We start from the raw sequence: 111,961 nt of genomic DNA, 5'->3' as shown, positions 1-111,961 counted from the left end.
AGGTGCCTGATCGAGTCGCGTGGCGCATGCGGCCAGAAGACAGAGCGCGGCGACCGCGGCGCCGCGCTGGGCTGCGATCAGCGTGGCTTCGGGCAGGTCGACATTCAGGCGGTTTCTTTTGATCGCGCGCAACATACTCATCGGATTCAGATCACTCCAGATTTTAAGGGGACAAAGAAAACGCGATCCAGGCGTGACTCCCGCCACTGCGCCGGCCCGGTACGCTCCACGAGCGTGAGGACCTGCGTCGCTTCGCCGGCGGCACTCTGCGTGCCTGACACCGCTACCGGCGCCACGAGCCGCCCGCCGATGGCGAGTTGCTCGAGCAGCGCCTGCGGCACGTCGAAACCGGCAGCGGCGATCACGATCGCGTCGAACGGCGCCGCCGACGGCAAACCGAGCCGTCCGTCGCCGTAGTGCAAGCGGATGTTCGGGATACGCAGCGGGCGAAGATTCGTCTTCGCGCGCTCGTATAACGGCTTGATGCGTTCAATGGAATACACGTCGCGCGCAATCTGGCTCAACACGGCCGCCTGATAGCCGCAGCCGGTGCCGATTTCCAGCACGCGCTCCAGCACACGGCCCGCGCCCGCGAGCTCGAGCATGCGCGCGACCACGGAAGGCTTCGAGATGGTCTGGTGATGACCGATCGGCAACGCCGCATCTTCGTAGGCCTGGGTCGCAAGACCCGGGTCGATGAACATGTGGCGCGGCACGGCCGCGAGCGCCTGGAGCACGCGCGCATCGGCAATGCCGTTTGCACGCAGGCGTTCGACCATGCGTTCGCGTACGCGTTCCGAAGTCAGCGCGTGCGCGCCGTTGAGCGCAACCGCGGGCGCGCCCGTGACGGCCACGGCGGCGCGCGCCACACTCACGCCGCCCGGCATGGTGGCGCGCGGCGCGGCTGCGTTGCCGGCAGGATGCGCTGGCTTGATCGAACTCGCCGGCTTTGCGCTCACCGGCTTCACATTGACCGGCTTCGCAGGCGGCGCCTTGAAAGGCGTGTTTGCGGTGGACTTCGCAACGGCTGAATTGCCGACAGTCGTGGCTACCTTCGCACCCACTTTCGCGCCGGGCTTCGCGAGCGCGCCGACGCCCGGTTTCGACGGACTGCTGCTGCCCGCGCCCGCGAGCGACGTGCGTGCATCGCCCGGGCGCGCGTCGCGCCGGCGCGGCTCGCGTACGAGATCCGCGAGCCCGAGCGGAAAACGCTTCGTGCGCTCGCCCGTCATGAAGCACTGCCGCCCTTGCGCGCCCAGTCGTGCGTCGCGGACAGCATTTGCGTATGCGTGAGATCGAGTTGCAGCGGCGTGATCGACACATGGCCGTTCGCTACCGCGTGGAAGTCCGTGCCCTCGCTCGCATCGCGTGCGCTGCCCGACGGCCCGATCCAGTAGATCGGCTCGCCGCGCGGGTTAGTCTGGCGGATCACGGGCTGCGAAGGATGGCGCTTGCCGAGGCGCGTCACGCGCCAGTCGCCAAGCTCGTCGTACGGCAGGTTCGGAATGTTGACGTTCAGCAGCGGATGACCCGGCAACGGGTTCTCGAGGTAATGCGCAACGATCTCGGCCGCGACGCGCGCGGCGGAATCGAGATGCACCCAGTCTTTATCGACGAGCGAGAACGCGATGGCAGGCAAGCCGAACATGATGCCTTCGGTCGCCGCGGCCACCGTGCCCGAGTACAGCGTGTCCTCGCCCATGTTCTGGCCGTTGTTGATGCCGGAGACCACGAGATCGGGCTGCTGGTCGAGCATGCCCGTGAGCGCGATGTGCACCGAGTCGGTGGGCGTGCCGTTCACGTAATAGAAGCCGGTGCTCGCCGATCGCAACACCGACAGCGGGCGCCACAGCGTAAGCGAGTTCGATGCGGCGCTGCAGTTCTGCTCGGGCGCCATGACCGTGACTTCGCCGAGCGGCTTGAGCGCTTCATAGAGCGCCGCAAGGCCGGGGGCGAGATAACCGTCGTCGTTGCTGAGTAGTATTCGCATCGAGCGATTGTAACCGAGGAAAGAAGGCACGCGAACGACAGGCCGGCCCTTGCCGCGGCGCGTGTTTGGCGTTGCGCCGAACGTCGATATCGCGCGCCGGTCGAGGCGCATTCGCATCCGCGGCGCCTCTCGAAAGGCACCTGTCATCGACGCGAAATAAATCGCACGATCGTTCGCATTGCAGCGGATTGCCGTACACTGTTCCGCGGTAGCGCATGCACGACCGACGCAACTGAAAGCAACCGAACCGGAAAAGACAGGAGACACGATGCGCGCAATCCGCTGCAACCAGTACGGGCCACCCGACTCGCTCACGCTCGAAGACTCGCCCGACCTCGTGCCGGGCCCGGGCCAGGTGGTGATCGACGTGAAGGCCGCGGCCGTCAACTTTCCCGACGTGCTCATCATCGAGAACAAGTATCAGATGAAGCCGCCGCTGCCCTTCACGCCCGGCGCCGAACTCGCGGGCGTCGTGCGCGCCGCGGGCGAAGGCGTGAAGCTCGCGCCCGGTACGCGCGTTGTGGCGTATGTCGGCACTGGCGCGTTTGCCGAGCAGGCGCTTGCGGACGCATCAGCGTGCGTGGCCCTGCCCGAGGGCGCCGATTTCGCAACGGCCGCCGCCTTCACGCTCGCGTATGGCACGTCGCATCACGCCGTGGTCGATCGCGCCGCACTGCGCGCAGGCGAAACGATGCTCGTGCTCGGCGCGGCGGGCGGCGTGGGCCTCGCGGCTGTCGAGATCGGCAAGGTGCTGGGCGCGCGCGTGATCGCCGCCGCCTCGAGCGAAGAGAAGCTCGAAGTCTGCCGCCGGTTCGGTGCGGACGCCACCATCAACTACAGCACCGAGGACTTGCGCGAGCGCATCAAGGCGCTCACCGACGGCAAAGGTCCCGACGTGATCTACGACCCGGTGGGCGGCGAGTATGCGGAACCGGCGTTCCGCAGCATCGGCTGGCGCGGGCGCTATCTCGTGGTCGGCTTCGCGAATGGCGAGATTCCCAAGCTGCCGCTCAATCTCGCGCTGCTCAAGGGCGCAAGCCTCGTCGGCGTGTTCTGGGGCGATTTCGCGCGTCGCGAACCGCAGCACAATGCGGCAGCGTTCACGCAGATGATGGGCTGGATCGGTGAAGGCAAGCTCAAGCCGTACGTCTCGAAGCGCTACAAGCTCGCCGACACCGCGCAGGCGCTCAAGGACATGGCCTCGCGCAAGGTGACGGGCAAGATCGTGATCGAGCCCTGAACGTTTCTGTCACGCACGACGCAAAACGAAAACGGCTCGCCGGTGCACACCCGGCGAGCCGTTTTGCATGATGCGCGCGGCCTTAGACGATTTGTTGCTCGCGCAACCGTGCAATGTGGTCCGCGTCATAACCCAGCGTCTGCAGGACTTCATCGGTATGTTCGCCCAGCGCGGGTCCAAGCCAGCGCGTGTCGCCGGGCGTAGCCGAGAGCTTGGGCGTGACCGAGGGCAGCGCAATGTCCACGCCCTCGTCCGCCTTCGCACCTGGCGCCTGCCAGCGGAACTGCTGGATCATCTGGCGCGCCGCGAACTGCGGATCGGCGAACATGTCGGCCACGCTGTAGATGCGGCCCACGGGCACATCGGCGGCGTTGAGCACGTCGAGCGCTTCGTTGATGGTGCGCGTGGAGAGCCACGCCGCGATGGCGCCGTCGATCTCCGCCGTGCGCGGCACCCGGCCGTCGTTGTGGGCGAGTTGCGGATCGTTCGCGAGGTCCTCGCGGTCGATGGCCATCATCAGGCGCTTGAAGATCGGATCACTGTTGCCGCCGATCACGATGCTGCCGTCCCGGCACGGATACGTATTCGACGGCACGATGCCCGGCAGCGACGCGCCGGTGCGCTCGCGCACCATGCCGTACACACCGTACTCGGGCACCACGCTCTCCATCATGTTGAACACGGCTTCATAGAGCGCGACATCGACGATCTGGCCGCTGCCGCCGTTCATGTTGCGATGATGGAGCGCCATCATCGCGCCGATCACGCCGTGCAGCGCGGCAATCGAGTCGCCGATCGAAATGCCGATGCGCGGCGGCGGCAGATCGGGATAGCCGGTAATGTGGCGCAGGCCGCCCATCGATTCGGCAATCGCGCCGAAGCCCGGACGGTCGCGATACGGGCCGGTCTGGCCGTAGCCCGAGAGCCGCACCATCACGAGGCCGGGATTCTCCTTCGAGAGCACGTCGTAGCCGAGCCCGAGCTTTTCGAGCAGGCCAGGCCGGAAATTCTCGATGACGATATCGGCTTCCTTCGCGAGCCGCCGCACGATCTCCTTGCCCTCTTCGGCTTTTAGGTTCACCGTGACGGACTTCTTGTTGCGCGCCTGCACGGCCCACCAGAGCGAAGTGCCGCCCGCTTCCGGGTAGAGCTTGCGCCATTTGCGCAGCGGATCGCCACCCTTGGGGTCTTCGATCTTGATGACTTCGGCGCCGAACTCGCCGAGGAAGCGAGCCGCGAACGGACCGGCGATCAGCGTGCCGAGTTCGAGGACTTTGACGCCCGCGAGCGGGCCCGTGCCTTTCGCTGCGGATGCGTTCGACCGGGAATGGGGGGAATCGTGTGAAGGGGCGGCTGCGCTCATGGTGTCTCCTTTCGTTCTGTTCGGCGTGCGGCGCCATGATGCGTACGCCGCGATCGAAGCCTGGCGGGACGCTACATCGAGCGCCGGTCGAGCATGGCCCGCGCGATGGTACCCGCGTCGACATATTCGAGTTCGCCGCCCACCGGCACGCCGCGTGCGAGGCGCGTGACGGCGAGTCCGCGCGCCTTGAGTGTCTGGCCGAGATAATGGGCCGTCGCCTCGCCCTCATTCGTGAAATTGGTGGCGAGCACCACTTCCTTGACGACGCCGTCCGACGCGCGCTTCACGAGCCGGTCGAAATGGATCTCTTTCGGACCGATGCCGTCGAGCGGACTCAGATGCCCCATCAGCACGAAATACAGACCGCGATACGTCATGGTCTGTTCGAGCATGATCTGGTCGGCCGGCGTTTCGACGACGCACAGCAGCGTAGGATCACGCTCCTCGTCGAGGCACGTTTCGCAGACCTGAGCTTCGGTGAAGGTATTGCACTTTTCGCAATGCTTCAGGTTCTCAGTCGCAAACAGGAGCGCGTTGCCGAGCTTTTCGGCGCCGTCGCGGTCGTGCTGCATCAGGTGATAAGCCATGCGTTGCGCCGACTTCGGCCCGACACCGGGCAACACGCGCAACGCCTCGACGAGAGCGGCGAGAGCGGAAGGTTGTTTCATGCGGATTCAGCGCGAGTTGCGCGACGGAGTGTGAAGCGGAATCGACTTCGGGTGCTTCCTGCTGCTTGCTGCTGCATGCTGCTTTTGACGCCATGACGCCTGCGCAGCCCCGCCGGGTCGCGGCAAGGCACGCGGGACGCGCGGGCGCCGGCCTGCCTCACGCAGACGCGGCGCTCGCCACGTTCCTTAGAACGGCATCTTGAAGCCCGGCGGCAGCGGCAGACCGGCGGTCATGCCGCCCATCTTTTCCTGCGACGTGGCTTCGGCCTTGCGCACCGCGTCGTTGAACGCCGCGGCCACGAGGTCTTCGAGCATGTCCTTGTCGTCCGTGAGCAGGCTCGGATCGATCGACACGCGGCGCACGTCGTTGCGGCAGGTCATCGTGACCTTGACGAGACCGGCGCCAGCCTGACCTTCGACTTCGATCTGGGCAAGCTGCTCCTGCATCTTCTTCATGTTTTCCTGCATCTGCTGGGCTTGCTTCATGAGCCCTGCGAGTTGGCCTTTCAACATAGTCACTGCTCCTTCTGGATCGTAGTCGTTCGAATCGATGCGCTCAAAAGCGCGCGACGCTTCCCGCGCCGCGCGGCGCAATTCAGTGGGCGGCCTGAGTGCCGCCCGATGCGGCATCCGGCGCAACCGGCCGGATCGAGCCCGGCACGATGCTCGCGCCGAAGTCGCGAATCAGTTGCTGCACGAAGGGATCGGCGCCGATCTCGCGCTCGGCTTCGCGTTGACGCTGGGCGCGATCCGCGGCGTCGAGCGCGGCCGCCGTACGTCGCGCGGGGCCGACTTCCACATTCACTTCAACAGTCTTGCCAAGACGCTCGGCAAGCGCCGTCTTGAGCTTCGCGACCTGCGAGGCTTCCGCGTACTGCGGCACCGGCACGCTCAATTTGAGCAGCGTGCCTTCGAGCGCCGTCAGTTCGCTGTTGAACGCGAGCTGGTACGAGATGCCCTTGAGCGAGAGCGTGGCGGCGAGCGCGGGCCAGTCGCCCGTGAAACCGATCGGGTCGAGCGGAATGCCCGGCGGCAGCTTGCTCACGTCGACCACGGCCGGCGACGGCGTCGGCACCGAAGCGGCGGAGCGCGGCGCAGAGGGCTCGCTGTCGTAGGCAGGCACGAAACCGTCGTCGGGCGGCGCAAAGTAGGCATCATCGGCGCCGAGCGGCACGTAGTCGTCGGGCGGCATATCGTCCCACGGCGGCGCGCCCGAGGCGTCTTGCTGCGCGTTTGCGTTGCGCGGCGCCTGGCGTGCCTGCGCGTCTTGCGCGGCGGCGGCTCGGCGAGCCGGATCGGGCGTCGGCACCTTCACTTCCATGCGCGGTGCGGCCTTCGGCGCGGGCGCAGGGGCAGCCGCGCCGGCAGCGGCTGCGGGACGGCCCGTGGCAACGCGCATGCCCTTGCTGCGCAGCACGTCGAGCGCGGCGCTAGCACCACCTCGCGCGGATCCCGCAGCACCGGCAGGCTCTTCGCGAGATTCGAATTGCGGCGCGGGCGCGGCGACAGCGCTTTGAACCGGTTGAGTCTCTTCTGCCGCTGCGGGCGCTGCCGCAGTCGGCCCAACCGCGGCGGCGGGCGCAGCTTGCGGCTCTGTGCTCAGGTTCGGCGCGGACTCGCCCTCGTCTTCCCAAGGCGGTACGACGCGCGCTTCGGCTGCGGGCCTGGCGAGCGGCGCAGGCGCGCTCGCTTGCGGCTCGGCAACGGGCGTCTTCTCCGGTGCGGCTTCAACCGGCTGCGGCGCAGGGGCTGCAGGCTTCGGTGCGACCGGCTGCGCAACGGCAGGCGCCGCACTGCTGCGCGCCGACGCCGCTACCGGAGCCGGCGCACGCGTGCCCGTGCCGGCCGCAGCGGGCTTCGACGCCGGCGCACTGCCCACGCCGCCCGAGTTCACGGACGGCTCGAATGCGAGCATGCGCAGGAGCGTCATCGTGAAGCCGGCGTATTCGTCGGGCGCGAGGCCGAGCTCGCTGCGGCCGAGGGTCGCGATTTGATAGAAAAGCTGGACCTGCTCCGGGCTCAATGCATCTGCAAAACGGCGAATGTCGTCGGCTTCGGGCCATTCGTCGAGCACCGAAGAAGGCGCAAACTGCGCCCAGCCAATGCGATGGAACAGACTCGCGAGGTCCTGCAGCGCCGTGGAGAACGACAGGCTGCGCAGCGCCATTTCGTCGGCGATGGCGAGCACGCTCGCCCCGTCGCCGGCCACGAGCGCGTCGATCAGGCGGATCAGATAGCTTTGATCGAGCGCGCCAAGCATGCCGCGCACCGCTTCTTCGGTCACCTGGTTGGCCGAATAAGCGATGGCCTGGTCGGTGAGCGAAAGCGCGTCGCGCATCGAGCCGTCGGCGGCGCGCGCGAGCAGACGCAGCGCCTGCACCTCGAACTCGACCTTCTCCTCACCGAGAATGTGCGTGAGATGCTCGACGATGTTGCCCGCCGGCATCTGCTTCAAATTGAATTGCAGGCAGCGCGAGAGCACCGTGACCGGAATCTTCTGCGGGTCCGTCGTCGCGAGGATGAACTTCACATGCGGCGGCGGCTCTTCCAGCGTCTTCAGCATCGCGTTGAAGGCGTGGTTCGTGAGCATGTGCACTTCGTCGATCATGTAGACCTTGAAGCGCGCATCGACCGGCGCGTAGACCGCACGCTCGAGCAGCGCGGCCATTTCGTCCACACCTCGATTGCTCGCCGCATCCATCTCGACGTAATCCACGAAACGCCCTTCGTCGATTTCCCGGCACGCGCGGCACACGCCGCAGGGCTTCGACGTCACGCCGGTCTCACAGTTGAGCGCTTTGGCGAAGATACGCGACAGCGTCGTCTTGCCCACGCCGCGCGTGCCCGTGAAGAGGTACGCGTGATGCAGGCGGCCGCCGTCGAGTGCATGCGTGAGCGCGCGCACCACGTGCTCCTGTCCGACGAGCGAAGCGAAATCCTTCGGTCGCCACTTGCGTGCGAGAACTTGATAGGTCATCCGGAAATTGTATCAGCAACGCCCGCGCGTCCAGATGAATCGAAAGGCGGCCGATGCCCGGTCCACGGCCGCCGCGCAACGGCGCCAGCATGCAATGACGGACGACGAAAACAGCAGCGATGCAGGCGTGACGAATGCGACGAACGAAGAACCGCGTCGCGCAGTCAATTGCGCGGCGTCAACGTTGTATTCGGGGAGAAATGCGGAAGAAAAAAGAGGAAGGTGACGAGCCTGACCCTCGGCACTGGCGGAAAACGGCTGTGGCTGCTTCGTTCCCGACCTGACCAGGTTGACCGCCCCTCCATGCGAGGAGGCCCGTCACGGCGCATTCTAACATCGGTCGCGCGGCAATGCGACTGCTGCAGTGCGAAAAAACGCGCCGAGCCGCTCCGGGCATCGTTGCGCGCCCAGGATAGCCCCCCTCTTGCAACGGCCCGCGCCGCCTCCAGATAGCGTGCAGGAGCACAAGGTATCGCACGAAAAGGCCCCGCCAAAATGCTCGCGCCACGCCCCGAATGTCCCGCCGAATGTGGTCTGCAGGACGGAAACCCTGCTTGCGGTATGAGTACTATCACCGTCGGCAACGCATAGGGATTTAGGCTACACTGGCGTCGGCAATGGGCTGGGCCATCTGGTTTGCGTGCGAATGATGTGTGATTTGGACGTGTGACTCGGGTTCGGTCTGGCCGCTCAGGCGGCCCCGGAAGAATTTTCAGTTTTGGTGTATCGTGGCGAGCAATTTACTCAGCCTCGAATCGAAAGAGGTATTCATACAATGAGCGAACAAATCAAGCATATCAGCGACGCATCGTTCGAACAGGACGTCGTGAAATCTGACAAGCCCGTGCTGCTGGACTTCTGGGCGGAATGGTGTGGTCCGTGCAAGATGATCGCGCCGATTCTCGATGAAGTCGCGAAGGATTATGGCGATCGCCTTCAGGTCGCGAAGATCAACGTCGACGAGCACCAGTCGACGCCGGTGAAGTTCGGCGTGCGCGGCATCCCGACGCTGATCCTCTTCAAGAACGGCGCCGTTGCGGCGCAGAAGGTCGGCGCGCTCTCGAAGTCGCAGCTCACCGCGTTCCTGGACAGCCACCTGTAACTTCCTCGCGGGCCGTCCCTCCCCGCCTGGGCGCATTGCCCGGCCAGCAAGGGGTGAGCTACGCAACGGTGCGTGTTGTCACGCGACAACACGCACCATAAAAACACGTCGAAACTTGCTGTCGGTCTTCACTGACGGTTTCTGGCGTGTGCTATGCTAGAATTCATAAAGCGTCTACCGGCGCCCTGATAAAAGTATCAAGCAAGCTTCAAGCAAAGTTTCAACCAAAAGTCCTTGAGCGGTTCCGCTCGCTTCTTTTCCCCCATTCTTTTCGTCGCACTCCTCCCCGACGGGTTCTCCGTATGCATCTTTCCGAGCTCAAGTCTCTGCACGTGTCCGAATTGATCGAGATGGCCAATGGCCTCGAGATCGAAAATGCGAACCGCCTGCGCAAGCAGGAACTCATGTTCGCGATTCTCAAAAAGCGCGCCAAGACGGGCGAAACGATCTTCGGTGACGGCACGCTCGAAGTGCTTCCCGACGGCTTCGGCTTCCTGCGCTCGCCGGAAACCTCATATCTCGCCAGCACGGACGATATCTATATCAGCCCGTCGCAGATCCGCCGCTTCAACCTGCACACCGGCGACACGATCGAAGGTGAAGTGCGCACGCCGAAGGACGGCGAACGCTACTTCGCGCTCGTGAAGGTGGACAAGGTCAATGGCCAGCCGCCCGAGGCCTCGAAGCACAAGATCATGTTCGAGAATCTCACGCCGCTGCACCCGAACAAGGTGCTGCTGCTCGAGCGCGAAATGCGCGGTGAGGAGAACGTGACGGGCCGCATCATCGACATGATTGCGCCCATCGGCAAGGGTCAGCGCGGCCTGCTGGTCGCTTCGCCCAAGTCCGGCAAGACCGTGATGCTCCAGCACATCGCGCACGCCATCAAGCAGAACCACCCCGACGTGGTCCTGTTCGTGCTGCTGATCGACGAGCGTCCTGAAGAAGTGACCGAAATGCAGCGCTCGGTGGCGGGCGAAGTGATCGCCTCGACCTTCGACGAACCGGCTGCGCGTCACGTGCAGGTCGCCGAAATGGTGATCGAGAAGGCCAAGCGACTCGTCGAAATGAAGCACGACGTCGTGATTCTGCTCGACTCGATCACGCGTCTCGCGCGCGCCTACAACACCGTTGTGCCCGCATCGGGCAAGGTGCTGACGGGCGGTGTGGACGCCAACGCGCTCCAGCGTCCGAAGCGCTTCTTCGGCGCCGCGCGCAATATCGAAGAAGGCGGCTCGCTCACCATCATCGGTACGGCGCTGATCGAAACCGGCAGCCGCATGGACGACGTGATCTACGAAGAGTTCAAGGGCACCGGCAACATGGAAGTGCACCTCGAGCGCCGTCTCGCGGAAAAGCGCGTCTACCCGTCGATCAACCTGAACAAGTCGGGCACGCGCCGCGAAGAACTGCTGATCAAGCCGGACATCCTCCAGAAGATCTGGGTGCTGCGCAAGTTCATCCACGACATGGACGAAGTCGAGGCCATGGAATTCCTGCTCGACAAGATTCGCCAGACGAAGAACAACTCCGAGTTCTTCGACATGATGCGCCGCGGCGGCTAAGGCCCTCGCCCGCACGAGTCTCCGCAAAACGCCCGCAAATTCGCGGGCGTTTTTCTTTTCCGGCACCGGATCGTTGTGCGCCACAACCTGTACGTGAACGTTTACGTTGAACTATAATGCGCAGCATATCCTGATCGCCCCACGGCGAAAAAAGAGTGCCTCATGCCCAAGGACTCCCCTGCGCTGCTCACGGTGCGCGACGCCGCCGAGCGCCTGAATGTCACGCCACGCACGCTCAAGTATTACGAAGAGCGCGGGCTCGTGAGCCCCTCGCGCAGCGAAGGCCGCTACCGGCTCTACGACGAGCACGACCTCGAGCAGTTTTCGCGCATCCTGCGGCTGCGCGCGCTCGGCTTTTCGCTGCACGGCATCACCGAAATGCTCAAGCGGCCGCTCGAACAGGTTGGCGAGGGCCGCCGGCGCTATTCGCAGGAGTCGCTCCAGCAGATCGCCGACGCGCTCGCGCAGCAGATCGAAACGCTGGACACGCGCATCGCGGCCGTGCGCCGCGAGTTGAAGGAAGCGCAGACGGTGCGCACGGAGCTGGCCGACGACCTCGACTACCTGCAGCGGCGCCTCGCGGGAGAGCCGTCCGATCAGCTGATCGAGCAGCGCCTCGCCGCCACGCGGCGCCGCAAGGCGACCGCGACCGCGACGGGCAGCAAACCAGCAGAGCCTGCGGGCAACGCACGCGAGAACGACGAATCGGCATGAGCACGGCCCAGCCCCGCGAGCCGATCTTCAGCGCGGCGCGCCTGCGCGGCGACTTTTTCCCGTGGGTGCTCGCCCTCGCGACCGGTCTCGACTACTACGACAACGCGATCTTCTCGTTCTTCACGAGCCATATCGCGGGCGGCATCAACGCGTCGCCGGACGAGCTCGTCTGGTCGTCGAGCGCCTACGCCGTGTGCGCCGTTCTGGGCATCCTGCAGCAGCAATGGTGGGTGGAGCGCATGGGCTATCGGCGCTACGTGGGGAGCTGCCTGCTGCTCTATTCCGTGGGCGCGATCGCGGCGGCACTGTGCGAATCGTCGATCGAGCTTGCTTTCGCACGCGGATTTCAGGGCTACTTCATCGGCCCGATGATGGGCACCTGCCGCATCCTCATCCAGATCAGCTTCACGCCGCAGCAGCGTCCGGTGGCAACGCGTGCGTTCCTCATTCTCATCGTGCTCTCCAGCGCGCTCGCGCCGCTCGTGGGCGGCCAGCTCGTCTCTCATTTCGACTGGCGCGCCCTGTTCGCGTTTTCCGCGCCCGCCGGCGTGCTCTATGCCGTGCTAGCCCTGCTCGCGCTGCCCGATACGGGCCACTTGTTGCCCGAGGAACGCGGTGAAGCGCACTTCTGGCCGTACATCATCTTTGCGTTTGCGCAGGGCGCGCTGCAAATCGCCATGCAGCAGGTGCGCTTCGAACTGTTCAGCGCGTCGCCGGAAATCATCCTGCTCACGCTCGTCGGGATCACGGCGCTCGCCTGGTTCGGCTGGCACCAGTGGCATCATCCGAAGCCGCTCATGCGTCTGCACGCACTGCGCGAGAAGCCGTTCCAGGTGGGCCTGCTGCTCTACATGGTCTATTACTACCTGAGCACGGCGCTCAGCTACCTGGTCTCGCGGCTGCTCGAAGGCGGTTTCAACTACCCCGTCGAAAACGCCGGCCGCCTCACCGGCATCACGTCGCTCATCTCGGCGGGCGCGCTCTTTTTCTACTTCCGCTACGCGAAGTTCATGACGCACAAGAAGTGGATCATCGTGCCCGGCTTCGTGCTCTCGGCGTTCATCTCGTTCTGGATGACACGGCTCACGCCGCAGGCAAGCGAAGCCTGGCTCATCCCGCCGCTGCTGCTGCGTGGCCTGCTGCTGCTCTTCATCGTGCTGCCCGTCGCCAATCTCACGTTCCGAATCTTCGCGATCGAAGAATTCACGCACGGTTATCGCTTGAAAAACATCGTCCGGCAGTTGACGATATCGTTCGCCACCGCCACGGTTATCATCGTCGAACAGCACCGGCTCGCGCTGCACCAGACGCGCCTCGCCGAGTTCGTGAATCCGTTCAACCCGGCGTTCCAGAGCACCTACGCCGCGCTGACGCATTCGTTCGAGCTGATGGGCCGGTCCGCGAGCGAAGCGCGCGGACTTGCGCTCGCGGAAGTGAGCCGCATGGTCGCGCAGCAGGCGAGCTTTCTGAGTTCGCTCGACGGGTTTTACTTCCTGATCGGCGTGGCGGTGTGCGGCGGGATCTTCGCCGCGTGGCAAAAGCAGATCGACTGAACGACATCCTGACGCACGGGAAAACACACCCAGCGATGCTTTCGAAACTCTCTCACTGGTTCGACGCGCGCCGCCGCGAAAAGGCGCTGCGCACCTACGCGATCGACGACGCGCTTTGGCAGGCGACGCTCGCGGGCCTGCCTTTTCTCAAGCATCTCGACGCCGCCGACCTCGTGCGTCTGCGCGAGCTGACGAGCCTTTTCCTCGCGCAAAAGGAGTTCTCCACGGCGCACGATCTCGAATTGACCGATTCGATGACCGTGGCGATCGCCGCGCAGGCGTCGCTGCCTGTGCTCAATCTTTCCCTCGACCTCTACAAGGGCTGGGTGGGCGTAGTCGTCTACCCGGGCGAATTCGTGATCCGCAAGACCGTGGAGGACGAGGACGGCGTGGTCCACGAGGTCGAGCACGATGCGAGCGGCGAGGCGTGGGAAGGCGGCCCCGTGATCCTCTCGTGGGAAGACGCGCAGATGACCGATGACAGCGACGCCTACAACGTCGTGATCCACGAGTTTGCACACAAGATCGACATGTTGGGCGGCGAGGCCGACGGCCATCCGCCCCTTTTTCGACGCTGGCATGCCCCGCTCGACGCGCAGGCGTGGGCCGACGTATTCGACAACGCTTACGACCAGTTCTGCGACAAGGTCGACGCCGTACCGGAGCGCCGCTGGGCGCGCTTCGAGCGCGATTCGCTGATCGATCCCTATGCCGCCGACCACCCCTCGGAGTTCTTCGCGGTGTGCAGCGAGGCCCTTTTCGTCAAGCCGAAAGCGTTCGAGGCGGAATATCCCGAGCTTTACCGGCTGCTCGCGCGCTATTACCGCCAGGACCCGGCGCGCGTGGGCGCACTTTCTGGCCAGCCGGCCTGAAAGCCTGTCGTGCGGGAGCCTCAAAAATTCGCCAACCGGCTGATTATCTGGCATAATCGCCGTTTTTCGACCCTTGGGTAAGTGGCTCGCGCGAGCAAAGTCGGCAACAGGGTGTTGCAGGCTGGTGTTGAACCGCGGGGGTTGGCTACCGCCAGATTTAAGGAATAACCATGAAAGAAGGCATTCACCCGAATTACCGCGAAGTTCTGTTCATCGACGTTTCGAACGACTTCAAGTTCGTGACCCGCTCGACGATCCAGACGCGCGAAACGGCCGAATTCAACGGCAAGACCTACCCGCTCGCCAAGATCGAAGTGTCGTCGGAATCGCATCCGTTCTACACGGGCACGCAAAAGATCATGGACACGGCAGGCCGTGTCGAGAAGTTCAACAAGAAGTTCGGCGCACGCGCCTCGGGCAAGGCCGGCAAGTAAGCACCTCGCCGCACCGGCTTCGGGCCGGTCCCGCATTGAACGTGCACAAAAAGGGCAGCATACGCTGCCCTTTTTTGTTGCCTGCGCCACTGTTGCGCCGTCCAGCAGCTAGGCGGGTGCGACTTACCGCCCCTTTTTAGATGTTTCTGTGGATTATCCCGCGGCTAACGCCGTGACGCGCGGTCGCCGGCCCGGCTAGAATGCCGGATTGCTCCACGGCACACGGCCGGGTGTACCGTTTGCCGCGCATGCCTGCTTGACCCCCGCGTGCGAGCCACCCGCTCGAGCACGCCTGGTTTATCCGTCTCCCTTCGTACTGCATGAAGCCAGCCATTCGACTGACCGCCTCCGCCACCAGCGCCCTGCCGCGCTGGCTGCTGCTGACCATCTGTATCGTCTTCGCCGCGTTCGGCCTCTTTGGCCGCGACCCGTGGAAGAACGAGGATGCGGCGGGCTTCGGCGTGATGTGGACGATGGCGGGGGGCACCTCGCACGACTGGCTGCTGCCCAATCTCGTCGGCAAGTACGTGACCGAGAACGGTCCGCTCGGCTACTGGCTGGGTGCCGCCTGCATCCGGCTCTTCGCGCCGTGGGTGGACGCGAGCAACGCCTCGCGCATCGCCACGGGTGTGTTGTTCTGTCTCGCGTGCGCGTTCGTCTGGTACAGCGCCTATCTGCTGGGCCGCCGCCCCGAAGTGCAGCCGTTCAAGTACGCGTTCGGCGGCGAGCCCGAGCCCCGCGACTACGGCCGCACCCTCGGCGACGGCGCCCTGCTCGTCCTGCTGGCCTGCTTCGGTCTCGCCGAGCGCGGTCACGAGACCACGCCGCAGCTCATGCAGTTCGTGGGCATCGCCATGCTGCTGTACGGCGTCGTGCGCGCCATCGACAAACCGGTCCAGGGCGCCCTCTGGTGGGGCCTCGCGCTCGGCATCGTGATGCTCTCGAGCGGCCCGGTGCTCGTGGGCGCGCTCCTCATCGGCACGCTCGCCATGCTCGCCGTCGCCCCCGAAACACGCTCGCGCTGGCTGCTCGTGGCGGGCCTGCCCGTGGCGCTCGTGGTCTCGGCCTCATGGCCGCTGCTGGCGCTGCACCTGTATCCCGACGACGCCGTCTGGTTCCTCAACCAGTGGGCGCACACCAACGTCAACGCCTTCGCAGGCCCCCCTGGCTACGTGCTGCGCTACGCCGCGAAGAACCTGCCGCTCTTCACGTGGCCCGCATGGCCACTCGCGATCTGGGCCTTCGTGAGCTGGGCCGGACTGCGCCGCAAACCGCACATCGCGATTCCGCTCTCGGTGATCGTGCCGCTGCTCATCCTCGTGATCGTGCAGAGCCACGAATCCAACCGGCTCTTCATGCTCGTGCTGCCCGCGCTTGCGGTGCTTGCGACGTTCGCGCTGCCCACGCTCAAGCGTGGCGCGATCAACGCGATCGACTGGTTCGCGGTGCTGAGTTTCACGATCCTCAGCACCTTCGTGTGGCTCGTGTGGCTCGCGGGCATGACCGGCTTCCCGGCGCCGCTCGCGCGCAACCTCGCCCGCCTCGCGCCTGGCTTCGTGCCGCAGTTCAAGATTCTCTCGTTCGTGTGCGCGGTGGCCGTCACGGTGTGCTGGATGGTGCTCGTGCGCTGGCGCGTGGCGCGCCATCCGAAGGTGCTGTGGCGCAGCGTCGTGCTCTCGAGCGGCGGCACCACGCTCATGTGGGTGCTGCTCATGACGCTGTGGCTGCCGGTCGTCAACTACAGCCGGACCTACAAGGACGTCGCCGAGCAGATCGCCGCGCACCTGCCCGCCGACTATCAGTGCATCTCGCCCGTACGCCTCGGCGACGCGCAGATCGCCACCTTCGCGTACTTCGGCAACATGCACTTCGCGTTCAACGAGGACTGCGACGTCATCCTGCGCCAGGACACGCAGGATTATGGCGAGCCGAGTTCGATGCCGGACTATGTGTGGAAGCTCGTGTGGGAAGGCCGCCGCGCCGCCGACCGCGACGAGCGCTTCCGCCTGTACGTGCGCATCGACCGTCCGACGCCGCCGCTCAAGAAACATGTCTGGCGCAAGCGTCCGGACTGAGGCCGCGGTGACGACGACGTTCGCGGGCGACGTCCGGCGCATCGCCGCGCTCGCGTGGCCGGTGCTGATCGGGCAGCTCGCGATCATCGCGTTCGGCGTGATCGACACCGCGATGGTCGGCCGTTACTCAGCGCTCGATCTCGCCGCGCTCGGCCTGGGTTCCTCGATCTACATATCGGTGTATATCGCCCTCACGGGCATTCTCAGCGCGCTGCAGCCGGTTGCGGCGCAGCTCTACGGCGCGCGCAAAGACACGGAAATCGGCCTCGAAGTGCGCCAGGCGTTCTGGCTCGCGCTCGTGCTGATGGTGGTCGGTTTCACGATCCTCTACTTTCCCGGCCCGCTGCTCGACCTCGCGCACGCGCCGGAGGCTCTGCGCGAGCGCACCGTCGGCTATCTGCGGCTGCTCTCGTTCGGGCTGCCCGCGGCACTCGCCTTTCGCATCTACAGCTCGCTCGCCAATGCCGTGGGGCGGCCGCGCCTCGTGATGTTCCTGCAGGTCGGCGCGCTCCTGCTCAAGGTGCCGCTCAACACGTGGCTCATCTTCGGCGGCCTCGGCGTGCCTGCGCTCGGCGGTCCGGGCTGCGCGCTCGCGAGCACGTCGATCAACTGGGCGCTCGCCTTGTGCGCGGCCGTCGCGCTCACGCGTGTGGACGTGTTCGCGCCGTTCGAAATCTTCAGGCACTTCTGCTGGCCCGAGTGGAAACGCCAGGCCGAACTGCTCAAGCTCGGCATTCCGATGGGGCTTTCGTACCTCATCGAAGTGACGTCGTACACGTTCATGGCGATCTTCATCGCGCGCATGGGCACGACCACGCTCGCCGGACATCAGATCGCCGGCAACATCGGTGCTGTGCTCTATATGACGCCGCTTTCGATCGGGGTGGCGACCTCGACGCTCGTCGCCCAGGCGCTGGGCGGCAATCGCCCGGCCGAAGCGCGCACGCTCGCGCGGCACGGCGTGGCGACGGCTGTGGCGATTGCCTGCTGCTACGGCGCGATCGTGTTCGTGCTGCGGCCGCTCATCATCGGCGCGTACACGCCGGACCCCACCGTGGCGGTCGCGGCCCTGCCGCTCGTCGCCATCGTCACCTGCTATCACGTGTTCGACGCCCTGCAGATCACCACGGCCTTTGCGTTGCGCGCCTACAAGGTCGCGGTCGTGCCGACCATCATCTATGCGCTCGCGCTCTGGGGCGTGGGGCTCGGCGGCGGCTACGCGCTGGGCTTCGACGTGACCGGCACGGTGCCCGCCTGGGCGACCGGCGCGCGCGGGTTCTGGCTCGCCAACATGACGAGCCTGCTGATTGCCGGTGCTGGACTCCTCTTTTATCTCTCGCGAGTGAGTACGCGGTTTGCGCGAGAGCGCGCCTAGCCCGTCGGCATCGGAGCCGCTAGGCGGTTAGTTGCAAATACAGGTCAACCCGCCTCAGCCTGCCGCGCCGCCTCCACGGTCTGCGCCGCGTGATACGACGAACGGACGAGCGGCCCGGCGACCACCTCGCTAAATCCCATTGCCAGCCCCGCCGCGCGCAACGCGGCGAATCCGTCTGGATGCACGTAGCGCTTCACCGGCAGATGAAACCGCGACGGCGCGAGATATTGCCCGATCGTCAGCACTTCTACGCGATGCTCGCGCAGGTCGCGCATCGTCGCGAGCAACTCCGCATCGGTTTCGCCCAGCCCCACCATCAGCCCCGACTTCGTGACGAGCGCACCGTTCGCCGCTTTCGCGCGCGCAAGCAAATCGAGCGAGCCGCGATAGTCCGCGCCCGGCCGCGCCGCGCGATACAGCGAGGGTACGGTCTCGATGTTGTGGTTGAACACGTCGGGCCACGCGTGCGAAAGCGCCTCGAGCGCGCGCGCGATACGGCCGCGGAAATCGGGCGTCAGCACCTCGACGCCGATCCCCGGCACGCGCTCGCGCACCTGCGCAATGCAACGAGCGAAGTGCGACGCGCCGCCGTCGCGCAAATCGTCGCGATCGACCGACGTGATGACGACATGACGCAAGCCCAGCGCCGCGACCGCCGCCGCAAGGTGCGCGGGCTCGTCCTCGTCGAGCGGCGCGGGCCGCCCGTGAGCGACATCGCAGAACGGACAGCGCCGCGTGCACAGCCCGCCCATGATCATGAAAGTCGCGGTGCGCTGCGCAAAGCATTCGCCGATGTTCGGGCACATCGCTTCTTCGCACACCGAATGAAGCCGATGCTCGCGCAATACGGCCGCCACGCCCGCTACGGTCTCGCTCATGAGCGGGCGCGCGCGCAGCCAGGGAGGCTTCGGCAAGACCGCGTCGGCGCTGTCAGGCGGCACGATCTTCACCGGAATACGCGCGAGCTTCTCGCGGCTGCGCAGGCCCTCCTGACCCAGCGCCGTACTCGACGAATGGGGCGTTCGAGACGTGGCGGCCTCCATGCTCAGGCTCCTTCGTCGAAAAAAGCTTTGAGCAGGCGATTGACCTCCTGCGCCGCCTCCATCTGCACCATATGCCCCTTGCCCGCGATCACCTCCACGCGCACCGGCGACGGCAGCCCCTGCGCGTGGCTCGCCGGAATGATCTGGTCGGCCTCGCCCCAGATCACGAGCGCGCGCGGCGCAAGCGATGTCACACGCTCACGAAACACGCGCCGCTGCGCGCCGCCTTCGAACGCCTGCCCGGCAATCTTGCCGAGCGCGGCCTGCACGCCTTCGAGCCGCTTGTACTTCACGAGATCCTCGACGAGCTGACGCGTGACCAGCGCGGGATCGGCGAACAGCTTCGTCACGTGCGGCTTGAGCGCATTGCGATTGGCCGCCGCGACGAAGCCCTCGATGTACACACCATCGATCTCGCTGCCAAGGCCCGCACTCGAAATCAGCGCAAGAGATGCCACGCGCCCAGGCGCCTGCTCGGCCACCGCCATGGCCACCGCACCGCCCAGCGAGTGCCCGACGAGATGCGCACGGTCGATCTTCTGCGCGTCGAGGAACGCGATCACGCTTTGCGCAAGCTCGTCGAGGCTCCCGCTCTCGAGCGCCTTGCCCGATTCGCCATGACCCGGCAGATCGAGCGCCCAGACGGTGCGCTCTGCCGCGAGATCGGTGTGGTTGAAGAGCCAGTTGTTGAGATCGCCGCCGAAGCCGTGGATCAGCACGACAGGCACGCCCTCGCCTTCGCCTTGCTTCAGGTAGCGCACGGTCCTGCCGCCGATTTGCGACTTTTCCGGCTGCGGCCCCGCGTCGGCGTCGCCCGCCTGCGCAGGCACGAAGTCGCGCTGAAACTCGGCCACCGCGGCATCGATATCCGCGTCGGCCGCTTCGGCATCGGCGACCACGCCCAGCAGCGCACCGACGGGCAGCGTGTCGCCCTCCTGCGCGATCTGCCGCCGCAACACACCCTCGAATGCGCACTCGACGCCCGACGCGATCTTGTCGGACTCCACGTCGAGCAATTCATCGCCCTTGCTGACCTTGTCGCCGAGCGATTTGAGCCAGCCGTTCACCTGGCCCTGCTCCATCGACAGGCCCCATTTGGGCATCGTGATCATGTGAATCGGCATGACTTCAGCTCCTTGCTGCGCGCGCGGCTTCGACGATCTTCTCCGCCGAAGGGATGTAGAGGTCTTCGAGCGATGCCGCGAACGGCACCGGCGTATGCGGCGCAGTGACCATCCCGACCGGTACCTTCAGTTCCTTGAACGCCTTCTGGCCAACGAGTGCGGCAATGTCGGTCGCGATCGAGCAGCGCGGATTGGCTTCGTCCACGACCACGACCCGGCCCGTGCGGCGCGCGCTTTCGAGGATCGTCTCCTCGTCGAGCGGCGAAGTCGTGCGCAGGTCGATCACATCCGCTTCGATACCGTCTTTCGCGAGCTTCTGCGCGGCATCGAGCGCGTAATGGACCATGCGCCCATACGTGACGATCGTGACGTCGTCGCCATCGCGCACGATGTTGGCCTCGCCGAACGGAATCGAATAGGATTCCTCCGGAACGTCGCCTTCCATCGTGTAGAGCAGCTTGTGCTCGCAGAAGATCACGGGGTCGTTGTCGCGAATCGCCTCGATCATGAGGCCCTTGGCGTCATAGGGGGTGGCCGGGCACACGACTTTCAGCCCCGGAATATGCGTGAAGAGTGAGGTCAGCATCTGCGAGTGCTGCGCAGCCGCGCGCAACCCGGCGCCATACATGGTGCGAATCACGACCGGCGTGACCGCCTTGCCGCCGAACATGTAGCGGAACTTCGCCGCCTGGTTGAAGATCTGGTCGAAACACACGCCCATGAAATCGATGAACATCAGCTCCGCTACCGGCCGCATGCCGCACGCCGCCGCGCCCACTGCCGTGCCGATAAAGCCGCCTTCCGAGAGAGGTGTATCGAGCACGCGCCCGGGGAACTTGCCGTAAAGGCCCTTCGTCACGCCGAGCACACCGCCCCACGCGTCCTGCTCGCCTGGTGCGCCCGCACCGCCCGCGTTGTCCTCGCCCATCACGATCACGCTCTCGTCGCGGCCCATCTCCTGGGCGAGCGCTTCGTTGATGGCCTGCGAATAGGTGATTTTCCGTGCCATTTCCGTCTCCTTGATCTGGAATCCTGATGACCTGAGTGCGCAGCGCTTAAGGGTACGACACGTACACGTCCGTGAGCAGCGCCTCGGCCGGCGGCAGCGGCGCGGCCTTGGCCTGCGTCACGGCATCGTCGATCAGCTGCTTCACTTCGGCGTCCACCTTGCGCAGATCGTCACTGCTCGCGAGTTCGGCGCGCACCACGCGCTCCTCGAAGCGCTTGAGACAGTCTTTTTCCTCGCGTAGCTTCTGCACCTCGCCTGGGGCGCGGTAGGTTTGCGCGTCGCCTTCGAAGTGGCCGAAATAGCGCGAGAGTTTCATCTCCACGAGTGTCGGGCCGCCGCCGCTGCGTGCGCGCGCAATGGCTTCGCCCAGTGCCTCATGCACGGCGAAAAAGTCGAAACCGTCGACGATCACGCCCGGCATACCGAAGCCGTTCGCACGGTCGGCGATGTTGTCGGCAGCGACCGACCATGTGGACGACGTCGCCTCGGCATAACCGTTGTTTTCCGCGACAAAGATCACCGGCAAGCGCCACACAGAGGCGAGATTCATCGACTCGAAGATCACGCCCTGGTTCGACGCGCCATCACCGAAGAAGCACACGCCCACGCCGCCCGTCTTCTTCTGCTTGGCGGCGAGCGCGGCGCCGCACGTGAGCGGACCGCCTGCCCCGACGATGCCGTTAGCGCCCAGCATGCCCTTCGACAGATCGGCGATATGCATCGAACCGCCCTTGCCCCGGCACGACCCCGTGGCCCGGCCATAGATCTCGGCCATCATCTCGCGCACGTCCACGCCCTTGGCGATGCAGTGGCCGTGGCCGCGGTGCGTGGTGGCGACGTAGTCGGTATCGTTCAGATGGCTCATCGTGCCGACCGCGGAGGCCTCCTCGCCCGCATACAGGTGCACGAATCCTGGAATTTCGCCGGTTGCGAACTCGACGTGCAACCGCTCCTCGAACTCGCGGATTGTGCGCATCGAGCGATACGCGGTGAGCAACTGCTCCTTGTTCAACTGAACTGACATGGTTGTCTCCTGGATGTACGACGCTGGACCGCTCTGGTTCAAGCCTGCTGCGGGAAATGCCACTGCTCCTAGTGAAAAGTGAAACCGCCGTCGACGTTCACCGACTGGCCCGTGACGTTGTCCATCGTCGCGAAGAACAAGGCGAGCCGCCCCATGTCCTCAGGCGTCTGCGCGCGGCCCTGCGGGATCAGCGTGAGCTGATGGCGCTGCCAGGACTCTTCGACGCTCTCGCCTTCCGTCTTCCATTCGTCGGAGAGCCGGTCCCACATATAAGTGCGCACGATGCCGGGGCAAATCGCATTCACGGTGATGCCCTCGCGCGCGACCTCCTTCGCGAGCGCGTTGGTAAAGCCGACCACCGCGAACTTCGAGGCGCTGTAGTGCGCGAGATTCGGGAACCCTTCCTTGCCCGCGATCGAAGCGACGTTGATAATCCGCCCGCGCTTTTGCGTACGGAAATGTGGCAGTGCAGCCTTGCAGCCGAGGAACACGCCTTTCGCGTTGACGCCCATGACGAAGTCCCAGTCCCGCTCCGTTAATTCGGATACCGGACTAATGGAAATCACGCCGGCGCAGTTCACGAGAATATCGAAGCCACCGAATTCTGAAAGCGCCTGCGAGACCATCCCTTCGAGCTGGACGGCCTGGGTGACGTCGACTTTGGCGAAGGCAGCGCGTCTGCCAAGCGCCCGTATGTCATCCGCAGTCGCTGCAAGGGGTTCTTCGAGCAGATCCGCGAGCAGCACGTCCGCGCCGGCCTGCGCGAGCGTGAGCGCAATGCCGCGGCCGATGCCACGCGCGCCGCCGGTCACGATCGCGACCTGGCCTTTCAAGGGTGTGTCCATGCGATGTCTCCTACTTTCGGTGATGCGTGGAGGAAGCAAGCCAAATCGCTATGCGCGCGCGGCGGCTTCGCGCAACAGCTGATGCGACGCCGCGTAGCGCAGCGTGCGCGCGACATCGACGGTCAGCGGACCGTGCCAGTCGAGCGTCACTTCATAGCGGTCGCCTCGCGCCGGTTCGATCTCACGCTCGCCGTCGAACGCGAGCGTGCCGTGGCCCGCTTCGAGCGGCAGCGCCACGCCGACTTCGAGGCGCTGGCAGGTAAGCATCGTCAGGCGCTCGACACGGCCCGGCGCAATCGGCGCGAGCAACGGCACGCCTGCGCCGCTGCCCTCGGGCGCATCCGGCTGGGCGAACGTCATATGCAGGCCGTGCGCCGCATCGCGCCCGACCGGCGCCCAAGCCCCGCCAATCGACGAGAGACCGATGCCGTCGGGTGGAGCGAAGGTCAGAAAAAGTGATTCGATATCCGAACTTTCAGAAATCGCACGCGCACCGATGAACGGCTGACGCGCCACGCAAATGTCGACGAGCGCGATTTCTTCGCGCCCGCGCGACGGTCCTTCCACGCAGCGCGCGACGAGCCGCTTGTTGCGCGAGAGCGCCGACTCTGCGGGCACCGCGCCGGTCGCGACGAGCGCGCCCGCGAGGCCCGCCACGGTGGCCTCGCGCAGTTCGGGAAAGGCGTTGTTGGTGCCGGTCGAGAGCGCGAGCAGCGGCGTCGCGCCACAATGAGCCGCGACCGCGCGATGGGTGCCGTCGCCACCCAGCACCGCGATCAGCGCGACCTCCTCACGCACCATGTGATCGACGCCGACGTGCGTATCGGCGACGCTTTCGCTCACGGGCAGATCGACGAACACGACCTCGGGCCAGGGCTCGTGCGCGGCAATGGCCGCGTGCGTTTCGATCGCGCGCAGAAGCAGTGCGGCGACGCCCGTGTTGTCGCGCAACGTGAGCACGCGTGACACGCCGAGCGCGCCCAGGCCCGCGAGCAGGCGCACGACCATGTTCGCCTTCTCGGCCGTGGGAAAGACGGATGCATGCGAAGTGAGACGGCGGATGTCGCGACCCGATGCGGGGTTCGCGATCACGCCTACGGTCACGGGCGTCGTCACGGGTCTTGTCTCCTGATGGCGTCGCACCGAGCATTGCCGTGCGCCGCTTTTGCCAGCAGACTCTGCAAGCGTCATGCCAATGACGTCGAGAAAGCGAGGTGATAGCGCAGAAGGCCGCGTGACAGGGTTCTGCGGCAAATGCACGGCGTGGCACCGGCACGATCAGCGTCGCGCGCGGCGTCTCAGCCACCGTCTCGCGCGAGCGACGCGCCGCTCGCACGACCAACCGCCCGTGCGCGGGGAAACGCGCACAGCCCCGCGTGGCCTGCCTGAGCGGCGACTGAACGCCCGTCTCCCCCGCATTGAAAAGCGCGACACGAGGCGCTGAGACGATCGTCTCAGCTGTCTCGCATGCTGCGCTGCGGTGTGATCGCGCGCAAAGGATGTGCTACAAAAGACTCCCGCCGAACGCTTTACGGTCCGACGTAATCCGACGTTACCCCGACGCTCACCGCGAGCCGTCGTCTGGAACCGCTCATGCCCTACGCCCTTGCGTCTACCCGGCACGCCGAGCGCGTGCGTGGCGCCGTAGAAGGCCGGCTGCCCGCGCCGTCCGATTCGCCGCGCCTCGTCTCGTCGTGGCAGCGCTCGTTCGAGCGCTATCAGCTGGACCCCGGCTCCGTGATTGGCCCGCGCGTGCTGAGCGCCGCCGAGCTGCGCGAGATCCGCGATCGCGAGGAGTCCTTTCTGCGCGCCTCGGGCCAATGCCTCACGCGACTGCACGACATGGTGCGCGAAGCCGATTACTGCGTGATGCTGACCGACGCGCACGGCGTGACCATCGACTACCGTCTCGACCGCGAGCGCCGCAACGACTTCAAGCACGCGGGGCTCTATATCGGCTCGTGCTGGTCCGAGAGCGAGGAAGGCACCTGCGGCATCGCGAACGTGCTCACCGATCTCGCGCCCATCACGGTGCACAAGACCGACCATTTCCGCGCCGCGTTCACCACGCTCACGTGCAGCGCCGCGCCGATCTTCGCGCCGGGCGGCGAGCTGATCGGCGTACTCGATGCCTCGGCCGTGCAGTCGCCCGACAATCGCGAGAGCCAGCGCATCGTCAACCAGCTCGTGCGCCAGAGCGCCACGCTCATCGAAGACGGCTATTTCCTGCATCGCCTCGCGTCGTGTTGGATACTCTTCGGTCACCAGAATCGCAATTACGTGGAAGCGCAGCCCGAACTGCTGATCGCCTTCGACGAAAACGGCAACGTCGTCGCCGCAAACCGGCGCGCGCGCGAATGCATGCCGTGCCTGGACGGCCCGCGTCATATCGACGAGATCTTCGATTCGTCGCACGTGCAGTTGCGCGACATCGGGCGCATCGAAACCATCGCGGCGCTGCGGCTGCGCGCGAACGGCTCGATGCTGTATGCGCGCATCCGCGCGCCGCTCGGGACGAGCGGTTACGGCGGACACAGCGCACGGAGCAGCCAGAGCGCTGGCGCGGCGCATGGCGCCATGCCGCTGCGCGGCGACGCCGCCTCCCACGAATACGATCGCAGCGCGCTCGGCCCCTTCCTGCGCAGCGCCGACCCGCGCGTGGCCGAGAACGCACGCATTGCGCAGCGCGTGGCGGGCAAGCGACTGCCGATCCTGCTGCTCGGCGAAACCGGCGCCGGCAAGGAAGTGTTCGCGCGCGCCATCCACGACGCCAGCGCGCGCCGCAATCGCCCATTCATCGCGGTGAATTGCGGGGCGCTGCCCGAGTCGCTGATCGAAAGCGAACTATTCGGCTATGCGCCGGGCGCGTTCACGGGCGCGCGCCGCCACGGCGCGCGCGGCAAGATCGCGATGGCCGATGGCGGCACGCTCTTTCTCGACGAAATCGGCGACATGCCGCTCGCGCTGCAGACCCGCCTTTTGCGCGTGCTGGCCGAGGGCGAAGTCCTGCCGCTCGGGAGCGAAACGCCGGTGCGCGTCGATATCGACGTGGTCTGCGCAACGCACCGGGACCTCGCGCAAATGGCCGGCGCGGGCGCATTCCGCGACGATCTCTACTATCGGTTGAGCGGCGCGGTGCTCACGCTGCCGCCGCTGCGCGAGCGGCGCGACATCGCGATGCTCATCGACATGGTGTTCGCGGAAGAAGCGCAGGCCGCAGGCCGACCGCTTGCGCTCGACGCTACGCTCGCGACGCGGCTCGCGGCATTCGCGTGGCCCGGCAACCTGCGGCAGCTGCGCAATGCGATGCGCTACGCATGCGCCGTATGCGACACCGTGCTGGTCGAAGCGCGGCACCTGAGCGCCGACCTCGCAGCGAGCCTGCCGGAACTCGCTCCGCGCGCCGCGTCCTGGTCCCCTGCCGGCATCGCGGCCACATCGCCGCTCTCCGATGAAGACGAGCGCGCACGCATCGTCGCGGCGCTCACGGCGCACCGCTGGCGTCCGAACGCCGCCGCACTGGCGCTGGGCATTTCGCGCGCGACGCTCTACCGGCGCATGGCGAAGCTCGCCATCGTCGGGCCTCATCGCGTTTGAGCCGGATTGCGCTGACTTGCGCGCGTTTCGCGTCGCCAGATTGCACAGAAGTATTAAATATTGTGCGGCGCGATTTACTTGCCACACATCGACCGGTATAAATCGAGCGCTCGCGATCCACGGATACGCCATCTGGCCTATTCTTGTACCGCAGCCCCTCCGCTGGATGCGTCGTCCGTTCCCGGCTAACTGAAATGCCCTCAATGGAGTGATTGCCATGCTCAAGAAGCTGCTGATGCTGTTCCTCGCGATCGGCCTGTCGCTGTCCGCCGTGCTCGCCGCAGCCGTGGAAGTGAACACCGCCGACGAAACCGCGCTCGAATCGGTCAAGGGCATCGGCCCCGTTCACGCCAAGGCGATCATCGACGAACGCACGAAGAACGGCCCGTTCAAGGACGCCGACGACCTCGTGAACCGCGTCAAGGGCATTGGCCCGAAGTCGGTGCAGAACCTCGAGGCGGCGGGTCTCACGATCAACGGCTCCTCGGCGCCGCCGGCGGGCAAGACGGCTAGCACGAAGAGCGGCAAGAACGCCGCGGCAACGAGCGCCGCACCCGCCGCTACGACCGCCAATCCGATGACGGCGCAGACGCCGGCGGCCGCGACCACCGCGCAAGCCGCCTCGGAGACGGCCGCGGGCAAGTCGAAGCACAAGAGCAAGAAGGACAAGGCAGCCGCGGCTGCAAGCGCGCCCGAAGCGGGCTCCGCTGCGGCTGCGACGGCCGCGGCATCCGATACGAAGGCGAAAAAGCCCAAGAAGTCGAAGAAGGACAAGGCCGCTTCCGCTGCGGCCGCTTCCGGCGCCTGATTGCCGCCATCGTCCGGCGCACGCAAGCCGTGCACCGGACCGCGAAAACGCGGCGCCGCCTATGCGTGCGCCGTCCGACTTACCGGCCGCGCGCCCTGTCGCGGCCATCACCCAGAGAGATCGTCATGAGTCTGCTAGATACCCTCGGTTCCCTGCTCGGTTCGCAGTCGCAACAGCAAGGCGGCGGCCAGGCCCAGCTCCTCGCCGCGGCGATGGAGTTCGTCAACAACCAGCCCGGCGGCCTGAATGGCCTCATCGAGAAGTTCCAGCAAGGCGGCCTCGGCGACATCGTGCAGTCGTGGGTCGGCAACGGCGAAAACCAGCCTGTTTCGGCGGATCAACTGCACAACGTGCTCGGCTCGGACGTCGTCTCCGGTCTCGCGCAGAAGGTCGGCATGCAGCCCGACCAGGTGAGCGGGCTGCTCGCCCAGGTGCTGCCGCACGTGGTCAACACGGGCACGCCGAACGGCGAGGTGCCGCAAGGCGGCCAGATCAACACCGAGAGCGTGCTCGGCACGCTTGGCGGGCTGGCGTCGCTGTTCGGCGGCGGCAACAAGCAGGCATAAGCGCTTCTCGGCAGAAATGAAAAAAGGGCAGCGGATCACTCCGCTGCCCTTTTCGTTTCGGCTCAGTGCGCGCCTTGCGGCACGAGTCTCAACCGAGGTTTGCTACCCGCCTTAGTGCACCACGCGCTCGAACACGAACTTGCCGTCGTGCACGCCGACCGGAATCACATCCTTCGGCCCGAACTTGCCCGCGAGGATCAGCTTGGCGACCGGGTTCTCGATCTCCTGCTGAATCGCGCGCTTGAGCGGCCGTGCGCCGAACACCGGGTCGTAACCGACCTTGGCGATCTGGCCCAGCGCCTCGTCCGAGACCATGAGTTCCATATCGAGCTTCTCCAGACGCTCGCGCAGACGCTGCAGCTGGATCTTCGCAATCGACTCGATATTCGAGCGATCGAGCGCATGGAACACCACCACCTCGTCGATCCGGTTCAGGAACTCGGGGCGGAACTGCTGCTTCACTTCGTTCCACACGGCGTCCTTCACGGCTTCCTGCGGCTCGCCCGCCATCGCTTGAATGAGGTGCGAACCGAGGTTCGACGTCATCACGATCACGGTGTTCTTGAAGTCGACGGTGCGACCCTGGCCATCGGTCATACGGCCGTCGTCGAGCACCTGCAGCAGCACGTTGAACACATCCGGGTGCGCCTTTTCGACTTCGTCGAGCAGGATCACGCTATACGGCTTGCGACGCACGGCCTCGGTCAGATAGCCGCCCTCTTCATAGCCCACGTATCCCGGCGGCGCGCCGATCAAACGCGCCACGCTGTGCTTCTCCATGAACTCGCTCATGTCGATGCGGATGAGGTGATCTTCCGAATCGAACAGGAAGCCCGCCAGCGCCTTGCACAACTCGGTCTTGCCCACACCCGTCGGCCCGAGGAACAGGAACGAGCCGTACGGCCGGTTCGGGTCCGAGAGACCGGCGCGCGAGCGGCGAATCGCGTCGGCAACGGCGGTAATGGCTTCGTCCTGGCCCACCACGCGCTCGTGCAGCTTCTCTTCGATCTGCAGCAGCTTTTCGCGCTCGCCCTGCATCATGCGCGAAACGGGGATGCCGGTCGAACGCGACACGACTTCCGCGATTTCCTCGGCGCCCACGAGCGTGCGCAGCAAGCGCAGACGCGTGGGGTTGTTCTGCTCGTTCGCCTCGGCGAGCGTCACCTGCTTGAGCTGCGCTTCGAGTTCCGGCAGCTTGCCGTACTGCAGTTCCGCGACCTTCTCGAGCTTGCCTTCGCGCTGGAAGCGATTGATCTCCGCGCGCACGCGGTCGATCTCTTCCTTGATCTGCGCGCCGCCCTGCACCGCGGCCTTCTCGGTGGTCCAGATCTCTTCGAGGTCCTTATATTCGAGGCTCAGCCGGTCGATCTCTTCCTCGATCAACTGCAGACGCTTCTGCGACGCTTCGTCCTTCTCCTTCTTGACGGCCTCGCGCTCGATCTTCAGCTGGATCAGGCGACGATCGAGCTTGTCCATTGCTTCGGGCTTCGAATCGATTTCCATCTTGATCTTCGAAGCCGCTTCGTCGATCAGGTCGATGGCCTTGTCCGGCAGGAAACGGTCGGTGATGTAGCGATGCGACAGTTCCGCCGCCGCGACGATCGCCGGGTCGGTGATTTCCACGCCGTGGTGCAGCTCGTACTTCTCCTTCAGGCCACGCAGGATCGCGATGGTCGCCTCGACCGACGGTTCATCGACGAGCACTTTCTGGAAGCGGCGCTCCAGCGCGGCGTCCTTTTCGATGTACTTGCGATACTCGTCGAGCGTGGTCGCGCCGATGCAGTGCAGCTCGCCGCGCGACAGCGCCGGCTTGAGCATGTTGCCCGCGTCCAACGCGCCTTCGGCCTTGCCCGCGCCGACCATCGTGTGAATTTCGTCGATGAAGACGATGGTCTGGCCTTCGTCCTTGGCGATGTCGTTGAGCACGGCCTTCAGGCGCTCCTCGAACTCCCCGCGATACTTCGCGCCCGCGAGCAGTGCGGCCATATCGAGCGAAAGCACGCGCTTGCCCTTGAGCGTTTCGGGCACTTCGCCGTTGACGATGCGCTGCGCGAGGCCTTCGACGATGGCCGTTTTGCCCACGCCCGGCTCGCCGATCAGCACCGGATTGTTCTTGGTGCGGCGTTGCAGGATCTGGATCGAGCGGCGGATTTCGTCGTCGCGGCCGATCACGGGGTCGAGCTTGCCCGAACGCGCGCGCTCGGTCAGATCGACGGTGTACTTCTTGAGCGCTTCACGCTGGCTTTCGGCGTCCTGGCTGTGCACCTGCGCGCCGCCGCGCACCGCGACGATCGCGGCTTCAAGCGCCTTGCGCGTCAGGCCGTGCTGGCGCGCGAGACGACCCGCTTCGCCCTTGTCTTCGGAAACGGCGAGCAGGAACATCTCGCTCGCGATATACGTGTCGTTGAGCTTCTGCGCTTCCTTGTCGGCCTGATTGAGCAGACCCGTGAGTTCGCGGCCGATCTGCACGTTGCCGTCGGTGCCCTGCACCTGCGGCAAGCGGTTGATGGCGTCGTTCAGCGTGTTCTGCAGCGCCTGGACCTGCACGCCCGCACGCGACATCAGCGAGCGCGCGGAGCCGTCCTGCTGCGCGACGAGCGCAGCCAGCAGGTGAACGGGTTCGATGTACTGGTTATCGTGGCCCACCGCGAGGCTTTGCGCGTCGGCGATGGCTTCCTGGAACTTGGTGGTGAGTTTGTCGATTCTCATTTAACGCGAGACCTCCAGATTTCTAGACTGTCACCAAATTTGAGGGGGGACGCGCCGGTTTCAAGCGCTCTGGCGTCATTTTTTCCGATTTTTGAGATTCAAGCGCAGGCGACGGCCATCGGCAACCCCTGCCGCGGCGTGAGAAAACGGGGGAAGAATGCGAGGCGGCCGCAGCCGCGCGAGACAGAGCGCGACGGCTACGCGTCGCTGCTCGGGAGAGAAGAAAGAGCGAACGGGTGACGCTGGCGCGCCCCCTTTCAATGCTCCCGCGAAGACGTGGGTCGAGCCGCCTGCGCGCGCGGCATGAACTGGATCGGCGCGAGGCCAAGCAGCCCCGTCAGTTCGCCTGCCGGCTGGGCCAGTTCGCCGATGGTATGGCGGTCGAGTTCCGCGAGGAACGCATCGCGCGCCGCCGCCAATGCGTGCTTGAGCCGGCACTGCGGCTCGATGACGCAGCTACGCCGATCGCCATGTTCGTCCGGAAAGCAGCCGACGAGCGAGAAGTCGCTCTCGGTCTCACGGACGACCGCGCCAACGCTCAGATCGAGCGACGCCGGTGCGAGCCGCAAGCCCCCATTGCGGCCGCGAACGGTATCGACCCAGCCAAGCTCGCCAAGGCGCTGCACGACTTTCATCAGATGATTCTTCGAAACGCCGTAGGCGTCCGAGATCTCCTGGATCGTGGCCAGGCTGTCGCGACGCAGCGCGAGATACAGCATCACGCGCAACGAATAGTCGGTGTAGTCGGTCAGTCTCATGGCGGTCGCAATGACAGAGGGGGTGCAGGTGACAGAACCCATACAATAACATGCAGTTAGCATGCAGGTTTTGCCTGGACTGGGTATGATTGTTACTTCGATGGACACTTCGCAGTGCCTGGCAGCTTGCATGCGGCTCATGGCCGCATCGTGGCGGCGCCCCGCCGCCGACTACACTCCAGGCACTCCAGGTATCGCCCAGGCCCCAAATGACTCGCCCCGACACCCTCCCCGCTGCCGCGCTGCACGCCCAGCCAACTGAAGAGAACATCCGCGAACTCGTCTACGCGTTCTATGACCGCGTGCGCGACGACGCCATGCTCGGGCCGGTGTTCGACGGCGTACTCGCCGGGCGTTGGGACGAACATCTGCCGAAAATGTGCCGCTTCTGGTCGAGCCTCGTGCTCGGCACCAAAAGCTACCGCGGCAATGTGCAGCAGGCGCACGATCCGGTGCCCGGCGTCGAGCCGCAGCATTTCAGCCGCTGGCTCTACCTTTTCCTCGATACCGTGCAGGCTCGCTACGAGCCCGCAGCGGCCGTGCAGTTCATGGAACCCGCGCTGCGCATTGCGCAAAGCCTGCAACTCAGCCGCTTTGGCTGGGATTACACGATTCCGCCCGAGCAACAGGCGCTTCTCGACCGCGTAGCGCCTCGCAGGCGCCCCGCCGGGCACGGCCATGACCTGCCCACGCGCCCGACCGGCGAGCCGTTTCCGGCCCGTTTCGTTGGCCGCCAGATGGATGTCGACGAGAGCACGCCGGCAGAGTGAGCACATCTGCTTCCAGCGCGGCGCTGGACTAGGCGGTTAGTTGCGTTAGATAGGGACGGGCGAGCTAAATCTGCCCTCTCATCCCGGCGGTCAGCGCTAGCCGGATTCCCGCGAAGTGTTCCCCGACGCCACACCCCAGCGCGCCAGCGCCTTGTCGTCACTCTCGCGGGCATCGACCCAGCGTGCGCCCTGCTCCGTCTCTTCCTTCTTCCAGAACGGCGCCTCGGTCTTGAGGTAGTCCATGACGAATTCGCAGGACGCGAAGGCGTCGCCGCGATGCTTCGAGGTCGTCGCGACCAGCACGATCTGGTCGAGCGGCGCGAGCTTGCCCACCCTGTGCACGATCAGCACCTCGATGCCCGCCCAGCGCCGCTGCGCCTCGTCGACGATCGCCTCCAGCGCCTTCTCGGTCATGCCCGGATAGTGCTCGAGTTCGAGCGAGGCGATCGTGCTGCCGTCGTTCAGATCGCGCACCGTGCCGACGAAGCACGCCACCGCGCCGATCGCCGGATTGCGCGCGCGCAACTGTGCGACCTCGGTGGTGAGGTCGAAATCTTCCGTTTGTACGCGCACGGGCATCGCGAGTCTCCTGTGGCGCTCAGCCGCCCGTCACCGGCGGGAAAAACGCGACTTCGCAGCCCTCGGTAATACGCGTGCGCGGGTCCGTCATCACGTGATTGCAGGCCATGCGCAGCGCGCGGCCTTCCGCCAGCGTCTCCGCCCAGACACCGCCGCGCGCACGCAGCCAGCCGCGCACGTCGCCGACCGTCACGATGGCGTCAGGCAGCGTGACCGTTTCGTCCGCGACGCCTAGCGCCTCGCGCACACTCGCAAAAAATTTCAACTGGATCTTCATCGCTTGAGGCTTTTCAGTACAGCAATTCGGTGAACGGAATGAAGCGCACGGTCTCGCCTGCGCTGATCGCATGGTTGGGCGGATTGTCGATGAGACCGTCGCCCCAGACCGTGGAGGTGAGGACCGCCGAACTCTGGTTCGGGAACAGGTCGAGACCGCCAGCCGGATTCACGCGCGCGCGCAGGAATTCATTGCGGCGATCGCTCTTCGTCTGGGTGAAGTCGGCGCGCAGCGAGAGCGCGCGCGGGCTTACTTGCGTCGCGCCCGCGAGCCGCAGCAGGAACGGGCGCACGAACAGCAGAAAGGTGACAAAACTCGACACCGGGTTGCCCGGCAGCCCGATGAAGAACGCCTCGCCGGACTCCACCTCCGTAGCCCCTTGCGCTCGACGCACCGCGCCGAACGCAAGCGGCTTGCCCGGCTTCATGGCGATCTGCCACAGGTTGATGCGGCCTTCGGCCTCGACGGCAGGCCGCACGTGGTCCTCCTCGCCGACCGAGACGCCGCCCGAGGTGAGGATGAGGTCGTGGGCGGCGGCCGCCTCGCGCAGCGTCGCGCGTGTGACGTCGAGCTGGTCCGGCACGATGCCGTAGTCGGTGACTGCGCAGCCGAGGTTGCGCAAGAGGCCCGTGAGCGTGAAGCGGTTCGAGTTGTAGATCGCGCCGGGCTTGAGCGGCTCGCCGGGCATGGTCAGTTCGTCGCCGGTGAAGAACACCGCGACCTTCACGCGGCGCACGACGGTGAGCGCGGCGCACCCAACCGACGCCGCGAGCCCGAGCGCCGCCGGCGTGAGGCGCGTGCCCGCCGGCAGGATCACCGTGTTCTTGCGGATGTCCGCACCCTGTGCCGTGATCCATTCGCCCGCCTTGGGCGCGTGCAGAAACGTGACGGCTCCTTCCGCGGCCTCGGTCTGCTCCTGCATCACCACAGCGTCTGCGCCCGGCGGCACCGTCGCGCCCGTGAAGATGCGTGCGGCCGTGCCCGCCGCGAGCGGCTGTGGCGCGTGGCCCGCGGGAATGCGCTGCGAAACCGGCAGACGGCGGCTGCCCTGCGCGAGATCGGCCACGCGCACCGCGTAGCCGTCCATTGCGCTCGTATTCATCGGCGGCACGTCGAGCGGCGAGACGACGTCTGCGGCGAGCACGCGGTTCAACGCGTCGAACGTCGAAATCGTTTCGGTGCCGGCGAGCGGCTTCGCCGCGGCAAGCAGCGTGGCAAGGGCGTCGGCAGTGGAAAGCATCGGCGCGCGCGGCGCGGGTGCAGGCGCAGGCGCAGGCGCAGCGGAAGACGGGGACGTAGGCGTGGACATCGAGGTCGTCTCGGACTTGGCGGTGGGGCCGCCAGCAGCGGTTGGTCTGCCGTTATTGTAGCGGCGCGACCGGCGCGCTGTGCCTTATGCCGTGGATATCCCTGGCACGCCATGCGTGCGGGTGAGCAGGATCGGCTGGAGTGTCGCAGCGGGCGGGTTCGGGCAACCCGCCGTCTCGTGAAACCTGATGCGATATCGACGCGCCAGGGCCGCAAACAGATCCGGCCCCGGCTGCGCAGATCAGTGCGCCGTGTGAGCGGCGATATAGTCCTTCACGCGCTGGGCGTCGGCAGGCACGACTTCGAAGCGCTGCGGCAGCGCCTCGAGGCCTTCGAACGCCGCCGGACGCTCCGGCTCACGGTCCAGCGCTTCGCGGATCGTCTCGCCGAACTTCACCGGCTGCGCGGTTTCGAGCACGATCATCGGCACACCCGGCTGCAGGTGTTCGCGGGCGACCTTCACGCCGTCGGCCGTATGAGTGTCGATCATCGTCTTGTAGCGCGAGTAGATGTCGCGAATCGTGGCGATGCGGTCGTCGTGGCTGCTGCGGCCCGAAACGAAGCCGAACTGCTTGACGCGCACGAAGTCGCCGCTCGCCACGAGATCGAAGCCGCCCTTCTCCTCGACGTCGCGGAACAACTGCGTCACGCGCGCCGGATCGCGGCCCAGCAAGTCGTAGACGAAGCGCTCGAAGTTCGATGCCTTCGAGATGTCCATGCTCGGGCTCGTCGTGTGATACGTCTCGGCCGAGCCGCGCACGCGGTAAATGCCGGTGCGGAAGAACTCGTCGAGCACGTCGTTCTCGTTGGTCGCGACCACGAGCTTTTCGATCGGCAGACCCATCATGCGCGCGATATGGCCCGCGCACACGTTGCCGAAGTTGCCCGAGGGCACCGTGAACGAGACGCGCTCGTCGTTCGACTTCGTCGCCGCGAAGTAGCCGGCGAAGTAGTACACGACCTGGGCCACGACGCGCGCCCAGTTGATCGAGTTGACCGTGCCGATCTTCTGCTGCGCCTTGAATGCGTGGTCGTTCGAAACGGCCTTGACGATGTCCTGGCAGTCGTCGAATACGCCTTCCACGGCCAGATTGAAGATGTTCGGGTCCTGCAGGCTGAACATCTGCGCCGTCTGGAACGCGCTCATCTTCTTGTGCGGCGAAAGCATGAACACGCGCACGCCCTTCTTGCCGCGCATGGCGTATTCAGCCGCGCTGCCGGTGTCGCCCGAGGTCGCGCCGAGAATGTTCAGCTCCTGGCCGGCCTTCGCGAGCGCGTACTCGAACAGGTTGCCAAGCAGCTGCATCGCCATGTCCTTGAACGCGAGCGTCGGACCGTTCGAGAGCTCGAGCAGCGAGAGCGTGGTGCCGTTTTCCACGCCGAGCGTGGTGAGCGGCGTGATCTTGCTTGCGTCTTCGCCGTGGCGCACGTTGCGGTACGTCTCGCCCGTGTAGGTGCGACGCGTGATGTCGCGCAGGTCCTCGGCCGGAATGTCGCCGGCGAATTTCGAGAGGATCTCGAACGCGAGATCCGCATACGAAAGGCCGCGCCAGCGCGCCAGTTCTTCCGTGCTGATCTGCGGATACTCGGCCGGCAGATACAGGCCGCCGTCGCGCGCGAGGCCGCCCAGCAGGATGTCGGAAAACGAATGATGCTCGTCGGCGCCCGCGCCGCGCGTAGATACGTAATTCATAGCCCTTGCCTTAGTTCAGTCCTTCCATACGCAGCTTCGTGACCTGCGACTTCACCGTCGCGAGCTTTTCGATCTGCGCGATCGCCGCGTTGACGTTCTTCTCGATCGTCTCGTGCGTGATCAGGATGATGTCGGTTTCCGCCTTGCCCTGCGCGTCGACCTGCTCCGCTTCCTTTTGCAGCAGCGCGTCGATCGAGATGCCGCTGTCCGCCAGGATGCGCGTGATGGCCGCCATCACGCCGGTCTGGTCCGCCACGCGCAGGCGCAGGTAATAGCCGCTCGTGACTTCGTCGATCGGCAGGATCGGCGTGTTCGAGAGGCTGTCCGGCTGGAACGCCAGATGCGGCACGCGGTGCTCGGGGTCGGCCGTATGCAGGCGCGTCACATCCACGAGATCGGCCACCACGGCGGATGCCGTCGGCTCCGCGCCCGCGCCCTTGCCGTAGTACAGCGTCGTGCCCACGGCGTCGCCATGCACGACCACAGCGTTCATCGCGCCTTCCACGTTCGCGAGCAGGCGCTTGGCCGGAATCAGCGTGGGATGCGTGCGCAGTTCGATGCCGCGATCGGTGCGGCGCGCGATGCCGAGCAGCTTGATGCGATAGCCCAGTTCTTCCGCGTACTTGATGTCGATGGCGTCGAGCTTGCTGATCCCTTCCACGTAGGCTTTGTCGAACTGCACGGGCACACCGAACGCGATCGCGCTCATGATCGTCGCCTTGTGCGCGGCGTCCACGCCTTCGATGTCGAAGGTCGGATCGGCTTCCGCGTAGCCCAGTTCCTGCGCGGCCTTCAATGCGGTCGCGAAGTCGAGCCCGCGCTCACGCATTTCCGAGAGGATGTAGTTCGTCGTGCCGTTGATGATGCCGGCGATGTACTGGATGCGGTTGGCCGTGAGACCTTCGCGCAGCGCCTTGATGATGGGGATGCCGCCCGCCACCGCCGCCTCGAACGCGACCATCACGCCCTTGGCGCGCGCCGCTTCGAAGATCTCCGTGCCGTGTACTGCCAGCAGCGCCTTGTTCGCCGTAACGACATGCTTGCCGTTGGCAATGGCGCGCAGCACGAGATCCTTGGCGAGCGTCGTGCCGCCAATCATTTCGGCGACGATCGAAATCGAGGGATCGTCGACCACGGCGTTGAAGTCGGTCGTCAGGTCGACGCTGCCGGCTTCGGTGCCGAGCGCCGTCGTGGCCTTGGCCGGGTTGCGCACGGCAATGCGCGCCACCTCGATGCCGCGGCCCGCGCGGCGTTTGATTTCTTCCTGGTTGCGGCGCAGTACCGTGAAGGTGCCGCTGCCCACCGTGCCGAAGCCCAAGAGACCTACTTTGATCGGATCCATGCAGCGTGTGTTCGTCTAAGTGTTTGAAAAGGGGATGCGTGTGACTGGCTCAGGTACCGTGCCGCTGACGATAACCGTCGAGGAAGCGCGCGATGCGGTTGATCGAATCGGTCAGGTCGTCGACGTTCGGCAGGAACACCACGCGGAAGTGGTCCGGCTGCTTCCAGTTGAAGCCCGTGCCCTGCACGAGCAGCACGCGCTCCTGCAAGAGCAGATCGAGGATGAACTGCTGGTCGTTCTCGATCGGATAGAGCTTCGGGTCGAGGCGCGGGAACATGTAGAGCGCCGCCTCCGGCTTCACGCAGGTCACGCCCGGAATGGCCGTCAGCATGTTGTACGCCAGTTCGCGCTGGCGATAGAGGCGCCCGCCCGGCTGGATCAGCTCGTTGATGCTCTGGTAGCCGCCCAGCGCCGTCTGGATCGCGTACTGGCCCGGCACGTTCGCGCACAGGCGCATCGAGGCGAGAATACCGAGACCTTCCGTGTAGTCCTTCGAGCGGCGGCGGTTTTCCCCCGTCATGCCCGAGAGGAACATCCAGCCCGCGCGATAGCCGCACGCGCGATAACTCTTCGACAGGCTGTTGAGCGTGACGGTGATCACGTCTTCCGAGAGCGAGCCGAGCGCCGTGTGCGTCTTGCCGTCGTAGATGATCTTGTCGTAGACCTCGTCGGCGAACAGGATCAGGCCGTGCTCGCGCGCGATCGCCACGAGGCCGCGCAGCAGGTCGTCCGAATAGAGCGCGCCAGTCGGGTTGTTCGGGTTGATGACGACGATCGCGCGCGTGTTCGGCGTGATCTTCGAGCGGATGTCGTCGAGGTCGGGCATCCACGCGTTCGACTCGTCGCAGATGTAGTGCACGGGCGTGCCGCCCGAGAGGCTCACCGCCGCCGTCCACAGCGGATAGTCGGGCGCGGGCAGCAGCACTTCGTCGCCGTCGTTCAGAAGCGCCTGCATGGCCATGACGATCAGCTCGGACGCGCCGTTGCCGATGTAGATGTCGTCGAGCTCGACGCCCTTGATGCCCTTTTGCTGCGCGTAATGCATGATCGCCTTGCGCGCGGCGAACACGCCCTTCGAATCCGAATACCCCGAGGAGCCCGGCAGGTTCAGGATCATGTCCTGAATGACCTCGTCGGGCGCGTCGAAACCGAACGGCGCGAGATTGCCGATGTTCAGCTTGATGATGCGATGGCCTTCTTCTTCGAGGCGCTTCGCGTGCTCGAGCACCGGCCCGCGGATGTCGTAGCAAACGTTCTGCAGCTTGTTGGATTTGAGAATCGGTTTCACGGCGGGCTATCGGTATCGGTCAGAGAAGCGGTCAGAGCGTCAGAAGCGAGTAAGACGCGGTAAAAGGGCTGGAACAGGCTGAAATGCCGTCGACCGGCCGGCGGATGGCGCCTTGGCGGACAGGACATGCAAGGGAGCCGGAGGGGCGCCCCCGGCGGGACAAATGCCGTGCACGATTCGGGGGGAGCGCGAACCACCCCGGCAGCTTGTGGCTGCCCTCGCCCGATGCGCGGTTGGCGCGCGTAGCGGCTTGCCGGCGCGCTCTACCCGCGGGCGCCGCCGCTGCGGCGGCTAAAAAGCTATAATTTAGCGGATTTTGACCAACTTCCGCAATGCGCAATCGGCCAGAAGGCGGGTCGCGAAGCGGGTGACACGGCGGGCTGCAAGGCGGTTCGCTCCGGGGCCGGCGTCGGCACAGGATATGCGCCCCTCGCTTGCGCACCCGACCTGCCCCTACCCCGGAACCCCGTTTTGAAACTACACCAGGACTCCAGCGCCGCACTGAACACCGTGACCGGTTACGGCGCCGACTACGTCGAAGTGAACCTCGAACGCCATACGGGCAGCATCATCGTGATGCCCGAATCTCCGGTCACCGCCTGGCCGGTGCAGTCGTTCGACGCCCTCACGCCCGAACTCTTCGAATTGCTTCTGCCGCTGAATCCCGAAGTGGTGGTGTTCGGCAGCGGCGAGCGGCTGCGCTTTCCGCATCCGCGCCTGACCGCGGCGCTGGCCGCCAAACGCATCGGCGTCGAGGCGATGGACTTCAAGGCCGCCTGCCGCACCTACAACATCCTCATGGCCGAAGGCCGCCGCGTGGCAGCCGCGCTTCTGATCGAAAGCTGAGGCGCCTTAAGCTTGCCATCAGGTCGCTGCGCAGCGGCGTAGTACACTTGCGCGCCGCGTGCGAAGCGCGCGCTTCGCACCTCGACCGCAACGACTGCAACAAGAACAGGCTGAAACCCATGAACGATACGCCATCGAGGCTACCGCTCAACCGCAGCACGATCCTGCTCCTGATCCTCGCCCTCGCCGTGATCTGGTTCCTGCCGCTCGGCTGGCGCCACCTGCTGCCGAGCGACGAAGGCCGCTACGCCGAAATGGCGCGGGAAATGTTCGCGAGCGGCGACTGGATCACGCCGCGCTACAACGACTACAAGTACTTCGAAAAGCCGCCGCTGCAAACCTGGATGAACGCGCTCACGTTCGCGTGGTTCGGCATCGGCGAGTGGCAGGCGCGCCTCTACACGGCGCTCACCGGCTTCGCGGGCGTACTGCTGATCGGCTTCACCGGCGCGCGTGTGTTCAACGCCGCCACGGGCTTCTTCGCCGCGGTCGTGCTCGCCTGCGCGCCGTACTGGAACCTGATGGGCCACTTCAACACGCTCGACATGGGCCTGTCGTTCTGGATGCAGCTCACGCTGTGCGCGCTGCTGCTCGCGCAGCGCCCGAACCTGCCCAAGGCGAACGCGCGCCTGTGGATGTGGGTGTGCTGGGCCGCCATGGCGATGGCGGTGCTCTCCAAGGGCCTCGTCGGCCTGATCCTGCCAGGCGCCGTGCTCGTGCTCTATACGGCGGTTTCGCGCGATTGGGCGCTCTGGAAGCGCCTCTATCTCGTGAGCGGCCTGATCGTGTTCTTCGCGATCGTTTCGCCGTGGTTCATCCTCGTGCAGCAGCGCAATCCCGAGTTCTTCAACTTCTTCTTCATCGTCCAGCAGTTCCAGCGCTACCTGACGCCCGCGCAGAACCGCCCCGGCCCGTTCTACTACTTCGTGCCGGTCATGCTGGTGGGCTTCCTGCCGTGGCTTTCGGTGAGCGTGCAGAGCGTGCGCCATGCGCTGCGCGCGCCGCGCCAGCCCAACGGTTTCTCGCCCGTCATGCTGATGCTCGTGTGGACGGTGTTCATCTTCCTGTTCTTCAGCGCCTCGCACTCGAAGCTCGTCTCCTACGTCCTGCCGATCGCGCCGCCCGTTGCGCTCATCATCGGCATGTATCTGCCGGTCATGACGCGCGCCCAGTGGAAGAAGCACCTCGCGGGCTACGCACTGTTGGCCGTCGTGCTGATGGCGGGCTCGTTCGTGCTCACGCGGCTTGGCGACGCGCGCAATCCGAACGCGCTCTACCGGGAGTTCCAGGTCTGGGTGTTCGCCGCAGCCGCGGTGGCCTTCGTCGTCACCATGGTCGGCCTGCGCCTGAACCGCGCGAAACGCACGCCCGAAACCGGCGCGCGCGCGCCAGCGGTTGCGCTCGGCACAGCGTGGCTGCTGCTCGCGACCATTGCGGGCACGGGCCACGATGTGTTCGGCACCCTGAGTTCCGGCGCGCCGCTCGCGCCCGCGGTGCGCGCCGCCATTGCGAAGCTGCCGCCCGACACGCCGTTCTACTCGGTGGGCGTACTCGACCACACCATGCCCTTCTACGTGCGCCATACGATGACCATGGTCGAGGTCACCGACGAGCTTGCCTTCGGCATCTCCGAGGAGCCGCAAAAATGGGTGCCGACCATTGCCGACTGGGAGGCGCGCTGGAAGTCCGACCGCTACGCGCTCGCGCTGATTCCGGCGCAGCGCTACGAAGAACTGGCCGCACAGGGCCTGCCGATGCAGGTGATCGCCCGCGACGCGCGGCGCGTGATCGTCGAAAAGCCGCAATCCTGAACGCTTCCTGGCCCCGATTGACGCATGGGCGATAATTGGGCGGGCCGCGCAGACGCGGCCTGCGTGGCCCGGCCCGCGCGGCGGCGCCGGCCCAGCCCCCGCCACAATCCGATAACCCGTTGAACCACCCTTTCCGATGAATCCGATTTCCCTGATCTGCATCCTCGCCGGCGTCGGCCTCAACGCCTGTGCGCAACTGTTGCTGAAAGCGGGTGTCAATGCCGTTGGACACTTCGAATTCAGCCGTGCGAACATCTTGCCCATTGGCCTGAAGCTCGCGACGCAAGTGCCGATTCTCGGCGGGCTCACCTGCTACGTGTTCAGCGTGGTCGTGTGGATCGTCGGGCTCTCGCGCGTGGACGTCTCGATCGCCTACCCGATGCTCTCGCTCGGCTACGTGGTCAATGCGTTCGCGGCGTGGTATTTGTTCGGCGAAGTGCTGAGCGTGCAGCGGCTCGTGGGTATCGGCATCATCCTGATCGGCGTGTTCGTGCTGGCGCGCAGCTAACGCTGCCGCGGCGCGCGCTCCTGGCGCGCATGGCGGGACCGCTTGCAGCGCAGCATATTGCGCCCATATAAGCATTTCGTAAGATGCGCCGCGGCAGACTTGCTGCCCGGCCCCACTTTCTGACGAGCAAAGAGCAAGGCACTCATGACCCAGTCATCCCCGCAGTCGACCCTTCCGTTCCTGCCGTTCGTGCGCCCCGAAATCGACGAGGAAACCATCCAGGGCGTCGTCGACGTGCTGCGCTCGGGCTGGATCACGACCGGCCCGCAGAACCAGGCGTTCGAAGCGGCGCTCTCCGAATACTGCGGCGGCCGTCCCGTGCGCACCTTCAACTCGGGCACGGCGACACTCGAAATCGGTTTGCGCCTTGCCGGCGTGGGTCCCGGCGACGAAGTCATCACCACACCCGCCTCGTGGGTCGCGACCAGCAATGTGGTCTACGAAGTCGGTGCGACCCCGGTGTTCGCCGACATCGACCCTGTGACGCGCAACATCGACCTCGACAAGCTCGAAGCCGCCATCACGCCGAAGACCAAAGCCATCATCCCGGTCTTTCTCTCGGGCCTGCCCGTCGACATGGACCGGCTCTACGCGATCGCCCGCCAGCACAAGTTGCGCGTAATCGAGGACGCCGCACAGGCGTTCGGCTCGACCTGGAACGGCAAGCGCATCGGCGCGATCGGCGATATCGTCTCGTTCAGCTTCCACGCCAACAAGAACCTCACGTCGATCGAAGGCGGCGCGCTCGTCCTCAACGACGAAGCCGAAGCCGTGCTCGCGCAGAAGTACCGCCTCCAGGGCATTACGCGCACGGGCTTCGACGGTATGGACTGCGACGTGCTCGGCGGCAAGTACAATCTCACGGATGTGGCGGCGCGCGTCGGGCTCGGCCAGCTCAAGCACATCGAGCGCTTCATCCGGCAGCGCCGCGAGCTTGCGCGGGCTTACTTCGCGGGCTTCGAAGGCGGCGCGGCGGTTAAGCTCGGCGTCGGCCTGCCGCTCGCCGATTTCGCCAACAGCAACTGGCACATGTTCCAGATCACGCTGCCGCTCGACAAGCTCGCCATCGACCGCGCCGGTTTCATGGGCGAACTCAAGGAGCGCGGCATCGGCTCGGGCGTGCATTACCCGGCCATCCACCTCTTCACGCTCTACCGCGAGCGTGGTTTCAAGGCGGGCATGTTCCCGCACGCGGAGCGCTTCGGCGCAAGCACGGTCACGCTGCCGCTCTTCACGCAGATGACCGAAGCCGACGTGGCGCGCGTGTGCAGCGCGGTGAACGAGATTTGCGCGAAGTTTGCGAAGTAGTTTGCAGAACTGGCGGTAACGGAAGTCGGGGCCTGGCTAAAGCCGCCCTGACGGGCATGGGACCGGAGTCGGCGCTAAAGCTAAGGCGCCAACTCTGGTCGACACAGGGGAAACGCAGGCGGACGGCGCAGCGCACGCGCCGCCGATTTGCGCACGCAGCAAACCGAAGCATCAAATAACGGAATCGACGCACAAATGAGTCAAACGGAACAAGGCACCTTGACCCCGGACACGCCGGAAGTCTCGGTCATCATTCCGGTCTACAACGAGGAAGCCGGCCTTCCCGCGCTGTTCGCGCGCCTGTATCCGGCGCTCGACAAGCTCGGCACCTCGTACGAAGTGATCTTCATCAACGACGGCAGCCGCGACCGCTCGGCCGCGATGCTCGCGGAGCAGTTCCGCGCGCGGCCCGACACCACGCGCGCGATCCTGCTCAACGGCAACTACGGCCAGCACATGGCGATTCTCGCGGGCTTCGAGCAGGCCCGCGGCGAGATCGTCATCACGCTCGACGCCGACCTGCAGAATCCGCCCGAGGAAATCGGCAAGCTCGTCGAGAAGATGCGCGAGGGCTACGACTACGTCGGCACCATCCGCAAGCAGCGCCAGGACAGTCTCTGGCGGCGCAAGGCCTCGCAGGCGATGAACCGTCTGCGCGAGCGCATCACGCGCATCAAGATGACCGACCAGGGCTGCATGCTGCGCGCGTACAACCGCCGCATCATCGACACGATCAACCGCTGCGGCGAAATCAACACCTTCATTCCGGCGCTCGCCTACACGTTCTCGCAGAACCCGGTCGAGGTGGAAGTGGCGCACGAGGAGCGCTTCGCGGGCGAATCGAAGTACTCGCTCTACAGCCTCATTCGCCTGAATTTCGACCTCGTGACGGGCTTCTCCGTCGTGCCGCTGCAGTGGCTCTCGTTCATCGGCGTGATCCTCTCGCTCGGCTCGGCAGGCCTCTTCCTGCTGCTGCTGATTCGCCGCTTCATTCTCGGCGCGGAAGTGCAAGGCGTGTTCACGCTCTTCGCCATCACGTTCTTCCTGCTCGGCGTGATCATCTTCGCGCTCGGTTTGCTTGGCGAGTACATCGGCCGCATCTACCAGCAGGTGCGCGCGCGTCCGCGTTACCTGATCCAGACGATCCTCGAGGAGCGCAATGGCCGCGCCGTCGTCGATACGCCGCGTCAGGATTTCATGCAGGCCGCCGCATTTGCCCAACCGGCTGAACTCGCGCGCCAGGCAAGCGCTGCCGCAAGCCCGGCCACCGCGAATCCGGCCAACGAAGGAGCCGGCCAATGAAACCGCGTGCCGTCGTCTTCGCGTATCACAATGTGGGCGTGCGCTGTCTGCAGGTGCTGCTCGCGGGCGGCGTCGACGTTGCGCTCGTCGTCACGCATGAAGACAGCCCGACCGAAAACATCTGGTTCGGCAGCGTGAAGTCGGTGGCCGAGGAGCATGGCATCGAGGTCGTCACGCCCGCCGACCCGAAGAGCGCCGAGCTGCGCGCGGCCGTTTCCGCGGCGCGCCCGGACTTCATCTTCTCGTTCTACTACCGGCACATGCTGCCCGTGGACCTGCTCGCCCTCGCCGGGCGCGGCGCGTACAACGTGCACGGCTCGCTGCTGCCGAAATACCGCGGCCGCGTGCCCACGAACTGGGCCGTGCTCAACGGCGAAACCGAAACGGGCGCCACGCTGCACGAAATGGCCGCGAAGCCCGACGCGGGCGCGATCCTCGCGCAAACTCCCGTGCCGATCCTCCCCGACGACACCGCCGCGCAGGTATTCGACAAGGTGACGGTCGCGGCCGAGCAGACGCTCTGGCGCGTGCTGCCCGCGCTGATCGCGGGCGAGGCGCCGCATCTGCCGAACGATCTCACGAAGGGCAGCTATTACGGCGGGCGCAAGCCGGAAGACGGCCGCATCGACTTCGGCGAGAGCGCACAGCACGTGTACAACCTGATCCGCGCCGTCGCGCCGCCCTATCCGGGCGCGTTCACCGACATCGGCAACGAACGTTTTGTGATTGCCCGCGCGCGCCTCGTGCGCCCCGGCTCGCAAGACGCCGAAAGGGTCCGCACCCTCGCCGGATTGCCCGTGGGCATCCACGTAAGCGATAATGCGCTTTTCGCCGTCTGCGGCGACGCACGCGCCATCGCGATCCACGAACTGCGGCATCAGCATAACGGTCAGGAGACCGTCATCAGCCCCGCCGCGTTCTCCGAACTCATTTCATCTGTCCCCCGTCCATGACCAAAAAAGTTCTGATCCTGGGTGTGAATGGCTTTATCGGCCACCACCTCTCCAAGCGCATCCTCGAATCCACGAACTGGGAAGTGTTCGGCATGGACATGCAGACGGACCGCCTCGGCGACCTCGTCAAGCATGAGCGGATGCACTTCTTCGAAGGCGACATCACGATCAACAAGGAGTGGGTCGAGTACCACGTCAAGAAGTGCGACGTGATCCTGCCGCTCGTCGCCATCGCGACGCCCGCTACCTACGTGCAGCAGCCGCTGCGCGTGTTCGAGCTCGACTTCGAGGCGAACCTGCCGATTGTGCGTTCGGCCGTGAAGTACCGCAAGCACCTCGTCTTCCCGTCGACGTCGGAAGTCTATGGCATGTGCTCGGACGAGCAGTTCGACCCGGACGCTTCGGCGCTGACCTACGGCCCGATCAACAAGCCGCGCTGGATCTACGCGTGCTCGAAGCAGCTCATGGACCGCGTGATCTGGGGCTACGGCATGGAAGGCCTGAATTTCACGCTGTTCCGTCCGTTCAACTGGATCGGCCCGGGCCTCGACTCGATCTACACGCCGAAGGAAGGTTCGTCGCGCGTCGTGACGCAGTTCCTCGGCCACATCGTGCGCGGCGAGAACATCAGCCTCGTGGATGGCGGTGCGCAAAAACGCGCGTTCACCGACATCGACGACGGCATCGAAGCGCTGATGAAGATCATCGAGAACAAGGACGGCGTCGCCACGGGCAAGATCTACAACATCGGCAACCCGACCAATAACTTCTCGGTGCGCGAACTCGCGCACAAGATGCTCGCGCTCGCCGCCGAATTCCCGGAATACGCGGAAACGGCCAAGAAGGTGCAGCTCGTCGAAACGTCGTCGGGCGCGTACTACGGCGCGGGCTATCAGGACGTGCAGAACCGCGTGCCGAAGATCGACAACACGAAGCAGGAACTCGGCTGGGCGCCGAAGTCGACGTTCGACGAAGCGCTGCGCAAGATCTTCGAAGCGTACCGTGGCCACGTGGCCGAAGCGCGTGCGCTCGTCGAGCAACATTAAGCGTTAGAGAAAGGTCCTCGCCTCTTGGCCCGCATCGTCCTGAAAATCGACGTCGACACGCTGCGCGGCACGCGCGAAGGCGTGCCGAACCTCGCGCGTATCTTCGACCGCTACAAGGCGCGCGCCACGTTCCTGTTCAGCCTCGGCCCCGATCACACGGGCTGGGCGCTGCGCCGCGTGTTGCGGCCTGGCTTTCTCAAGAAGGTCTCGCGCACGTCGGTGGTCGAGCACTACGGCGTGAAGCAGCTGATGTACGGCGTGCTGCTGCCGGGCCCCGACATCGGCGTGGAAGCCGCGGCTGAAATGCGCGCGATTCACGAAGCCGGCTTCGAGTGCGGCATCCATACGTGGGATCACGTGTACTGGCAGGACAACGTGCGCAAGCGTGACGCGCAGTGGACCGCGCGCCAGATGCAGAAGAGCCACGACCGCTTCACGCGGATCTTCGGCACGCCGCCCGTTACGCACGGTGCGGCAGGCTGGCAGATGAACGAGGCCGCCTTTGAGCAGATCGACACGTGGGGCATGCGCTACGCCTCCGACGGGCGCGGTCATTCGCCCTACCGTCCGGTGGTGGCGGGCCGCACGCTGAACCACGTGCAGATGCCCACCACGCTGCCCACGCTCGACGAGGTGCTCGGTGTCGATGGCGTCGATACCGATACGGTCGCCGCATGGATGCTCAAGCGTACCGAAAACAACCCGCACGACCAGGTCTTCACGCTGCACGCCGAACTCGAAGGCCAGAAGCTCGCACCGGTGTTCGAGCAGCTGCTCGCCGGCTGGCGCGCGCAAGGCCATACGTTTGCCACGATGGGCGACTACCATGCGACGCTGGACCCGGAATCGCTGCCATCGTACCCTGTCACCTGGGGCGAGATCGCCGGCCGCTCCGGCCAGCTGATCGTTCAGCCCGACTGAATCCGCCGCCCGCGCGCCGCTCAGTGTCTGCCAGGACCCGCGCCCGCGCAAAGCCCCCCGCCGCGGGCGGCACGCCGTCCCGGCGAAACGGCGCCGTGAGTTGCGGCAACGCCAGCCAATAACAAAGGGAGAGCCACGTGCCTGACGTGACCATCGCAGTCGACCACCCTGTTCCGGACTTCACCGCCCCCGCTACCGGCGGCGACTTCACGCTGTCGAGCCTGAAGGGCAGCAAGGTGGTGCTGTACTTCTATCCGAAAGACAACACGCCGGGCTGCACGACCGAAGGCCTGCAGTTCCGCGACCTCTATCCGAAGTTCAAAAAGGCCGGCGCGCAGATCGTGGGCGTGTCGCGCGACAGCGTGCGTTCGCACGATAACTTCAAGGCCAAGCTCGAACTGCCGTTTACCTTGGTATCGGATGCCGACGAAGCGCTGTGCACGCTCTTCGACGTCATCAAATTGAAGAAAATGTATGGCAAACAGGTACGAGGTATCGAACGCTCGACCTTCCTGATCGACGCGACCGGCGTGCTGCGCCAGGAGTGGCGCGGCATCAAGGTCCCGGGCCATGTCGAGGAAGTTCTGGAGGCTGTACAAGCGCTTTGAGGAGCGTTATATTGGGCTGTAATGAGTGCCTGTCCAACCCTTTTTACGTCGCGTTGCGGCGGTTTCGCAGCCGGTCATGGAATGACCGGAAGTGCGTATCCGAGGCAACGGGACAACACCGAAGTGAAGCCGCTTGCCTCGTCATCCGGGGCGGCGGCTTTTTTGTTTGTTCCGTGCTGTTCTCTCCCGTTTTTCTCCCCGTTCGTGCCGGCTTTGCGACCCGGCGCGCGCAAACGTCAAGGAGCTGATCGAAAACCAGGCGAACCGGCATTTTCTGACCTGAGCGCGCACCTTGCGCAGTAACGGCGGGCGCCTACCCGGCACCCGCACGCACCGCCCGAAAGCGCGCCTTACTGGGTAACCCCGCGACCACTCGACCCGATTTTTTCGAGGGACACCATGCCTTTGCCTACTCCCCCCAGCAAGCTCGGCAACCTGCTGCCGCCCGAAGAATATAAGGCGCGTGCCCGCTCGACGCGCAGCACACGCAAGGCCGCGAGCGAGAACGACGCGGCCGACGTTGCCGAATACGGCCCCGCGAGCGTCGCCGAGCCGATGACGCAGGCCGCCAACGCCGCGACCACGTTGCGCACGGTGCCGCTTTCGAGCGCCAGCGCCGAACTGGCTGCGCTCGAACCGGTCGCACCGGCGCCCGCGCGCAATAAGCGCAACAACAGCAAGCAAGTCGCGGCCGCGCTGCTGCAGCCTCTCGAGGCACGCACGGAAGCCGACGACACGCCCGTTGCGCGTGGCGGCAAACCCGCCTCGGCCAAAGCCTCTGGCGGCGCCGCAGCCCCTGCCACGCGCGCCGGCGCGAAAAAACGCCTGCATCCCGAAGAGAGCACCGAAGTCCAGAAGCTCTTCGTGCTCGACACGAACGTGCTGATGCACGATCCGACCTGCCTGTTCCGTTTCGAGGAACACGACGTCTATCTGCCGATGATGACGTTGGAAGAACTCGACAACCACAAGAAGGGCATGTCGGAAGTCGCGCGCAACGCGCGCCAGGTGAGCCGCACGCTCGACCAGCTGGTCGCCAACGCAGGCCCGATCTCGGAAGGCATTTCGCTGGGCCGCCTCGGCAGCCGCGAAGCGCTTGGGCGCCTGTACTTCCAGACCACGCTCACGCATATCGATCCGGTCGACGGCCTGCCCCAGGGCAAAGCCGATAACCAGATCCTCGGTGTGGTGCGCGCGCTGCAGCGCGACCGGCCGGACCGCCTCGTCGTGCTGGTGTCGAAAGACATCAACATGCGCATCAAGGCCCATGCGCTCGGCCTGCCTGCGGAAGACTACTTCAACGACCAGGTTCTCGAAGACAAGGACCTGCTCTACTCGGGCGTGCGCGCGCTCCAGCAGGACTTCTGGTCGAAGCACGCAAAGGGCATGGAGTCCTGGCAGGACACCAAGACCGGCACCACGTATTACCGCGTGACGGGTCCCGAATGCCTCTCGATGCTCGTGAACGAGTTCGTCTATCTCGAACCGCAGAACGGCGAACCGGCGTTCCACGCGATCGTGCGCGAGCTCAACGGCAAGACGGCGCTCCTGCAAACGCTGCGCGACTACGGCCACCACAAGAACAACGTGTGGGGCATCACGGCGCGCAACCGCGAGCAGAACTTCGCGCTGAACCTGCTGATGAACCCGGAGATCGACTTCGTCACGCTGCTCGGCCAGGCCGGCACGGGCAAGACGCTCGTCGCACTCGCGGCGGGCCTTGCGCAAGTGCTCGACGAGAAGCGCTACAACGAGATCATCGTCACGCGCGCGACCGTGCCGGTCGGCGAGGACATCGGCTTCCTCCCGGGTACCGAAGAGGAAAAGATGCAGCCGTGGATGGGCGCCTTCGACGACAACCTCGAAGTGCTCCAGAAGACCGATGACGCCGCCGGCGAATGGGGGCGCGCAGCGACCCAGGAACTGATCCGCTCGCGCCTGAAGGTCAAGAGCATGAACTTCATGCGCGGCCGTACGTTCGTGGACAAGTATCTGATCATCGACGAGGCGCAGAACCTGACGCCGAAGCAGATGAAGACGCTCGTCACGCGCGCGGGTCCGGGCACGAAGATCGTGTGTCTCGGCAACATCGCGCAGATCGACACGCCGTATCTGACCGAAGGCAGCTCCGGCCTCACCTACGTGGTGGATCGCTTCAAGGGCTGGGCGCACAGCGGTCACGTAACGCTCGCACGCGGCGAACGCTCGCGGCTTGCCGATTACGCGTCCGATATCCTGTAATCCGTTCGCTGGGCGCCGCCTTTCGAGAGCGCCCGTGCAGATGGCGAGGACCGTATCCGGGGAACCGGATGCGGTCCTTTTTTATTGCCCGAGCGTCCCCCAGGCACAACAGTTGGCGTACGAACTTCAAGTAAGTTGTGAAGAATTCTTGCGAAAGCCCTGACGGGCGGGCTACCATCCGCCCATGATCCGTTTTCCCGATGGCGCAAGCGTCGCGCGCGCCACCTCTGCTTCATGCGTCGACTCTGGCTTCCGCTTCTGATCGCAGTCCTGCTTGCCGCGTGCTCCAGCACGCCGCAAAGGGTATCGCGCAGCGGTTCGTCTTCCAGCGAAAACGCGTGGCGCACCAAGCCGCCGGGCTTTCCCGATTTCGTCGATCACAGCGTGGGCCGCGAGGAAATCTCGATCCAGGCGATGGGGCTCGTCGGCATTCCGTATCGCTGGGGCGGCAATACGCCCGATAGCGGCTTCGATTGCAGCGGTCTCGTCAAATACGTGCTTGCGCGCTCGGCCTCGGTGGAATTGCCCCGCACCACGGCCGAAATGAGCATGCGCGGCGAAACGATCGAGCCCGACGAGATTGCCGCCGGCGACCTCGTCTTCTTCAATACGACGGGGCGGCCGCATTCCCACGTCGGGATATACGTCGGCAACCTGCGCTTCGTCAACGCGCCTTCGACCGGCGGCACGGTGCGTCTCGACTATCTGACCAACCCCTACTGGGCCAAGCGTTTCGACGGGATCCGCCGCATGGCGCCGCCCAAGCGCACGCCTTTCGAGACGCCGACCTGGGAAGCGTCTGCGCCGCCTGAACGCGGACCGGCCGTGAGCGCCGCACAACCGGCTGCCGCAATGGCGAGTGTTGCGCCGGCTGCGGCGGCGCAGCCCGCGCCGCGAGCCGTGGCCGCGAGCCAGAACCGCATCGTTGCCGGACCGCAGCCGGCCTATGCGGCAACACCAGCGGCAACGCCAGCCACCACGCCGACGGCTTCCACGGCCGCCCCGGCCGACGCGTTCGAGCCGCCGCCCGCCTCGCTCGGCGCGGCGCAGACTCAGGCACGCGACGCGGGCGCGCGCGCACCCGCGGTTGCGCCCGGCAACAACTCGCCTGCATACGCTGCCAACCCAGCTGCAACCCCCGCTGCCAACCCTGCCGCCAGCGCCCCGCGAGACGCCATCGACGCCGCGGCCGACGCCTTCGAGCCCCCGCCGCCCACGGCAAGCGCAGCGGCGCGCCAGGCCGGCCAGGTGGGCTCGACGCCGATCCAGGCGGCATCGCCAGCCGCAGGCGGCGCGCAGATCATGCGCGCCTCGACAGCCGGTTCAGCCTCGCCCGCCCCGACCCAGTCCAGCGACGACCCCATCGCGCGCTTCGCCAACGGCGGCGACTGAAGCGGCCCCGCCACGGCGCTGAGCGGCGCGTTGCCCATGGCTGGACGGCGTGTCTTGCTTCCAACGGTTTTCGGCGCCCCGCGCCTCTGCTATCGTTTTGGGACCGTTTTTCATACTTTCGCGCAGCGAGGCGACGATGGATCTTGGACTCAGCAAGAAGGTGGTACTCGTGACGGGCGGCAGCAAGGGCATTGGCCTTGCCTGCGCGCGCGCCTTTGCGCAGGAAGGCGCCCGCGTGGCAATAGTTTCGCGCGACCCCGCCAATCTCGCGCGTGCACGTGAGCAACTAGCGAGCGAAGGCCTGCACGTGCACCTCACGCGCGCGGACCTGCACGAAGCGCATAGCGCCGCCGACGTGGTCGAAGAAGTCTCCACCGCGGTCGGCCCCATCGACATCCTCATCAACAGCGCGGGCGCGGCACGCCGCTACGACCCGGAGACGCTCGATGCGGACGCGTTCAGGGCCACGATGGAGGCGAAATATTTCCCCTACATCTACCCGCAGCAGGAAGTCCTGCGCCGCATGGTGCAGCGGATCAAGTCGGGCGAGAGCATGGAGCCCGGGGCCATCGTCAATATCATCGGCATGGGCGGCAAGTTCGCGAGCGACATCCATATCGCGGGAGGCGCGGCCAACGCGGCGTTGATGCTCGCCACCGTGGGCCTCGCGCACTACCACGCGCGCTACGGCATCCGCATCAACGCGATCAACCCCGGCGCCACGCTCACAGAGCGGCTGCAGGAAGCCGTTCAGTTGGAGGCGCAACGCGCAGGCGTCGGCGCGCAAGAGGCGTTGGCGAGCGGCGAGTCGAAGGTGCCGCTCGGGCGCTATGCGAAGCCGGAGGAAATTGCCGATGTCGCGCTCTTCCTCGCGAGCCGCCGCGCGAGCTACGTCACCGGCGCGCTCATTCCGATGGACGGGGCCAGCACGCCGCTGATCTGAAACGCGCATCAGCGCGCTCACAAGGTCTGAAAAGCACTGCGGCGCCCGAAGGCGCCGCAGGTTTTACATGAAGCGGTGACCGAGCCACCAGGCGGCCGCAGCCAGCGTGGCCGAGGCCGGTATGGTCAGCACCCAGGCCCAGACGATGTTGCCCGCCACGCCCCAGCGCACCGCGCTGAGTTTCTGCGTCGCGCCGACGCCGACAATCGCGCCAGTGATCGTGTGCGTGGTCGAAACGGGAATACCCAGCGACGAAGCCGTGAAGAGCGTGAGCGCCCCGCCCGCCTCCGCGCAGAAACCGCCCACCGGCTTGAGCTTCGTGATCTTCTGGCCCATCGTGCGCACGATGCGCCAGCCGCCGAACAGCGTGCCGAGACCCATCGACAGATAGCAGCCGCCGATCACCCAGATGGGCGGTGCGTCCGAGCCGATCGCCGAGTAGCCCGTTGCGATCAGCAGCATCCAGATGATGCCGATGGTCTTCTGCGCGTCGTTGCCGCCGTGGCCGAGGCTATAGAGACTGGCGGAGAGCAGCTGCAGGCGCCTGAAGCGCCGGTCGACCTTGCTTGGCGGTGTGCGGAAGTACAGCCACGACACCGTGAGCATGAAGAACGAACCCAGCACGAAACCGAGCAGCGGCGAGATGAAGATGAACGCCACGGTCTTCATGAGGCCGTCGAAGTTGAGCGAGGCCCAGCCCGACTTCGCGAGCGCCGCGCCCACGAGGCCGCCGATCAGCGCGTGCGACGAACTCGACGGAATGCCGTAGTACCAGGTGAGCACGTTCCAGCCGATCGCGCCCATCAGCGCGCCGAACACCACGTAGTGGTCGACGATATCGGGGTCGATGGTGCCCTTGCCTACCGTCTGCGCCACCTTCAAGTGGAACACGAAATAGGCGATCACGTTGAACATGGCGGCAAATGCCACCGCCTGCTGCGGCTTCAGAACACCGGTGGACACGACCGTGGCGATGGAATTCGCCGCGTCGTGAAAACCGTTCATGAAGTCGAAGATGAGAGCGATGGCGACCAGCGTCGCGACCGCCCAGAGAGCGAGTTGTATCGATTGCATCGCAGGGCGCTCAGGCGTTCTCTAGCACGATGCCTTCGATGATGTTCGCGACATCCTCGCACTTGTCCGTGATCGCTTCGAGCAGTTCGTAGATCGCCTTCAGCTTGATCAGGTTCTTGACGTCGTCTTCCTCGCGGAAGAGCTTCGAGATGGCCCCGCGCAGCAAGCGGTCGGCGTCGGATTCGAGGCGGTCGATGTCTTCGCAGGCCTGCAGGATCTCGCGCGCCTGCTTCATGTCGGAAAGGAGCCCCACCGCCAGCTGCACGCGCTCGGCCGTGGCCGTCACCACGTGCGCCAGCTGGCTCGCCTCGGCGGTCACGGCTTGCACGTCATAGAGCGAAATGGCCGTCGCGACGTCTTCCATGAGGTCGAGGCAGTCGTCCATCGTCGTGATCAGCTTGTGGATCTCGTCGCGGTCGAGCGGCGTGATGAAGGTCTTGTGCAGGAGGTCGATCGCCTCGTGCGTGAGCTTGTCCGCGGCCTTTTCGGAGGCCTGCACATTCTGCTTGTGAACCTCGGCGTCAGCGAGGTTATCGATCAGGAGTTCGAGTTCGCGGCTCGCGGAAACGATGCATTTCGCATGCGCATTGAAAATCTCGAAGAACTTGCCCTCGGTGGGCATGAATCGACCGAACATTGGTATCCCGGAAATTGGTCTCGGATTGCCGTCACGAAGCGGTGACTTCGCGGTCACTTCACGGCAACAAGGCGGCAAAATAAGCGACAGAGCTGACTGTCATAAAACGGCAATATTGTATCGTCAGGCGAGAGCTGCCGCATGGATCGGCAGTCGCCAAAGCGGCATTTGCGCCACTTTGGCGCAAGCCGCGCAACGATTTGCGTTATTCGCCGTAGAAGGTTTGCGCCCCGGCAAAATTGTCGAACTTCGTGTATTGGCCGTGGAACGTGAGGCGAACGGGTCCGATCGGACCATTACGCTGCTTGCCGATGATGATTTCGGCCGTACCCTTGTCGGGACTGTCGGGGTTGTAGACTTCGTCGCGATAGATGAACAGGATGACGTCCGCGTCCTGTTCGATTGCGCCCGATTCGCGCAGGTCCGACATCACCGGCCGCTTGTTCGGACGCTGCTCCAGGCCGCGGTTCAGCTGCGAGAGCGCGATCACCGGGACATCCAGTTCCTTCGCCAGGCTCTTGAGCGAGCGCGAAATTTCCGAAATTTCGGTCGCGCGGTTCTCGCCCGTGCCCGAGCCGCTCATGAGCTGCAGGTAGTCGATGATGATGAGCCCGAGCTTGCCGCACTGGCGCGACAGACGTCGCGCGCGCGAGCGCAATTCCATCGGGTTCAGGCCACCCGTTTCGTCGATGAAGATCTGCGCCTCGCTCATTTTCTGCACGGCGTGCGTGAGCTTCGGCCAATCTTCGTCGGTGAGGCGCCCCGTACGCATGCGGTGCTGATCCAGGCGGCCAACCGACCCGAGCATACGCATGATGAGCTGCGTGCCCGGCATTTCCATGGAGAACACCGCCACCGGCAGACCATACTCCACGGCCACGTACTCGCCGATATTCATCGAGAACGCGGTCTTACCCATCGATGGGCGCCCTGCCACGATGATCAGCTCGCCGCCGTGCATGCCCGACGTCATGCGGTCGAGGTCCATGAAGCCCGTGGGCGTGCCCGTCACGTCGCTCGGATTGGCCGTGTGATAGAGCGTGTCGATGCGCTCCACGACCTGTGTGAGCAGCGGCCCGATTTCGAGGAAGCCCTGGGTACCGCGCGCGCCGTCTTCGGCGATCGAGAACACCTTCGACTCGGCCTCGTCGAGCAGCTGGCGCACTTCCTTGCCCTGCGGGTTGAAGGCGTCGGCGGAAATTTCGTCGGCGACGGAAACGAGGCGGCGCAGCACCGCGCGGTCACGCACGATTTCCGCGTAGCGGCGGATGTTCGCGGCGCTCGGCGTGTTCTGCGCGAGCGCGTTCAGGTACGCGAGGCCGCCCACGTCATCCGCTTTGCCCGAGGTGCCGAGCGCCTCGTACACCGTCACCACGTCGGCCGGGCGCGTGGCGGCGATCAGCCGGCCAATGTGCTCGAAGATGATGCGGTGATCGTAGCGATAGAAGTCGCTTTGCGAGAGGAAGTCGGCAATCCGGTCCCATGCGCCGTTATCCAGCAGCAGGCCGCCGAGCACCGATTGCTCGGCTTCGATCGAATGCGGCGGGACTTTCAGCGAGTCGAGTTGGGGATCTTTCGGAGCGTTCATGGAGGGCAATTATCGGACAAGGGGGTGCCTCGAACAAGCTTGAAAACTTGCAACGAGCGTAGCGTCCAGGCAGCGCACAACAAAAAAGGCAGAAGCCCTGCGGCTCCTGCCCTTCCTGAGTCTTGCGTCAAACCATGCGGCCCGCGAGGGCCGCACGTGGGTACTTAGGCGTGCTCGCCCAGCACCGACACCGTGACGTCGACGAGGACGTCGGTGTGCAGCGCAACCTGCACCGGGTGGTCGCCCACCATCTTCAGCGGGCCTTCCGGCAGACGCACTTGCGCCTTTTCCACTGCGAAGCCTTGCTTCGTGAGCGCAACGGCGATGTCCGCGTTCGTGACCGAACCGAACAGGCGGCCGTCCACGCCGGCCTTCTGGCCGATCTGGACGGTCAGGCCGTTCAGCTTTTCGCCTTCGGCTTGCGCTGCTGCCAGCTTTTCAGCGGCGACCTTCTCGAGTTCTGCGCGGCGGACTTCGAATTCAGCGATTGCGTCCTTCGTAGCACGGCGTGCCTTCTTGTTCGGGATCAGGAAGTTACGTGCGTAACCGTCCTTCACCTTGACGATGTCGCCGAGGTTACCCAGGTTGACGACTTTTTCCAGAAGAATGATCTGCATTCTATTGCTCCTTATCGCGTCGTCTTATTAGGCCTTGTGCTGGTCGGTGTACGGCATCAGCGCGAGGAAACGCGCGCGCTTGATAGCCGTGTCCAGCTGACGCTGATAGTGGGCCTTCGTACCCGTCAGACGAGCCGGCGTGATCTTGCCGTTTTCGCCGATGAAGTCCTTCAGCGTATCGAGGTCCTTGTAGTCGATCTGCTCGACGCCTGCAGCCGTGAAGCGGCAGAACTTCTTACGCTTGAAGAGCGGGTTTTGTTGCTGACGACGCTTGTCGAATTTCTTACCAGTCGGGCGGGGCATGATTAGTCCTTTCCTGTGCCTTGCATTTCGGTGATGTGAAACACCAGGGTTCGCGCATTGCGGTGCTTTTTCGCCAGAAAACCGGTGAAGAGCGCTTCCACGCCCATCTCACAGCTTTCTACGAGACCGCAGGCCTTGCCGGCCGCCACCGCGGGCATCGTGAGTTCGACGAAGCGGGGAATGCCGGCTTCGACGACCTCCGTGCGGTGCTGCAACGTGACGCTTGCGATCGGAACGCCGGCGGGGGTATACCGCACCGGTTCGCGTTCGACGACGCTAGCGGTAAGTTGAAGCCTGTTCACGCGGGGTTGGCTATGACTTTGCTTGAATCCTGATGGCTTACGTACTTAAGCCTGCGCTTCGGTCGGCTGGGCAGCCGCCTTCTTGGCTTCTTCGCGCTGCACTTCCTTCATCATCGGCGACGGGCCGGTTTCGGCCTTCTTCATCTTGACGATGAGGTGACGCAGAACAGCGTCGTTGAACTTGAACGCGTGTTCCAGTTCGTCGAGCGTGGTCTGGTCGCATTCGATGTTCATGCAGACGTAGTGAGCCTTCGCGAGTTTCTCGATCATGTAGGCCAGTTGACGACGGCCCCAGTCTTCGATGCGGTGGATCTGGCCACCGTGCGAGGTGATCGTGCTCTTGTAGCGCTCGATCATGGCGGGCACTTGCTCGCTCTGATCGGGATGCACGATGAAGACGATTTCGTAATGACGCATGTATCACTCCTTGTGGATTAAAGCCACCCGGGCGTCGGAACCGGTGCGGCAAGTGAGAAGCCGAAGATTGTAGCGCGGATGGGCTACACACGCAAGCCAGATCGTGCGTTCGGGCAATGAATCGGGCGTGTTTTCAATGACTTGCGCGGCGAGGAGCGCCGTGAAGGCGCCCCTGTGCGCCCGTGTGAGGCGACAGCCTAGCTGCCGGCCGCCTCGCTCGCGCCGCTCGCCAGACGGGCGTCGAGCGCCGCGCGCAGGCCGTCGAGCGCGTCCGCACCGGCATCCGACACGGCCCACAAGGTCATGCCCGCCGCCTGCCAGCGCAGGAGTGCGTAGCCTTCGCTCGAACTCTGCGGCGCGGCGCCCGAGACGGCAGGCCCGTTCGCGCCTGGCGGGAACACATAGACATCGATCACGTGCTTGCCATGGTGATAGACGAGCACGGCGACACGTTCGCGCCCCACATAATCGAGACGCCCGCCCGCAAGCGCAAAGCCCTGCTGCGCCAGATCGAAGACAGGCGGCGCGTAGTCGATCCGGCCGTTGAACCACGGCTTCACGGTATGGCGGTCCGTCGAGATCACGTCGATATCGCGGCCCGAAATCTGGGCCCGCACGTGGCTCGACACGAGATCGTCGACGAAGGCGGTCTCAGCGGCCGGGCGGCGCAGATGCAACGTGGCGATCACCGCCAGCGCGCAAAGGATCAGCACCGCGCAGCCGAACCACGCGAGCGTGGCCGCGCGCGGACCCGCGTTGACGGACGCCGCGCCCCAGCCATGGCCGCCCAGGTCGTCCCGCACCCCGCCGCCCGGCCACCAGTTGCGCACCCAGGCACGCCAGCCTCGCGAGTCGCGCGCAGGGACCGGCGAAGGCGCTGCTTTCGCAGGCGCCGCGTCTGTCGCCGGCAGTGCCGCGACGATACGCGCAGCAAGCCCAGCCGGCGCACGGTGGTATGGCGCGGAACGGATCATTTGAGAGATGGCCTGCGCATCGTCGGCGACACGGCGGCACTGCTCGCAGCCCGCGAGGTGCTCGCGTACTCGCCATTCGTCGGCGGCGGAGAGTTCGCGGTCGACGCTCGCGTCGACCAGCGGGCGCGCTTCGTTACAGTTCATCGGGCGCCTCCGTCGTTCGGGCCTTCGGTTTGAGAGCGAGGGCGCAACGGCGCTCCGCCGTCGGCGGCCGGTTCCTCGCGGAACCGACCGCCGTTCCCCCGGCCGGATGGTCTCCTGGCTTGATTGCTTCCCCCGACTCCTGCCCTGTCGTCCGCGCAGCCGTGGGCGCGGACAACCGAATCGCTCGCAGTCTCATCGACTGCACTACCCGCCGTGGGCGTATCGCGCTCGCCGCCGCGGTATGCCGCCAGCAGCGTCGCCAAACGCCTGCGGCCTCGTGCGAGCCGCGACATCACGGTGCCGAGCGGCAGATCGGCGATCGCCGCGATCTCGCGGTAGCCCAACTCCTCCAGCTCGCGCAGCACCAGCACTTCCCGATACTCCACCGGCAGGCGCCTGAGCGCGTCGTGCACGTGACGGGTGTCCTCGGCGCGGATCGCGAGCGTCTCGGGATCGACGCCGCCCGTTTCCCAGCCTTCGAGCGGCGCGTCGTCGCGCAACTCGTCGAACGGCGCCACCTCTTCCGCACCCGCGCGCCGCCGCCATTCGTCGTACCAGACGCGCCGCACGATCGCGAGCACCCAGGGGCGGGCCTCGTCGCCGCGAAACGCGTCGAAGAAGCGAAACGCCCGCAGAAACGCCTCCTGGACGATATCTTCCGCGTCGCCCGGGTTGCGCGAGAGCCAGCGCGCGAGGTTGTAGGCCGCATCGAGATGCGGCAGCGCCAGCGCCTGAAAGCGGCGGCTGCGTGCGGCCTCATCCTGCTCGTACGCGGTTTCTCCCACGTGGTCCCCTCGCATCTTCGTTTGGCTTGCGCGACCGTGGCCGCATACAGGCACTACCGAAGCTCGGGCCAGTTTATTCCCGCTCCGTGTGCACGAAAACGAAAAATAAATTCGAAGCGCGCGACTACACGCCGGCCCAGTACCCCGGCCGCGCGTAGACCTCCTTGAGATAGTCGATGAAGTAGCGCACGCGCGCCGGCACGTAGCGCTGCTGCGGATACACCGCGAGGATGTCGTAATCGGGCAGCGCGTACTCGTCGAGCACCGTTTCGAGTTCGCCGCGCGCGAGCTGGGCGTCGATCTCCCAGGTCGACCGCCAGCCAAGACCGAGGCTCTCGGTCACCCAGCGGTGCAGCAGCTCGCCGTCGTTACAGTCGAGCGTGCCGCCCACGCGCACGGTGACGAGCTTGCCGCCGCGGCTAAAGTACCAGCCGCGGTTCTGGCCGCCCTGCAGATTGAACGCGAGGCAATTGTGGTTCGGCAGGTCTTCGAGCGTTTTCGGCCGCCCGTGCTTGCGGAAATACTCGGGCGTGCCGCACACCACGCGCCGGTTGGTGGCGAGCTTCACAGCAACGAAGTTCGGGTCCACCGCGCCGCCGATGCGGATCGACAGGTCGTAGCCCTCGCGCACCAGATCGACCACGCGGTCGGTGAGATTGAACGACACCTGGAGTTCGGGCTTGTCGGCGAGAAACTCGGGCGCGAGCGGCGCCACGTGTTTGCGCCCGAACGCCGCCGGCGCCGAGACGATCAGATGGCCGCTCACCACCTGACGCCCGGCGGACAGCTCGTTCTCGGCCTGATCCCAGTCGGCGAGCAGGCCGCGGCAGCGTTCGAGAAAGGCCGCGCCCTCCTCGCTCACCACGAGCCGCCGGGTGGATCGGTAGATGAGCTTCACGCCCAGGCGCTTTTCCAGCGCGTCGATACGCCGCCCGAGGATCACCGGCGAGACGCCTTCCTCGAGCGCCGCCGCCGCGAGGCTGCCCGCGTCCGCGACGCGTACGAAGGTTTCGATCTGCTTGAAGCGGTCCATCGCGTGTCTCCTGTCGGCAGCACTTGGCGCTTCAGCGCTTAGTGATGCCCCATGCAAAGCTGTCGGCAGCACCTGGCGCTTCAGCGCTTGGTGATGTCCCATGCCGCGCGCCGCAGGCGCCGGCGCGGCCGGAAGCCCCGCCTCGCGGACATTCCATACTTTTTGTTTCGGAATAAACGACTGGGACTGATCTTATCAAACCTTTCCTGCGCCCCTAAAGTGGGCCTCAACGCATCGCCATTCCTCGCATACGAGACATTCAGGAGACAATCATGGCCAAAATGAGAGCCGTCGACGCCGCAGTTCTGGTGCTCGAAAAAGAAGGCATCGATACCGCTTTCGGCGTGCCGGGCGCAGCCATCAATCCGTTTTATTCGGCGATGAAAAAGGCCGGCGGCATCACGCACGTGCTGGCGCGCCACGTCGAAGGCGCCTCGCACATGGCCGAAGGCTACACGCGCGCCACGCCGGGCAACATCGGCGTGTGTATCGGCACCTCGGGCCCCGCGGGCACCGACATGATCACGGGTCTCTACTCGGCCCAGGCCGATTCGATTCCGATCCTCGCGATCACGGGCCAGGCGCCGCGCGCCCGCCTCTACAAGGAAGACTTCCAGGCCGTCGACATCGAGTCGATCGCCAAGCCCGTCACCAAGTGGGCCGTCACCGTGCGCGAGCCGGCGCTCGTGCCGCGCGTGTTCCAGCAGGCGTTCCATCTGATGCGCTCGGGCCGTCCAGGTCCGGTGCTGGTCGACCTGCCGATCGACGTGCAGCTCGCCGAAATCGAATTCGATATCGACACGTATGAGCCGCTGCCGGTCTACAAGCCTAAGGCGACGCGCAAGCAGATCGAAGCCGCGCTCGAGATGCTCAACGCGAGCGACAAGCCGCTGATCGTCTCGGGCGGCGGCGTGCTCAACGCAGCAGCCGAAGACCTGCTCGTGCAGTTCGCCGAAACCGTGGGGGTGCCCGTGATCCCGACGCTCATGTCGTGGGGCGCGATTGCCGACGACCATCCGCTCATGGCCGGCATGGTCGGTCTGCAGACCTCGCACCGCTACGGCAACGCCACGATGCTCGCCTCCGACTTCGTGCTCGGCATCGGCAACCGCTGGGCGAACCGCCATACGGGCAGCGTCGAGGTGTACACGAAGGGCCGCAAGTTCGTGCACGTCGATATCGAACCGACGCAGATCGGCCGCGTGTTCGGCCCGGATCTCGGCATCGTCTCGGACGCGAAGGCCGCGCTCGAACTGTTCGTCGAAATCGCCAGGGAATGGAAGGCCGCGGGCAAGCTGAAGGATCGCAGCGCGTGGGTGGCCGACTGCCAGGAACGCAAGCGCACGATGCTTCGCAAGACGCACTTCGAGAACACGCCGATCAAGCCGCAACGCGTGTACGAAGAGATGAACAAGGCGTTTGGCCGCGACACCTGCTACGTGAGCACCATCGGCCTTTCGCAGATCGCCGGCGCGCAGTTCCTGCACGTGTACAAGGCGCGCAACTGGATCAACTGCGGCCAGGCGGGCCCGCTCGGCTGGACGATTCCGGCGGCGCTCGGTGTGCGCGCAGCCGATCCGACGCGTCCCATCGTGGCGCTCTCGGGCGACTACGACTTCCAGTTCATGGTCGAAGAGCTGGCCGTGGGCGCGCAGTTCAAGCTGCCGTACGTGCACGTGGTCGTGAACAACTCGTATCTCGGCCTGATCCGCCAGGCGCAGCGCGCGTTCGACATGGACTTCTGCGTGCAGCTCGCGTTCGAGAACATCAACGCGCCTGAAGTGAACGGCTACGGCGTGGATCACGTCACGGTTGCCGAAGGCCTCGGCTGCAAGGCGCTGCGCGTGTTCAAGCCCGAAGAGATCGCCCCGGCGCTCAAGCAAGCCCAGGCGCTCGCCGCCGAGCACAGCGTGCCGGTCGTCGTCGAAGTGATTCTCGAGCGTGTGACCAACATCTCGATGGGCACCGAAATCGACGCCATCAACGAGTTCGAGGAACTGGCCGAAAAGCCCGAGCACGCGCCGACTGCCATCAGCGCGTTGAATGCTCTCGACTGAGTGCACCCGCTCACGTCGCACCGCAATACAGGCAGCGCGCACGGCATCGGCGCGCTGTCTGAGTGACTTACCGCGTCACCTCCCGCCTGACTTCCTTTACTGACCGACCAGCGAGACCCAGCACCATGCCAAAATTCGCCGCGAACCTCACCATGCTGTTCAACGAAGTGCCCTTCCTCGACCGCTTCGCAGCGGCCGCACAAGCGGGCTTCGACGCCGTGGAGTTCCTGTTCCCGTATCCGTACAAGGCCGCCGAGCTGGCCGAGCGCCTCGAGGTCAACGGCCTCAAGCTCGTACTCCACAACCTGCCCGCCGGCAACTGGGAAGCGGGCGAGCGCGGCATTGCCTGCCTGCCCGAGCGCCGCGGCGAGTTCCAGGAAGGCGTTGGCCGCGCGATCGAATATGCGAAGGCACTGAAGGTGCCGCAACTGAACTGCCTCGTCGGCATTCCGACGGCCGGCGTCGATCGTGATACGGCACTCGCCACCATCGTCGAGAACCTGCGCTACGCAGCCGGCGAACTGAAACGCGAAGGCATCCGCCTGCTCGTCGAGCCGTGCAATTCGTACGACATTCCCGGCTTCGCGCTGAACCGCTCGGCCGAAGCGCTCGACGTGATCGAAAAGACCGGCTCGGATAACCTGTTCCTGCAGTACGACATCTATCACATGCAGCGTATGGAAGGCGAACTCGCCGCGACGATCAAGAAGCACTTCGCGAAGATCGCCCACGTCCAGCTCGCCGACAATCCTGGCCGCAACGAACCGGGCACGGGCGAAATCAACTACCCGTTCCTGTTCGATCTGCTCGACTCGCTCGGCTACGAAGGCCACATCGGCTGCGAGTACAAGCCGCGCACGACAACCGTCGAAGGCCTCGGCTGGCTGCGCAGCGCGAAGCAGCGCACCGCCGAGCTCGCCTGAGCCCGCAATCGGACGCAACTACGCACATTCACGCATTCGCTTTAACGGAGACACAAGATGGCAAAGATTGGCTTTATCGGACTCGGCATCATGGGCGCGCACATGGCGCGCAACCTCATCAAGGTCGGCCACACGCTCGCCGTGAACGGCAAGTACCCGGTGCCCGACGACCTGCGCACGCAAACCGAAGTCGTCGCCGATTCGACGGCTGTCGCGAAGGTTTCGGACATCGTCATCGTGATGGTGCCGGACACGCCTGATGTCGCCAACGTCCTGTTCGCCGACGACGGCGTCGCCAAGGGTCTCTCGGCCGGCAAGCTCGTGATCGACATGAGCTCGATCTCGCCGCTCGAAACGCAGCAGTTCGCCAAACAGATCAACGCACTCGGCTGCGACTATCTCGACGCGCCGGTCTCGGGCGGCGAAGTCGGCGCACGCGAAGCCACGCTCACGATCATGGTGGGCGGCCCGCAAAAGTCGTTCGATCTTGCCAAGCCGCTGTTCGATTTGATGGGCAAGAACATTTCGCTCATCGGCGATAACGGTGCAGGCCAGACCTGCAAGGTGGCGAACCAGATCATCGTCGCGCTGAACATCGAGGCCGTAGCCGAAGCGCTGCTGTTCGCAGCACGTTCGGGTGCGGACCCCGAGCGCGTGCGCAAGGCCCTCATGGGCGGCTTTGCTTCGTCGCGCATTCTGGAAGTGCACGGCGAGCGCATGACCAAGCGCACGTTCAATCCGGGCTTCCGCATCGAGCTGCACCAGAAGGACCTGAACCTCGCGATCGACGGCGCGCGCAAGCTGGGCATCGCCCTGCCGCATACCGCGAGCGCGCAGCAGCTCTTCAGCGTGTGCGCCGCGAACGGCGGCAAGGCGTGGGACCACTCTGCGATGATCCGCGCGCTTGAGATCATGGCGAACTTCGAGATCGCCGAACCGCAAGCGCAGGTGAAGGTGGCTTGAGTTTTAGCCGTAGCAAATAGCAGGTAGCAGAACGGCGGTTCGCGCGACGCAACGTGCGGGCCGCCTGTAGAACCGGATCACGCATACCGGCTGGTGCGCAGGCATTCGAGCGTGCGCATCAGCCTCCCGTGGGGCGCTTCGCGACGGCGGCAACCGTCGCGAGGCAAATCGGTGCCGCTCTGGGCTGAGGGCGGCCAGTGGGGTCCGAAAGCGGCACCCGGTGACGGCGGGGAAGCCTTGGTCGGTCAGACGTCGTCATCGGGTGTCCGCGTGTCGGATGCCCGTTTTTCTTTGCTCTCTCTTTTCTCTCCCCGGTTTCACACTCTTTAACGCTGCCCCGATGGACGCGTTCGCGGCCGCATTTCTAGAATCGTGCTTTCATCCGGCTGTCATGCCGACGGGTCAATGTGGACACGACGCGTGACCACCCAGTCATTTCCAGCACGTGAGGAGTGTGATCGATGGGCATTATCAATTTCATCAAGGAAGCAGGCGAAAAACTGTTCGGCACGGCTGCCGCTCCGGCCGCCGCCGCGGAACCCGCTGCCGCACCGGCAGACCCTTCCGCGAATCTTGCCGAACTGAACCAGAAGGCCGGCGACGCGATCGCGGCCTATATCCGTTCGCAAGGTCTCGATGCCGACAACCTCGGCGTGACCTACGACGGCGTCTCGCACACGGTGACAGTCACCGGCAACGCCGCCGACCAGCCGACGAAGGAGAAGATCCTCGTGGCGGCCGGTAACGTGCAGAACGTCGACAAGGTCGACGACCAGATGACCGTGACGAACCCCGCGCCCGAAGCGCAGCACCACACGGTCGTTGCCGGCGACAACCTCTGGAAGATCGCCGAAAAGTACTATGGCAGCGGCGCGAAAAACGACGCGATCTTCGAGGCAAACACGCCGATGCTCAAGAGCCCGGACAAGATTTATCCCGGTCAGGTGCTCGTGATTCCGCCGCTGCAGTAAGCGCGGCAACACGCGAACACGGCCAGAAACGCAACGGGCCTGGCGGATCGCTCCGCCAGGCCCGTTTTACTTTGTGCGCGGCCAGCCTCAGTACGTGTCGAACACGTCCTGCAGCCCCGCCTTGTCGGTCGTGCCCGCCGCTAGCGCGAGCAGCAGCAGCACACGCGCCTTGTACGGGCTCAGCGTGCCCGAAGACACGAAGCCGAGCGTATCGTCCTTGGCCGCGCCGTTGTGCATCACGTGACCCGAGCCGACGCGCGAGGCGCGCACGACGGCCACGCCCTTGGCGGCCGCTTCGGCCAGCGACTGCTGCAACGCGCCGTGAATCGAGCCATTACCCGTGCCGGCCACGACGAACCCATCCACACCGGCGGCAAAGAGTGCTTCGACCGCCGCGCGCGACACGCCCGCGTAGCTCATCACGATCTCGACCTGCGGCCATTGGACCGGTGCCGTGAACGGCGCATCGACCGTATGCGGGCGCAGCGCGCGGCGCTGGAATTCCACGCGCCCGTCCTGCACCCAGCCCAGCGCGCCGATTTCCGGCGACTGGAATGCATCGACCGCGTAAGTGCTGACCTTCGCGACGTCGCGTGCGCAATGAATGCGGTTGTTGAACGCCACCAGCACGCCCTGCCCGGCCGCCACCTCGCTCGCGGCGAGCGTGACGGCATTGAGCAGATTGAGCGGGCCGTCGGCGGAAAGCGCGGTGGCGGGCCGCATGGCGGCCGTCAAAATGCACGGCTTCGCACTCTTCACCGTGAGATGCAGCAGGTACGCGGTTTCTTCGAGCGTATCCGTGCCGTGCGTGATCACCACGCCGTCGATCTCGTCGCTCGCCAGCAGTTCGTTCACGCGCTGAGCGAGCGTGGACCATAGCGCAAGCGACATGTCCTTGCTGTCGATGCTTGCGACCTGCTCGGCATGGATCTGGGCGATGGCGTCGAGGCCCGGCACGGCTGCCAGCAGTTGCCCGACACCGATCACGCCGGCCTGGTAGCCGGCGGTGTTCGCGGCGTCCGCAGCGGAGCCCGCAATCGTGCCGCCCGTGGCGAGCACGGCGATACGCGGCAGCGCCCTGGACGCCGCGGCGGTAGAGGAAGTGGAAGTATTCATGGCGGCGATTTTAAGCGATCCGCCGCCCGCCGAGAAAATCAGCGCGCTTTTCAGGTTGCCTCGCGCAGCTGGCTCGCGATCTGCTGCTCGGTGAGCTGCGGCGCGAACATTTCGATGAGCCGGTACGCGTACTGGCGCAGGAACGCGCCCTTGCGCAGGCCCACTCGGGTCGTGCTCGCATCGAAGAGATGCTCCGTGTCGAGCGCGACGAGTTCGCTGTCGCGCTTCGGGTCGTAGGCCATCGCCGCGACGATGCCCACGCCCATGCCGAGTTCGACATAGGTCTTGATCACGTCCGCGTCGATGGCGGTCAGCACGACGTCGGGCACCACGCCAGCCTTCGCGAACGCCTGGTCGATATGCGAGCGGCCCGTGAAGTCCTGGTCGTAGGTAATGATCGGATACTCGGCCACGTCTTCGAGCGTGAGATTTTCGCGGCCCACGAGCGGATGCGCCTTCGGCACGACCACCACGTGATGCCAGGAGTAGCACGGGAACGTGACGATATCGGGGAAGCGGTCGAGCGCCTCGGTCGAGATGCCGATGTCGGCCTCGCCGTTGATGATCATCTGCGCGATCTGCTGCGGGTTGCCCTGACGCAGTGCGAGGTGGACTTTCGGAAACACTTCGCGGAACCGGTGCACGACCTTGGGCAGCGCGTAACGCGCCTGCGTGTGCGTCGTCGCGACCACGAGGTGACCGCTGTCCTGGTCGGCGAACTGGCGCGCCACGCGGCGCAGGTTCTCGGCGTCGAGCAGCATGCGCTCGATCAGCTGATGCACCGCCTTGCCCGGCTCCGTGAGTCCGGTCAGGCGCTTGCCGCGGCGAATGAAAATGTCCACGCCGAGTTCGTCTTCGAGATCCTTGATCTGCTTGGAGACGCCCGATTGCGACGTATAGAGCACGTTCGCCACTTCGGTCAGATTCATGTTCTGCCGCACGGCTTCGCGCACGAAACGCAACTGCTGAAAATTCATGGTCTTCTCTCCGGGACTGCTGACCGATTATTCGTTTTTGTCGATGTGAGCACTGTAACGCTTGCTGGGCCGCTTTTTACAACGCTCATTGCGCCGGAAATACGCGCAGTCCGCGCGGCACGGCCGTAACACCCTCGCCCACTGTGAGGCCCAGCGCGCGCCACGACTCGCGGTCGAGCTCGGCTTCGAGCGCGCCGCCCGTGCGGCTTTCCAGCTCCACGCGCACCGAACCGCCCAGCGTCACCACGCGGCGCACGTCGACGACGATGCCGTCGCGATGATCGCTCGCTTCGCGGTGCAGCACGAGGTCGTGCGGCCGCACGTAGGCGAGCGCCGGGCCTTCGAAGCTCGCGTGCACGGAGATCGGCTGCGCCGCGCCATCGGCGACGAAACCGCGTGCATCGACGCTACCGCGCAACCGGTTCGCGGCGCCGAGGAATTCGTAGACGAAGGCCGTCTGCGGATGATCATAGACGTCCTGCGGGCTGCCCACCTGCTCCACGTGCCCATGATTCATCACAACGATGCGATCGGCCACCTCGAGCGCTTCCTCCTGGTCGTGCGTGACGAAGATCGTCGAGATGTGCAGGTCGTCGTGCAGGCGGCGCAGCCACGAGCGCAACTCCTTGCGCACCTTGGCGTCGAGCGCGCCGAACGGCTCGTCGAGCAGCAGCACCTTCGGCTCCACGGCGAGCGCACGCGCAAGCGCGATGCGCTGACGCTGGCCGCCCGAAAGCTCGGACGGATAGCGCTGCGCGAGCCAGTCGAGCTGCACGAGCTTGAGCAGTTCGTGCACCTTCTCGCGAATCACGGCCTCCGAGGGCCGCTCGCTGCGCGGCTTCACGCGCAGGCCAAACGCCACGTTCTCGAACACCGTCATATGGCGGAACAACGCGTAATGCTGGAACACGAAGCCCACCTGGCGCTCGCGCGCGCCGACCTCGCCCACGTCCTGGCCTTGCAGTACGACCTGGCCCGCGTCGGCGTATTCGAGGCCCGCGATCACGCGCAGGAGCGTGGTCTTGCCACAACCGGAAGGTCCGAGCAGCGCAACCAGTTCGCCCGGCGGAAAGTCGAGCGAGACGTTGTCGAGGGCGGTGAAGTCGCCGAAGCGCTTATGCAGATTGCTGACGGTGATGCCCATGTTTACTGCTCCCCTACTTGAATCGGTTGGCGCACGGCGCGAGGCGCTGCGTGTTGTGAAACGTGTTGCACGGCCACAGGTTGCGGGCCGGCGTAGGCGGGAACCTCGTCCGCGCCGCGCAATTCCGCGGAAAGGCGGCGCCCCGCGAGGAGCTTCAGCCCGAGCGTGACGAGCGCGAGCAACGCGAGCAGCGACGCCACGGCGAACGCCGCCGCGAAGTTGTACTCGTTGTAGAGGATCTCGACGTGCAGCGGCATCGTGTCGGTCTGGCCGCGAATATGGCCCGACACCACCGACACCGCGCCGAACTCGCCCATCGCGCGCGCATTGCAAAGAATCACGCCGTACAGCAAGCCCCAGCGAATATTGGGCAGCGTCACGCGGCGGAACATCTGCCAGCCCGAGGCGCCCAGCACATGCGCGGCCTCTTCTTCGTCGTTGCCCTGCGCCTGCATCAGCGGAATCAGCTCGCGCGCGACGAACGGGAACGTCACGAAGATCGTGGCGAGCACGATGCCCGGCACCGCGAAGATGATCTGCACGTTGTGGTCTTCGAGCCACGGCCCGAGCCAGCCCTGCGCGCCGAACATCAGCACGTAGATGAGACCTGAAATCACGGGCGAAACTGAAAACGGCAGGTCGATCAGCGTGGTGAGCAGCGCCTTGCCGCGAAACTCGAACTTCGCGATCGCCCACGAGGCCGCGAGGCCGAAGCCCAGATTCAACGGCACCGCGATCGCCGCGGTGATGAGCGTGAGCTTGATCGCGGAGAGCGCGTCGGGATCGACGAGCGACGTGAAGTAAAAGCCGATGCCCTTCGACAGCGCCTGCCAGAACACGGCGACGAGCGGCACCACGAGAAACAGCGCGAGAAACGCGAGCGCGATGCCAGTCAGGAGCCAGCGCACCCACGGTGATTCGGTGACCGGGTCAGGCCGGCGCGTGCTTCGTTGTTGCGGCAACGTGCTCATTGCGCACCTCCCGCGACGGTTGCGCCCACCGCGGCATTCGGCGCGCTGCCGGCCGTTACACCCCGGCTCGTGCGGCGCTGCAAATACCACTGCAGCGAATTGATGAGCAGCAACATGACGAACGACACGCAGAGCATCATCACGGCGAGCGCCGTTGCACCCGCATAGTCGTACTGTTCGAGCTTCGTGATGATGAGCAGCGACGTGATCTCCGACTTCATCGGCACGTTGCCGGCGATGAAGATGACCGAACCGTACTCGCCCAGCGCGCGCGCGAACGCGAGCGCGAAGCCGGTGAGGAGCGCCGGCAGCACCGCGGGCAGCACGACACGGCGGAACGTGAGCCAGCGCGAGGCGCCGAGGCACGCGGCGGCCTCTTCCTGTTCGCGCTCGAAGTCCTCGAGCACCGGCTGCACCGTGCGCACGACAAACGGCAAGCCGATGAAGGTCAGCGCCACGAGCACGCCGAGCGGCGTGAAGGCAATCTTCAGACCGAGCGGCTGCAGGAACTGGCCGATCCAGCCATTGCCCGCATACACGGCGGCGAGCGAAATGCCGGCCACGGAAGTGGGCAGCGCGAACGGCAGATCGACGAGCGCATCGATCACCCGTTTGAACGGGAACGTATAGCGCACGAGCACCCACGCGAGCAGGAAACCGAATGCCGCATTGATCAGCGCCGCGCCGAGCGCGGCGCTGAACGTGAGCCGGTACGACGCGATCACGCGCGGCGACCACACGGCGCGCACGAACTGGCTCCAGTCGAGTGTCGCCGTCTTGAGAAAGGTGGCGGCAAGCGGAATGAGCACCACGAGGCTCAGGTAAGCCACCGTGATGCCGAGCGTCAAGCCGAAGCCAGGCAGCGCACTGGGCTTGCGCAATCGTAACGTTGTCATGCTCTTCGTCCAGACATGGGTTGCGCGCTTGCCGGGTTCCCTGGCGGCGCCGAAAAGCGCACCCGTGGGCGCGCTTTGTTGTTATGTGGCCGCGTCGTTATCGACTGCTGACCGGTACTGCAGTACCGCGTTGTTGCGTGACTTACTGCGGCTGATAGATCGAATCGAACACGCCGCCATCTGCGAAATGCGTCTTCTGCGCGTTGGTCCAGCCGCCGAACGTGTCGTCGACCGTGTAGAGCTTGAGCTTCGGAAACTTCGCCGTGAGCGCCGCCGGAACCTTGTCCGAACGCGGACGGTAGAAGTTCTTTGCGGCAATCTCCTGGCCCTCTTCGCTATAGAGGAACTGCAGGTAGGCCTCGGCTTCCTTGCGCGTGCCCTTCTTGTCGACGACCTTGTCCACCACGGCAACCGGCGGTTCAGCCAGAATGCTCACCGAAGGCACCACGATCTCGAACTTGTCCGGGCCGAACTCCTTGAGCGAGAGGAATGCTTCGTTCTCCCATGCAATCAGCACATCGCCGATGCCGCGCTGCACGAAGCTCGTCGTGGCTCCCCGCGCGCCCGAGTCGAGCACGCCCGCGTTCTTGTAGAGCTTCGTGACGAAGTCCTTCGCCTTCTGCTCGTTGCCGCCCGGCTGGTGCAGCGCATACGCCCACGCCGCGAGGTAGTTCCAGCGCGCGCCGCCGGAGGTCTTCGGATTCGGCGTGACGATCGAGACGCCGGGCTTGGTCAGATCGTCCCAGTCCTTGATGTGCTTGGGGTTGCCCTTGCGTACCAGGAACACAATGGTCGACGTGTACGGCGAGGCGTTGTCGGGCAGGCGCTTTTGCCAGTCCTTCCCGACGATGCCCTTGTTGGCGAGCGCGTCGATGTCCCATGCCAGGGCGAGCGTCACGACGTCGGCTTGCAGGCCGTCTAGCACCGAGCGCGCCTGTGCGCCCGAGCCGCCATGCGACTGCTTGATGGTGAGCGATTCGCCCGTCTTCGCCTTCCACTGCTTGATGAAGGCTTCGTTGATGTCCTGGTACAGCTCACGCGTCGGATCGTAGGAGACGTTGAGCAGCGACGTATCCGCGTGAGCGGCGACAGGCACGATGGCCGCCATCGCCGTGACTCCGACGAGCGGCGCAACGCCGATCACCAGTTTTGCCGCCAGTGTTTTCAGCCAGCCCGCGCGCCCCGTATGTGTCGTGCCCATCTATCTGTTCTCCGTTTTCGTGTGTGCTCGTTTGCGCTCATTGGTGAAATGGAGCTAACGATGGAGGCCAGTCTAGCGATCCGCTTACATTATTAAAAATGATGTTTTCTCATTTTTTAATACGCAAAAGTGGTAAGGACAGAGGAAGTCGCTGCTGGAGCGCGGTTTCATCCACGCAAACGCGGGAAAGCGGCGTGATGGCAACGCTCAGTTGGAGAACTTCAAGTAACACTTGAAAAGTGGCGAGTACTGTATAAAAATACAGTTACCTGTTCAAACATACAGTGGCGCCATGACCAAACTCACCGCACGACAGCAGCAGGTTTTCGATCTGGTTCGCCGGGCCATCGAGCGCACGGGCTTCCCGCCCACGCGCGCCGAGATCGCGGCGGAACTCGGCTTCAGCTCGGCCAACTCCGCAGAGGAGCATCTGCGCGCGCTGGCGCGCAAAGGCGTGATCGAACTGGCTGCGGGCGCCTCGCGCGGCATCCGCCTCGTGCCGGGGCCCGACGACCTGCCGCACCAGTTCACGCTCCCGCACCCGAGCATCATGCAGCTCTCGCTGCCGCTCGTTGGCCGCGTCGCAGCGGGTAGCCCGATCCTCGCGCAGGAGCACATCTCGCAGAACTACATGTGCGACCCAGCGCTCTTCTCGAGCCGCCCCGACTACCTCTTGAAGGTGCGCGGCCTTTCGATGCGCGACGCCGGCATCCTCGACGGCGACCTGCTCGCCGTGCAGAAAAAGGCCGAAGCGAAAGACGGCCAGATCATCGTGGCGCGTCTTGGCGACGACGTCACCGTGAAGCGCCTGAAGCGCCGTCCGAACGGGCTCGAGCTGATCGCCGAGAACCCCGATTACGACAATATTTTCGTCGAGGCCGGCAGCGCGGAATTCGCGCTCGAAGGCATCGCGGTCGGGCTGATCCGCCCCACCGAATTCTAAGTAATCCGTTTGAGCGCAGTTTGCGCACGCACTGTCTGCGCACTACCTGGAGAGAGTCATGGAACGCCTTGCCCGCTTGCTGCCCTTCCGCCAATTCGGCCGTCTTCGCCATCTCCGCGGCATCGCCTCGTGCGCGGTCCGCGAAGTCCGCGGTTCGGCTGCCGCACTGAGCGGCTCGCTCTTCGAAGACTCGCCAGAGATGGTGGCGGCCAGCACGGCCGACCTGCCGGTGCTGCCCTCGGCCCAGCCTGCGTTTGCGCGCGTGTCGCTCAACAGCACGCTCAATACCGAACAGCCCATGCGCCGTGCGCCCGTGCGCGTCTATCAGGGTCCGTCGCGGCTCATTCTCGTCGGCACGGTCGACGCGGTTTGCCGCGCGATCGACCGCTGCATCGCCGAGCAGCACAGCGACCTGCCCGCAGCGCTCGCGAAGTAAGCAGGAACGCAGCTGAAATGTGAGAAGAGGTTACGGGCGGGATCGTTTGGCCTGGTTTGCGGTCAACACCGTGTTTAAACGATTTGCCCTATGCCGATGACGGAATCTCTCTCGACCCCGCGTAAGACCCAAGGCTGGAAAAAGCCCGTCGCGATCACGGTCGCGCTCGCCATGGTTGTTGCCGCGATCGGCTACGCCTATGCGTCGCCCTATATCGCGGTGAAACACATGAAGGCGGCCGCCGACGCGCGTGACGCCGTCGCGCTCAACGAGTACGTCGATTACCCTGCGCTGCGCTTGAGCCTGAAACAACAGGTCGGCGAGATGCTGCATCGGCGCGTCGAGGGGCAGCACAGCAGCAATCCGTTGCTGATCCTCGGCGCCGTGATCGGCGCGGCACTGATCAGTCCGCTTGTGGACGCTTACGCAACACCTGAAGGTGTGGCAGCACTGCTCGATGGGATGCCGCCGACGGGCAAGCCCGGCGACCGGCCGCACGCGCCGCCGCCAGCGGAATCCGGCACGGAAACGACAGAACCGGCGCAATCAGCGCAATCGGCACCCGCCTCCGCCCCGGCACCTGCCCCAGCGGCATCCGGCAACCCCGCGCCCGAGGCTCGGCCCGTTACCACGGCCGGCTATCGCGGCCTCAATGAGTTCGCGCTCACATGGGACCGTGGCAGCACGGGCGAGCACTACGCCGCCATCCTGCAACGTCACGGGCTCTTCTCGTGGAAGCTCTCGGCGGTCGAGCTAAACGAAGGAAACGTCTCGAACTGAGACGGATCGGAAGTGAAAGCGAAAGCGGAAATGGAAGCGGGCCGGTTCTGTGCGAGCCGGCCCGCTTGATCCCCTACGCGGCGGCTTGCTGCTGCTTTTCCTCAGCCGCCGACGAACACGCCACGAGAATGCTGCACGATACGCGGTCGAGCAGCGGCGTATTGCCCGCGCCCATCCACCAGCGCGAGAGCCCCGTGCGGCAGCGGTGGCCCACCACCACGAGGTCGGCATTCAGCTCGTTGGCCAGATTCGCGATTTCGTCGATCGGATGACCGAACGCGAAGTGCCCCTGGGCGCGCACGCCACGCTCGGTGAGCCAGTCCACGCCTTCCTGAAGGATTTCGCGCGCCGTTTCCTCGAAGCGGCCGCAGGCCACATCGGTCAGCAGCCCCGCGCTCTGGGCGATCGTCGAACGCATGTCGACGACCGAGAGCAAGTGCGTCTCGGCCTGCAGATCGAGCGCAAGATCGGCGCCGCAACGCAGTGCCTTGCGGCCTTCGCGCGAGCCGTCGTAACAGAGCAGAATTTTTTTATAGCTCGCCATGATCGCTTCTCCCCGCCCGCGTGATTTGCAGGCTGTGCGATTCTTATGATGGTGCGCCGCAATTCCACACGCAAGGGCTGGAAAACGCCAGGTGTGCATCGAAAAGCGCCACGGCGCCCCGAACCGCGCACGCATCTTGCGCACTGCTGAATGCTTGCCGTGACATGCATTCGTCTCGCGCGTTGTCCAGCGGCTTCGAAGCGACGCCCGACCCGCCACGCAGCAATGCACTAAAATGGGCCGCCTTGTTTCGTGCGATTTTTCGATCGACTCTTCGAGCGACTCGCGCGACGCCCGTTCGACTCACGTTCAACCGGTCCATGCCCGCACCCGCCATCGAATTCGAGCAGGTCATCAAACATTACGGAGACAGGACGGTCGTCAACGGCCTGTCGTTCGACGTCGTTCCCGGCGAATGCTTCGGGCTGCTCGGCCCGAACGGCGCGGGGAAAACCACGACGCTGCGCATGCTGCTCGGCATCGTTGCGCCCGATGCGGGGCGCATCAGCCTCTGCGGCGAACCCGTGCCGGCGCGCGCGCGTCATGCCCGCCAGCGCGTGGGCGTGGTGCCGCAATTCGACAACCTTGACCCCGACTTCACCGTGCGCGAGAACCTGCTCGTGTTCGGCCGCTACTTCGGCTTGTCCGCGCGCGAAACGCGCGACCTCGTCGCGCCGCTGCTCGAATTCGCGCGCCTCGAAAGCAAGGCCGACGCGCGGGTGGGCGAACTCTCCGGCGGCATGCGCCGTCGTCTCACGCTCGCGCGCGCGCTCGTGAACGACCCCGACGTGCTCGTGATGGACGAGCCCACCACGGGCCTCGATCCGCAGGCGCGGCATCTGATTTGGGAGCGGCTGCGCTCGCTGCTCGCGCGCGGCAAGACGATTCTGCTCACCACGCATTTCATGGAGGAGGCCGAACGGCTTTGCAATCGCGTCTGCGTGATCGAGGAGGGCCGCAAGATCGCCGAGGGTGCGCCCAAGGCGCTCATCGAATCGGAGATCGGCTGCGATGTGATCGAGGTGTACGGACCGGATCCGGTCGCGTTGCGCGACGAACTCGCAGCCGATGCGAAACGCACGGAGATCAGCGGCGAGACGCTGTTCTGCTATGTCGACGACCCCGCGCCCGTCCATGCGAAGCTGCGCCATCGCTCCGATTTGCGCTACCTGCACCGGCCCGCGAATCTCGAAGACGTGTTCCTGCGGCTCACGGGCCGCGAGATGCAGGATTAACTGCGGCAGGATTAAAGACAGCAAGATCGACGGCGGCGCACGAACCGCCAAGGACACCATGCAGACACGCACCAACAACCCGACGCCCTCGCGCCCCGAGCATGCGAGCGTGCGCGAGCCGCGCGCCGCGCTGCCTTCGAACGCCACGCACTGGATGGCCGTGTGGCGGCGCAACTATCTGGTCTGGCGCAAGCTCGCCCTCGCGTCGATGTTCGGCAATCTCGCCGACCCGATGATCTATCTCTTCGGTCTCGGCTTCGGGCTCGGGCTGATGGTCGGGCACGTCGACGGCGTCTCGTACATCGCGTTTCTCGCGGCAGGCACGGTGTCGTCCTCGGTGATGATGTCGGCGAGCTTCGAGTCGATGTACTCGGGCTTCTCGCGCATGCACGTGCAGCGCACGTGGGAAGCGATCATGCACACGCCGCTCACGCTCGGCGACGTCGTGCTCGGCGAAGTGATGTGGGCCGCGAGCAAGTCGATGCTCTCGGGCGTGGCGATCATGGTGGTGGCAGGCCTGCTCGGCTACGCGAGCTTTCCTTCCATGCTGCTCGCGCTGCCCGTGATCGCACTCGCGGGCCTCGCGTTCGCGAGCTGCGCGATGATCGTCACCGCGCTCGCGCCGTCCTACGACTTCTTCATGTTTTATCAGACGCTCGTGCTCACGCCGATGCTGCTGCTCTCCGGCGTGTTCTTTCCGATCGCGCAACTGCCCGCCGCCGCGCAGCACATCACGCTGATGCTACCGCTCGCACATGCCGTTGCATTGATCCGTCCCGCCATGCTCGACCGGCCTGTCGAGCAGGCCGGTCTGCACCTGCTGGTGCTCGCGATCTACGTGGTAGTGCCATTCGCGATCGCTTCAGTGCTGTTCCGCCGGCGCATGATGCGCTGAAACCGCACCGCGAGGCGTTCAGTCTTCGTCGTCGCCCCAGGGAATATCGACGTCCGAAATAAACGCGACCGTCGCGAACGGGCCGCCTTCCTGGCGGCCGACCTTGCCGTCGGCGCGATGCCATTCCACGCGGAACATCGTCGATTGGGTCTGGGCGAGCAAACGCACCGTGCGGATCTCTTCGGGATCCGACTCCTCCACCGGGCCATCGAGCGAAACCAGCAGCGACTGCGGCCAGAGACCGTCGGCCGGGTCGTAGATGCGATCGCCGTCGGGAATCGAGGTATCCGCCTCGACGCCGATGGTGGCCGAAGCCTCGACGATCATCTTGCCGAGCGCACGCAGCACCGCCGTGGCGCGGGCCGAATTGGCCTGGCGAATGGCGAGATCGCCGCGCGTGAGCGCCTGCTCGAGTTTCGGATTGGTTTTTTGCTTTGCCATGCTGGTTTTCGGGCCGCGGCCCGCTCCGTGGCGGACGGCGAACCGCCCGCGTATTACAAGAATGCCAACGCTGAACGCATGACGCTTGCCGCGCCCCAGCGTCCCTAGAAGCCCAGAGCCACCGCCGCGAGCCCGGCGGCGATGCCGAAGAACACCACCGTCGTGCCCACGACGGCGAGCATGCGCGGCCGGAACGAGCCCGCCAGCATCGCGAACGACGGCACGCTCACGGGCGGCAGCGTCATCAGCAGCGCGCCCGCGGGACCCACGCCCATGCCGAGCGCCAGCATCGCCTGGATGATGGGCACCTCGCCGGCCGTGGGGATCACGAACAGCATGCCGACCACGGCGAACGTGACGATCCAGCCAAGGCTGCTCGTCACTTCCGGGCCGATGTGCGGGAAGAGCCATGCGCGAGCGGCGCCAAGCAACAGCACGAGCACGATGTATTCCGGCACCAGTCGCACGGCCATGCGCGCAAAAATACGCGCCCAGCGCACGAAGACGTTGCCGCCTTCGGCCTGCTGCTGGGCGAGTTGCGCGAGGCGGTCGTCGGCGGCACGCGATTCCTCGGGTGTCACGAGCCGGTTGCAGACCCAGCCAAGGCCGAACACCATCAGCAGGCCCAGCGTGAGACGCAACGCACTCCACTGCCAGCCGAGCACGAAGCCCATGAACACGAGCGTGGCGGGATTGAGCACGGAATTGCCGAGCCAGAACGCAATCGCGCCACCCGCCGACGCATTGCGCGCGCGCAGGCCCACGACCACGGGCGCGGCGCAGCAGGTGCACATCATGCCGGGCACGGCGAGCAGGCCGCCCGCCGCGACGCTGCCGAAGCCGCGCCGGCCGAGCACGCGCGCGACCCATTGCACAGGCAGGAGCGCCTGCACACCGGAGCCGAGCAGCAGACCAAGCACCATGGCCTGCCAGATCGCCTTGCCGTACGCGTAGGCGTAATCGAGCGCGGCGGAGAGCGAGGGATCGGGGGCAGTCGCCGAACCGCCCATCAGGATCGATTTGCCGATGGAGTGCGTTTCCTCGGCGGTAAACGCGCGGTGATAGTACGGGAACCACTTCACGTAGAAGAGGCCGGCCACCGCCAGCAAAATAAAAATGGGCCAGCCGTAAGACGGGGGCGATTGCGCTGGACGTGCGCTCGTCATTGTAAAAATTCTCCGGGATTGAGCGTATGGACGGCCGACGGGGCGCCGTCACGCGAGACGTGATGGCGCCCCGGGCGGCGCATGCTGGATCGTAGTGTATGCCTTGCGAATCGCCAACGATTTTGCGGAATTGGCGACTCGCGCGGCGCCGCGCGGCCCGGCAAGGGGTAACACGGCTTCCGCCTCCTCCTTTAAGGGGCCGGATTCGGCTGCTGCTCGTGCAGCGCGTCGATCTGCGCGAGCAGTTCGGGCGTGAGCTTGACGTCGGCGCTGGCGATATTTTCCTTCAACTGCTCGAGCGAGGTCGCGCCGATCAGATTGCTGGTGACGAACGGCCGGCTATTGACGAACGCGAGCGCGAACTGCGCGGGCGTGTAGCCGTGTGAGCGGGCGAGCTCCACGTAACGCGTCGTCGCGGCCAACGATTCCGGCTTGCTGTAGCGCTTGAAGCGCTCGAACCGCGTGATGCGCGCGCCTTCCGGACGCGCCCCGCCCTCGTACTTGCCCGAAAGCCAGCCGAACGCGAGCGGCGAATACGCGAGCAGGCCCACGCCCTCACGGTGTGCGAACTCCGATAGGCCGCTTTCGAACGTGCGGTTGAGCAGGCTGTACGGATTCTGGATGCTGACGATGCGCGGCAGTCCGAGCTTTTCGGCCGCACGCAGGAACTGCGCGACGCCCCACGGCGTTCCGTTCGACACGCCGATATGGCGGATCTTGCCCGCCTTCACGAAATCGGCGAGCACGCTGAGCGTTTCCTCGATCGGCACCGTGTATGCATCGTCGAGATACGGGTACATGCTGCGGCCGAACGTCATCGTGCTGCGATCGGGCCAGTGCAGTTGATACAGGTCGACGTAGTCCGTCTGCAGGCGCTTCAGGCTGCCGTCGAGCGCTTCGGTCAGATTCTTGCGGTCGAACTGGTTCTGCGGCCCGCGAATGTGCTGCGGATTGTGCGGCTGGCGCGCCGGGCCCGCAATTTTGGTGGCGAGCACGATACGCTCGCGCGCCGCGCGATGCTGCGCGAGCCACGTCCCGATGAAGCGCTCGGTCTGTCCCTGCGTCTCAGGGCGCGGCGGCACGGGGTACATTTCGGCGGCATCGATCAGCGTGACGCCCTGGTCGAGCGCGTAGTCGATCTGCTCGTGCGCCTCGCGCTCCGTGTTCTGCTCGCCCCACGTCATCGTACCGAGCCCGATCAGGCTCACCTTGATATCGGTATCACCGAGTGTGCGGTATTCCATGGAAACGTTGTCCATCAGTTCGGTTGGGAAACGGCGAAACTATCACGCCGCGGGAATTTTTTCAGGATTTGCTGAATGCGGCACGGACGTGCCGGCCGGTCACGGCGCCGTTCGCCAGAGGACGTGCCAGAATCCGCACATGCGCCTACGAGGAGAAATCGGCATGGAAAACCGACGCAGCTACGAATACATGGGTTTCGACATGACGGCCGGCGTGGACGGCGACCACGAAGCCGGCTTTTTCGTCTCGACGCAGATCATCCAGAGCCTCACGGATGCCGAAAACGGCAACGTGCCGATTGACGGCATCGCCGCCGGCCGCTTTCCGACCCAGGACAACGCCTTCGACGCGGCCTTCGACCGCATTCGCGAGGCGATCGACAAGCGCGTGCGCGCCGCTTCCTGAGCGTCGCCGGGGGGAAAGACCCAGTCCGGACACAGAAAAGCAAAAAGCCGGACGTCGAAACGACATCCGGCTTTCAGGCCGCCCGTCTCGCGGGCGGCTCGGCAACGAATCGGAACTTCGGCGCGACTTACTGGCCGAAGAAAACCGATTGCGGGCCCGTGGCCTTCGCGTGGCTGCCCGACTGCGAAGCCGAGCCGGCGACACCGCCGTAAGCCGATTGCGCGCCTTGTTCCTGGACGCGTTCGGCGGCCACGGTCTGGACGCTCTGGCCACGCTGCGACGCGGGCGCGCCGACGTCCGGGCGATAGAACGGTGCCGGGCCGTAGCCGCTGGCGAACGCCGGAGCGGCAACAGAAGCGGTAGCTGCGACCAGCAGCGCTGCGATGAGTTTGGTCTTCATGGTGGACTCCAATATCAGGTTCAGTTGCGGATCGGGAAGGCGCCGCGCCTGGGAGGTCAGTGCCCACGAGCTGCGTCAACGAAACTCAGTGTATACACCTACTATCGGAAAATAATCGCGATAATCCGAATTTACTATTCTCCGTTCAACAACAATCCGGTGAGGCAGTTCTGACGGGGCTGAGCGACGAACAGACCCTAAAAGTGCCCTCAAAAAAATTTGCGCGCTGCAGCAAATTGCAGGCGGATTACATAACGTGCGTAGGGTTTTTCGGCCGAAAATGGCCATCGGGCGCGCTTCCTGCTTGGGTATCCGGCAAATTGGCGCAGTGCGCAAAGGGTACGAAGAGCCAGGCCCGTATGCGTTAAAATGCAAGGTTGATCCACGTCAGCCGTTACTCCCCGGTTTCCCATCGCCATGTCCGCCAACCGTCAAGCCAGCCCCCGCCGCGCTTCTGTCGCGCCGATGATGGACTGGACCGATCGCCACTGCCGTTCGCTGCATCGCTTCATCTCCCGGCACACGTGGCTGTATACGGAGATGGTGACGACGGGCGCCCTCCTTCACGGCGACGTGCCGCGCCATCTCGCGTTCACGCCCGCCGAAGCGCCGGTCGCGCTTCAGCTGGGCGGCAGCGAACCCGACGACCTCGCGCGCGCCGCGAAGCTCGGCGAACAATGGGGCTATGACGAGATCAACCTGAACTGCGGCTGCCCGTCCGAGCGCGTGCAGCGCGGCGCGTTCGGCGCGTGCCTGATGAACGAGCCGCAACTGGTGGCGGACTGCGTGAAGGCGATGCGCGATGTCGTATCCGTGCCCGTGACGGTCAAGCACCGCATTGGCGTGGATACGGTCGAGGACTATGCGTTCGTGCGCGACTTCGTCGGCACGATTGCCGAAGCGGGCTGCGACGTTTTTATCGTGCACGCGCGCAACGCGATCCTGAAGGGCTTGAGCCCGAAGGAAAACCGCGAAATCCCGCCGCTCAAGTACGACTACGCGTACCAGCTCAAGCGCGACTTCCCGCAGCTCGAAATCATCATCAACGGCGGCATCAAGACGCTCGACGAAGTCGAGCAGCATCTACAGCATGTCGATGGCGTGATGCTAGGCCGCGAGGCTTACCACAACCCCTATGTGCTCGCCGACGTCGATGCGCGCCTCTATGGCGCGACCGATGCTGCGCTCACGCGCGAGGAAGTGGAAGCGAAGCTCATCGAGTACTGCGCGAGCGAGATCGCGCGCGGCAGTTACCTTGGCGCAATCGTGCGCCATGCGCTGGGTCTCTATCGCGGCGTCGCCGGCGCGCGCGGATGGCGCCGTATCCTCTCGGACAGCCGCAAGCTCGCGAAGGCAGATCTCGCGATCTTCGACGAGGCGCGCGAATATCTGCGCGTTCCGGACGAAATTCTTGAATAAAGGGCTAGGCAAGGTAGCTTTAGTATGTATATAATCTTGCTTCTTGATTGACGCCGCTTTCGAAGCAGCGCTAATTGAGAAAACAGCGGTGGCTGTAGCTCAGTTGGTAGAGTCCAGGATTGTGATTCCTGTCGTCGTGGGTTCGAGTCCCATCAGCCACCCCAAAGAATTCAAGCAAAAAGCCCAGTCCTCGTGACTGGGCTTTTTGCTTTCTGGCGTCCATGTGGCATGGTGTAGGCGCTGGCGGCAAAACGAAGGCTATTCGTCCAGGTTTAGATGTTTCGCCACTTCGGCCGAAACGAGTTCGAGCTTCGCGTTCGCCTCGGCCTCGTCCATGCCCTGCTCGATGCTGATCCGCGCGGCCAGCGTCGTCTTCGCGGCCTGCATGTCATCACCGACGATCACGCCAGCGTCGGTCAGCGTGAGCGCGGAGCCCGGCGACACAGCGCTGCTCGCGTAACTCGTTGCCTCGCTTGCACTGACTCGCATCCAATCCCCCGGAAATGAAAAGGCCGCTCGCCGCGGCCAATAAAAAAGCCAGCTCGAAAGCTGGCTTGATTGCTTGCGCTTTGACGGCTCAGTTGCCGCTCAGATAGGTTTGGTATCGACTTGCGAGGTCGTCAGCAATCTTTTGTGTGCACGTTCTGCACAGATGCGTCGGGCGTGCAGCAGTCTGCGCCCATGTGCCCCGCAACATTGGCGCGCTGCGTGAAGATGTTGAGGTCCTGGGCGAATTGCGCCCCCGCAGTGAGCCGGGCTGGGTCGTGAGCGCGAGCCAGGCAAGAAACACTTTTGAACCGTCGCCTAAGTCATGAGATTTGCCCGATCTCTCGCAGCAACGAATTGCCGATGGGTAGCGACCTCGCGTGCAATCAGGGCGCGTATCAAATCGTCGTTTGGGTTTTCGAGTATCAGCGGCGGCAGATCACGCGCCAATCCTTCGCGTGCCGCGACCCAAGCCTCGTAGGCAGTTGTGAGCTCGTCAACGATGTCCAAAGTTTGTCCCCGACGACTGGCAATGATTCTCTGGACCATTGCACCGATTTCGCTTGCTACGCCGCTCGCATGGGCGCGAGCGGGAGAAAGTTAATCACACATTTGCGTCAGGGACGACCCAGGATTTTCGAGGCAGCGTTCAGTACATTCGTGCGCCGCCAGATCCCTGCCGCGCAACAGCAGGGACATGGCTAAGTACTACGACGAGAGAGAGATCAATCAATACGCAGCGCAGTGGTTGCGTAACCTGACACCCAGCACTAGTCGAGGTCAATCATTTGCAAAGCTTGCAGCTTCCCGATTGCTGTTGCCTCTTCGTAGGTACCGCGATGCATCAAACGGCCACTAGACAACGGGACACTGCCGGCCCAGACAGTATCGTCCATTGCGATGGCCCACCGCGGACCGAATTCTCCGTTACCAACATCAAACGGCGTGAAATCGACGATGTATCCCTTGTAGCGAATGACGTGATTATTCATTGGCTCTCCCTCCCGGTTGCAATCTAACACCGCCACCGAGGGTGAATTTTTAGAGATTGTTAAGTGAATGTGGAGGCGCCACGGAAATCGTTATATCGGCCGCTGTGGCAACAACCTTTAGCGACTTGGGCAATCCCGCCCAATCACATAGCGGCGGAGTGATGACCACGTATTACAACGAGATCGACAAGCGAAGCGCGCGGCAGCGTTCGCTCTCGCGCCTTCCGATGCGACGAGAGCGCCGAGTGAAATAGGTTTTGGCGAAAGTGCGCAGTTATCCACAGAAACTGTGGACAAACCTGTGCGAAGGACGAGCGACGCAGAGCGCGCTAGAGACAGCAAATAAGCGACGAGCCTAGCCTGTCAAGATTTCATCGACCATCGCGCGCCCCCAAGCGAACCCGGCGCTTTCCGCATCGTCCCGAGTGCTGTGGCTCGTCTCCAGGTCTTGACTCGAAGCGATGTCGCGATCTGTGCCCCTGCTTACTTTCGCGCGCCATACCCACATTTCATTGGGGCACTCAAGGGTTTCCGAATGAAGGTCATAACCACGGTAGTCGGTAAAGCGCACGTTCCAGCCCATCGGCAGTCTCCTTTCAAATTGAAAGAAAATAGTAACATGGGGCGCCATCGCTATGGATGTAACAGGTAACCGCCCGACTTCGCCGCCCACGACCGCCGCAAGGGAAAGCCCGCGAGCGCGACAGAGCATAGCCAATGTCGCTTCGGGACTAGCTGTCTTTCCGGCTCGTAACATTTGGTAATATTCCAGGCTATACTCCGTCCCCTAAACCATGCGCACGCGTATAGCCAACAATGCGAGACACAGTCACGGCAAACCAAACCCCGATCCTGACCGCGCCGGTGGACAGGGCGCTGCATCCGGTGATTGACGAAGTGGTTCATCGAAGCGTGTCGGAGGCAACGACCAAGGACGGGTACATGCGTTGTGCCGACTACGCCATCGTCGGCGCGCAGCTCCTGACACTGTTGACCGGCGTGAGGTATCGGCCCGTTGCGGGCGGCGAGGTGATGGATTTCGGCGACGGAAACCTCTACGCCCTGTGCTCGACGCGCGAGCGGCGCCGCACCGCGAAACATCTGTCGCAACTTGCGCGCTATCACTGCTGGATCGAGGCGCGTCACGCCGGTACCGAAGGGGACGTGCGAACGGAAATCGTCGACTTCACTATGCGCCACGACGCACTGGTAGCGGCCGAGGTTGGCATGCCGTTTTCCGGTGTAAAGCAAACGTATCTATGGGGCTGGACGGATGAGCACAAAGTGCCAGCCGAACTGCACGATCATCCTGCGTTTGCGAAACAGGGGCCGCACTGGCGCTGGCCGGAACGCGAGTGCACCGAACTGTTGCGCGCCTACGAGCGCGAGCGGCCGAGCTACTTCGGCCGTCAGGTGTCCCGCGCATTGAATCTGCTAGCCGATCAGATCGAAAACCAGGGTTGAGGGCGTAACCCCTTGGCCGCGTTGTCGTTCGCGGCTTCTTTCTGGATACACAGCATCCCGCCAACGCCGGGACCAGCTAAAATACGCCGGAAATTTCGGAACGCCTCCTCGCAAACCCACGCCAGTGCGCAGCGATATGGCGCGTTCCATTCCGAAGTTGGAATCATAGGGCTTTGATTTTCAACCGGAATTTTCTGTTAGGCGACTCGATTGCGATTCCTGCTGTCGAGGGTTCGAGTCCCATCAGCCACCCCAAAGAATTCAGCAGTGAACAATTGAGCCCGCACCGGTTGCGGGCTCTTTTGCGTCTGTGCACGAGATACACCCGGGAACGCCTTTGAGCTTCGAGGAATACTACAGGCGGCTGCAACTGCCGGAGACTGCGTCGCCGGCAGAGATCAAGCGCGCCTACCGTCAACTGCGCGCGAAATACCATCCGGACCGCAACAAGGGGCGCGAGGCGGCAGTCGAGCCGGTGTTCAAGCTCATTCAGGAAGCCTTCGAGATTCTGAGCGGCAGGCGCATCGCGCCAACGGCCAGGACAACTGGCGCCGCGAGTCCGGCCAGCAAGACCCGCAACGGTGAAGCTCAACCGCGCCAGCGCCGCGCAGCCCCGCCCATGCGCGGTGCAAACTGCCTCGTCGAGTTATTCGTGCCGCTCGACGTCGCGATCAATGGCGGCGGCGTTCAAGCCCACTACCCTGTCAGAGGTCCGTGTCCTGCGTGCGAACAGGAAGATCGCGGCGCGCTTTGCGAACAATGTCACGGCACCGGCGTAAAGACATGGCGCAAGTCGGAAGTGGTCGAGATTCCCCACGGCGCATGGGACGGTCAGCGTCTGGTGGTGGCCGGTGGCGGCCACCCCGGCGTGAACGGCGGCCCACCGGGAGACGCGACTTTCTCGGTCTCCATCGTGTGCGGCCCAGGCTTCACGCGCAACGGGCTCGATCTCGCTTGCGAACTTCCCGTCGACTTCGTGACGGCCATGCTGGGCGGCGGCGTTCAGGCAAAGGTGCTCGGCCGCACGTTCGAAGTGAAAATTCCGGCGAACGCGAATGCGCGCACGCCAATCCGTCTGCCCGGTCTTGGGCTCGCGGACCGCAGCGGCTCGCGCGGCAACCTCACGCTGCACCTGGTACTCACGATGCCGGCCGCCGCCGCACATTTGACCGGCGCGGAGCGCCAGCAACTACGCGACATGTTCGCCGATGCAGCGCGCCGGGCAAGCCAGTCACCCGGCGCGGGTTCGCAAGGCAAACGCTAGCTCGCCTGCGTGCCGCGCGCATCGATCCACGCGCGCGCCGCTTCGAAGCCCGCCTCTGCCGCCGCGTGCTCGGTGGACCAGAGGCGCGTGATATGCACGAGTTGCCAGTCCTCCACGACCGTATCGTCCTTCAGCACGCGATAGTGCGCCTTCACGCCCGTGAGCACCTGTTCGACCGCGACTTCGATGTCGTAGTCCTTGTAGCGCTCCTCGTAGTCGCCCATGTCGATGCCCTTCGGCTCCATGTTCGCCTCTTTCGTCTTCTGCTGACGGTTCATGCTAGCACTTCCGCCCGCCGCGACTCGCAGGCGGCGCCGAGGCGCGCGCGCTTCACAGGCGCGCGATCGACACCTCCGTCGATTTCACCAGCGCGACCACTTCCGAGCCCACCTTCAACTCGAGTTCGTCGATCGAGCGCGTGGTGATGACCGACGTGACGATGCCGAACGCCGTGTCGACATCGACTTCCGAAACGACGGGCCCGCGAATGATTTCTTTGATCTTGCCGCGAAACTGGTTGCGCACGTTGATGGCGGTAATGCTCATAGGTTCGGCTCCGTGAGTTCGGGTGTAAAAAAAAGGATTCCTGATGGATGATTCAAGCCACTGTGTCCGATGGTTGCCCGACGGCTTGCTGTGGGCCGTGGCCGAGCACACGCTGCAACACGCGCTCCTCGAGCGCGGCGAAGCGTGCGTCGACGCGCGCACGCGGGCGCTCCAGCGGCACGCGCTGATCGAGCGCGATGCGCCCCGCCTCGACGAGCAAAATGCGGTCGCCCAGCGCAACAGCTTCGTGCACGTCGTGCGTCACCAGCAGCGCAGTGAAGCGATGCTCGCGCCACAGGCGTTCGATCAGCGCGTGCATCTCGAGGCGCGTCAGCGCGTCGAGCGCGCCGAGCGGTTCGTCGAGCAGCAACAGGCTCGGACGACGCACGAGTGCACGGGCGAACGCCACGCGCTGGCGCTGGCCGCCCGAGAGGCGCGCGGGCCACTCGTCGGCGCGCGCGATCAGGCCCACCTCGTCGAGCACCGCGCGGGCGTCGTCGCGAGCGCCGCGCCCGAGGCCTAGCATCACGTTCTGCAAGACGGTCTTCCACGGCAAGAGGCGTGCGTCCTGAAACATGATGCGCGTATCGAGCGCCGAGCCGCCTGCGCCGCGCCGCTCCACCGCGCCCTCGTCCGGCGTTTCGAGGCCGGCGATCAGGCGCAGCAGCGTGGACTTGCCGCAACCGCTGCGTCCGACGATCGACACAAAACTGCCGCGCTCGATCGCAAGGTCGAAGCCGCTCAACACGGTGCGCTCGCCGTATCGTTTTCCCACTCCGCGAAGGGCAACGGCAGAGTCCGCGTCATGTGCATGCGTACGCAGTGACACGCCCTCGCGCGCCGCTTGCGCCCTGTCGTTGCGTTCGCGCGCCTGCACGCGCTCCAAGTCATCCCGCCCCACGCCGTAGTTTGGCGCCAGTTGGCTCGCGCTCATGCTTCGTTCTCCTGTTGATAAGCGGGGTGCCAGCGCAGCGCCACGCGCTCGAGCGACTTCGCAAGCCAGTCGGCGAGCTTGCCGAGCGCCGCATACAGCAGGATGCCGACCACCACCACATCGGTTTGCAGGAACTCGCGCGCGTTCATTGTCATGTAGCCGATACCCGACTGCGCGGAGATCGTTTCGGCGACGATCAACGTCACCCACATCAGGCCGAGCGCAAAGCGCACGCCGACGAGAATCGAAGGCAACGCCCCCGGCAATATCACCTCGCGATAGAGCGCGAAACCCTTGAGCCCGTAGCTGCGCGCCATCTCTACGAGATTGGCGTCCACCGCGCGGATGCCGTGGTACGTGTTCACGTACACGGGAAAGAACACGCCCAGCGCCACGAGAAAGACTTTCGCCTCCTCGCCGATGCCGAACCAGAGAATCACGAGCGGAATCATCGCGAGCGCCGGAATATTGCGGACCATCTGCACGGTCGAATCGAGCGCGGTCTCAACGGGCTTGAAAAGCCCGGTAGCCAGCCCGAGCACGAGCCCGATTCCGCCGCCGATCGCGAACCCAGAGAGCGCCCGCCACGTGCTCACACGGACGTCCGCCCACATTTCGCCCGACTCGATCAAAGACCAGGCCGCCCGCACCACGGCGAGCGGCTCGGGCAGCACGCGCGTCGAAAGCGCGCCGCTCTTTGCGGCGATCTCCCAGATCACCAGCACCGCCAGCGGCACGAGCCAGGGCGCGAGTCGCCGCCGGCCCGCACGCACGAATGCCCGCGCGGCGCGCAGCGCGCCGTCTGGGCCGGGTGCGGCCGTAACTATGGATTGTGTCATCGTTGCGTCCTCCACGATTGCCCGTCTCGAGCGTCTCAGCTCTGGCTCACTTTCGGCAGATAGTGATTGCCGACCACTTCGCCGAACGGTCCCGAAAGCGGGCCACCCGCGCCCTTCGCCGTGCGCCCAGGCAGCAGCGGGAACACGAGTTCCGCGAACCGGTAGGATTCCTCGAGATGGGGATAGCCAGACAAAATGAACGTCTCGATGCCAAGCTGCGCATATTCCTTCATGAGCGCGGCCACCTGTTCAGGATTGCCGACGAGCGCCGTGCCCGCGCCGCCGCGCACGAGGCCCACGCCTGCCCACAGGTTCGGATACACCTCGAGATCCTTGCGCGTGCCGCGCTTGCCGCCGTGCAGCGCGGCCATGCGGCGCTGGCCTTCCGAATCCATCTTCGCGAACGCGGCCTGAGCGCGCGCAACTGTCTCGTCGTCGAGGTGGCTGATGAGCTTGTCGGCGGCGGCCCACGCTTCGTCTTCGGTCTCTCGCACGATTACGTGCAGGCGAATGCCGAAGCGGATCGTGCGTCCGTGTTCGGCGGCGCGCGCGCGAATGTCGGCGATCTTGCGCGCGACGGCTTCGGGCGGTTCGCCCCACGTCAGATACGTGTCGATGTGCGCGCCTGCCATGGCGTGCGCGGCCGGCGACGAGCCGCCGAACCACAACGGCGGATGCGGACGTTGCGCCGGCGGATACAGAACCTTGCCGCCTACCGAGCGCAGATGGCGCCCCTCGAAGTCGATCGCCTCGTTCGTGTGCGCTGCCGCGAGCAGCTTGCGCCAGATGTGCAGGAACTCGTTGGTGATTTCGTAGCGCGTGTCGTGATCGACGAAGAGGCCATCGCCTTCCAGCTCGGCCGTATCGCCGCCCGTCACGACGTTGATGAGCAGGCGGCCATTGGAGAGCCGGTCGAACGTGGCGGCCATGCGTGCGGAAAGCGCTGGCGACGAGAGACCCGGGCGGATCGCCACGAGAAACTTCAGGCGCCGTGTCGCGGCGATGAGGCTCGACGCCACGACCCACGCGTCCTCGCACGAACGCCCAGTAGGCAGCAGAACGCCTTCATAGCCGAGCGTATCGGCAGCAACGGCGATCTGCTGGAAATACGCGAGATCGGCCGCGCGCGCGCCCTGGGTCGTGCCCAGATAGCGGCTGTCGCCGTGGGTCGGGATAAACCAGAACACATTCATGCATGGCTCCTGCTTTGCATTTCGAAACACGAATCGGAAGACTGCCCGTCAGCGAGCGGGCAAAGGCACGCCGCGCAAACGAACGCGCCGCTCGTGGCTCAATTGAAAGGATTCGACAGCAGACGGAATGCGCCGGCGCGTTCCCCGTGCGCCTCGCGGGAGCGCCCGGGGACGGCGGCGCCGTCTTCATGGGGAACCAGTCTAGGGACGGCTCGCACCCTTTAGAACGATTTTTTTGAGCTTAGGTTTTCCACTTTCGTGCTTTGCCCGACGCTTTAGCATACGGTCCGCCTCGCGCGCACCGTGCGCCGATATAATGGCGCACGCACCCACAAAAACACCGGCACGCCGCGCACACCACGCTCCATAAGGCTCATTGCGCGGCGAGGCCAAGCAAGCTCTCGCAAGATTCCATGCAAAAACTGATTCTGCCGTTCGTATCCGGCTTTCTGGCGTCGCTCTTCTTTCGCGAGGCGACGCTCGCGCTCCTGCATGCCGCGCAGGTCATCGACGCGGCCGGATTTTCGACGAACCCGTTCCAGCCGCTCGGGCTGCCCGAGTTCCTCGTGAATGCGATCTGGAGCGCCATCTGGGCGGTGCTGATGGCGTGGCTGCTGCGCGTGTCGCCTTCGCGGCCCGCGCCGTGGGTTCAGGCCTTCGTGTTCGGCGGCATCGTGCTCACCGCGGCGATGGTGTTCGTCGTCGATCCGCTGCGCGGCATCTGGCCGACCGGCAACATGCTGCCGCGTCTTGCTACGGGCTTCGCCTCGAATGCGATGTGGGGCTGGGGCGCGCTGGTTTTCATGCGCGCGTTCATGAGCGAAACTGCCGAAGACTGACCCCGCCTGCGGGCCGTGCGCAACGCGCGGCCCGAGTTTTCCCGCCGCGCTTTTCCCTCACGCCTCCCCCACCCTTCCCTCGCCCTCGCAAGCTCAACCGATGAGTTCGCGCAGCGGGTGCTCCATCAAGCTCCAGGGACTCTCGAACATCCGCTCGACGTCTTCGCGGCGCACGTCTTCGATATTCGCGAAGCGCCAATGCGGATGATTGTCCTTGTCGATGATGCGCGCGCGTATGCCCTCCATCACGTCGCCAATCGTGAAGCTCGAGCGCGTGAGGTCGAGGTCGCGGCGCAGGCAATCGGCCATCGTGCCTTCCGCGCGCGACACTACCTCGAGCGAGACCGCCATGGAAAGCGGCGAACGCTCGCGCAGAACGTCCACCATCTGGCCGGCCCATTGTGTCTGGTCGCCTGCTCCCGCATGGCGCGCGGCTTCGAGCGAGGCCAGCATGGCCGGCACATCGGCGAGCGAGAAATGCCGGTCGATCCAGCCGCGAACCGTGGCCAGCAACGAACCTTCTGCGAGGCGCTGCAGTTCAGGCGCTGGCAGCGCCGCCTGGCGGATGCGCGCAACCACTTCCGCGCCGCTCGCAAACGGCTCGCTCTCCAGCGCATCGAGCAGCGCCGGCCACGCGGACTCGTCGAGCGACGCATCGGCCAGGCCCGCATAGACCGCGCTGGCTTGATCGAGCGTCTCGCCTGTCACGGCGAGATAGCGGCCGATCGCGCCAGGCGTGCGCGCAAGGAACCAGCCCATGCCAACATCGGGAAAGAGGCCGATACGCGTCTCCGGCATCGCCATGCGCGTGGTCGGACCCACGAGCCGCAGCCCGCCCGTGCGATGCGCGCCCTGCGAGATGCCCATGCCACCGCCCATGACCACGCCGTTGAGCATCGCGATGTACGGCTTCGGAAAGGTGAAGATGGCGTGGTTGAGGCGATATTCGTCGGCGAAGAACGTGTCGAGCGCCGCCTGGTCGCCCGCGCGATACGACTCATACAGAAAGCGAACGTCGCCGCCGGCGCAGAACGCTCGCGCGTGGCGCGTACGCACGATCACGGCGAGCACGCCCGGGTCGTCGCGCCAGCGATCGAGCGCTGCGTGCATCGTGCGGACCATGGCGGTGGTGAGCGCATTGAGCGCCTGCGGACGCTCGAGTTCGATATAGCCGATGCGGTTCGCGACGCGCGTAAGCACATGGGAATCGGTATCGGATGCGGTCGGGCTTGCGTTGGCTTCGTGTGGCATGGCGATTGGCAAGGCAGAACGATGAGCGGCGCCTGAACAGGACGAGGCGCGATCACAGACTTACTGAGGCTATCACGACGCCACACCTGGCGCTTGCGCGCCCGGCAACGCAGCCGCAGCGGCGCGCGCACCGAACCAGGCATCGAGCGTGGCGTCGATCAATGGACCAGGCGCCGCGTGCTGAAAGCCGGCGCGAGAGAGCGTGAGCATCACCACGCCGTGCAGCGTTGCCCAAAGCGATTGCGCAAGCATCGCGCCGTCGATGCGCGCCCCGCTCGCCGGCGTCAGCGCGGAGAGCGCGGCGGCAAAGAACTGCGCGCCGCCGGCTTGCGCGGCTCCCGCGTCACTCGCTTCAGCTGCATCGGCTGAATCAGGCACGTCGCGCTGACGGCGAGCGGCCGGCCCCACGTGCTCCGAGCGCGCCTTGTGCGCCATGAAGATGAGTTCGTAAGTCTGCGGATGGTCGCAGCCGTACGCCACATATGCGTGCGCAAGCGCATGTAGCCGCTCGCGCGCATCGGCGATCAGTGCGAGCGGTTCAAGCTCCGCGAGCAGTTGCGCGTAACCTTCGCGGCCGAGCGCTTCGGCAATCTCGTCGCGGCCGGCGAAATACAGATAGAGGGACGCAGGCGAATAGCCGATCGCGTCGGCGATCTTGCGCATGGAGAGCGCGGCGAGGCCTTCGCGCATGACGATGCGGCGCGCAGCGTCGAGGATGCGCTCACGCTGGCCATGCGCGCGCGCTGCGTGCCTTGTGTGGAGTTCGCGGTCTTTGCGTTCGACGATGCTCATGGCGACGCTAGACGGTTGCAGCAACCGGGTATTCCAGTGACGCCCGAACGGGCGTATCTCGTACTACGAGTCCAAGCCTACGAGTCCAGACGTCCGGGCGGAAAATGACCGCTCTTGAGCAACACCGGCGTGCCGTTGCTGAGTTCGAGATGGGCGCGCGCCACAGCCTCGATGCGCGAACGGCCGGCGTCGAACGCCTGCATCCACGCGTCGCGGTTCGCCGGCAGCGCGCCGAAATGGTCCTCGAGCGCCTCGACGGAAATCGCGCAGGGTACGCGTGTGCCGTCGACGAGTGCGGGAAAGACCACGGTCAGATTCGCGTCGCGATAGAGCGGCGCGTCGGCGGGAAAACGAATGATCATGTCCAGCCCCAATGGGGAAAATCAGCAGAAAGCACTGCCGCCGCGGGACGACGCGGCGCACGGCGGTAACCGGCCATGTTACGCGCGAGACGCAACGTCTGGCGCGAATGTGGCCAATGCGGTGGCCGGTTCAGCCGCCGTCTTTCAATGCGCCTGCATCTTCGAGAACAGATTCAGCACGACCACGCCGGCCACGATGAGGCCGAGCCCGAGCACGGCCGGAAGATCGGGCACTTGCCGATAGAGCGCCATCGCCACGAGCGTGATGAGCACGATGCCCACGCCCGACCACACCGCATAGACGATACCCACCGGCAAACTGCGCAACGTGAGCGAGAGCCCGTAGAACGCGATGCCATACCCCATCACGACGATCGCCGAAGGCACGAGCCGCGTGAAGCCATCCGACGCGCGCAGCGCCGAAGTGGCGATGACTTCCGCGACGATCGCGATGACGAGCCAGGTCCAGGCTGAGAATGGAGGAATGCGCATCGTGTCAGACCTTCGCGAGCGCGAGCTGCGCGTAGTCGACACCGAGTTGCGCGCAAAGCGCTTCGACCACCACTTCGTGATCGGCGCGCTGCGGCAGGCCCGAGACCGTGATCGAGCCGATCACGCCCGCCCCCGCCACCGTGAGCGGGAACGAGCCGCCATGCGGTGCGAAATCGGCGATCGGCAGGCCGTGCTTTTCGGCGAGCGTCGAGCCGGTTTGCTGCATGCGCAGGCCGATCGCATAGGAACTGCGTCGAAAGTGCTCGACCACGCGCGACTTGCGGCGAACCCAGTCGGCGTTGTCGGGCGTCGCGCCGTCGAGCGCGCAAAAGAAGAGTTGCTGGCCGAAGGTACGCACATCGATGGCGACGGGCAGCGCGCGAGCGCGCGCGAGTTCATGCAGATGCGAGCCGAGCTGCCAGGCGCGATCGGCGTCGAAACGGGGAAACACCAGCGCGTGCTCCTGGGCGGCTATCGATTGCAGATCGAGGGGAATGTCCATGGAAGAGGCAAGTGAAGCGCAGTGCGCTGTAGAAGGCAAAGGCGCAGCATGAACGTTGCGAAGAGCATGCACTGCGCCGACCGAGCCCTGATTCTATCCTGACGATTCAGGAAGCCATTCACGCGCGCCCTGCAAACTTTTTGCAACCGCGTGGAAAGGCGCTCGTCATTTGTTGTTGCAACGCGGCGCAAACTGTCATATAATCTTTTCTTCGACGGACGCGGGGTGGAGCAGTCTGGCAGCTCGTCGGGCTCATAACCCGAAGGTCGTAGGTTCAAATCCTACCCCCGCAACCAGCAGAATTCGAAAGGGTTACAGGTCATTGGCCTGTAACCCTTTTTCCGTTTACGGTCTTCATGCAATGCAGACCTTCAAGGCGCGGCGTCCTTGCCGACTTCTTCGCTCGCACATGAGGGCACGTGAGCGATGGCGCTGAGCGGTGATAAACTCGCATCACCCATCCCCCTATCGTGCCCATGAAATTCTGCTCGACTTGCGGTCAGGCGGTCAGCCTGCTCATTCCGCCCGGCGACAATCGCGAACGCTACGTCTGCTCACACTGCGGCACCATCCACTATCAGAATCCGCGCAACGTGGTCGGCACGGTTCCGGTCTGGGAAGACAAGGTGCTGCTGTGCCGCCGCGCGATCGAGCCGCGCTACGGCTACTGGACGCTGCCCGCAGGCTTCATGGAGATGGGCGAGACGACCGCCGAAGCTGCGGCACGCGAGACGCTCGAGGAAGCCGGCGCGCGCGTCGAGGTGCAGAACCTCTTTTCGCTCCTGAACGTGCCGCGCGTGCACCAGGTGCATCTGTTCTATCTCGCACGCCTGCTCGACATCGATATCGCCGCCGGTGAGGAAAGCCTCGAAGTGCGGCTTTTCGAAGAGCACGAGATTCCCTGGGACGACATTGCGTTCCCAACGGTCGGGCAGACCCTGCGCTGTTTCTTCGCCGATCGCGAGTCGGGCAGCTTCGGGCTGCATACCGGCGACGTCCTGCGCTCGCTGCGCGACGGCTGATCGTTCTTCTGACTGCGCACGCGACGATGGTCCCCTGGCTTTCGCCCGACGAACCGTTTCCCGCCGTCGAGCGCGCACTTGGCGCGTCGAGCGGCGCGCCAGGCCTGCTCGCCGCCAGCGCGGATCTGCTCCCCTCACGCCTGATCGACGCCTACCGGCGCGGCATTTTCCCGTGGTACTCCGACGGCCAGCCGGTGCTCTGGTGGAGCCCCGATCCGCGCATGATCCTGCGCCCCGACGAATTCAAGGTCTCGCCCTCGTTCAGGAAAACACTCAAGCGCGTGCTGCGTGAAGACGCGTGGGAAATTCGCGTCGACAACAATTTCGCCGCCGTGATGCGCGCGTGTGCGAACGCGCCACGGCGCGGCCAGCGCGGCACCTGGATCACCGCCGACGTGATCGACGCCTATTCCACGCTGCACCGCGTGGGCGACGCGCACAGCATCGAGGCCTGGTTCGGCGGCGAGCGTGTGGGCGGACTCTACGGCGTGGCGCTCGGCACGATGTTCTTCGGCGAGTCGATGTTCGCCTCTGTCACCGACGCCTCGAAGATCGCGCTCGCGGCGCTCGTCGCGCATCTGCGCCGCCATGGCGTCGAGTTGATCGATTGCCAGCAGAACACCGCGCATCTCGCCTCGCTCGGCGGGCGCGAAATCTCGCGCAAGGCGTTCATCGCCCACGTGCGCACGCACGTGAACGCCGCGCCCATTCCCTGGAAGTTCGACAAAGCCGTGCTCGCCGATCTGCTCGGCGGCAGGGGCGCGCCCGACGAGTTCTTGCCCGCAGCGTGAATTGCCGGTGAGCGCTAAATGAGTGGCATATGAGCGACGCACGATTCCTGCGCGCGCACTTGCTACAGCCCGCTCAATTCGATGGATACATGTTCGGCGTCAATGTTAGACTGACTGAAGAACTGTCGCCGCCCGGCCTTGCCTGGCACGCCACGTGCGGTGTGCCGTGTGGTCTGGCAAGGCTTGTGCGCGAGGCTGGGTGCGCCGCGCGCGCCACGCGACGATCCGAACTGCTACGAGAGCTGCCAACGTGACGCATCCAAACGAGCTGCCGCTTTCACCGCTTTCCGCGCTGCAATTCTATGCAACGGCGCCCTACCCCTGCAGTTACCTGGAGGGGCGCATCGCGCGCTCGCAGGTGGCGACGCCCAGTCATCTCATCAATTCCGACGTCTATACCGATCTCGTGAAGGCCGGCTTCCGGCGCTCGGGCGTGTTCACCTATCGTCCCTACTGCGACGGTTGCCGCGCGTGCGTGCCGGTGCGCGTGCCGGTCGAGCGCTTCTCGCCGAGCCGCACGCAGCGCCGCGCATGGAAACGGCACGGCGCGCTCGTCGCCACGGTCGCGCCGCTGCACTACGACGAGGCGCACTACGCGCTCTACATGCGCTATCAGTCCGCGCGCCACGCGGGCGGCGGCATGGACCGCGACAGCCGCGACCAGTACGAGCAGTTCCTGCTGCAAAGCCGGATCAACTCACGGCTGGTCGAATTCCGCGAGCCGGACCCCGCGCATCCGGACGAGCCCGGCGCGTTGCGCATGGTGAGCATGATCGACATCCTCGGCGACGGGCTCTCGTCGGTCTACACGTTCTTCGACCCGGACACGCTCCACACGAGCTACGGCACCTACAACATCCTCTGGCAGATCGAGCAGGCCCGCAGCCTTCAGCTGCCTTACGTCTATCTCGGCTACTGGATCCGCGAGAGCCCGAAAATGGCCTACAAGGCGCGCTTTCAGCCGCTCGAAGGTCTATTCGACGGCGCGTGGACCGCACTCACGGCCGAAGCCTGAGCCCCCGGCGCATCGCCCAGGGTCCGCGTTACCGCTAAAATAGCGGGTTCCCATTTTCTGGCGCCCGCGCCTTCTTCCCGTGTTCAGCACCCTTTATCCGTTCGTCCGCGACCAGCTCTTTCGCATGGACGCCGAAGACGCCCATCACCTCTCGCTGCGCATGATCGGCGCCGCCGGCCGCACCGGCATGGCGGGCCTGCTCGCCCCCCGCGTGCCCGATTCGCCGCGCACCGTCATGGGCCTCACCTTCCGCAACCCGGTGGGGCTCGCCGCGGGCCTCGACAAGGAAGGTGCCGCGATCGACGGTTTCGCCGCGCTCGGCTTCGGCTTCATCGAGGTGGGCACCGTGACGCCGCGCCCGCAGCCAGGCAATCCGCGCCCGCGCATTTTCCGGCTGCCGCAGGCAGGGGGCATCATCAACCGCATGGGGTTCAACAACCACGGCGTCGAGCAGTTCGTGAAGAACGTGCAGGCCGCGCGCTATCGCGGCATTCTCGGCCTGAATATCGGCAAGAACGCCGACACGCCGATCGAGCGCGCCGCCGACGACTATCTCTTCTGCCTCGAGCGCGTCTATCCGTTCGCGAGCTACGTGACGATCAATATCTCGTCGCCGAACACGAAGAACCTGCGACAGCTGCAGGGCGGCGGCGAACTCGACGCCCTCCTCGCCGCGCTCAAGGACAAGCAGCAGCGTCTGGCCGACATGCACGGCAAGCTCGTGCCGCTCGCGCTCAAGATCGCACCCGATCTCGACGACGAGCAGATCAAGGAGATCGCCGACACACTCCTGCGCCACAAGATCGAAGGCGTGATCGCGACCAACACGACGCTCTCGCGCGCGGCGGTGGAAGGCATGCCAAATGCGAACGAAACAGGCGGCCTCTCGGGACGCCCGGTGTTCGACGCCTCGAACAACGTGATCCGCAAGCTGCGCGCCGAGCTGGGCGGCGACGTGCCCATCATCGGCGTGGGCGGCATTTTTTCGGGCGACGACGCGCGCGCGAAAATCGCGGCCGGCGCCTCGCTCGTGCAGGTCTATACGGGGTTCATCTACCGGGGCCCCGCACTCGTCGCCGAATGTGCGCGGGCGCTGGCCGCGCGTAAAGCTATAGTGGCAGGCTAGTCATGGCGCATCGGAGGCGCTACGCACTAGCACCAGAATCGCAGCAGCAGAACAAGAGGAAAACATGAAAGCCGGTTTGCTGAAAAAACTCCTTGCACTCGCAATCGTTGGCGCATCGTTCGTCGCAGCCAGCGCCCACGCCGATGACCTGCTCGACCAGGCCAAGGCGCGCGGCACGCTGCGCATCGGTCTCGAAGGCACGTTCCCCCCGTTCAACTCGAAGGCGCCCAACGGCGAGCTGGTCGGCTATGACGTCGACATCGCCAAGGCCGTCGCCGCGAAAATGGGCCTCAAGCCCGAATTCGTCACGACCGAATGGAGCGGCATCATCGCGGGCCTGCAGGCAGGCAAGTTCGACGTGATCGTGAACCAGGTCGGCGTGACCGACCAGCGCAAGGCCGTGCTCGACTTCTCGCCGGCGTACACGTACTCGGCCGCACAGCTCATCCAGCGCAAGGACGACACGCGCGAGTTCAAGGCGCTCGAAGACCTCAAGGGCAAGAAGCTCGGCGTTGGCCTCGGCACCAATTACATGGACATGGCCAAGTCGGTGCCGGGCATCGACGTGAAGACCTATCCGGGCGCCCCCGAATATCTGCGTGACCTCGCAGCGGGCCGACTCGACGCGGCACTGAACGATCGCCTGATGCTCGCCTACCTGCTGAAGAACTCGCAGCTGCCGCTGCGCACGGGCGCGATCGTCGGCAACGGCAACCCGTCGGCCATCCCGTTCAAGAAGGGCAATCCGAAGTTCGCCAAGGCGATCGACGATGCGATGACGCAGCTCGAAGCCGACGGCACCTTCACGAAGATCTCGGACAAGTGGTTCGGCATCGACGTGACCAAGCCGATCTCGCAATGATTCGGCAATGATCCTGAGCGCCGCACAGTCCGGCTGACGCGAAGGGCGGTATCCCACGATGCCGCCCTTCGCGCATGTGCGTCCATTGCAAAACGCGCCACTTCCATTCGTTACCTACGCCCATGCCCATCTATACGCTCATCATCCAGTCGCTGCCGGTGCTCGCACAGGGCGCGGTGCTGACGGTCAAGTTCGCCGTGCTTTCGATGATTTTCGGGCTCATCGGGGGTGCCGTGCTCGCGCTCATGGGCATCAGCTCGAACCGCGCGCTCGTGTTCATCGCGCGTGTGTATGTGAGCCTGATGCGCGGCACGCCGCTGCTCGTGCAGATCTTCGTCATTTACTACGGATTGCCGAGCATCGGCATCTCGCTCGACCCGACGCCCGCGGGCGTGATCGCGCTTTCGGCGAACGTGGCGGCGTATCTCTCGGAAAGCATGCGTGGCGCGATTCTCGGCATTCATAGCGGACAGTGGCTCGCGGCCTATAGCCTCGGCCTCTCGCGAACGCAGACGCTGCGCTACGTGATTGCGCCGCAGGCGTTGCGCATCGCCGTGCCGAGTCTCTCGAACAGCCTCATCAGCCTCATCAAGGACACGTCGCTCGTTTCGGTCATTACCGTGACGGAGCTGCTGCGCAGCGCACAGGAAATCATCGCTTCGACGTATCAGCCGCTGCCGCTCTATCTCGCGGCCGCTGCCGTGTACTGGGTGCTTTGCCAGGTGCTCGAATGGGTGCAGCACTGGTACGAAAGGCGCCTCGCGCTGCCTGCGCGCCACTGATAGCACAAGCGTTTTCATACACGGCCCGCATATGCGGGCCGTGTCGCTTTCGAGCCGCTTATTAGCTTGTCACTCGCAGGGAAAACGCAGTCCGAGCGCCGCGCGCGCGGCGTCGGCCATGGCGAGCATGCGGCGCGAGGTGTCGTGCGTCATCACCGGGCTTTCGAGCGCGCCCGCGCGCAGCAGCTCGCAGAAGTGCGCGGTCTCGTAGTTGAGACCGCCGCCCTCGAACGGCTCATCGAGTTCGACGACGCGGCCGTCCACATAGCGCACCGTCGCGCGCACCGGATTCCACCAGTTCGCGTGGATCGTCACGTTGCCAAGCGGCCCCGCCAGCAGCGCGTCGCCATAACCGTGCAGATCGAGTCCGCAGAATAACTGCGCAATGCCGCGCTCATGCTGGCAATTGAGACTCGCGAAGGTGTCCACGCCAGTCGAGCCGAGCCGCCCAACGGTCTGCACCTCGCGTGGCGCGCCTAGCCAGTCGACGGCAAGAAACATTTCGTACACGCCGATGTCGAGCAGCGCGCCGCCCGCTTGCTCGAACGAAAGCGAGGGATGGTCGGCAGGCACACTTGCCACCGAACAGCCCGCGCGCACGAGCCCGACCGGCCCGATGGGATCGGCATCTAGTTGCGTGCGCAACTTTCTATAGAGGGGATAAAACGGCGGCTTCATCGCCTCCATGAAGAGGCGCTGCGCACGGCGCGCTGCGTCGAGCACGCGTTCGAGCTGCGCGCCGTTGACGGTGGCGGGCTTTTCGCACAGCACGGGCAGGCCGGCGTCGAGCGCGGCAATGGCGTACTGGGCGTGACTGTCCTGCATCGTGGCGATATACACGGCGTCGATGCCGCTCGCGAAGAGCGCAGCCACGCTATCGCACGCTTTCGCGCCGCAAGTGGCGGCAAGCGCCTGCGCAGTGGCTGCGCGACGCGACCAGACCGCTTCGACGCGTGCATGCGGCACGTGCGCGACGCCCTGCGCGAAGCGGTGCGCAATGCGGCCCGCGCCGACGATGCCCCAACGTATCGTTTGTGTTTCGCTCATGTGCTGCGTGCTCCGGCTGTGAGGTCGAGGGCCGCCGCACAACGTACGTCATGTACGTCACGCGCGGCGCACCCAAAGACACGCACGATACCGGCACGCGCAGCGCGCCGCAATGCGCTCGCCTCAATCCGCGCGCAGCGAGCGGACTGACGCGAGCGAAGCGACGTTGCGAACGGTCTTAGCGCTGCTCCAACTCGGGCGCGAGCGCGCGAGTGAGTTCGTCGGCGGTGTATTCGATCATCGCGAGCGCGGCCGCTTCGGCTTCTTTCGGCGCGCGCCGCTCGATCGCTTCGACGATGCGCCCATGGGCCGCCACGACGTTGCTCCAGCCGCCGTCACGCGTGCTGAGAATCGGATTTACGAGCGATAGCGCGCCGCGAATGATCGCCGCCATCTGCTGGTAAAACTGATTCCCGCTTGCCGCAAGGATGCGCGTGTGCAGAAGCGCGTCGGCGGTCTGGAAATTCGGATCGTCGGTGCTCGTGTCGCGCAGCACTTCGAACGCCTCGCGAATGCCGGTGATGTCCGCAGCGCTCGCACGCGTGGCCGCCAGCGCGCATGCCGCCGGTTCGATCAGACCGCGAAATTCGATCACGTCGCGCAAGAACGTCTTGTCCGGTTTCGAACGGAAACGCCAGTTCACGACGTCCTCGTCGATCATGCGCCAGTCGCGCATGGGCCGGATGCGCGTGCCGATTTTCGGTCGCACGTCGAGCATGTGACGCGCGAGCAGCATGGAGAGCGCCTCGCGCATCACCGTGCGGCTCACGTCGAACTCCTTTGAGAGGATGTCCTGCGGTGGCAGCACAGCGCCATACCGCTCCTCGACGATGCCTGAAATCAGCCCGTCCATCACCTTGCTGACGAGCGAACGTTCCTTGTTCCCCAGTTCCATGACCCTACCCCCCCGATGTGGGCGTTATCGCCCATGTTTGCCGGATACTGCGCGGGCCCTCGTGCGTCGTCGAACTTAGGTGTTACGTTGCCATGCGCTTCGCATATTTCGCCAGCCAGGATATCTCCTGACATGATCCTTGCGCGCAAGCATCTTGTTCGTATTTACGCGTGTTACGTCGGCCCTGGCGCTGCTGTTTTTGTAAGGCGATCGTATGAATCGCCCACTTACTTCAATCGACACGCTTTCAACTGGCTTCACATCAATCGGCAGTCCCTGGCTGTGCATATGCAGAGACGCCGGCGTGCATGTTTCTTCTGCGCACGCTTTTCGCGCGCGGCCCAACGTGTTGCCTTTCGACGCTGCGTCTGGTCACCGCTGTATCCGGCCGTATTCATCGTCGAAGCGCACGATGTCGTCTTCGCCCAGATAACCGCCCGACTGCACCTCGATAATCTCGAGCGGCGTCTTGCCCGGATTCTCCAGCCGGTGCTTCACGCCCAGCGGAATGTAGGTCGATTCGTTTTCCGAAAGCAGGAAAACCTCCTCGCCGCGCGTGACCCGCGCCGTGCCGCGCACCACGGTCCAGTGCTCCGCGCGGTGATGATGCATCTGCAGGGACAGCCGCCCGCCCGGCTTCACGACGATCCGCTTGACCTGGAAGCGTTCGCCCTGATCGAGCGAGTCGTAGCAGCCCCACGGCCGCTCCACGCGCCGGTGATGCTGCGCGACCGCGCTGCGCTCTTGCCTGAGCTTGCCGACGATCGCCTTCACGTCCTGCACGCGATCCCTCGCCGCGACGAGCACTGCGTCGGCCGTTTCGACGACCACCACGCCGTGCACGCCCACGCAGGCCACTAGCCGTCCGTCCGAATGCGCGAACGTGTCGGTGACGTCTTCGAACATCACGCGCCCGCGGGCGACGTTGCCGCTTTCGTCCTTGTTCGATACCTGCCACACCGCATCCCACGCGCCCACGTCGGACCAGCCGGCCACGAGCGGCACGACCACGCCCGCGAGCCGCGCGTCGGCGCCGAGCGACTCCATCACCGCGTAGTCGATGGAATCGGACGGGCACGCAGCGAGCGCCGCGGCATCGAGATGCACGGTGCCGTCGGCGTCGATTGCGGCTGCCTCGAACGCCGCCGCGCATTGAGCGGCGATCGCCGGCCGGCAGTGCGCGATCGCGGCGAGCCAGACCGATGCGCGCACCACGAAAATGCCGCTATTCCAGAGGTAATCGCCGGATGCCACGTAACTCGCCGCGAGTTCGGCGCCGGGTTTTTCCACGAAACGCTCGATCACGCGCGCGCCGCTCGCGCCAAGCGCGGCCCCCGCGCCGATGTACCCGTAGCCGGTCTCCGCGCGCTGCGGCGGCACGCCCAGCGTGACGATCGCGCCGCGCGCCGCGTACCCCACCGCTTCTTCGAGCGCGGCGGCAAATGCCGCGCGATCCGCGATCAGGTGGTCCGCCGGCATGGCGATGAGCACGGGGTCGCTGTCGCATACGGCATCCGCGCCGTCGCGAGCGAGCGCCGCCTCGTGCCCGGCGCGCGCCGCCAGCGCCGCCACCGTCAGCGCGGGCGCCGTATTGCGCGCGACCGGCTCCAGCACAACGCGAGCAGGCGTGCCGCTGCGGCCGAGCCGGTCGGCGGTCATGAGCCGCAGTTCCTCGCTGCTCACGACGACGGGCGCGGCCTTGTGGATCGCCGCGCCCGCCTGGGCATACACCCCGTCGAGCCGCCGCACCGTAGCTTCGAGCAGCGACTCGCCGTCGAGCAGGTCGATCAGCTGTTTCGGGCAGTGCTCGCGCGAGAGCGGCCAAAGGCGCGTGCCCGAGCCCCCGGCCAGCACCACGGGCTGAACGGTGAGCGCGACATCGGGTTCATTGGCTGCCGCGATCAAGCCGGCAGGCGTCACGAGCTGATTCATGCAGTGAGCTCCCCGTTGAAATGCATCGGGTCACGTCGACGAACGCCGCGCCTGCCTGCCGGCGGGCTCGCCCGAAGCGTCACGTGCCTCCCGGACCTCTCAAGCCTCAAAGAGCTTTGAGACTTTTTACGGACCTCATTGGAGCAAACCTCGCCATGCCCATCTGTACGCATACCCACACTGACCGCATGCGCGCTGGCGAGCGCGCGGCAAAGCCGTTCACGCACGATGTTTCGGCGCCGAACGTTTTTGCGCCGGCTACGTATGCGTTGCAACAGAACTGAATCAAAAGCGCTTGTTTTTTGGCTCGCCGCCCGAATCGCCCCGAGTGCATGTTTCAACCAGGAGGCATTTCTGAATCCCCCCGTCACCAGAGCAAATAATTCCAACAAATCAGTGACTTGCGGTCTTCAAAAGGAGGATGCGCAGCGCGGGAGCCTGCAAAGTCGCCGTACAAAACTGAAACAAAAACGCGGTGTTTTGCCGCGCTGCCGCACGAGCGACTCGCGCTCAGCCGCTTGAATGCGTGCTTTCGCACTGACTGGCACACACCCTGCTAAAGAGAGATCGCCACACGAGTGCAGACGCGGACGAACGATGCCGCGCACACAAGCGCTGGCGAGTGGGACCAGACAGGAACATGTAGCGACAAGCAGGAACAAGCGGGACTATGGGGCCGGCACGACGAACACAAGAGCCGCACGGGAAACGGCGAACAACAACGAGTTCGGCGAACGGAATCAAAAAACAGGAGGCGGCTCGCGCCGCTTCGCACGAGGACCAGTCATGTTAACCCTTCAATCCGATCTTCACGGCAACCATTTGCTGGGCGCCCTTCCGTCGCATGAATGGCAGGCTCTCGCCCCGCATCTCGAACTCGTTCATCTGCGCACCGAACAGTTGATCTGCGATTCCGGCCAGCGCATTCATCATGTGTACTTTCCGACCACTGCGATCGTCTCGCTGCTCTCGACGATGGAAGACGGCAGCTCGGTCGAAATCGCGGCGGTCGGCCGCGAAGGCATGACGGGCGTGCCCGTGCTCACGGGCGGTGAAACGATGCCCAACCGCGTGCAGGTGCAATGCGCCGGCTTCGCCTATCGCATGAGCGCGCAAGCCCTCAAGCAGCAATTCGCGCGTTCGGACTTCCTGCGCCGCCTCATGCTGCTCTATATGCACGCGCTGCTCACGCAGGTCGCACAGACCGCTGCGTGCAATCGTCACCACTCGCTCAGCAAGCAGCTGTGCCGCTGGCTTCTGATCGAAGTGGACCGCGTGGCCTCCAACGATCTCAGCGTCACGCAGCAGCTGATCGCCGACATGCTCGGCGTGCGCCGCGAAGGCATTACCGAAGCCGCCGGCAAGCTGCACGACGAAGGCCTGATCCATCACAGCCGCGGCCATATCCGCGTGCTCGATCGCGAGGGCCTCGAAGCCCGCGCCTGCGAGTGCTACGGACTCGTGCGCCGCGAATTCGACCGGCTGCTGCCGCGCCTGCACCAGGCGGAAACGGTCGAGTGAGCGCGTAATCGCGCGCGTTTTCGTTGCGCGCCGCGAGTTCATCCGCATCTCGTCCTTCTGACAAAGCGTGCCCGTAGCGGCACGCTTTTGCGCGCCTGCCCGCTTTTCCTGCGCCGTCGCGCGACCAGTCAGGTAAGGCTCGAAGGGAACGGGAATGCACAGGATACCGAATCGATCGTATCTTGTGGCGCCAGCTGGAGAGAACAGGAGCGCGCCCTCTTCTCTTCAGCCTTGCGCGATTCAATGAGCCGCGGGCACGAGCGCCTGTGCAAGCGGCAAGGCGGGCAAATTCTCGCGTTCGCGCACGAACGGGTCGGTCGGCTCCTGAAGCTTAGGATCCGGGCTCGTGTCGGCATTACGCAGTTGCACGGGCGCGCCATCGTTCTTCGCGACCTTGCGATTGTCGCCGCAAGGATGATCGGTCAGCGCGGCAGCCTCGCGGAAGTCGTCTTCCTGACACATGATGTTGAACGCAATGTCCTTGCGGTCCATGCGCCATGCCACAGCCGCATTCAGGCGCTTGTTGCAATCCATATCCTTGATGGTGCCCGCCGCCGTCGCGCCCACGCCCACCACCGACACCGCAGCGGAAATGCTGCCCCAGCAGGTCTCCGTCACCGAGGCCGTCAAGGCCGGCGCGTAGACCGTCGGCGTCGTGCGCACATCGTAGCCGCCGTGATACGTGACGTCCGACGTACCGCCGCTCGGCAATACGACGGTATTGGAAACCGTGCTCGTCTGGCTCGACGTGGACGTGGTCCCCGATGTCATCGTCGGCGTGGTTTGCGCCCACGCGGCGCCTGCAAACAGCAACACCCCGGCAACGGCAATTTTTTGTTTCAGCTTGCTCATTCTTCTCTCCGTAACGGAAAGGGGACATCGCCCCCTCTCCGACGCGCTAGTGAACGGCTGACCCGTTCGGATTACCAGTGCATGCCGCCCGTGAGCGAACCCGAACCGCCCGCTGCGACGATGCCGACGCCGCCATCGGCATTGGCCGTGCCGGTGCCGTTCGCCGTCGCGTTCGACGTGAAGCCCGAGCCGCCGTAGCTGCCGCTCGAACCGTTGAACGACGTGTTGATCACCGACGAGTTGAAGTTCTGCGAACCCGACTGCGTGGCGCTCGTGAAGCCGAGCGTCGACGAATTCTGGTTCGTGGTCGTCGTGCCGGTCTGGCCGACGTTGCCGTTAGCCGTCTGGCCGTAGGTCTGCGAGTTGCCGTTTTGCGTCGTGTAGCTCGAGCCGAACGTGAGGCTCGCGTTCGAGAACGACTGGTTGCCTTGCGACACCGTAGCGTCGATATGGCCCGGCACCGTCAGCGCCGACGTGAAGCTGCCGTTGACCGACGAGGTCGAGTTCGACGTCAGTGCCGTAGCGCCAAAGCCGACGCCCGCTGCGCCCACCGCCGACGTGGTGGAGGACGACGGCGCGCCCATACCGCCGGCACCGCCTGCGAATGCGGCAGCCGAAGCGAAAGAGAGCATGGCGGCGAGCGAAATGGCCTGAATCTTCTTCATGATTGTGGTCTTCCTGATAAAGCAGGGGAACGTTGGATGAATGCGCGCGCACTCCCCCTGATAGCGCGGGCGCATTTAACACGACTTCAATTGCAATGCCGATAAAATCGCTGCATTTAAAACACGCGAATATCCCCACGGACCATCCCGATACCGGGAAGACCGTTTAATGGAGTTACCAGATTAGATTCGCGCGCAGAACACCCTTAAGCTTTACGCATTCGCGTAAATCAGGCGATCATGCAGAATTGAAAATCCGGAGAACAGAAAGGAATGCCCCGTAAAATCCTGTGCTTTTGGCGGGCCGAATTGAATAGTAGTCCGACACAAATCGTCCAACACCTGCTGTTGTCATTATTTCCCCGTGCACCACGCAGCGTACGCCAGCAACTCTCTACGCACCGCCTGACCGAAACCCTTGGGCCGCCGCGCATTTTCGCGCGCCGCCCTTCCCCTGCCCGGTCGCTTCGACGTCTCTTTTAGCGAACTGCTTGCATAACGTCGCCGGACGGTGAATTTATATCTCAGACAGTCAGACTATTGCTACGTCATTCGCATTTTTGTGTGCGGTTCTCAACGTAGCGAATTGCGAACGTCTTGATTTCGGAGATTCCCTTTCAAAGATAATTGAAGGGCAAATTGAAGTTTCAGATAGATGCGCGGACAACCAGATCCGGAAAATCGCGTTCTTTTAATGATTAATCGCGACGTTCGGTTCGGCAGGCCACGCAGGCCTGCCGGAAAAAAGAGCGGCAGCGCACAGGCAATCAGGCGCAAGCCTGTTGCACGCGCCGCTCGCGCGAGGCCGCTCAGGCCTTGCGGTAATCGATGCGCTCGACGCCGTTTTCACCGCCGAGCAGGCAGAAGTCCGCGCCGCGTGTGGCGAACAGACCCACCGTCACCACGCCCGGCCATGCGTTGACATGCGCCTCGAGCGTGCGCGGGTCGCTGATGCGCAGGCCCTTCACGTCGAGAATCTCGTTGCCGTTGTCGGTGATAAAGGGCGAGCCGTCTTTTTGCACGCGCAGTACCGGCACGCCGCCGAGCGCCGTCACGCGGCGGCCAATGGCCGTGCGCGCCATCGGCACGACTTCGATGGGCAGCGGGAACTGGCCGAGCACGTCGACGCGCTTGCTCGCATCGGCGATGCAGACGAACACGTCCGACACCGACGCGACGATCTTCTCGCGCGTGAGCGCGCCGCCGCCGCCCTTGATCATGGCGCCGGTGCCGTCGATTTCATCGGCGCCGTCCACGTACACGGGCAGCGATTCGATCTCGTTGAGGTCGAAAATCTTGAAGCCGTGCGCTTCGAGGCGCGCGGTGGTCGCGACCGAGCTCGACACGGCGCCGCGGTAGCGGCTTTTGCTCGCCGCCAGCGCGTCGATGAAACAGTTCGCGGTGGAGCCCGTGCCGACGCCGACTACGGCGCCTTCCGGCACGTTCGAATTGACATAGTCGGCGGCGGCCTGGCCGACCAGTTGCTTGAGTTCGTCTTGAGTCATGGGAGTACAGCCCGAGGAGGAGAAAAACGCGGAATACGCATAGTTTACCGGAGATGCGGGCGCGGGCTGCCCGCATCCCGCAGGACCGCGAAATGCGTGATCCTGCGGGCGGTCAGCAGGCAATCAGCGTGCGACCGAGCGTTGGCGCACCGCTTCGAACAGGCAAACACCCGAAGCGACGGAAACGTTCAGGCTCTCGACCGTGCCCGCCATCGGAATCTGCATGACTTCGTCGCAGGTTTCGCGCGTGAGGCGGCGCATGCCCTCGCCTTCGGCGCCCAGCACGAGCGCGACAGGACCGTCGAGCTTGGTCTGGTAGAGGTTCGCGCTCGCGTCGCCGGCGGTGCCCACCACCCATACGCCCGCGTCCTTGAGTTCGCGCAGCGCACGCGCGAGATTGGTCACGGTGATATAGGGCACGGTGTCCGCCGCGCCGCTCGCCACTTTCGCGGCCGTGGCGTTCAGACCGACGGCGCGGTCGCGCGGGGCGATCACCGCGTGTGCGCCGGCCGCGTCGGCCACGCGCAGGCACGCGCCGAGATTGTGCGGATCAGTCACGCCGTCGAGCACGAGCAGGAGCGGCGAGCCCTGGATGCCGTCGAGCAGCTCAGCGAGGTTCTGCGCGAGCGCCAGATCGTGCACGCGGGCCACCACGCCCTGGTGCCGCTCCGTGTGCGCAAGACCCCAGAGGCGCGTTTCGTCGGCTGCGATCACGCGCGCGCCGGCTTCCTTCGCGGCGTGCAGGAAGTCCTGCATGCGGCGGTCGCGGCGCGTCGGATCGTAGTAGACATCCTCGACCGTGGACGCGTCGTGCCGCAAGCGTGCGGTCACCGCATGAAACCCGTAAAGAACCTTGAGACGTGACATGACTGAGACAACCCCTGATGAACGTTTTGCGGCGCAGACACAGCGCCGCCGGCAACGATAGTCAGCCGGCCGCGTCGTGCGGTCCGGCGTATGCAAGCCGCGCCCATGTGGAAACACCAGACGCGGCTTGCAAGTGAAAAAACCGGGCGCGCGCACAGTGGCGCGGCCCGGATAATGAAACGGCTGCGGAGCACGTTGGCGCTCCGCATGCAGGTGCTCAGCGCTTCTTGCGCGCCGCCTGCTTCTTGGGCGTCGGCTTCACGGCCGAGCGCTTTTTCGCGGTCTTGGCGGCGCCGCGCGCCGCGCGCGCCTCCTTCACTGCGACGCTAGGCGCCGGCGCGGCTTTCTTCTGGCGCGCCATGTCGCCGCCCGGCAACGCGCGCACGCGCGGTCCACCTTCCATGCCGCCCTTGTCAACCGGCATCGGCCGGTTGCCGCCCGGCTTCACAGGCGTATCGCGCACGAGGCGGAAATCGATCTTGCGCGCGTCGAGATCCACGCGACTCACCTGCACGCGCACGCGGTCCGACAGACGATAGCGAATGCCCGTGCGCTCGCCACGCAGTTCGTTCTTGATCTCGTCGTACTGGAAGTAATCCGAGCCCAGTTCCGTCACGTGCACGAGACCTTCGATGAAGAGCGCGTCGAGCTGCACGAAAATGCCGAACGACGTCACGCCGCTCACCATCCCGCCGTACTCCTCGCCGAGCTTGTCGCGCATGAAGTAGCACTTGAGCCAGGCCTCGACGTCGCGCGAGGCTTCGTCGGCGCGGCGCTCGTTCGCCGAGCAGTGCAGACCCAGCTCTTCCCAGATCGCCGTGTTGGCACCCCGGGCGCGCTTGCCGCGCTTTTCCTCGTCCTCGGCCTGCAGCGCGCGGGCGCGCGGCGAGAGCGCGGTATTGAGCTCGACGCCCTCAGGCGCCTGCGGCTGATACTTCTTGCCCTGCAGGATCGCGTAGATCGCGCGGTGCGTGAGCAGGTCGGGATAGCGGCGAATCGGGCTCGTGAAGTGCGCGTACGCCTCGTAGGCAAGACCGAAGTGACCGATATTGTCCGGGCTGTACACAGCTTGCTGCATCGAGCGCAGCAGCATGGTCTGCAGCATCTGCGCGTCGGGCCGGTCGCGGATATGCGCCATCAGCGCGGCGTAGTCGCTCGCGTGCGGCGTGTCGCCGCCGCCGAGCGAAAGGCCCATGCCACGCAGGAAGGTGCGCAGGTTTTCGAGCTTTTCGGCGGTTGGCCCCGCGTGCACGCGGTACAGGCCCGGGTGCTTGTGGCGCTTCATGAAGTCCGCCGCGCATACGTTGGCCGCGAGCATGCACTCTTCGATCAGCTTGTGCGCATCGTTGCGCTGGCGCGGCACGATCTGCTCGATCTTGCCTTGCGCATTGCAGACGATATACGTCTCGGTCGTGTCGAAATCGATTGCGCCACGCTTCTGGCGCGCGGCGAACAGCGACTTGTACACGCCATAGAGATTCTGCAGCTGCGGCAACAGTGCCGCGCGGCGCGTCGCCTCGGGGCCCTTGGTGTTGGTGAGCACCGCCGCGACTTCGGTATACGTGAGCCGCGCCGCCGAGTGCATGACGCCCGGATAGAACTGGTACGCCTTGATCTCGCCGCGCGCGGTGATCACCATGTCGCACACGAGCACACAGCGGTCGACATGCGGATTGAGCGAACAGAGCCCGTTCGAGAGCTTCTCGGGCAGCATCGGAATCACGCGGCGCGGGAAGTACACCGACGTGCTGCGCTCGATGGCGTCCACACCGAGGCCGCCGCCCGGCAGCACGTAATGCGAGACGTCGGCGATGGCGACGATCAGGCGGAAGCCCTCGCCCTTGCCGACCTGCATCGGCTCGCAATACACGGCGTCGTCGAAGTCACGCGCATCTTCGCCGTCGATGGTGACGAGCGGCACGTCGCGCAAGTCCACGCGATAACGAATGTCCGTGGGACGCACGGCGTCGGGCAGCTTCGCGGCTTCGTCGAGCGCGGGCTTGCTGAACTCGTGCGGGACGCCGTACTTGCGCACGGCGATCTCGATCTCCATGCCCGGGTCGTCGATGTCGCCGAGCACTTCCATCACCCGGCCGAGCGGCTGCGAGTGGCGGCTGGGGAAATCGGTGAGTTCGACGACCACGACCTGGCCGACCTTGGCCTTCTTCGGATTCTGCGTGACGAGGATATCGTGGCCGATGCGCTTGTCTTCCGGCGCGACGATCAGCGCGCCGTTCTCGTTGAGCAGGCGCCCGATGACACTGCGGTTCGCACGGTCGGTGACTTCGACGATATGCCCTTCCGGCCGCCCGCGCCGGTCATAGCCGACGATGCGCGCGAGCACGCGGTCGTTGTGCATGACCTTCTGCATTTCGCCTTGCGGCAGGAACAGATCGTCCTGCCCGTCGTCGCGCACGAGGAAGCCGTAGCCGTCGCGATGCCCCTGCACGCGCCCTGCGACGAAATTCGAAGGATGGGCAAGCTGGTAGTGGCCGCGCGGGTCGAGCCGGATCTGCCCGTCGCGCTCCATGGCGGCGAGCCGCCTGAAGAACCCTTCACGCTCCTGGCGCTTGATGGCGAGCGCCTCGGCGATATCGTTCGCGGTGCACGGCGAGTCGCTGGTTCGCAGCACGCCGAGAATCTCTTCGCGGCTGGGAATCGGGTACGGATATTTGCTCAAGGGCTTGTCGATGGTTGTTCTCGTTGCGTGGACGTCGGATTTCGCGCGGCCTGAATGTGCGTGACATTCGAGCTGCGCCCGGTCTTCGAGTGCTGCAATCTGCCGGCCCGTACGTGAATTGCCTGGCCGCTCGCACTGCGTGCGCCACGCTGCACGCAACACCCTGAACCACGTACGTTTCCGGCGGAACTTCTGCGAGGCATTCTAACACCCGCATCGCACCCTACGAGCCGTGGGAGCGGCCTTGCGGCGCGACGAGACGGCTGCTCGACGCGCTCTGCAACGCTTGCGCAACCGCGTTTTCTCGCCCTCCACAAAACGCTTGACAGTCACTCTGATCCCGCTATAATTTCGGTCTTTGCTGCACAACACGTTGTATAGCAAACGACACCTTGCCCAGGTGGCGGAATTGGTAGACGCACCAGGTTCAGGTCCTGGCGGTGGCAACACTGTGGAGGTTCGAGTCCTCTCTTGGGCACCAGATTCAAAAGGCCGGCTTCATGCCGGCCTTTGTCATTTTCGGCGCAGCAACGAGTACATCTGCCCTGCTATCGCGCAAAACGCAGCAGCCGCGTTCCCTGGATGAAGATTTTTTGAAAAGATCTATTGACGGGCACGCGAAATCGCGTCATAATTTCCTTCTAGCTTGAAGACGTGCCCAGGTGGCGGAATTGGTAGACGCACTAGGTTCAGGTCCTAGCGGTGGCAACACTGTGGAGGTTCGAGTCCTCTCCTGGGCACCACGTCTCATCAAGCAGAACTAGCAGCACACAGGATTCATCGAAAAAGCCCGCAAATTTGCGGGCTTTTTTGTTTTGCGGTCTGTATCCGCCCGCTTCGCTTCGTTATGTTTCATGGTATACATTGCCACACGGCACGGCGCGTGCGTGCAAA

At 65.0% G+C, this 111,961-nt stretch carries 109 protein-coding genes, 4 tRNA genes and 1 other RNA gene (1 of these 114 running past the window's edge); 50 read left to right on the top strand and 64 right to left on the bottom strand.

All coding sequences use genetic code 11. The annotated features are described in order from the left end of the window. The 3 genes in view from E1N52_RS19220 to surE are tightly spaced (at most 5 nt apart) and all read right to left on the bottom strand, a layout consistent with a single transcriptional unit that may run on beyond the window. On the bottom strand, positions 1-141 hold the 5' end (the start) of the coding sequence (locus tag E1N52_RS19220; RefSeq protein WP_133184315.1) for a peptidoglycan DD-metalloendopeptidase family protein. The gene continues 783 nt to the left of window position 1, outside the view; 141 of the gene's 924 nt are visible here — the first part of the coding sequence; its start codon is at positions 139-141; its stop codon lies off the left edge, out of view. A 5-nt stretch (positions 142-146) separates the two neighbouring features. Next, a complete protein-coding gene (locus tag E1N52_RS19215; protein ID WP_133184314.1) occupies positions 147-1,232 on the bottom strand; it encodes a protein-L-isoaspartate(D-aspartate) O-methyltransferase in 1,086 nt (361 codons plus the stop codon). Next, positions 1,229-1,990, bottom strand: a complete 762-nt coding sequence (gene surE, locus E1N52_RS19210) for a 5'/3'-nucleotidase SurE (RefSeq protein WP_133184313.1) — start codon at positions 1,988-1,990, stop codon at positions 1,229-1,231. Before surE ends, E1N52_RS19215 begins: the two co-directional genes overlap by 4 nt. A 268-nt stretch (positions 1,991-2,258) precedes the next feature. Here surE and E1N52_RS19205 point away from each other — a divergent pair, with 268 nt between their 5' ends. Continuing rightward, entirely contained in the window at positions 2,259-3,230 is a 972-nt protein-coding gene (locus tag E1N52_RS19205) for an NADPH:quinone oxidoreductase family protein (RefSeq protein ID WP_133184312.1), read from the top strand. Positions 3,231-3,312: 82 nt separating this feature from the next. Here E1N52_RS19205 and E1N52_RS19200 read toward each other — a convergent pair whose 3' ends face one another. The 5 genes from E1N52_RS19200 to ffs all read right to left on the bottom strand — a co-directional run bounded on the left by E1N52_RS19200 (position 3,313) and on the right by ffs (position 8,558). Beyond that, complete coding sequence (locus tag E1N52_RS19200) at positions 3,313-4,593, bottom strand: CaiB/BaiF CoA transferase family protein (protein WP_133184311.1); 1,281 nt, start codon at positions 4,591-4,593, stop codon at positions 3,313-3,315. 71 nt (positions 4,594-4,664) lie between these two features. Then, entirely contained in the window at positions 4,665-5,261 is a 597-nt protein-coding gene (recR, locus tag E1N52_RS19195; RefSeq protein WP_133184310.1) for a recombination mediator RecR, read from the bottom strand. A 186-nt stretch (positions 5,262-5,447) separates the two neighbouring features. Next, positions 5,448-5,774: a YbaB/EbfC family nucleoid-associated protein gene (locus E1N52_RS19190; protein WP_069267501.1), complete on the bottom strand. Its 327-nt coding sequence runs from the start codon at positions 5,772-5,774 to the stop codon at positions 5,448-5,450. Positions 5,775-5,856: 82 nt separating this feature from the next. Next, positions 5,857-8,238: a DNA polymerase III subunit gamma/tau gene (locus E1N52_RS19185; protein WP_133184309.1), complete on the bottom strand. Its 2,382-nt coding sequence runs from the start codon at positions 8,236-8,238 to the stop codon at positions 5,857-5,859. A 221-nt stretch (positions 8,239-8,459) separates the two neighbouring features. After that, positions 8,460-8,558, bottom strand: an RNA gene (ffs, locus tag E1N52_RS19180) — signal recognition particle sRNA small type. Between the two features lie 455 nt (positions 8,559-9,013). Here ffs and trxA point away from each other — a divergent pair. The 8 genes from trxA (at position 9,014) to E1N52_RS19140 (ending at position 17,928) form a co-directional block, all read left to right on the top strand. Then, positions 9,014-9,340: a thioredoxin TrxA gene (trxA, locus tag E1N52_RS19175; RefSeq protein ID WP_027818380.1), complete on the top strand. Its 327-nt coding sequence runs from the start codon at positions 9,014-9,016 to the stop codon at positions 9,338-9,340. Positions 9,341-9,642: 302 nt separating this feature from the next. After that, positions 9,643-10,905: a transcription termination factor Rho gene (gene rho, locus E1N52_RS19170; RefSeq protein ID WP_027818379.1), complete on the top strand. Its 1,263-nt coding sequence runs from the start codon at positions 9,643-9,645 to the stop codon at positions 10,903-10,905. Positions 10,906-11,067: 162 nt separating this feature from the next. Further along, a complete protein-coding gene (locus E1N52_RS19165; protein WP_133184308.1) occupies positions 11,068-11,619 on the top strand; it encodes a MerR family transcriptional regulator in 552 nt (183 codons plus the stop codon). After that, positions 11,616-13,172: an MFS transporter gene (locus E1N52_RS19160; protein ID WP_133184307.1), complete on the top strand. Its 1,557-nt coding sequence runs from the start codon at positions 11,616-11,618 to the stop codon at positions 13,170-13,172. Before E1N52_RS19165 ends, E1N52_RS19160 begins: the two co-directional genes overlap by 4 nt. Before the next feature lie 35 nt (positions 13,173-13,207). Next, complete coding sequence (locus tag E1N52_RS19155) at positions 13,208-14,044, top strand: M90 family metallopeptidase (protein ID WP_133184306.1); 837 nt, start codon at positions 13,208-13,210, stop codon at positions 14,042-14,044. Positions 14,045-14,214: 170 nt separating this feature from the next. Further along, a complete protein-coding gene (locus E1N52_RS19150) occupies positions 14,215-14,478 on the top strand; it encodes a type B 50S ribosomal protein L31 (RefSeq protein WP_133184305.1) in 264 nt (87 codons plus the stop codon). Between the two features lie 320 nt (positions 14,479-14,798). After that, positions 14,799-16,553 carry an ArnT family glycosyltransferase gene (locus tag E1N52_RS19145; protein WP_133184304.1) on the top strand — a complete coding sequence of 585 codons (1,755 nt, stop codon included), beginning with the start codon at positions 14,799-14,801 and terminating at the stop codon, positions 16,551-16,553. Positions 16,554-16,560: 7 nt separating this feature from the next. After that, positions 16,561-17,928 (top strand): MATE family efflux transporter, encoded by a 1,368-nt coding sequence (locus E1N52_RS19140; protein WP_246089126.1) that lies wholly within the window; start codon positions 16,561-16,563, stop codon positions 17,926-17,928. 44 nt (positions 17,929-17,972) lie between these two features. On the opposite strand, the gene lipA is transcribed toward E1N52_RS19140, so the two are convergent. The 6 genes from lipA to E1N52_RS19110 form a co-directional block, all read right to left on the bottom strand. Beyond that, on the bottom strand, positions 17,973-18,971 hold the full coding sequence (lipA, locus tag E1N52_RS19135; RefSeq protein WP_133184302.1) for a lipoyl synthase: 999 nt from the start codon (positions 18,969-18,971) through the stop codon (positions 17,973-17,975). A 2-nt stretch (positions 18,972-18,973) separates the two neighbouring features. Beyond that, positions 18,974-20,095, bottom strand: coding sequence for an acetoin dehydrogenase dihydrolipoyllysine-residue acetyltransferase subunit (locus E1N52_RS19130; protein WP_133184301.1), 1,122 nt, complete (start codon positions 20,093-20,095; stop codon positions 18,974-18,976). A gap of 4 nt (positions 20,096-20,099) precedes the next feature. Further along, positions 20,100-21,104, bottom strand: coding sequence for an alpha-ketoacid dehydrogenase subunit beta (locus tag E1N52_RS19125; RefSeq protein WP_133184300.1), 1,005 nt, complete (start codon positions 21,102-21,104; stop codon positions 20,100-20,102). A 46-nt stretch (positions 21,105-21,150) separates the two neighbouring features. Next, the gene (locus E1N52_RS19120) at positions 21,151-22,128 is read right to left on the bottom strand and encodes a thiamine pyrophosphate-dependent dehydrogenase E1 component subunit alpha (protein ID WP_133184299.1); all 978 of its coding nucleotides are present in this window, start codon (positions 22,126-22,128) and stop codon (positions 21,151-21,153) included. Positions 22,129-22,196: 68 nt separating this feature from the next. After that, positions 22,197-22,973, bottom strand: a complete 777-nt coding sequence (locus E1N52_RS19115) for an SDR family NAD(P)-dependent oxidoreductase (protein WP_133184298.1) — start codon at positions 22,971-22,973, stop codon at positions 22,197-22,199. Positions 22,974-23,021: 48 nt separating this feature from the next. Beyond that, positions 23,022-24,089 carry an ATP-NAD kinase family protein gene (locus E1N52_RS19110; RefSeq protein ID WP_133184297.1) on the bottom strand — a complete coding sequence of 356 codons (1,068 nt, stop codon included), beginning with the start codon at positions 24,087-24,089 and terminating at the stop codon, positions 23,022-23,024. A gap of 477 nt (positions 24,090-24,566) precedes the next feature. On the opposite strand from E1N52_RS19110, the gene E1N52_RS19105 reads away from it, so the two are divergent. The 3 genes from E1N52_RS19105 (at position 24,567) to E1N52_RS19095 (ending at position 27,944) form a co-directional block, all read left to right on the top strand. Continuing rightward, positions 24,567-26,570, top strand: coding sequence for a sigma-54-dependent Fis family transcriptional regulator (locus E1N52_RS19105; RefSeq protein ID WP_133184296.1), 2,004 nt, complete (start codon positions 24,567-24,569; stop codon positions 26,568-26,570). Between the two features lie 217 nt (positions 26,571-26,787). Then, positions 26,788-27,378 (top strand): ComEA family DNA-binding protein, encoded by a 591-nt coding sequence (locus E1N52_RS19100; protein WP_133184295.1) that lies wholly within the window; start codon positions 26,788-26,790, stop codon positions 27,376-27,378. A gap of 125 nt (positions 27,379-27,503) precedes the next feature. Continuing rightward, positions 27,504-27,944 carry a YidB family protein gene (locus E1N52_RS19095; RefSeq protein ID WP_133184294.1) on the top strand — a complete coding sequence of 147 codons (441 nt, stop codon included), beginning with the start codon at positions 27,504-27,506 and terminating at the stop codon, positions 27,942-27,944. A gap of 111 nt (positions 27,945-28,055) precedes the next feature. On the opposite strand, the gene clpB is transcribed toward E1N52_RS19095, so the two are convergent. Then, entirely contained in the window at positions 28,056-30,653 is a 2,598-nt protein-coding gene (gene clpB / locus E1N52_RS19090) for an ATP-dependent chaperone ClpB (RefSeq protein ID WP_133184293.1), read from the bottom strand. A gap of 257 nt (positions 30,654-30,910) precedes the next feature. Continuing rightward, the gene (locus tag E1N52_RS19085; RefSeq protein WP_133184292.1) at positions 30,911-31,411 is read right to left on the bottom strand and encodes an Rrf2 family transcriptional regulator; all 501 of its coding nucleotides are present in this window, start codon (positions 31,409-31,411) and stop codon (positions 30,911-30,913) included. A 209-nt stretch (positions 31,412-31,620) separates the two neighbouring features. Here E1N52_RS19085 and E1N52_RS19080 point away from each other — a divergent pair, with 209 nt between their 5' ends. Continuing rightward, entirely contained in the window at positions 31,621-32,181 is a 561-nt protein-coding gene (locus tag E1N52_RS19080) for a group III truncated hemoglobin (protein ID WP_133184291.1), read from the top strand. Between the two features lie 96 nt (positions 32,182-32,277). Here E1N52_RS19080 and E1N52_RS19075 read toward each other — a convergent pair whose 3' ends face one another. The 6 genes from E1N52_RS19075 to E1N52_RS19050 all read right to left on the bottom strand — a co-directional run bounded on the left by E1N52_RS19075 (position 32,278) and on the right by E1N52_RS19050 (position 38,668). Further along, positions 32,278-32,760, bottom strand: coding sequence for a molybdenum cofactor biosynthesis protein MoaE (locus E1N52_RS19075; protein ID WP_133184290.1), 483 nt, complete (start codon positions 32,758-32,760; stop codon positions 32,278-32,280). Positions 32,761-32,779: 19 nt separating this feature from the next. Then, positions 32,780-33,037 carry a molybdopterin converting factor subunit 1 gene (gene moaD, locus E1N52_RS19070; RefSeq protein ID WP_069267522.1) on the bottom strand — a complete coding sequence of 86 codons (258 nt, stop codon included), beginning with the start codon at positions 33,035-33,037 and terminating at the stop codon, positions 32,780-32,782. 13 nt (positions 33,038-33,050) lie between these two features. Continuing rightward, positions 33,051-34,277, bottom strand: a complete 1,227-nt coding sequence (locus tag E1N52_RS19065) for a molybdopterin molybdotransferase MoeA (RefSeq protein WP_133184330.1) — start codon at positions 34,275-34,277, stop codon at positions 33,051-33,053. A gap of 309 nt (positions 34,278-34,586) precedes the next feature. Then, positions 34,587-36,038 carry a threonine synthase gene (gene thrC / locus E1N52_RS19060; protein ID WP_133184289.1) on the bottom strand — a complete coding sequence of 484 codons (1,452 nt, stop codon included), beginning with the start codon at positions 36,036-36,038 and terminating at the stop codon, positions 34,587-34,589. Positions 36,039-36,048: 10 nt separating this feature from the next. Continuing rightward, positions 36,049-37,380 carry a homoserine dehydrogenase gene (locus E1N52_RS19055; RefSeq protein WP_133184288.1) on the bottom strand — a complete coding sequence of 444 codons (1,332 nt, stop codon included), beginning with the start codon at positions 37,378-37,380 and terminating at the stop codon, positions 36,049-36,051. 49 nt (positions 37,381-37,429) lie between these two features. After that, a complete protein-coding gene (locus tag E1N52_RS19050; RefSeq protein ID WP_069267526.1) occupies positions 37,430-38,668 on the bottom strand; it encodes a pyridoxal phosphate-dependent aminotransferase in 1,239 nt (412 codons plus the stop codon). A 471-nt stretch (positions 38,669-39,139) separates the two neighbouring features. Here E1N52_RS19050 and E1N52_RS19045 point away from each other — a divergent pair, with 471 nt between their 5' ends. The 12 genes from E1N52_RS19045 to E1N52_RS18990 all read left to right on the top strand — a co-directional run bounded on the left by E1N52_RS19045 (position 39,140) and on the right by E1N52_RS18990 (position 52,547). Further along, positions 39,140-39,514 carry an Mth938-like domain-containing protein gene (locus tag E1N52_RS19045; protein WP_133184287.1) on the top strand — a complete coding sequence of 125 codons (375 nt, stop codon included), beginning with the start codon at positions 39,140-39,142 and terminating at the stop codon, positions 39,512-39,514. Positions 39,515-39,633: 119 nt separating this feature from the next. Continuing rightward, the gene (locus E1N52_RS19040; RefSeq protein WP_133184286.1) at positions 39,634-41,325 is read left to right on the top strand and encodes a glycosyltransferase family 39 protein; all 1,692 of its coding nucleotides are present in this window, start codon (positions 39,634-39,636) and stop codon (positions 41,323-41,325) included. Positions 41,326-41,461: 136 nt separating this feature from the next. Then, positions 41,462-41,833: an SMR family transporter gene (locus E1N52_RS19035; protein WP_028204911.1), complete on the top strand. Its 372-nt coding sequence runs from the start codon at positions 41,462-41,464 to the stop codon at positions 41,831-41,833. Positions 41,834-41,977: 144 nt separating this feature from the next. Further along, the gene (locus E1N52_RS19030; protein ID WP_133184285.1) at positions 41,978-43,141 is read left to right on the top strand and encodes a DegT/DnrJ/EryC1/StrS family aminotransferase; all 1,164 of its coding nucleotides are present in this window, start codon (positions 41,978-41,980) and stop codon (positions 43,139-43,141) included. 195 nt (positions 43,142-43,336) lie between these two features. Further along, complete coding sequence (locus tag E1N52_RS19025) at positions 43,337-44,443, top strand: glycosyltransferase (protein ID WP_133184284.1); 1,107 nt, start codon at positions 43,337-43,339, stop codon at positions 44,441-44,443. Beyond that, positions 44,440-45,396 carry a formyltransferase gene (locus E1N52_RS19020; RefSeq protein ID WP_133184283.1) on the top strand — a complete coding sequence of 319 codons (957 nt, stop codon included), beginning with the start codon at positions 44,440-44,442 and terminating at the stop codon, positions 45,394-45,396. The genes E1N52_RS19025 and E1N52_RS19020 overlap by 4 nt, the downstream gene beginning before the upstream one ends. After that, a complete protein-coding gene (locus tag E1N52_RS19015) occupies positions 45,393-46,442 on the top strand; it encodes a bifunctional UDP-4-keto-pentose/UDP-xylose synthase (RefSeq protein WP_133184282.1) in 1,050 nt (349 codons plus the stop codon). Before E1N52_RS19020 ends, E1N52_RS19015 begins: the two co-directional genes overlap by 4 nt. A gap of 24 nt (positions 46,443-46,466) precedes the next feature. Further along, a complete protein-coding gene (locus tag E1N52_RS19010; protein ID WP_133184281.1) occupies positions 46,467-47,363 on the top strand; it encodes a polysaccharide deacetylase family protein in 897 nt (298 codons plus the stop codon). A 146-nt stretch (positions 47,364-47,509) separates the two neighbouring features. Continuing rightward, positions 47,510-47,971 carry a peroxiredoxin gene (locus E1N52_RS19005; protein ID WP_133184329.1) on the top strand — a complete coding sequence of 154 codons (462 nt, stop codon included), beginning with the start codon at positions 47,510-47,512 and terminating at the stop codon, positions 47,969-47,971. A 399-nt stretch (positions 47,972-48,370) separates the two neighbouring features. Continuing rightward, positions 48,371-50,212 (top strand): PhoH family protein, encoded by a 1,842-nt coding sequence (locus E1N52_RS19000; protein ID WP_133184280.1) that lies wholly within the window; start codon positions 48,371-48,373, stop codon positions 50,210-50,212. Between the two features lie 234 nt (positions 50,213-50,446). After that, complete coding sequence (locus E1N52_RS18995) at positions 50,447-51,604, top strand: C40 family peptidase (RefSeq protein WP_133184279.1); 1,158 nt, start codon at positions 50,447-50,449, stop codon at positions 51,602-51,604. A gap of 136 nt (positions 51,605-51,740) precedes the next feature. Next, complete coding sequence (locus tag E1N52_RS18990; RefSeq protein WP_133184278.1) at positions 51,741-52,547, top strand: SDR family oxidoreductase; 807 nt, start codon at positions 51,741-51,743, stop codon at positions 52,545-52,547. Between the two features lie 63 nt (positions 52,548-52,610). Here the strand turns inward: E1N52_RS18990 and E1N52_RS18985 are convergent, their stop codons facing one another. The 10 genes from E1N52_RS18985 to E1N52_RS18940 form a co-directional block, all read right to left on the bottom strand. Further along, complete coding sequence (locus E1N52_RS18985) at positions 52,611-53,621, bottom strand: inorganic phosphate transporter (RefSeq protein WP_133184277.1); 1,011 nt, start codon at positions 53,619-53,621, stop codon at positions 52,611-52,613. Positions 53,622-53,631: 10 nt separating this feature from the next. Further along, the gene (locus E1N52_RS18980) at positions 53,632-54,258 is read right to left on the bottom strand and encodes a DUF47 domain-containing protein (protein WP_069267536.1); all 627 of its coding nucleotides are present in this window, start codon (positions 54,256-54,258) and stop codon (positions 53,632-53,634) included. A 205-nt stretch (positions 54,259-54,463) separates the two neighbouring features. Next, entirely contained in the window at positions 54,464-55,846 is a 1,383-nt protein-coding gene (locus E1N52_RS18975) for a replicative DNA helicase (RefSeq protein ID WP_069267537.1), read from the bottom strand. Between the two features lie 164 nt (positions 55,847-56,010). Further along, complete coding sequence (rplI, locus tag E1N52_RS18970) at positions 56,011-56,463, bottom strand: 50S ribosomal protein L9 (RefSeq protein WP_069267538.1); 453 nt, start codon at positions 56,461-56,463, stop codon at positions 56,011-56,013. Positions 56,464-56,490: 27 nt separating this feature from the next. Further along, positions 56,491-56,766: a 30S ribosomal protein S18 gene (rpsR, locus tag E1N52_RS18965; protein ID WP_110384466.1), complete on the bottom strand. Its 276-nt coding sequence runs from the start codon at positions 56,764-56,766 to the stop codon at positions 56,491-56,493. Positions 56,767-56,768: 2 nt separating this feature from the next. Then, the gene (gene priB / locus E1N52_RS18960) at positions 56,769-57,068 is read right to left on the bottom strand and encodes a primosomal replication protein N (RefSeq protein ID WP_028204898.1); all 300 of its coding nucleotides are present in this window, start codon (positions 57,066-57,068) and stop codon (positions 56,769-56,771) included. A gap of 45 nt (positions 57,069-57,113) precedes the next feature. After that, positions 57,114-57,485 carry a 30S ribosomal protein S6 gene (rpsF, locus tag E1N52_RS18955; RefSeq protein ID WP_027818337.1) on the bottom strand — a complete coding sequence of 124 codons (372 nt, stop codon included), beginning with the start codon at positions 57,483-57,485 and terminating at the stop codon, positions 57,114-57,116. A gap of 197 nt (positions 57,486-57,682) precedes the next feature. Then, positions 57,683-58,603, bottom strand: a complete 921-nt coding sequence (locus E1N52_RS18950) for an anti-sigma factor family protein (protein WP_133184276.1) — start codon at positions 58,601-58,603, stop codon at positions 57,683-57,685. Beyond that, complete coding sequence (locus E1N52_RS18945) at positions 58,600-59,403, bottom strand: RNA polymerase sigma factor (RefSeq protein ID WP_133184275.1); 804 nt, start codon at positions 59,401-59,403, stop codon at positions 58,600-58,602. Before E1N52_RS18945 ends, E1N52_RS18950 begins: the two co-directional genes overlap by 4 nt. 109 nt (positions 59,404-59,512) lie before the next feature. Beyond that, a complete protein-coding gene (locus E1N52_RS18940) occupies positions 59,513-60,421 on the bottom strand; it encodes a LysR family transcriptional regulator (protein ID WP_133184274.1) in 909 nt (302 codons plus the stop codon). Positions 60,422-60,693: 272 nt separating this feature from the next. Between E1N52_RS18940 and gcl the strand changes: the two genes are divergently transcribed. From gcl to lysM, 4 genes are all read left to right on the top strand, one after another. Continuing rightward, complete coding sequence (gcl, locus tag E1N52_RS18935; protein ID WP_133184273.1) at positions 60,694-62,478, top strand: glyoxylate carboligase; 1,785 nt, start codon at positions 60,694-60,696, stop codon at positions 62,476-62,478. 125 nt (positions 62,479-62,603) lie between these two features. Beyond that, positions 62,604-63,401 (top strand): hydroxypyruvate isomerase, encoded by a 798-nt coding sequence (hyi, locus tag E1N52_RS18930; protein WP_133184272.1) that lies wholly within the window; start codon positions 62,604-62,606, stop codon positions 63,399-63,401. A 57-nt stretch (positions 63,402-63,458) separates the two neighbouring features. Beyond that, positions 63,459-64,364, top strand: coding sequence for a 2-hydroxy-3-oxopropionate reductase (locus E1N52_RS18925; protein WP_133184271.1), 906 nt, complete (start codon positions 63,459-63,461; stop codon positions 64,362-64,364). Positions 64,365-64,825: 461 nt separating this feature from the next. Beyond that, positions 64,826-65,335: a peptidoglycan-binding protein LysM gene (gene lysM, locus E1N52_RS18920; protein ID WP_133184270.1), complete on the top strand. Its 510-nt coding sequence runs from the start codon at positions 64,826-64,828 to the stop codon at positions 65,333-65,335. A gap of 87 nt (positions 65,336-65,422) precedes the next feature. Here lysM and E1N52_RS18915 read toward each other — a convergent pair whose 3' ends face one another. The 6 genes from E1N52_RS18915 to E1N52_RS18890 form a co-directional block, all read right to left on the bottom strand. Continuing rightward, complete coding sequence (locus E1N52_RS18915; protein WP_133184269.1) at positions 65,423-66,451, bottom strand: asparaginase; 1,029 nt, start codon at positions 66,449-66,451, stop codon at positions 65,423-65,425. A 50-nt stretch (positions 66,452-66,501) separates the two neighbouring features. Continuing rightward, complete coding sequence (locus tag E1N52_RS18910; protein WP_133184268.1) at positions 66,502-67,428, bottom strand: CysB family HTH-type transcriptional regulator; 927 nt, start codon at positions 67,426-67,428, stop codon at positions 66,502-66,504. 85 nt (positions 67,429-67,513) lie between these two features. Further along, entirely contained in the window at positions 67,514-68,572 is a 1,059-nt protein-coding gene (locus tag E1N52_RS18905) for a sulfate/molybdate ABC transporter ATP-binding protein (protein WP_133184267.1), read from the bottom strand. Between the two features lie 2 nt (positions 68,573-68,574). Continuing rightward, positions 68,575-69,543, bottom strand: a complete 969-nt coding sequence (gene cysW / locus E1N52_RS18900; protein WP_133184266.1) for a sulfate ABC transporter permease subunit CysW — start codon at positions 69,541-69,543, stop codon at positions 68,575-68,577. Beyond that, positions 69,540-70,439 carry a sulfate ABC transporter permease subunit CysT gene (cysT, locus tag E1N52_RS18895; protein ID WP_133184265.1) on the bottom strand — a complete coding sequence of 300 codons (900 nt, stop codon included), beginning with the start codon at positions 70,437-70,439 and terminating at the stop codon, positions 69,540-69,542. The genes cysW and cysT overlap by 4 nt, the downstream gene beginning before the upstream one ends. Before the next feature lie 142 nt (positions 70,440-70,581). Further along, complete coding sequence (locus tag E1N52_RS18890) at positions 70,582-71,640, bottom strand: sulfate ABC transporter substrate-binding protein (protein ID WP_133184264.1); 1,059 nt, start codon at positions 71,638-71,640, stop codon at positions 70,582-70,584. 292 nt (positions 71,641-71,932) lie between these two features. On the opposite strand from E1N52_RS18890, the gene lexA reads away from it, so the two are divergent. The 3 genes from lexA (at position 71,933) to E1N52_RS18875 (ending at position 73,799) form a co-directional block, all read left to right on the top strand. Beyond that, positions 71,933-72,583: a transcriptional repressor LexA gene (gene lexA, locus E1N52_RS18885; protein WP_042268621.1), complete on the top strand. Its 651-nt coding sequence runs from the start codon at positions 71,933-71,935 to the stop codon at positions 72,581-72,583. A gap of 58 nt (positions 72,584-72,641) precedes the next feature. Beyond that, positions 72,642-73,019 carry a hypothetical protein gene (locus tag E1N52_RS18880; RefSeq protein ID WP_133184263.1) on the top strand — a complete coding sequence of 126 codons (378 nt, stop codon included), beginning with the start codon at positions 72,642-72,644 and terminating at the stop codon, positions 73,017-73,019. A 96-nt stretch (positions 73,020-73,115) separates the two neighbouring features. After that, complete coding sequence (locus E1N52_RS18875; RefSeq protein ID WP_133184328.1) at positions 73,116-73,799, top strand: DUF2939 domain-containing protein; 684 nt, start codon at positions 73,116-73,118, stop codon at positions 73,797-73,799. 73 nt (positions 73,800-73,872) lie between these two features. Here the strand turns inward: E1N52_RS18875 and E1N52_RS18870 are convergent, their stop codons facing one another. Further along, the gene (locus E1N52_RS18870; protein WP_069267551.1) at positions 73,873-74,343 is read right to left on the bottom strand and encodes a universal stress protein; all 471 of its coding nucleotides are present in this window, start codon (positions 74,341-74,343) and stop codon (positions 73,873-73,875) included. Positions 74,344-74,663: 320 nt separating this feature from the next. On the opposite strand from E1N52_RS18870, the gene nodI reads away from it, so the two are divergent. Together nodI and E1N52_RS18860 are read left to right on the top strand one after the other, a co-directional pair. Then, the gene (gene nodI / locus E1N52_RS18865) at positions 74,664-75,578 is read left to right on the top strand and encodes a nodulation factor ABC transporter ATP-binding protein NodI (RefSeq protein WP_133184262.1); all 915 of its coding nucleotides are present in this window, start codon (positions 74,664-74,666) and stop codon (positions 75,576-75,578) included. A gap of 58 nt (positions 75,579-75,636) precedes the next feature. Further along, a complete protein-coding gene (locus tag E1N52_RS18860; protein WP_133184261.1) occupies positions 75,637-76,473 on the top strand; it encodes an ABC transporter permease in 837 nt (278 codons plus the stop codon). A gap of 18 nt (positions 76,474-76,491) precedes the next feature. Here the strand turns inward: E1N52_RS18860 and E1N52_RS18855 are convergent, their stop codons facing one another. The 3 genes from E1N52_RS18855 to E1N52_RS18845 all read right to left on the bottom strand — a co-directional run bounded on the left by E1N52_RS18855 (position 76,492) and on the right by E1N52_RS18845 (position 79,324). Continuing rightward, complete coding sequence (locus tag E1N52_RS18855; RefSeq protein ID WP_042268617.1) at positions 76,492-76,914, bottom strand: hypothetical protein; 423 nt, start codon at positions 76,912-76,914, stop codon at positions 76,492-76,494. A 104-nt stretch (positions 76,915-77,018) separates the two neighbouring features. Next, on the bottom strand, positions 77,019-78,080 hold the full coding sequence (locus tag E1N52_RS18850) for a permease (protein ID WP_133184260.1): 1,062 nt from the start codon (positions 78,078-78,080) through the stop codon (positions 77,019-77,021). Positions 78,081-78,271: 191 nt separating this feature from the next. Further along, complete coding sequence (locus E1N52_RS18845) at positions 78,272-79,324, bottom strand: NADP(H)-dependent aldo-keto reductase (protein ID WP_133184259.1); 1,053 nt, start codon at positions 79,322-79,324, stop codon at positions 78,272-78,274. 163 nt (positions 79,325-79,487) lie between these two features. Between E1N52_RS18845 and E1N52_RS18840 the strand changes: the two genes are divergently transcribed. Continuing rightward, a complete protein-coding gene (locus E1N52_RS18840) occupies positions 79,488-79,730 on the top strand; it encodes a hypothetical protein (protein WP_133184258.1) in 243 nt (80 codons plus the stop codon). A gap of 127 nt (positions 79,731-79,857) precedes the next feature. On the opposite strand, the gene E1N52_RS18835 is transcribed toward E1N52_RS18840, so the two are convergent. Beyond that, on the bottom strand, positions 79,858-80,130 hold the full coding sequence (locus E1N52_RS18835) for a hypothetical protein (protein WP_133184257.1): 273 nt from the start codon (positions 80,128-80,130) through the stop codon (positions 79,858-79,860). Between the two features lie 417 nt (positions 80,131-80,547). On the opposite strand from E1N52_RS18835, the gene dusA reads away from it, so the two are divergent. Together dusA and E1N52_RS18825 are read left to right on the top strand one after the other, a co-directional pair. Beyond that, positions 80,548-81,549 (top strand): tRNA dihydrouridine(20/20a) synthase DusA, encoded by a 1,002-nt coding sequence (dusA, locus tag E1N52_RS18830; protein ID WP_133184256.1) that lies wholly within the window; start codon positions 80,548-80,550, stop codon positions 81,547-81,549. 88 nt (positions 81,550-81,637) lie between these two features. Then, positions 81,638-81,713, top strand: a tRNA-His gene (locus tag E1N52_RS18825). Positions 81,714-81,807: 94 nt separating this feature from the next. On the opposite strand, the gene E1N52_RS18820 is transcribed toward E1N52_RS18825, so the two are convergent. The 3 genes from E1N52_RS18820 to E1N52_RS18810 form a co-directional block, all read right to left on the bottom strand. Beyond that, entirely contained in the window at positions 81,808-82,038 is a 231-nt protein-coding gene (locus tag E1N52_RS18820; RefSeq protein WP_133184255.1) for a hypothetical protein, read from the bottom strand. 767 nt (positions 82,039-82,805) lie between these two features. Then, positions 82,806-83,027: a hypothetical protein gene (locus E1N52_RS18815; RefSeq protein WP_069267557.1), complete on the bottom strand. Its 222-nt coding sequence runs from the start codon at positions 83,025-83,027 to the stop codon at positions 82,806-82,808. Positions 83,028-83,382: 355 nt separating this feature from the next. Next, positions 83,383-83,610: a hypothetical protein gene (locus E1N52_RS18810; protein ID WP_133184254.1), complete on the bottom strand. Its 228-nt coding sequence runs from the start codon at positions 83,608-83,610 to the stop codon at positions 83,383-83,385. 233 nt (positions 83,611-83,843) lie between these two features. On the opposite strand from E1N52_RS18810, the gene E1N52_RS18805 reads away from it, so the two are divergent. Together E1N52_RS18805 and E1N52_RS18800 are read left to right on the top strand one after the other, a co-directional pair. After that, complete coding sequence (locus E1N52_RS18805) at positions 83,844-84,491, top strand: hypothetical protein (RefSeq protein WP_133184253.1); 648 nt, start codon at positions 83,844-83,846, stop codon at positions 84,489-84,491. A 337-nt stretch (positions 84,492-84,828) separates the two neighbouring features. Beyond that, positions 84,829-85,755, top strand: coding sequence for a DnaJ C-terminal domain-containing protein (locus tag E1N52_RS18800; protein ID WP_133184252.1), 927 nt, complete (start codon positions 84,829-84,831; stop codon positions 85,753-85,755). Here E1N52_RS18800 and E1N52_RS18795 read toward each other — a convergent pair. From E1N52_RS18795 to ssuD, 5 genes are all read right to left on the bottom strand, one after another. After that, the gene (locus E1N52_RS18795) at positions 85,752-86,000 is read right to left on the bottom strand and encodes a DUF6566 family protein (RefSeq protein WP_133184327.1); all 249 of its coding nucleotides are present in this window, start codon (positions 85,998-86,000) and stop codon (positions 85,752-85,754) included. The two genes, E1N52_RS18800 and E1N52_RS18795, sit on opposite strands and share 4 nt — an antisense overlap. An 85-nt stretch (positions 86,001-86,085) precedes the next feature. Next, positions 86,086-86,301 (bottom strand): TOBE domain-containing protein, encoded by a 216-nt coding sequence (locus E1N52_RS18790; protein WP_028204871.1) that lies wholly within the window; start codon positions 86,299-86,301, stop codon positions 86,086-86,088. A 52-nt stretch (positions 86,302-86,353) separates the two neighbouring features. Beyond that, positions 86,354-87,235, bottom strand: a complete 882-nt coding sequence (locus E1N52_RS18785) for an ATP-binding cassette domain-containing protein (protein WP_133184251.1) — start codon at positions 87,233-87,235, stop codon at positions 86,354-86,356. Further along, positions 87,232-88,074: an aliphatic sulfonate ABC transporter permease SsuC gene (ssuC, locus tag E1N52_RS18780; RefSeq protein ID WP_133184250.1), complete on the bottom strand. Its 843-nt coding sequence runs from the start codon at positions 88,072-88,074 to the stop codon at positions 87,232-87,234. Before ssuC ends, E1N52_RS18785 begins: the two co-directional genes overlap by 4 nt. 35 nt (positions 88,075-88,109) lie before the next feature. Further along, entirely contained in the window at positions 88,110-89,267 is a 1,158-nt protein-coding gene (gene ssuD, locus E1N52_RS18775) for an FMNH2-dependent alkanesulfonate monooxygenase (protein WP_133184249.1), read from the bottom strand. A 413-nt stretch (positions 89,268-89,680) separates the two neighbouring features. Here ssuD and E1N52_RS18770 point away from each other — a divergent pair, with 413 nt between their 5' ends. Then, the gene (locus tag E1N52_RS18770; protein ID WP_069267614.1) at positions 89,681-90,106 is read left to right on the top strand and encodes a hypothetical protein; all 426 of its coding nucleotides are present in this window, start codon (positions 89,681-89,683) and stop codon (positions 90,104-90,106) included. A gap of 93 nt (positions 90,107-90,199) precedes the next feature. On the opposite strand, the gene E1N52_RS18765 is transcribed toward E1N52_RS18770, so the two are convergent. The 5 genes from E1N52_RS18765 to E1N52_RS18745 all read right to left on the bottom strand — a co-directional run bounded on the left by E1N52_RS18765 (position 90,200) and on the right by E1N52_RS18745 (position 93,505). Further along, a complete protein-coding gene (locus E1N52_RS18765) occupies positions 90,200-91,357 on the bottom strand; it encodes an enoyl-CoA hydratase/isomerase family protein (RefSeq protein WP_133184248.1) in 1,158 nt (385 codons plus the stop codon). 72 nt (positions 91,358-91,429) lie between these two features. Next, entirely contained in the window at positions 91,430-92,149 is a 720-nt protein-coding gene (locus E1N52_RS18760) for a TetR/AcrR family transcriptional regulator (RefSeq protein ID WP_133184247.1), read from the bottom strand. Between the two features lie 77 nt (positions 92,150-92,226). Then, the gene (locus E1N52_RS18755; RefSeq protein WP_069267565.1) at positions 92,227-92,511 is read right to left on the bottom strand and encodes a DUF1488 family protein; all 285 of its coding nucleotides are present in this window, start codon (positions 92,509-92,511) and stop codon (positions 92,227-92,229) included. Between the two features lie 144 nt (positions 92,512-92,655). Then, a complete protein-coding gene (locus tag E1N52_RS18750; protein WP_133184246.1) occupies positions 92,656-93,003 on the bottom strand; it encodes a DMT family transporter in 348 nt (115 codons plus the stop codon). A 4-nt stretch (positions 93,004-93,007) separates the two neighbouring features. Continuing rightward, the gene (locus E1N52_RS18745) at positions 93,008-93,505 is read right to left on the bottom strand and encodes a heme-degrading domain-containing protein (RefSeq protein WP_133184245.1); all 498 of its coding nucleotides are present in this window, start codon (positions 93,503-93,505) and stop codon (positions 93,008-93,010) included. A 219-nt stretch (positions 93,506-93,724) separates the two neighbouring features. Here E1N52_RS18745 and E1N52_RS18740 point away from each other — a divergent pair. The 7 genes from E1N52_RS18740 to E1N52_RS18710 all read left to right on the top strand — a co-directional run bounded on the left by E1N52_RS18740 (position 93,725) and on the right by E1N52_RS18710 (position 99,103). Then, positions 93,725-93,801: transfer RNA gene (locus tag E1N52_RS18740), tRNA-Met, on the top strand. A 180-nt stretch (positions 93,802-93,981) separates the two neighbouring features. Then, complete coding sequence (locus E1N52_RS18735; protein WP_133184244.1) at positions 93,982-94,527, top strand: NUDIX hydrolase; 546 nt, start codon at positions 93,982-93,984, stop codon at positions 94,525-94,527. Between the two features lie 26 nt (positions 94,528-94,553). Continuing rightward, on the top strand, positions 94,554-95,318 hold the full coding sequence (aat, locus tag E1N52_RS18730) for a leucyl/phenylalanyl-tRNA--protein transferase (RefSeq protein WP_133184243.1): 765 nt from the start codon (positions 94,554-94,556) through the stop codon (positions 95,316-95,318). 250 nt (positions 95,319-95,568) lie between these two features. After that, entirely contained in the window at positions 95,569-96,333 is a 765-nt protein-coding gene (locus E1N52_RS18725; RefSeq protein ID WP_133184242.1) for an arginyltransferase, read from the top strand. Positions 96,334-96,412: 79 nt separating this feature from the next. Then, complete coding sequence (locus tag E1N52_RS18720) at positions 96,413-97,459, top strand: quinone-dependent dihydroorotate dehydrogenase (protein ID WP_133184241.1); 1,047 nt, start codon at positions 96,413-96,415, stop codon at positions 97,457-97,459. A 64-nt stretch (positions 97,460-97,523) separates the two neighbouring features. After that, on the top strand, positions 97,524-98,321 hold the full coding sequence (locus E1N52_RS18715) for a transporter substrate-binding domain-containing protein (protein ID WP_133184240.1): 798 nt from the start codon (positions 97,524-97,526) through the stop codon (positions 98,319-98,321). Between the two features lie 122 nt (positions 98,322-98,443). Beyond that, positions 98,444-99,103, top strand: coding sequence for an amino acid ABC transporter permease (locus tag E1N52_RS18710; protein ID WP_133184239.1), 660 nt, complete (start codon positions 98,444-98,446; stop codon positions 99,101-99,103). Positions 99,104-99,172: 69 nt separating this feature from the next. On the opposite strand, the gene E1N52_RS18705 is transcribed toward E1N52_RS18710, so the two are convergent. The 3 genes from E1N52_RS18705 to E1N52_RS18695 all read right to left on the bottom strand — a co-directional run bounded on the left by E1N52_RS18705 (position 99,173) and on the right by E1N52_RS18695 (position 102,977). After that, a complete protein-coding gene (locus tag E1N52_RS18705) occupies positions 99,173-100,150 on the bottom strand; it encodes a Gfo/Idh/MocA family protein (protein ID WP_133184238.1) in 978 nt (325 codons plus the stop codon). Positions 100,151-100,328: 178 nt separating this feature from the next. Next, positions 100,329-101,045: a FadR/GntR family transcriptional regulator gene (locus E1N52_RS18700; RefSeq protein WP_133184237.1), complete on the bottom strand. Its 717-nt coding sequence runs from the start codon at positions 101,043-101,045 to the stop codon at positions 100,329-100,331. A gap of 372 nt (positions 101,046-101,417) precedes the next feature. Continuing rightward, a complete protein-coding gene (locus tag E1N52_RS18695) occupies positions 101,418-102,977 on the bottom strand; it encodes a mannose-1-phosphate guanylyltransferase/mannose-6-phosphate isomerase (protein ID WP_133184236.1) in 1,560 nt (519 codons plus the stop codon). Positions 102,978-103,763: 786 nt separating this feature from the next. On the opposite strand from E1N52_RS18695, the gene E1N52_RS18690 reads away from it, so the two are divergent. Then, complete coding sequence (locus E1N52_RS18690) at positions 103,764-104,498, top strand: Crp/Fnr family transcriptional regulator (RefSeq protein ID WP_133184235.1); 735 nt, start codon at positions 103,764-103,766, stop codon at positions 104,496-104,498. A 240-nt stretch (positions 104,499-104,738) separates the two neighbouring features. Here the strand turns inward: E1N52_RS18690 and E1N52_RS45275 are convergent, their stop codons facing one another. The 5 genes from E1N52_RS45275 to rnr form a co-directional block, all read right to left on the bottom strand. Next, the gene (locus E1N52_RS45275; protein WP_133184234.1) at positions 104,739-105,350 is read right to left on the bottom strand and encodes a hypothetical protein; all 612 of its coding nucleotides are present in this window, start codon (positions 105,348-105,350) and stop codon (positions 104,739-104,741) included. Positions 105,351-105,421: 71 nt separating this feature from the next. Continuing rightward, complete coding sequence (locus tag E1N52_RS18680) at positions 105,422-106,015, bottom strand: hypothetical protein (protein ID WP_133184233.1); 594 nt, start codon at positions 106,013-106,015, stop codon at positions 105,422-105,424. An 809-nt stretch (positions 106,016-106,824) separates the two neighbouring features. Continuing rightward, positions 106,825-107,520, bottom strand: coding sequence for a ribose-5-phosphate isomerase RpiA (gene rpiA / locus E1N52_RS18675; RefSeq protein WP_133184232.1), 696 nt, complete (start codon positions 107,518-107,520; stop codon positions 106,825-106,827). 123 nt (positions 107,521-107,643) lie between these two features. Next, positions 107,644-108,387 carry a 23S rRNA (guanosine(2251)-2'-O)-methyltransferase RlmB gene (rlmB, locus tag E1N52_RS18670; RefSeq protein ID WP_133184231.1) on the bottom strand — a complete coding sequence of 248 codons (744 nt, stop codon included), beginning with the start codon at positions 108,385-108,387 and terminating at the stop codon, positions 107,644-107,646. Between the two features lie 217 nt (positions 108,388-108,604). After that, positions 108,605-111,067 (bottom strand): ribonuclease R, encoded by a 2,463-nt coding sequence (gene rnr, locus E1N52_RS18665; RefSeq protein WP_133184230.1) that lies wholly within the window; start codon positions 111,065-111,067, stop codon positions 108,605-108,607. Positions 111,068-111,461: 394 nt separating this feature from the next. Here rnr and E1N52_RS18660 point away from each other — a divergent pair. Beyond that, positions 111,462-111,548, top strand: a tRNA-Leu gene (locus tag E1N52_RS18660). A 175-nt stretch (positions 111,549-111,723) separates the two neighbouring features. After that, positions 111,724-111,810: transfer RNA gene (locus E1N52_RS18655), tRNA-Leu, on the top strand. The last annotated feature ends 151 nt before the right edge of the window (positions 111,811-111,961 follow it).

Origin of the sequence: Paraburkholderia guartelaensis (genome assembly GCF_004353905.1) — a bacterium.
Classification (GTDB): domain Bacteria; phylum Pseudomonadota; class Gammaproteobacteria; order Burkholderiales; family Burkholderiaceae; genus Paraburkholderia; species Paraburkholderia guartelaensis.
This window is presented reverse-complemented; position numbering and strand designations above follow the sequence as displayed.

Excerpts from the sequence above, each read along its gene's own strand:
- E1N52_RS19215 (WP_133184314.1), bottom strand. The coding sequence starts at position 1,232 with ATGACGGGCGAGCGCACGAAGCGTTTTCCGCTCGGGCTCGCGGATCTC.
- surE (WP_133184313.1), bottom strand. The coding sequence starts at position 1,990 with ATGCGAATACTACTCAGCAACGACGACGGTTATCTCGCCCCCGGCCTT.
- E1N52_RS19205 (WP_133184312.1), top strand. The coding sequence starts at position 2,259 with ATGCGCGCAATCCGCTGCAACCAGTACGGGCCACCCGACTCGCTCACG.
- E1N52_RS19200 (WP_133184311.1), bottom strand. The coding sequence starts at position 4,593 with ATGAGCGCAGCCGCCCCTTCACACGATTCCCCCCATTCCCGGTCGAAC.
- recR (WP_133184310.1), bottom strand. The coding sequence starts at position 5,261 with ATGAAACAACCTTCCGCTCTCGCCGCTCTCGTCGAGGCGTTGCGCGTG.
- E1N52_RS19190 (WP_069267501.1), bottom strand. The coding sequence starts at position 5,774 with ATGTTGAAAGGCCAACTCGCAGGGCTCATGAAGCAAGCCCAGCAGATG.
- E1N52_RS19185 (WP_133184309.1), bottom strand. The coding sequence starts at position 8,238 with ATGACCTATCAAGTTCTCGCACGCAAGTGGCGACCGAAGGATTTCGCT.
- trxA (WP_027818380.1), top strand. The coding sequence starts at position 9,014 with ATGAGCGAACAAATCAAGCATATCAGCGACGCATCGTTCGAACAGGAC.
- rho (WP_027818379.1), top strand. The coding sequence starts at position 9,643 with ATGCATCTTTCCGAGCTCAAGTCTCTGCACGTGTCCGAATTGATCGAG.
- E1N52_RS19165 (WP_133184308.1), top strand. The coding sequence starts at position 11,068 with ATGCCCAAGGACTCCCCTGCGCTGCTCACGGTGCGCGACGCCGCCGAG.
- E1N52_RS19160 (WP_133184307.1), top strand. The coding sequence starts at position 11,616 with ATGAGCACGGCCCAGCCCCGCGAGCCGATCTTCAGCGCGGCGCGCCTG.
- E1N52_RS19155 (WP_133184306.1), top strand. The coding sequence starts at position 13,208 with ATGCTTTCGAAACTCTCTCACTGGTTCGACGCGCGCCGCCGCGAAAAG.
- E1N52_RS19150 (WP_133184305.1), top strand. The coding sequence starts at position 14,215 with ATGAAAGAAGGCATTCACCCGAATTACCGCGAAGTTCTGTTCATCGAC.
- E1N52_RS19145 (WP_133184304.1), top strand. The coding sequence starts at position 14,799 with ATGAAGCCAGCCATTCGACTGACCGCCTCCGCCACCAGCGCCCTGCCG.
- lipA (WP_133184302.1), bottom strand. The coding sequence starts at position 18,971 with ATGGAGGCCGCCACGTCTCGAACGCCCCATTCGTCGAGTACGGCGCTG.
- E1N52_RS19130 (WP_133184301.1), bottom strand. The coding sequence starts at position 20,095 with ATGCCGATTCACATGATCACGATGCCCAAATGGGGCCTGTCGATGGAG.
- E1N52_RS19125 (WP_133184300.1), bottom strand. The coding sequence starts at position 21,104 with ATGGCACGGAAAATCACCTATTCGCAGGCCATCAACGAAGCGCTCGCC.
- E1N52_RS19120 (WP_133184299.1), bottom strand. The coding sequence starts at position 22,128 with ATGTCAGTTCAGTTGAACAAGGAGCAGTTGCTCACCGCGTATCGCTCG.
- E1N52_RS19115 (WP_133184298.1), bottom strand. The coding sequence starts at position 22,973 with ATGGACACACCCTTGAAAGGCCAGGTCGCGATCGTGACCGGCGGCGCG.
- E1N52_RS19105 (WP_133184296.1), top strand. The coding sequence starts at position 24,567 with ATGCCCTACGCCCTTGCGTCTACCCGGCACGCCGAGCGCGTGCGTGGC.
- E1N52_RS19100 (WP_133184295.1), top strand. The coding sequence starts at position 26,788 with ATGCTCAAGAAGCTGCTGATGCTGTTCCTCGCGATCGGCCTGTCGCTG.
- E1N52_RS19095 (WP_133184294.1), top strand. The coding sequence starts at position 27,504 with ATGAGTCTGCTAGATACCCTCGGTTCCCTGCTCGGTTCGCAGTCGCAA.
- clpB (WP_133184293.1), bottom strand. The coding sequence starts at position 30,653 with ATGAGAATCGACAAACTCACCACCAAGTTCCAGGAAGCCATCGCCGAC.
- E1N52_RS19085 (WP_133184292.1), bottom strand. The coding sequence starts at position 31,411 with ATGAGACTGACCGACTACACCGACTATTCGTTGCGCGTGATGCTGTAT.
- E1N52_RS19080 (WP_133184291.1), top strand. The coding sequence starts at position 31,621 with ATGACTCGCCCCGACACCCTCCCCGCTGCCGCGCTGCACGCCCAGCCA.
- E1N52_RS19075 (WP_133184290.1), bottom strand. The coding sequence starts at position 32,760 with ATGCCCGTGCGCGTACAAACGGAAGATTTCGACCTCACCACCGAGGTC.
- moaD (WP_069267522.1), bottom strand. The coding sequence starts at position 33,037 with ATGAAGATCCAGTTGAAATTTTTTGCGAGTGTGCGCGAGGCGCTAGGC.
- E1N52_RS19065 (WP_133184330.1), bottom strand. The coding sequence starts at position 34,277 with ATGCTTTCCACTGCCGACGCCCTTGCCACGCTGCTTGCCGCGGCGAAG.
- thrC (WP_133184289.1), bottom strand. The coding sequence starts at position 36,038 with ATGAATTACGTATCTACGCGCGGCGCGGGCGCCGACGAGCATCATTCG.
- E1N52_RS19055 (WP_133184288.1), bottom strand. The coding sequence starts at position 37,380 with ATGGATCCGATCAAAGTAGGTCTCTTGGGCTTCGGCACGGTGGGCAGC.
- E1N52_RS19040 (WP_133184286.1), top strand. The coding sequence starts at position 39,634 with ATGAACGATACGCCATCGAGGCTACCGCTCAACCGCAGCACGATCCTG.
- E1N52_RS19035 (WP_028204911.1), top strand. The coding sequence starts at position 41,462 with ATGAATCCGATTTCCCTGATCTGCATCCTCGCCGGCGTCGGCCTCAAC.
- E1N52_RS19030 (WP_133184285.1), top strand. The coding sequence starts at position 41,978 with ATGACCCAGTCATCCCCGCAGTCGACCCTTCCGTTCCTGCCGTTCGTG.
- E1N52_RS19025 (WP_133184284.1), top strand. The coding sequence starts at position 43,337 with ATGAGTCAAACGGAACAAGGCACCTTGACCCCGGACACGCCGGAAGTC.
- E1N52_RS19020 (WP_133184283.1), top strand. The coding sequence starts at position 44,440 with ATGAAACCGCGTGCCGTCGTCTTCGCGTATCACAATGTGGGCGTGCGC.
- E1N52_RS19015 (WP_133184282.1), top strand. The coding sequence starts at position 45,393 with ATGACCAAAAAAGTTCTGATCCTGGGTGTGAATGGCTTTATCGGCCAC.
- E1N52_RS19000 (WP_133184280.1), top strand. The coding sequence starts at position 48,371 with ATGCCTTTGCCTACTCCCCCCAGCAAGCTCGGCAACCTGCTGCCGCCC.
- E1N52_RS18995 (WP_133184279.1), top strand. The coding sequence starts at position 50,447 with ATGCGTCGACTCTGGCTTCCGCTTCTGATCGCAGTCCTGCTTGCCGCG.
- E1N52_RS18990 (WP_133184278.1), top strand. The coding sequence starts at position 51,741 with ATGGATCTTGGACTCAGCAAGAAGGTGGTACTCGTGACGGGCGGCAGC.
- E1N52_RS18985 (WP_133184277.1), bottom strand. The coding sequence starts at position 53,621 with ATGCAATCGATACAACTCGCTCTCTGGGCGGTCGCGACGCTGGTCGCC.
- E1N52_RS18980 (WP_069267536.1), bottom strand. The coding sequence starts at position 54,258 with ATGTTCGGTCGATTCATGCCCACCGAGGGCAAGTTCTTCGAGATTTTC.
- E1N52_RS18975 (WP_069267537.1), bottom strand. The coding sequence starts at position 55,846 with ATGAACGCTCCGAAAGATCCCCAACTCGACTCGCTGAAAGTCCCGCCG.
- rplI (WP_069267538.1), bottom strand. The coding sequence starts at position 56,463 with ATGCAGATCATTCTTCTGGAAAAAGTCGTCAACCTGGGTAACCTCGGC.
- rpsR (WP_110384466.1), bottom strand. The coding sequence starts at position 56,766 with ATGCCCCGCCCGACTGGTAAGAAATTCGACAAGCGTCGTCAGCAACAA.
- rpsF (WP_027818337.1), bottom strand. The coding sequence starts at position 57,485 with ATGCGTCATTACGAAATCGTCTTCATCGTGCATCCCGATCAGAGCGAG.
- E1N52_RS18950 (WP_133184276.1), bottom strand. The coding sequence starts at position 58,603 with ATGAACTGTAACGAAGCGCGCCCGCTGGTCGACGCGAGCGTCGACCGC.
- E1N52_RS18945 (WP_133184275.1), bottom strand. The coding sequence starts at position 59,403 with ATGCGAGGGGACCACGTGGGAGAAACCGCGTACGAGCAGGATGAGGCC.
- E1N52_RS18940 (WP_133184274.1), bottom strand. The coding sequence starts at position 60,421 with ATGGACCGCTTCAAGCAGATCGAAACCTTCGTACGCGTCGCGGACGCG.
- gcl (WP_133184273.1), top strand. The coding sequence starts at position 60,694 with ATGGCCAAAATGAGAGCCGTCGACGCCGCAGTTCTGGTGCTCGAAAAA.
- hyi (WP_133184272.1), top strand. The coding sequence starts at position 62,604 with ATGCCAAAATTCGCCGCGAACCTCACCATGCTGTTCAACGAAGTGCCC.
- E1N52_RS18925 (WP_133184271.1), top strand. The coding sequence starts at position 63,459 with ATGGCAAAGATTGGCTTTATCGGACTCGGCATCATGGGCGCGCACATG.
- lysM (WP_133184270.1), top strand. The coding sequence starts at position 64,826 with ATGGGCATTATCAATTTCATCAAGGAAGCAGGCGAAAAACTGTTCGGC.
- E1N52_RS18915 (WP_133184269.1), bottom strand. The coding sequence starts at position 66,451 with ATGAATACTTCCACTTCCTCTACCGCCGCGGCGTCCAGGGCGCTGCCG.
- E1N52_RS18910 (WP_133184268.1), bottom strand. The coding sequence starts at position 67,428 with ATGAATTTTCAGCAGTTGCGTTTCGTGCGCGAAGCCGTGCGGCAGAAC.
- E1N52_RS18905 (WP_133184267.1), bottom strand. The coding sequence starts at position 68,572 with ATGGGCATCACCGTCAGCAATCTGCATAAGCGCTTCGGCGACTTCACC.
- cysW (WP_133184266.1), bottom strand. The coding sequence starts at position 69,543 with ATGAGCACGTTGCCGCAACAACGAAGCACGCGCCGGCCTGACCCGGTC.
- cysT (WP_133184265.1), bottom strand. The coding sequence starts at position 70,439 with ATGACAACGTTACGATTGCGCAAGCCCAGTGCGCTGCCTGGCTTCGGC.
- E1N52_RS18890 (WP_133184264.1), bottom strand. The coding sequence starts at position 71,640 with ATGGGCACGACACATACGGGGCGCGCGGGCTGGCTGAAAACACTGGCG.
- lexA (WP_042268621.1), top strand. The coding sequence starts at position 71,933 with ATGACCAAACTCACCGCACGACAGCAGCAGGTTTTCGATCTGGTTCGC.
- E1N52_RS18880 (WP_133184263.1), top strand. The coding sequence starts at position 72,642 with ATGGAACGCCTTGCCCGCTTGCTGCCCTTCCGCCAATTCGGCCGTCTT.
- E1N52_RS18875 (WP_133184328.1), top strand. The coding sequence starts at position 73,116 with ATGACGGAATCTCTCTCGACCCCGCGTAAGACCCAAGGCTGGAAAAAG.
- E1N52_RS18870 (WP_069267551.1), bottom strand. The coding sequence starts at position 74,343 with ATGGCGAGCTATAAAAAAATTCTGCTCTGTTACGACGGCTCGCGCGAA.
- nodI (WP_133184262.1), top strand. The coding sequence starts at position 74,664 with ATGCCCGCACCCGCCATCGAATTCGAGCAGGTCATCAAACATTACGGA.
- E1N52_RS18860 (WP_133184261.1), top strand. The coding sequence starts at position 75,637 with ATGCAGACACGCACCAACAACCCGACGCCCTCGCGCCCCGAGCATGCG.
- E1N52_RS18855 (WP_042268617.1), bottom strand. The coding sequence starts at position 76,914 with ATGGCAAAGCAAAAAACCAATCCGAAACTCGAGCAGGCGCTCACGCGC.
- E1N52_RS18850 (WP_133184260.1), bottom strand. The coding sequence starts at position 78,080 with ATGACGAGCGCACGTCCAGCGCAATCGCCCCCGTCTTACGGCTGGCCC.
- E1N52_RS18845 (WP_133184259.1), bottom strand. The coding sequence starts at position 79,324 with ATGGAATACCGCACACTCGGTGATACCGATATCAAGGTGAGCCTGATC.
- E1N52_RS18840 (WP_133184258.1), top strand. The coding sequence starts at position 79,488 with ATGGAAAACCGACGCAGCTACGAATACATGGGTTTCGACATGACGGCC.
- E1N52_RS18835 (WP_133184257.1), bottom strand. The coding sequence starts at position 80,130 with ATGAAGACCAAACTCATCGCAGCGCTGCTGGTCGCAGCTACCGCTTCT.
- dusA (WP_133184256.1), top strand. The coding sequence starts at position 80,548 with ATGTCCGCCAACCGTCAAGCCAGCCCCCGCCGCGCTTCTGTCGCGCCG.
- E1N52_RS18820 (WP_133184255.1), bottom strand. The coding sequence starts at position 82,038 with ATGCGAGTCAGTGCAAGCGAGGCAACGAGTTACGCGAGCAGCGCTGTG.
- E1N52_RS18815 (WP_069267557.1), bottom strand. The coding sequence starts at position 83,027 with ATGAATAATCACGTCATTCGCTACAAGGGATACATCGTCGATTTCACG.
- E1N52_RS18810 (WP_133184254.1), bottom strand. The coding sequence starts at position 83,610 with ATGGGCTGGAACGTGCGCTTTACCGACTACCGTGGTTATGACCTTCAT.
- E1N52_RS18805 (WP_133184253.1), top strand. The coding sequence starts at position 83,844 with ATGCGAGACACAGTCACGGCAAACCAAACCCCGATCCTGACCGCGCCG.
- E1N52_RS18795 (WP_133184327.1), bottom strand. The coding sequence starts at position 86,000 with ATGGAGCCGAAGGGCATCGACATGGGCGACTACGAGGAGCGCTACAAG.
- E1N52_RS18790 (WP_028204871.1), bottom strand. The coding sequence starts at position 86,301 with ATGAGCATTACCGCCATCAACGTGCGCAACCAGTTTCGCGGCAAGATC.
- E1N52_RS18785 (WP_133184251.1), bottom strand. The coding sequence starts at position 87,235 with ATGAGCGCGAGCCAACTGGCGCCAAACTACGGCGTGGGGCGGGATGAC.
- ssuC (WP_133184250.1), bottom strand. The coding sequence starts at position 88,074 with ATGACACAATCCATAGTTACGGCCGCACCCGGCCCAGACGGCGCGCTG.
- ssuD (WP_133184249.1), bottom strand. The coding sequence starts at position 89,267 with ATGAATGTGTTCTGGTTTATCCCGACCCACGGCGACAGCCGCTATCTG.
- E1N52_RS18770 (WP_069267614.1), top strand. The coding sequence starts at position 89,681 with ATGCAAAAACTGATTCTGCCGTTCGTATCCGGCTTTCTGGCGTCGCTC.
- E1N52_RS18765 (WP_133184248.1), bottom strand. The coding sequence starts at position 91,357 with ATGCCACACGAAGCCAACGCAAGCCCGACCGCATCCGATACCGATTCC.
- E1N52_RS18760 (WP_133184247.1), bottom strand. The coding sequence starts at position 92,149 with ATGAGCATCGTCGAACGCAAAGACCGCGAACTCCACACAAGGCACGCA.
- E1N52_RS18755 (WP_069267565.1), bottom strand. The coding sequence starts at position 92,511 with ATGATCATTCGTTTTCCCGCCGACGCGCCGCTCTATCGCGACGCGAAT.
- E1N52_RS18750 (WP_133184246.1), bottom strand. The coding sequence starts at position 93,003 with ATGCGCATTCCTCCATTCTCAGCCTGGACCTGGCTCGTCATCGCGATC.
- E1N52_RS18745 (WP_133184245.1), bottom strand. The coding sequence starts at position 93,505 with ATGGACATTCCCCTCGATCTGCAATCGATAGCCGCCCAGGAGCACGCG.
- E1N52_RS18735 (WP_133184244.1), top strand. The coding sequence starts at position 93,982 with ATGAAATTCTGCTCGACTTGCGGTCAGGCGGTCAGCCTGCTCATTCCG.
- aat (WP_133184243.1), top strand. The coding sequence starts at position 94,554 with ATGGTCCCCTGGCTTTCGCCCGACGAACCGTTTCCCGCCGTCGAGCGC.
- E1N52_RS18715 (WP_133184240.1), top strand. The coding sequence starts at position 97,524 with ATGAAAGCCGGTTTGCTGAAAAAACTCCTTGCACTCGCAATCGTTGGC.
- E1N52_RS18710 (WP_133184239.1), top strand. The coding sequence starts at position 98,444 with ATGCCCATCTATACGCTCATCATCCAGTCGCTGCCGGTGCTCGCACAG.
- E1N52_RS18705 (WP_133184238.1), bottom strand. The coding sequence starts at position 100,150 with ATGAGCGAAACACAAACGATACGTTGGGGCATCGTCGGCGCGGGCCGC.
- E1N52_RS18700 (WP_133184237.1), bottom strand. The coding sequence starts at position 101,045 with ATGGAACTGGGGAACAAGGAACGTTCGCTCGTCAGCAAGGTGATGGAC.
- E1N52_RS18695 (WP_133184236.1), bottom strand. The coding sequence starts at position 102,977 with ATGAATCAGCTCGTGACGCCTGCCGGCTTGATCGCGGCAGCCAATGAA.
- E1N52_RS18690 (WP_133184235.1), top strand. The coding sequence starts at position 103,764 with ATGTTAACCCTTCAATCCGATCTTCACGGCAACCATTTGCTGGGCGCC.
- E1N52_RS45275 (WP_133184234.1), bottom strand. The coding sequence starts at position 105,350 with ATGAGCAAGCTGAAACAAAAAATTGCCGTTGCCGGGGTGTTGCTGTTT.
- E1N52_RS18680 (WP_133184233.1), bottom strand. The coding sequence starts at position 106,015 with ATGAAGAAGATTCAGGCCATTTCGCTCGCCGCCATGCTCTCTTTCGCT.
- rpiA (WP_133184232.1), bottom strand. The coding sequence starts at position 107,520 with ATGACTCAAGACGAACTCAAGCAACTGGTCGGCCAGGCCGCCGCCGAC.
- rlmB (WP_133184231.1), bottom strand. The coding sequence starts at position 108,387 with ATGTCACGTCTCAAGGTTCTTTACGGGTTTCATGCGGTGACCGCACGC.